88 protein-coding genes and 2 pseudogenes (1 of these 90 only partly in view) are annotated in these 93,691 nt (G+C 67.1%); 59 read left to right on the forward strand and 31 right to left on the reverse strand.

The window, feature by feature from the left end; translation table 11 throughout:
* The 3 genes from HDC95_RS14570 to HDC95_RS14580 form a co-directional block, all read right to left on the reverse strand.
* Positions 1-369, reverse strand: the 5' portion of a protein-coding gene (locus HDC95_RS14570) for a single-stranded DNA-binding protein (RefSeq protein WP_259064332.1). The gene continues 117 nt to the left of window position 1, outside the view; 369 of the gene's 486 nt are visible here — the first part of the coding sequence; its start codon is at positions 367-369; the stop codon falls past the left edge of the window.
* A gap of 139 nt (positions 370-508) precedes the next feature.
* Positions 509-5,980: a GH92 family glycosyl hydrolase gene (locus tag HDC95_RS14575; protein ID WP_259064333.1), complete on the reverse strand. Its 5,472-nt coding sequence runs from the start codon at positions 5,978-5,980 to the stop codon at positions 509-511.
* 169 nt (positions 5,981-6,149) lie between these two features.
* Entirely contained in the window at positions 6,150-6,902 is a 753-nt protein-coding gene (locus HDC95_RS14580) for an SDR family NAD(P)-dependent oxidoreductase (RefSeq protein WP_259064334.1), read from the reverse strand.
* 277 nt (positions 6,903-7,179) lie between these two features.
* On the opposite strand from HDC95_RS14580, the gene HDC95_RS14585 reads away from it, so the two are divergent.
* The 4 genes from HDC95_RS14585 to HDC95_RS14600 all read left to right on the forward strand — a co-directional run bounded on the left by HDC95_RS14585 (position 7,180) and on the right by HDC95_RS14600 (position 11,010).
* Positions 7,180-8,487 carry an ABC transporter substrate-binding protein gene (locus HDC95_RS14585; protein WP_259064335.1) on the forward strand — a complete coding sequence of 436 codons (1,308 nt, stop codon included), beginning with the start codon at positions 7,180-7,182 and terminating at the stop codon, positions 8,485-8,487.
* 72 nt (positions 8,488-8,559) lie between these two features.
* Positions 8,560-9,432, forward strand: a complete 873-nt coding sequence (locus HDC95_RS14590) for a carbohydrate ABC transporter permease (protein ID WP_259064336.1) — start codon at positions 8,560-8,562, stop codon at positions 9,430-9,432.
* On the forward strand, positions 9,429-10,322 hold the full coding sequence (locus tag HDC95_RS14595) for a carbohydrate ABC transporter permease (RefSeq protein ID WP_259064337.1): 894 nt from the start codon (positions 9,429-9,431) through the stop codon (positions 10,320-10,322). Before HDC95_RS14590 ends, HDC95_RS14595 begins: the two co-directional genes overlap by 4 nt.
* Before the next feature lies 1 nt (position 10,323).
* Complete coding sequence (locus tag HDC95_RS14600; protein WP_259064339.1) at positions 10,324-11,010, forward strand: alpha/beta hydrolase; 687 nt, start codon at positions 10,324-10,326, stop codon at positions 11,008-11,010.
* 15 nt (positions 11,011-11,025) lie between these two features.
* On the opposite strand, the gene HDC95_RS14605 is transcribed toward HDC95_RS14600, so the two are convergent.
* The 3 genes from HDC95_RS14605 to hisD (HDC95_RS14615) are packed head-to-tail and all read right to left on the reverse strand — an operon-like array spanning position 11,026 to position 13,849.
* On the reverse strand, positions 11,026-11,766 hold the full coding sequence (locus HDC95_RS14605) for an HpcH/HpaI aldolase/citrate lyase family protein (RefSeq protein WP_259064341.1): 741 nt from the start codon (positions 11,764-11,766) through the stop codon (positions 11,026-11,028).
* A complete protein-coding gene (locus tag HDC95_RS14610; RefSeq protein WP_259064342.1) occupies positions 11,766-12,524 on the reverse strand; it encodes an SDR family NAD(P)-dependent oxidoreductase in 759 nt (252 codons plus the stop codon). The genes HDC95_RS14605 and HDC95_RS14610 overlap by 1 nt, the downstream gene beginning before the upstream one ends.
* On the reverse strand, positions 12,521-13,849 hold the full coding sequence (gene hisD / locus HDC95_RS14615; RefSeq protein ID WP_259064343.1) for a histidinol dehydrogenase: 1,329 nt from the start codon (positions 13,847-13,849) through the stop codon (positions 12,521-12,523). Before hisD (HDC95_RS14615) ends, HDC95_RS14610 begins: the two co-directional genes overlap by 4 nt.
* 100 nt (positions 13,850-13,949) lie before the next feature.
* Between hisD (HDC95_RS14615) and HDC95_RS14620 the strand changes: the two genes are divergently transcribed.
* The 4 genes from HDC95_RS14620 to HDC95_RS14635 all read left to right on the forward strand — a co-directional run bounded on the left by HDC95_RS14620 (position 13,950) and on the right by HDC95_RS14635 (position 18,104).
* A complete protein-coding gene (locus HDC95_RS14620; RefSeq protein ID WP_259064344.1) occupies positions 13,950-14,951 on the forward strand; it encodes a LacI family DNA-binding transcriptional regulator in 1,002 nt (333 codons plus the stop codon).
* Between the two features lie 128 nt (positions 14,952-15,079).
* The gene (locus tag HDC95_RS14625) at positions 15,080-16,060 is read left to right on the forward strand and encodes an ester cyclase (protein WP_259064345.1); all 981 of its coding nucleotides are present in this window, start codon (positions 15,080-15,082) and stop codon (positions 16,058-16,060) included.
* 22 nt (positions 16,061-16,082) lie between these two features.
* Positions 16,083-17,231, forward strand: coding sequence for a cupin domain-containing protein (locus HDC95_RS14630; protein WP_259064346.1), 1,149 nt, complete (start codon positions 16,083-16,085; stop codon positions 17,229-17,231).
* 75 nt (positions 17,232-17,306) lie between these two features.
* Positions 17,307-18,104 carry a nitrilase-related carbon-nitrogen hydrolase gene (locus HDC95_RS14635; protein ID WP_259064347.1) on the forward strand — a complete coding sequence of 266 codons (798 nt, stop codon included), beginning with the start codon at positions 17,307-17,309 and terminating at the stop codon, positions 18,102-18,104.
* Between the two features lie 9 nt (positions 18,105-18,113).
* Here the strand turns inward: HDC95_RS14635 and HDC95_RS14640 are convergent, their stop codons facing one another.
* A complete protein-coding gene (locus tag HDC95_RS14640; RefSeq protein ID WP_259064348.1) occupies positions 18,114-19,040 on the reverse strand; it encodes a LysR family transcriptional regulator in 927 nt (308 codons plus the stop codon).
* A gap of 77 nt (positions 19,041-19,117) precedes the next feature.
* On the opposite strand from HDC95_RS14640, the gene hisD (HDC95_RS14645) reads away from it, so the two are divergent.
* The 3 genes from hisD (HDC95_RS14645) to HDC95_RS14655 all read left to right on the forward strand — a co-directional run bounded on the left by hisD (HDC95_RS14645) (position 19,118) and on the right by HDC95_RS14655 (position 22,910).
* Positions 19,118-20,431, forward strand: a complete 1,314-nt coding sequence (gene hisD / locus HDC95_RS14645) for a histidinol dehydrogenase (RefSeq protein WP_259064349.1) — start codon at positions 19,118-19,120, stop codon at positions 20,429-20,431.
* Positions 20,432-20,561: 130 nt separating this feature from the next.
* On the forward strand, positions 20,562-21,137 hold the full coding sequence (locus tag HDC95_RS14650) for a PadR family transcriptional regulator (RefSeq protein ID WP_259064350.1): 576 nt from the start codon (positions 20,562-20,564) through the stop codon (positions 21,135-21,137).
* Positions 21,138-21,194: 57 nt separating this feature from the next.
* A complete protein-coding gene (locus HDC95_RS14655; RefSeq protein ID WP_259064351.1) occupies positions 21,195-22,910 on the forward strand; it encodes an AarF/ABC1/UbiB kinase family protein in 1,716 nt (571 codons plus the stop codon).
* A 2-nt stretch (positions 22,911-22,912) separates the two neighbouring features.
* On the opposite strand, the gene HDC95_RS14660 is transcribed toward HDC95_RS14655, so the two are convergent.
* Positions 22,913-24,424, reverse strand: a complete 1,512-nt coding sequence (locus HDC95_RS14660; protein ID WP_259064352.1) for a DUF4127 family protein — start codon at positions 24,422-24,424, stop codon at positions 22,913-22,915.
* A gap of 30 nt (positions 24,425-24,454) precedes the next feature.
* Positions 24,455-25,171 carry a GntR family transcriptional regulator gene (locus tag HDC95_RS14665; RefSeq protein WP_259064353.1) on the reverse strand — a complete coding sequence of 239 codons (717 nt, stop codon included), beginning with the start codon at positions 25,169-25,171 and terminating at the stop codon, positions 24,455-24,457.
* 126 nt (positions 25,172-25,297) lie between these two features.
* On the opposite strand from HDC95_RS14665, the gene HDC95_RS14670 reads away from it, so the two are divergent.
* Genes HDC95_RS14670 through HDC95_RS14690 form a run of 5 tightly spaced genes read left to right on the forward strand, consistent with a single transcriptional unit; the run spans position 25,298 to position 30,076 of the window.
* Positions 25,298-26,584 (forward strand): ABC transporter substrate-binding protein, encoded by a 1,287-nt coding sequence (locus tag HDC95_RS14670; protein WP_259064354.1) that lies wholly within the window; start codon positions 25,298-25,300, stop codon positions 26,582-26,584.
* Positions 26,585-26,594: 10 nt separating this feature from the next.
* Positions 26,595-27,563, forward strand: a complete 969-nt coding sequence (locus tag HDC95_RS14675) for a carbohydrate ABC transporter permease (protein WP_259064355.1) — start codon at positions 26,595-26,597, stop codon at positions 27,561-27,563.
* The gene (locus HDC95_RS14680) at positions 27,550-28,410 is read left to right on the forward strand and encodes a carbohydrate ABC transporter permease (RefSeq protein WP_259064356.1); all 861 of its coding nucleotides are present in this window, start codon (positions 27,550-27,552) and stop codon (positions 28,408-28,410) included. The genes HDC95_RS14675 and HDC95_RS14680 overlap by 14 nt, the downstream gene beginning before the upstream one ends.
* Entirely contained in the window at positions 28,407-29,111 is a 705-nt protein-coding gene (locus HDC95_RS14685; RefSeq protein ID WP_259064357.1) for an N-acetylmannosamine-6-phosphate 2-epimerase, read from the forward strand. The genes HDC95_RS14680 and HDC95_RS14685 overlap by 4 nt, the downstream gene beginning before the upstream one ends.
* Complete coding sequence (locus tag HDC95_RS14690; protein ID WP_259064358.1) at positions 29,108-30,076, forward strand: ROK family protein; 969 nt, start codon at positions 29,108-29,110, stop codon at positions 30,074-30,076. Before HDC95_RS14685 ends, HDC95_RS14690 begins: the two co-directional genes overlap by 4 nt.
* Here the strand turns inward: HDC95_RS14690 and HDC95_RS14695 are convergent.
* Positions 30,061-30,168, reverse strand: a pseudogene (locus HDC95_RS14695) (VOC family protein); the annotation flags it as partial. The gene HDC95_RS14690 and the pseudogene HDC95_RS14695 sit on opposite strands and share 16 nt — an antisense overlap.
* 48 nt (positions 30,169-30,216) lie before the next feature.
* Here HDC95_RS14695 and HDC95_RS14700 point away from each other — a divergent pair.
* Positions 30,217-30,603 carry a helix-turn-helix transcriptional regulator gene (locus tag HDC95_RS14700; RefSeq protein ID WP_259064359.1) on the forward strand — a complete coding sequence of 129 codons (387 nt, stop codon included), beginning with the start codon at positions 30,217-30,219 and terminating at the stop codon, positions 30,601-30,603.
* 1 nt (position 30,604) lies between these two features.
* A complete protein-coding gene (locus HDC95_RS14705; protein ID WP_259064360.1) occupies positions 30,605-31,594 on the forward strand; it encodes an SRPBCC family protein in 990 nt (329 codons plus the stop codon).
* Positions 31,595-31,796: 202 nt separating this feature from the next.
* Here the strand turns inward: HDC95_RS14705 and HDC95_RS14710 are convergent, their stop codons facing one another.
* From HDC95_RS14710 to HDC95_RS14720, 3 genes are read right to left on the reverse strand one after another with little or no spacing between them, the layout of a single operon-like run.
* Positions 31,797-32,579 (reverse strand): ribonuclease H, encoded by a 783-nt coding sequence (locus HDC95_RS14710; protein ID WP_259064362.1) that lies wholly within the window; start codon positions 32,577-32,579, stop codon positions 31,797-31,799.
* A 22-nt stretch (positions 32,580-32,601) separates the two neighbouring features.
* Entirely contained in the window at positions 32,602-33,093 is a 492-nt protein-coding gene (locus HDC95_RS14715; protein ID WP_259064363.1) for a hypothetical protein, read from the reverse strand.
* A gap of 44 nt (positions 33,094-33,137) precedes the next feature.
* Positions 33,138-33,464: a hypothetical protein gene (locus HDC95_RS14720; protein ID WP_259064365.1), complete on the reverse strand. Its 327-nt coding sequence runs from the start codon at positions 33,462-33,464 to the stop codon at positions 33,138-33,140.
* Between the two features lie 108 nt (positions 33,465-33,572).
* Here HDC95_RS14720 and HDC95_RS14725 point away from each other — a divergent pair, with 108 nt between their 5' ends.
* The gene (locus HDC95_RS14725; protein WP_259064366.1) at positions 33,573-34,757 is read left to right on the forward strand and encodes an FAD-dependent oxidoreductase; all 1,185 of its coding nucleotides are present in this window, start codon (positions 33,573-33,575) and stop codon (positions 34,755-34,757) included.
* A gap of 3 nt (positions 34,758-34,760) precedes the next feature.
* Here the strand turns inward: HDC95_RS14725 and HDC95_RS14730 are convergent, their stop codons facing one another.
* Positions 34,761-34,976 carry a hypothetical protein gene (locus HDC95_RS14730; protein ID WP_259064368.1) on the reverse strand — a complete coding sequence of 72 codons (216 nt, stop codon included), beginning with the start codon at positions 34,974-34,976 and terminating at the stop codon, positions 34,761-34,763.
* Positions 34,977-34,983: 7 nt separating this feature from the next.
* The gene (locus tag HDC95_RS14735) at positions 34,984-35,886 is read right to left on the reverse strand and encodes a VOC family protein (protein WP_259064370.1); all 903 of its coding nucleotides are present in this window, start codon (positions 35,884-35,886) and stop codon (positions 34,984-34,986) included.
* Between the two features lie 127 nt (positions 35,887-36,013).
* Here HDC95_RS14735 and HDC95_RS14740 point away from each other — a divergent pair, with 127 nt between their 5' ends.
* Positions 36,014-37,099 carry a mechanosensitive ion channel family protein gene (locus tag HDC95_RS14740; RefSeq protein ID WP_259064373.1) on the forward strand — a complete coding sequence of 362 codons (1,086 nt, stop codon included), beginning with the start codon at positions 36,014-36,016 and terminating at the stop codon, positions 37,097-37,099.
* A gap of 109 nt (positions 37,100-37,208) precedes the next feature.
* Here HDC95_RS14740 and HDC95_RS14745 read toward each other — a convergent pair whose 3' ends face one another.
* Both HDC95_RS14745 and HDC95_RS14750 read right to left on the reverse strand, forming a co-directional pair.
* On the reverse strand, positions 37,209-37,634 hold the full coding sequence (locus tag HDC95_RS14745; protein WP_259064374.1) for a hypothetical protein: 426 nt from the start codon (positions 37,632-37,634) through the stop codon (positions 37,209-37,211).
* Positions 37,609-38,661 carry a M4 family metallopeptidase gene (locus HDC95_RS14750; protein WP_259064376.1) on the reverse strand — a complete coding sequence of 351 codons (1,053 nt, stop codon included), beginning with the start codon at positions 38,659-38,661 and terminating at the stop codon, positions 37,609-37,611. The genes HDC95_RS14745 and HDC95_RS14750 overlap by 26 nt, the downstream gene beginning before the upstream one ends.
* A gap of 106 nt (positions 38,662-38,767) precedes the next feature.
* On the opposite strand from HDC95_RS14750, the gene HDC95_RS14755 reads away from it, so the two are divergent.
* The gene (locus HDC95_RS14755; RefSeq protein WP_259064377.1) at positions 38,768-40,285 is read left to right on the forward strand and encodes an SDR family NAD(P)-dependent oxidoreductase; all 1,518 of its coding nucleotides are present in this window, start codon (positions 38,768-38,770) and stop codon (positions 40,283-40,285) included.
* Between the two features lie 108 nt (positions 40,286-40,393).
* On the opposite strand, the gene HDC95_RS14760 is transcribed toward HDC95_RS14755, so the two are convergent.
* Entirely contained in the window at positions 40,394-40,732 is a 339-nt protein-coding gene (locus tag HDC95_RS14760) for a helix-turn-helix domain-containing protein (RefSeq protein ID WP_259064378.1), read from the reverse strand.
* A gap of 76 nt (positions 40,733-40,808) precedes the next feature.
* On the opposite strand from HDC95_RS14760, the gene HDC95_RS14765 reads away from it, so the two are divergent.
* From HDC95_RS14765 to HDC95_RS14805, 9 genes and pseudogenes are all read left to right on the forward strand, one after another.
* Positions 40,809-41,465 carry an FMN-dependent NADH-azoreductase gene (locus HDC95_RS14765; protein ID WP_259064379.1) on the forward strand — a complete coding sequence of 219 codons (657 nt, stop codon included), beginning with the start codon at positions 40,809-40,811 and terminating at the stop codon, positions 41,463-41,465.
* 97 nt (positions 41,466-41,562) lie between these two features.
* Entirely contained in the window at positions 41,563-42,393 is an 831-nt protein-coding gene (locus HDC95_RS14770; RefSeq protein ID WP_259064380.1) for a MurR/RpiR family transcriptional regulator, read from the forward strand.
* Between the two features lie 139 nt (positions 42,394-42,532).
* A complete protein-coding gene (locus tag HDC95_RS14775; RefSeq protein WP_259064381.1) occupies positions 42,533-43,204 on the forward strand; it encodes a tyrosine-protein phosphatase in 672 nt (223 codons plus the stop codon).
* Positions 43,201-44,007 carry a metallophosphoesterase gene (locus tag HDC95_RS14780; protein WP_259064382.1) on the forward strand — a complete coding sequence of 269 codons (807 nt, stop codon included), beginning with the start codon at positions 43,201-43,203 and terminating at the stop codon, positions 44,005-44,007. Before HDC95_RS14775 ends, HDC95_RS14780 begins: the two co-directional genes overlap by 4 nt.
* Positions 44,008-44,013: 6 nt before the next feature.
* Entirely contained in the window at positions 44,014-45,051 is a 1,038-nt protein-coding gene (locus HDC95_RS14785; protein ID WP_259064383.1) for an ABC transporter substrate-binding protein, read from the forward strand.
* 329 nt (positions 45,052-45,380) lie between these two features.
* Positions 45,381-45,809: pseudogene (locus HDC95_RS14790) on the forward strand (ABC transporter permease); the annotation flags it as partial.
* A gap of 463 nt (positions 45,810-46,272) precedes the next feature.
* On the forward strand, positions 46,273-46,698 hold the full coding sequence (locus HDC95_RS14795; protein WP_259064433.1) for an ABC transporter permease subunit: 426 nt from the start codon (positions 46,273-46,275) through the stop codon (positions 46,696-46,698).
* Between the two features lie 51 nt (positions 46,699-46,749).
* The gene (locus HDC95_RS14800; protein ID WP_259064384.1) at positions 46,750-47,898 is read left to right on the forward strand and encodes an ABC transporter ATP-binding protein; all 1,149 of its coding nucleotides are present in this window, start codon (positions 46,750-46,752) and stop codon (positions 47,896-47,898) included.
* On the forward strand, positions 47,895-48,431 hold the full coding sequence (locus HDC95_RS14805; RefSeq protein WP_259064385.1) for a histidine phosphatase family protein: 537 nt from the start codon (positions 47,895-47,897) through the stop codon (positions 48,429-48,431). The genes HDC95_RS14800 and HDC95_RS14805 overlap by 4 nt, the downstream gene beginning before the upstream one ends.
* A gap of 27 nt (positions 48,432-48,458) precedes the next feature.
* On the opposite strand, the gene HDC95_RS14810 is transcribed toward HDC95_RS14805, so the two are convergent.
* Positions 48,459-49,322, reverse strand: coding sequence for an IclR family transcriptional regulator (locus HDC95_RS14810; protein WP_259064387.1), 864 nt, complete (start codon positions 49,320-49,322; stop codon positions 48,459-48,461).
* Between the two features lie 124 nt (positions 49,323-49,446).
* Here HDC95_RS14810 and HDC95_RS14815 point away from each other — a divergent pair, with 124 nt between their 5' ends.
* From HDC95_RS14815 to HDC95_RS14860, 10 genes are all read left to right on the forward strand, one after another.
* Positions 49,447-50,112, forward strand: coding sequence for an ABC transporter permease (locus tag HDC95_RS14815; RefSeq protein WP_259064388.1), 666 nt, complete (start codon positions 49,447-49,449; stop codon positions 50,110-50,112).
* A 22-nt stretch (positions 50,113-50,134) separates the two neighbouring features.
* The gene (locus tag HDC95_RS14820; protein ID WP_396652717.1) at positions 50,135-51,163 is read left to right on the forward strand and encodes an ABC transporter ATP-binding protein; all 1,029 of its coding nucleotides are present in this window, start codon (positions 50,135-50,137) and stop codon (positions 51,161-51,163) included.
* Between the two features lies 1 nt (position 51,164).
* Complete coding sequence (locus HDC95_RS14825; RefSeq protein WP_259064389.1) at positions 51,165-51,941, forward strand: ABC transporter permease; 777 nt, start codon at positions 51,165-51,167, stop codon at positions 51,939-51,941.
* Positions 51,942-51,990: 49 nt separating this feature from the next.
* A complete protein-coding gene (locus tag HDC95_RS14830) occupies positions 51,991-52,920 on the forward strand; it encodes a glycine betaine ABC transporter substrate-binding protein (RefSeq protein ID WP_259064390.1) in 930 nt (309 codons plus the stop codon).
* On the forward strand, positions 52,920-53,432 hold the full coding sequence (gene fae / locus HDC95_RS14835) for a formaldehyde-activating enzyme (protein WP_259064391.1): 513 nt from the start codon (positions 52,920-52,922) through the stop codon (positions 53,430-53,432). The genes HDC95_RS14830 and fae overlap by 1 nt, the downstream gene beginning before the upstream one ends.
* Before the next feature lie 21 nt (positions 53,433-53,453).
* The gene (locus HDC95_RS14840; protein WP_259064392.1) at positions 53,454-54,398 is read left to right on the forward strand and encodes an NAD(P)-dependent oxidoreductase; all 945 of its coding nucleotides are present in this window, start codon (positions 53,454-53,456) and stop codon (positions 54,396-54,398) included.
* The gene (locus tag HDC95_RS14845; protein WP_259064393.1) at positions 54,395-55,894 is read left to right on the forward strand and encodes an NAD-dependent succinate-semialdehyde dehydrogenase; all 1,500 of its coding nucleotides are present in this window, start codon (positions 54,395-54,397) and stop codon (positions 55,892-55,894) included. The genes HDC95_RS14840 and HDC95_RS14845 overlap by 4 nt, the downstream gene beginning before the upstream one ends.
* A 2-nt stretch (positions 55,895-55,896) precedes the next feature.
* A complete protein-coding gene (locus HDC95_RS14850) occupies positions 55,897-56,673 on the forward strand; it encodes an SDR family oxidoreductase (protein WP_259064394.1) in 777 nt (258 codons plus the stop codon).
* Between the two features lie 61 nt (positions 56,674-56,734).
* The gene (locus tag HDC95_RS14855; RefSeq protein ID WP_259064396.1) at positions 56,735-58,198 is read left to right on the forward strand and encodes an FAD-binding oxidoreductase; all 1,464 of its coding nucleotides are present in this window, start codon (positions 56,735-56,737) and stop codon (positions 58,196-58,198) included.
* Positions 58,195-59,622: an FGGY-family carbohydrate kinase gene (locus tag HDC95_RS14860; RefSeq protein ID WP_259064397.1), complete on the forward strand. Its 1,428-nt coding sequence runs from the start codon at positions 58,195-58,197 to the stop codon at positions 59,620-59,622. Before HDC95_RS14855 ends, HDC95_RS14860 begins: the two co-directional genes overlap by 4 nt.
* A gap of 32 nt (positions 59,623-59,654) precedes the next feature.
* Here HDC95_RS14860 and HDC95_RS14865 read toward each other — a convergent pair whose 3' ends face one another.
* Both HDC95_RS14865 and HDC95_RS14870 read right to left on the reverse strand, forming a co-directional pair.
* Positions 59,655-60,740 carry a HAMP domain-containing sensor histidine kinase gene (locus HDC95_RS14865; protein ID WP_259064398.1) on the reverse strand — a complete coding sequence of 362 codons (1,086 nt, stop codon included), beginning with the start codon at positions 60,738-60,740 and terminating at the stop codon, positions 59,655-59,657.
* Positions 60,733-61,407, reverse strand: a complete 675-nt coding sequence (locus tag HDC95_RS14870) for a response regulator transcription factor (protein ID WP_259064400.1) — start codon at positions 61,405-61,407, stop codon at positions 60,733-60,735. Before HDC95_RS14870 ends, HDC95_RS14865 begins: the two co-directional genes overlap by 8 nt.
* Before the next feature lie 102 nt (positions 61,408-61,509).
* Between HDC95_RS14870 and HDC95_RS14875 the strand changes: the two genes are divergently transcribed.
* Genes HDC95_RS14875 through HDC95_RS14885 form a run of 3 tightly spaced genes read left to right on the forward strand, consistent with a single transcriptional unit; the run spans position 61,510 to position 63,204 of the window.
* A complete protein-coding gene (locus HDC95_RS14875; protein WP_259064402.1) occupies positions 61,510-62,187 on the forward strand; it encodes a M15 family metallopeptidase in 678 nt (225 codons plus the stop codon).
* A 58-nt stretch (positions 62,188-62,245) separates the two neighbouring features.
* Positions 62,246-62,632, forward strand: a complete 387-nt coding sequence (locus tag HDC95_RS14880; protein ID WP_259064403.1) for a nuclear transport factor 2 family protein — start codon at positions 62,246-62,248, stop codon at positions 62,630-62,632.
* Positions 62,629-63,204 (forward strand): acetyltransferase, encoded by a 576-nt coding sequence (locus HDC95_RS14885; RefSeq protein WP_259064404.1) that lies wholly within the window; start codon positions 62,629-62,631, stop codon positions 63,202-63,204. Before HDC95_RS14880 ends, HDC95_RS14885 begins: the two co-directional genes overlap by 4 nt.
* On the opposite strand, the gene HDC95_RS14890 is transcribed toward HDC95_RS14885, so the two are convergent.
* Together HDC95_RS14890 and HDC95_RS14895 are read right to left on the reverse strand one after the other, a co-directional pair.
* Complete coding sequence (locus HDC95_RS14890) at positions 63,201-65,714, reverse strand: RNA helicase (RefSeq protein ID WP_259064405.1); 2,514 nt, start codon at positions 65,712-65,714, stop codon at positions 63,201-63,203. The two genes, HDC95_RS14885 and HDC95_RS14890, sit on opposite strands and share 4 nt — an antisense overlap.
* A gap of 126 nt (positions 65,715-65,840) precedes the next feature.
* Positions 65,841-66,695, reverse strand: coding sequence for a sigma-70 family RNA polymerase sigma factor (locus HDC95_RS14895; protein ID WP_259064407.1), 855 nt, complete (start codon positions 66,693-66,695; stop codon positions 65,841-65,843).
* Between the two features lie 92 nt (positions 66,696-66,787).
* Between HDC95_RS14895 and HDC95_RS14900 the strand changes: the two genes are divergently transcribed.
* Positions 66,788-67,561 (forward strand): SDR family oxidoreductase, encoded by a 774-nt coding sequence (locus HDC95_RS14900; protein WP_259064408.1) that lies wholly within the window; start codon positions 66,788-66,790, stop codon positions 67,559-67,561.
* A gap of 22 nt (positions 67,562-67,583) precedes the next feature.
* Here the strand turns inward: HDC95_RS14900 and HDC95_RS14905 are convergent, their stop codons facing one another.
* The 4 genes from HDC95_RS14905 to HDC95_RS14920 form a co-directional block, all read right to left on the reverse strand.
* Positions 67,584-68,795, reverse strand: coding sequence for an MFS transporter (locus HDC95_RS14905; RefSeq protein WP_259064409.1), 1,212 nt, complete (start codon positions 68,793-68,795; stop codon positions 67,584-67,586).
* A 67-nt stretch (positions 68,796-68,862) separates the two neighbouring features.
* On the reverse strand, positions 68,863-69,573 hold the full coding sequence (gene deoD, locus HDC95_RS14910; protein ID WP_259064410.1) for a purine-nucleoside phosphorylase: 711 nt from the start codon (positions 69,571-69,573) through the stop codon (positions 68,863-68,865).
* 15 nt (positions 69,574-69,588) lie between these two features.
* A complete protein-coding gene (locus HDC95_RS14915) occupies positions 69,589-70,260 on the reverse strand; it encodes a DNA alkylation repair protein (protein ID WP_259064411.1) in 672 nt (223 codons plus the stop codon).
* 125 nt (positions 70,261-70,385) lie between these two features.
* Positions 70,386-71,420 (reverse strand): aromatic acid exporter family protein, encoded by a 1,035-nt coding sequence (locus tag HDC95_RS14920; RefSeq protein WP_259064412.1) that lies wholly within the window; start codon positions 71,418-71,420, stop codon positions 70,386-70,388.
* Between the two features lie 149 nt (positions 71,421-71,569).
* Here HDC95_RS14920 and HDC95_RS14925 point away from each other — a divergent pair, with 149 nt between their 5' ends.
* From HDC95_RS14925 to putP, 8 genes are all read left to right on the forward strand, one after another.
* Entirely contained in the window at positions 71,570-72,652 is a 1,083-nt protein-coding gene (locus HDC95_RS14925; protein ID WP_259064413.1) for an ABC transporter substrate-binding protein, read from the forward strand.
* 56 nt (positions 72,653-72,708) lie between these two features.
* Positions 72,709-73,695 carry an iron ABC transporter permease gene (locus HDC95_RS14930; RefSeq protein WP_259064435.1) on the forward strand — a complete coding sequence of 329 codons (987 nt, stop codon included), beginning with the start codon at positions 72,709-72,711 and terminating at the stop codon, positions 73,693-73,695.
* A gap of 29 nt (positions 73,696-73,724) precedes the next feature.
* The gene (locus HDC95_RS14935; protein WP_396652718.1) at positions 73,725-74,753 is read left to right on the forward strand and encodes a FecCD family ABC transporter permease; all 1,029 of its coding nucleotides are present in this window, start codon (positions 73,725-73,727) and stop codon (positions 74,751-74,753) included.
* Positions 74,750-75,550 (forward strand): ABC transporter ATP-binding protein, encoded by an 801-nt coding sequence (locus HDC95_RS14940; protein ID WP_259064414.1) that lies wholly within the window; start codon positions 74,750-74,752, stop codon positions 75,548-75,550. Before HDC95_RS14935 ends, HDC95_RS14940 begins: the two co-directional genes overlap by 4 nt.
* Complete coding sequence (locus HDC95_RS14945) at positions 75,540-76,499, forward strand: siderophore-interacting protein (protein ID WP_259064415.1); 960 nt, start codon at positions 75,540-75,542, stop codon at positions 76,497-76,499. Before HDC95_RS14940 ends, HDC95_RS14945 begins: the two co-directional genes overlap by 11 nt.
* A gap of 69 nt (positions 76,500-76,568) precedes the next feature.
* A complete protein-coding gene (locus HDC95_RS14950) occupies positions 76,569-77,624 on the forward strand; it encodes a DUF998 domain-containing protein (protein ID WP_259064416.1) in 1,056 nt (351 codons plus the stop codon).
* Positions 77,625-77,840: 216 nt separating this feature from the next.
* Positions 77,841-79,859, forward strand: coding sequence for a beta-galactosidase (locus HDC95_RS14955; protein ID WP_259064417.1), 2,019 nt, complete (start codon positions 77,841-77,843; stop codon positions 79,857-79,859).
* Between the two features lie 122 nt (positions 79,860-79,981).
* On the forward strand, positions 79,982-81,514 hold the full coding sequence (gene putP, locus HDC95_RS14960) for a sodium/proline symporter PutP (protein ID WP_259064418.1): 1,533 nt from the start codon (positions 79,982-79,984) through the stop codon (positions 81,512-81,514).
* Between the two features lie 61 nt (positions 81,515-81,575).
* Here putP and HDC95_RS14965 read toward each other — a convergent pair whose 3' ends face one another.
* Complete coding sequence (locus tag HDC95_RS14965) at positions 81,576-82,418, reverse strand: alpha/beta fold hydrolase (RefSeq protein ID WP_259064419.1); 843 nt, start codon at positions 82,416-82,418, stop codon at positions 81,576-81,578.
* A 94-nt stretch (positions 82,419-82,512) separates the two neighbouring features.
* Between HDC95_RS14965 and HDC95_RS14970 the strand changes: the two genes are divergently transcribed.
* The 6 genes from HDC95_RS14970 (at position 82,513) to HDC95_RS15000 (ending at position 90,387) form a co-directional block, all read left to right on the forward strand.
* Positions 82,513-83,070, forward strand: a complete 558-nt coding sequence (locus tag HDC95_RS14970) for a TetR/AcrR family transcriptional regulator (protein WP_259064420.1) — start codon at positions 82,513-82,515, stop codon at positions 83,068-83,070.
* A gap of 62 nt (positions 83,071-83,132) precedes the next feature.
* On the forward strand, positions 83,133-83,426 hold the full coding sequence (locus HDC95_RS14975) for a hypothetical protein (RefSeq protein ID WP_259064422.1): 294 nt from the start codon (positions 83,133-83,135) through the stop codon (positions 83,424-83,426).
* A gap of 26 nt (positions 83,427-83,452) precedes the next feature.
* Positions 83,453-86,377, forward strand: coding sequence for an AAA family ATPase (locus HDC95_RS16840; RefSeq protein WP_310503267.1), 2,925 nt, complete (start codon positions 83,453-83,455; stop codon positions 86,375-86,377).
* Positions 86,378-86,427: 50 nt separating this feature from the next.
* Complete coding sequence (locus HDC95_RS14990; RefSeq protein WP_259064423.1) at positions 86,428-87,264, forward strand: ABC transporter ATP-binding protein; 837 nt, start codon at positions 86,428-86,430, stop codon at positions 87,262-87,264.
* 29 nt (positions 87,265-87,293) lie between these two features.
* The gene (locus tag HDC95_RS14995; protein ID WP_259064424.1) at positions 87,294-88,325 is read left to right on the forward strand and encodes an iron-siderophore ABC transporter substrate-binding protein; all 1,032 of its coding nucleotides are present in this window, start codon (positions 87,294-87,296) and stop codon (positions 88,323-88,325) included.
* 10 nt (positions 88,326-88,335) lie between these two features.
* On the forward strand, positions 88,336-90,387 hold the full coding sequence (locus HDC95_RS15000) for an iron ABC transporter permease (RefSeq protein ID WP_310503268.1): 2,052 nt from the start codon (positions 88,336-88,338) through the stop codon (positions 90,385-90,387).
* 1 nt (position 90,388) lies between these two features.
* On the opposite strand, the gene HDC95_RS15005 is transcribed toward HDC95_RS15000, so the two are convergent.
* The 3 genes from HDC95_RS15005 to HDC95_RS15015 all read right to left on the reverse strand — a co-directional run bounded on the left by HDC95_RS15005 (position 90,389) and on the right by HDC95_RS15015 (position 93,247).
* Positions 90,389-91,060 (reverse strand): response regulator, encoded by a 672-nt coding sequence (locus HDC95_RS15005; RefSeq protein WP_259064425.1) that lies wholly within the window; start codon positions 91,058-91,060, stop codon positions 90,389-90,391.
* Positions 91,057-92,547 (reverse strand): ATP-binding protein, encoded by a 1,491-nt coding sequence (locus HDC95_RS15010; protein WP_396652716.1) that lies wholly within the window; start codon positions 92,545-92,547, stop codon positions 91,057-91,059. The genes HDC95_RS15005 and HDC95_RS15010 overlap by 4 nt, the downstream gene beginning before the upstream one ends.
* A gap of 106 nt (positions 92,548-92,653) precedes the next feature.
* Entirely contained in the window at positions 92,654-93,247 is a 594-nt protein-coding gene (locus HDC95_RS15015; protein ID WP_259064426.1) for a GNAT family N-acetyltransferase, read from the reverse strand.
* A 111-nt stretch (positions 93,248-93,358) separates the two neighbouring features.
* Here HDC95_RS15015 and HDC95_RS15020 point away from each other — a divergent pair.
* A partial coding sequence (locus HDC95_RS15020; protein ID WP_259064427.1) for a hypothetical protein occupies positions 93,359-93,691 on the forward strand: 333 nt, incomplete at its 3' end.

Raw genomic sequence — 93,691 nt, forward strand, 5'->3', positions numbered from 1 at the left:
ACCCGACCTGTCGCCACGAACGACCTGAGCCGTCGCGTACTTCAGAGACGGGCCGACCTCATCGACCTGCAGTTCGAGGCTCACGCGGTTGTTGCCTTCGCGGTCCTGGTAGCTGCGCTGCTGCAGGCGTCCGGTGACGATCACGCGGCTGCCCTTCGTCAGAGAGGCGGTGATGTTCGTCGCGAGGTCGCGCCAGGCGGAGCAGCGCATGAACAGCGCATCGCCGTCTTTCCACTCATTCGCCTGCCGGTCGAAGTTGCGCGGCGTGCTGGCGACGGTGAAGCTCGCCACCGCGACGCCGGAACCGGTCTGGCGCAACTCGGGCTCGGCGGTCAGGTTGCCCACGATCGTGAGGGTGGTCTCGTTCATGTCATTCACTCCGGTTCCGTATGCTCTTCATCTCAGTGTCGAGACTGCCTCATCGGTGAGACGGGTTCAGCGTATTGCCTGGTTCAGACAATGAGGGGATCCGTGAGCTAACTCACGGATCCCCTCATCTGAATCTTGCTCAGGCCCGGCTCATGCGGCGTCGGACGAGCAGCCCGGCACCGGCGAGCAGAGCGAGGACGCCCAGGACCCAGAGCGCCGTGACTTCCCCACCGGTCGCGGCCAGCGGATCGCCGCCGCCCCCGCCAGTACCGGCGTCACCACCGGAACCACCGGAACCACCACCCTGACCAGGGTCGGTCGGCTCAGCAGCCGGAACCACGCTCACGACAGTTTCGGCGACCGCCGTCGTGCCGTAGTCGTCGGTCACGGTGTACCGCAGCGTGAAGCCTTCCGCATCCTCCGGAACGAACATCCGCGCGAACACAGACGGCGTCACCCGCTCGACAGTGATGCGCTCGGTGAGGTCCTCGCCGTTCGCGTCCGTCGCCGAGATGCCTTCGAGCTCGTCGAACTCCTCACCGGCGACGACCTCGCGGGTCGGCGCGACACCGCCGAACGTCGGCTCGACCGCCGTGACCGTCACCGTCCGCTCGAACACCGTCTCGTTGCCCGCCGCATCCGAGACGCGATACGTCAGGGTGTAAGTGCCCGGCGCGCGCACGTCGACGTCACCTGAGACGTCGATCGCGGCGGTCACGTCGCCGTCGATCTCGTCGATGGCGCTGACGCCGTCGAGCGGCTCGAACGGCTGCCCCTGTGCGACCTCGGTCTCAGCATCCAGACCCGAGAACTCCGGACCCTTCTCATCGTCCACCGTGCGCGTCAGCGTCACCTCGTCGATCACCGTGCGGTCCATCGTCTGATACGTGGTCAGCGTGATGGCCGACGGTGACACATCGACGTCGGTGTACTGCGGCTGGTTCGACTGGTCCTTGATCGCCGCCTCAGGAGACGAGGCATCCAGACCGTAGAACTTGCTGCCGCTGGCGGAGTTCCCGGTGACGTACAGCACCTGTCCCTCCTCGGGAGCCAGCGTCACACCCGACTCCTCCTGCGCGGCGAGGTCGCCGGCCGGAGTCGTGCCGTCCATGAGGTAGCTGCGCGTGTAGATGTGGTCGTGCCCGGCGAGCACCAGATCGATGCCCAGTTCACTGAACACCGGCGCGAGCGCCGCACGGCGCTCCTTGACGTCCTGCTCGACGGAGTGGAACGCCGCGGAGTACAGCGAGTGGTGCATGACCACGACCATCCAGTTCACATCCGCGCCCTGCTCCTCGACCACCGTGCGCAGGAACGCGGCGTGGTCCTCTTCGTTCTCACTGCGCGCATTGGTGTTGATGTTGAGGTAGAGCACGTCGTTGTAGGTGTACCAGTAGTCGCCTCCGGCACGACCCTCCGCGCTCTCGTACCCGTGGGTCTCAGAGCGGTTCGGGGTGAAGAAGTGCGAGTTGAACCGGTCGGATTGGTTGTCGTGATTGCCGATCGTCGCCTGGAACGGCAACTGCTTCAACAGTTCCGGCGCGATGACCGAGGCGTACTCGTCCTCCGAGCGGTGGGTCTCGGTCTGGTCGCCGCCGCTGACGATCATCGAGGCATCGTTCTCGAACTGGTCGATCTGGTCGACCGACGCGGCCCAGCGGTCGCGGTCGCTCTCCCAGCTGCCCGACGCACCGATCTGAGCATCCGTCAGATAGACGAAGCTGTACGTCTCCTCGAACGTCCCGGTCCACAGTTCGTACGAGCGCGACCAGCCCATCTCCTCGCTGCCGACGCGGTACAGGTACGCCGTCTCCGCCTCCAGCTCGTCGATGACGACCTGGTTCGAGAAGCGGCCGTCAGCTGCCTGCGCCGTCGCCGCGTCGATGATGCGCGCCGACTCGGTCGGGAACTCCGCACCGGTGCGAGCAACTGCCGGTGCGACCTGCACCTGAGCGGCGATCTCGCGATCGGTGTAGAAGGTCAGGTTGCGCTGCGTCTCATCCGAGCCGACGTGCAGCAGGACATCAGCGATCGTGGCAGGTGCGTCCTGCGCCGCGATCGTCAGCGAGCGCAACTGCATGAACACATCCGAGCTGTTGTCGTTCGTGTTGTGCACCTGGATCGCGATGGTGTTCGCACCGACCTGCAGAGCGGATGCCGGAACCGTGAACGATCCGGTCAGGGGAGCCGCACCGTTGCCTCCGGCGTAGACCATGTTGCTGGTCTCGCTCTCATCGATCCGCTCATCGGCGAATCCGCCGACGAGTTCGCCGTTGACGTAGACGCGAGCGGCGTCGTCGTACGCGATCTCGCCGTTCAGCTGCGTGACCTGTGCGAGGTCCGCGGCCGTCAGCTCGAAGGACGTGCGGAAGAAGAGCGCTTCGACGTTCTTGCCATCCGCCTTGTACTGAGACACCAGGGTCTTCGGCGTGAACCCTCCACCCAGATCGGCGATCTCGCCACGCTTGGCGCCGAAGCTCTCGGTGCCGGTCTTCCACGACGAGTCATCGTAGTCCGCAGCGGTCCAGTCGGTCTTCGATTCCAGTCCTGCGGCCGGATCGTCTTCGGTGTCGTGCAGACGCCACTCGGTGCCGGCGTCGACCACTGCCTTGCCATCGAGCTCAGTCGGCTCGGGGATCGTCGGTTCGGTCGGCTCCTGCGCGTCCGGGCGGGACGGCAATGCCGGCTGCTCCGGGTCGACCACGTCGACAGGTCGCAGCGCCACGTCGAAGACATGCATGATGCCCTTGCTGACCTCGGTCGGCAGAGTCACGCTGCGCACGGTCTTCGTCGCATCCAGCGGGACGACGGAGGTACCGAACACCACCGGTTTGCCGCCGGTGACGCCGCCCGAGAGCGTGTTGCGCTTGGTGAGGTTCACGAGGCGGACGTTGCCCGCCTCGACGCCTCCGGGCACCCAGTCGCTCAGACGCACGTCGACGTTCTGCGTCGTGCCGTCGGAGTAAGTGACCACGGCCGTGCCGCGGGAGGGACCGTTGGTCGCGAGACCCAGGAAGGAGATGCCCGATGCGGGGGCGTCGCCGAACTCGAGCACCTGGCCGCTGGGGATCCAGTGGTCGGCTTCGCCTGCGACGGTGTCCGGCCACGTGAAGGTGACACCCGTCTTGCCGAGCGGGATCTCGGTGCCGCCGACGACGCCGGCGTTCTCGAGATCCTGACGCGACAGGCCGATGCCGCCGGCATCCAATCCGCCCATGTTCACTGCGCCGTCATCCGTGATGCCCACCGAGTTGCGGGCATCCACGCCGTCACCGAAGGACGGCGGCACATCCTGCTCGCCTGTTCCCCATGTGCCGGGTGCGGCGCCCATGGTGAAGTCGAGCGTGCCGCCGCTGCGCGCGAAGTCCGCCGGAAGCCACGAGGCGGTCTGCGCCTGACCGTCCACGGAGAGAGCCGTGGTGTACTTGCTGTCATCGCCAGCGCCGGGAGCGCTGATCGAGATCGAGCGGTCGGAATCGACGGAGTTGATCTCGATGTGCTCGAACATCGGGGCGGAGACCAGAAGGTCCGCCGTCCCCCAGATCGCCGGCATCAGACCGATGTTTGCCCACACGTACCAGGCGCTGAACGAGCCGAGATCGTCGTTTCCGGCGAGCCCGTCCGGGGCTGTGGTGAACAGCTCGTCGGCCGCGCGGTACAGCGTGTCGGTCGTCTTGTGCGGTGCCTGCAGCCAGTTGTAGACCCACGGGAGGCCGAAGCTGGGCTGGTTGGCGATGTATGCGGTATCGCTGAACGCGCCGCCGTCGAGGTCGCGCAGGATGCTGTCGAGCTCAGTCGTCGCCTTGTCGACGCCGCCGCGTGCGTCGATGAGGCCCTTCATGTTGTGCGAGACGTTGAAGCCGTACTGCAGACCGGTCGACTGCTCGAACTGCGCGCCCTGCGTGGTGAGCGACGTGTTCATGAAGCCGTTGCGGTTACGTGCGTCGATGTGTTCGCGAGAGTGGTTGAAGACGTTCTTCCAGTTCTGCGAACGGGTCGAGAACTGCTCGTAGGCCGCGTCGTTTCCGAGCCGCTTCGCCAGCTGCGCGATGGCGAAGTCGTTCGTCGCATACTCGAGAGTGCGAGAGGTGGCTGCTCCCTGCTTGTCGCCGTCGACCCATCCGTGGACGGCGTACATCACGCCATCCGAGCGTCCGGTGTTCTCCATCGGGAGCGTCTGCGTCTCCAGCATCGTGGCGAGCGCCGTTGCGCGGTCGTAATCCGTCGAGCCGAAGTCGTCCGTCGCCGCGACGATGTTCTGCAGCGAGTCGCCGCTCATCTTTGTCTGGATCTGGTTGTACGTCGGCCAGCTCGTCCATTTGCCGGTCTGCGTCACCATGTCGACGATCGACTGGTTGATGTCGCTGGCGCGCTCCGGGTAGAGCAGTGCGATCAGCTGCGACTGACCGCGGTAGGCGTCCCAGCCGGCGAAGTTCACGTAGAAGTCGCGACCCTCTTCGACCTGCCGCAGCTCGCCGTCGAATCCGAGGTAGGACCCGTCGACATCCTGGAACGTGTTCGGGTGCAGCAGCGAGTGGTACAGCGACGTGTACATGGTGATGCGGTCGCGATCGCTGCCTCCGGTGGCATCGATCGTTCCCAGCGCTTCTTCCCAGATCGCGCGGGCTTCAGCACGAGCACCGTCGAAGTCCAGGTCTGCGGTCTCAGCGGATGCGTTGGCCCGAGCACCGTCGACCGAGACGTAGCTCAGGCCGATCGTGGCGGTGACATCGGCGCCGTCGGCGAAGGCCAGCCATGCGCCGGCGCCGTGCTTGGTCGCGGCGCTCGCCGCGGTGGCTCCGCCGTCCACGCCGTCCGGCGTCCACGTGCCGAACGACTCGACCGGCTGGTCGAACGTCGCCGCGAAGTGCGCGGTGTACTGGCCGCCTCCGTTGCAGACGATGTTCGCCTTCACCGTGCCGGTGAGCTCGCCGGTGGCGGCATCGAAGGAGACGTCAGAGGCGTGCACCTGGTTGTTCGAGCCGCCCGCCTCGAAGAGCAGTGTGGCGTTGTCGTCGAACGAGTAGCGGCTGACCGCGGTGCGGGTGGTGCTCGTGAGCTCGGCCTGCACTCCCTCGAGATCGACGGAATAGTAGCCGGGTTCGGCGACCTCGTCCTCGTGCGAGAACTCGAGGAAATAGTCATCGATGGCGGATGCCGGGTTCGACGGCAGCACGTCATCATCGAGTGCGCCCGTGTAGGGGATGACCGGGAAATCGAAGCCACCGAAGTTCGACCGGCATCCGGTACCCGACAGACGCGTCATGCCGAAACCGCGGATCTGGTCGGCCTGGTACTCATAGCCGCCGTACTGCTCGCCCGTCGATGTCTCGTAGGTGGTCGGGCTCGACTGCACCATGCCGAACGGAACCGTGGCGCCGGGGTAGGTGTTGCCGTAGTGATCGTTGCCGCGGCCGTTGTTCGCGTCGTTCATCTCGGTGCCGATGAACTGGTCGACGGCATCGAATCCCGACAGTGTCGAGGCCTCTGCGGCGTTGGCGGCGGGCGTCACCAACAATGACGATGCGGTGAGAGCTGTGATGACGCCGACTGCGAGAGATGCTCGCGTTCGACGGGATCCTGAGCTGGGCTGCTCGGGCGCATGCGACATGCAGAAACCTCCGTGAGGGTGGGATGAGAGAGCGCTCGGGAAGACGCCTTCGATAAACTATGGAGATCGTCTGGCCCGCGTTGAAACGCATCATGAACGGCACATGAAGCCGGGGCCGTTCCTCGCGGCTGCTCTCGGGTGCTGTGTCCCACCCTCAGGAGGTAGCGGGTCAGGGTGCCGTGTACCCGCCATCCACGAGGTGGTAGCTGCCGGTGATGAAGCTCGCCGCATCGCTCGCGAGGAAGACGATGAGGTTCGCGACCTCATCGGGTTGTCCGAGCCGTCCGATCGGATGCTTCGACACGAGGAACTCCTTCGCGTCGGCATCCATCTGCGCCAGCAGGGGAGTGTCGATGAAACCCGGTCCGACCGAGTTCACGCGGACGCCCTGCGCGGAGTACTCCAACGCGGCCGTCTTGGTCATGCCCACCACGCCGTGCTTCGCGGCGACGTAGGCGGGAGACGTGGCGAAGCCGACGCTGCCCAGGATCGACGCGATGTTCACCACCGAACCGCCGCCGTTGCCGAGGATCGACGGGATCTGCGCCTTCATGTTGCGGAAGACCGCGTTGAGGTTGATCGCGATGACCTTGTCCCAGTCGTCGTCGCCGTATTCGGCTGTCGGCGCGGCTGCGCCGCCGATGCCGGCATTGTTCACCCCGATGCGCAGTGGTGCGAGTGTGTTCGCGAGTTCGACGGATGAGGCGATCCATTCCGTGTCCGTCGCATCACCCGCAGATGCTTCGGCGACACCGCCTGCGGCGCGGATCTCGTCGACCACCGACTGCGCCGCTTCTCCGTTCAGGTCGTTCACGACCACGGCCGCGCCGTTCTGCGCGAGCAGCATGGCGGCGGACTTGCCGATTCCGCTGCCTGCTCCGGTGACGATCGCCGAGCGGTCTGACACGTCGTACTGAGCCATGAGCCGGCTCCTTCCCGAGCGGGCGCTGCACCGGGAGAGCTTCTCGGCCGGTCCGCTCCCCTCGACCATACGTCGCTCTCTCATCCGTCGCTCTGGCCTTGACATCGAGAGGCTGCGCTATTGCTCGACGGCGCGGTCACGTCGGTGGCTGACGACATGGGAGAAGGAGACGGTCCGCACGCTGCGAATGCATCCGACTCGTATACGTATGTCCAACATGTAAAATTCCGAGAACATAGGCTTCCCTAACTCGGGTGCATACGTATACCATCGGGGCATGGCACACATGAAGCATCGGGTTTTGCCGGTTCTCGCACTCGCAGCAGTGGGCGTCATTGCCCTGAGCAGCTGTGGCGCTGGAACCCGCACCGAAAATGAGAACGCGACAACGGTGTCGTGCGACTACACCGCTCCCGAAGGCAAGACTACGGTCAATGTTCTGGCGTACAACTCGTCGGCGATCGATCCCTTCACCGACACGATGGTCTCGAGCTGTTCGACCGACGACGTGACGCTGAAGCACGATCCGATCGACTTCGGAGGACAGGTCACCAAGACCACGGCGACTCTTGCAGGCGAGACGGGTACGTACGACATCATCGAGACCTACGGGTTCGTGATCCCCGGCTTCGCAGATGAGGAGAAGCTGGTCCCGCTGAATGATCTTTACGACAAGTACGCCGCCGACTACGGGCTGGACGAGATCAGCGAATCGATGCGCGAGGGCATGTCATACGACGGCGAACTCTACGCGCTGCCGATGCAGGCGCAGATGTACGTCATGGCGTACCGCACCGACGTCTTCGAGGACCTCGGACTCGAAGCGCCGACGACGTTCGACGAGATGGTCGACGCGGCCGAGGCCATCACGGAGGCGGGCGTCATGGACTACCCGATCGCCCTGCCGTGGCTCGCGACCAGCGATGTCACCACCAGCTACCAGGCGGCCATGAACTCTCTCGGCTCCGACTTCGTCACCGCCGATGGACAGGTGACGCTCGACACCCCCGAGGCCAAGCAGGCGCTGGAATCGCTGCTGGCGCTGAAGCCTTATATGGACCCGCAGGTGACGACGTTCGATCAGCCGAAGGTGCAGCAGCAGATGTTCAACGGCACGGCGGCGATGTCGATCATGTTCTCCGGTCGCATGGTCGATCTGACGATGGAGTCCAACTCCAAGCTGTTCGACTCGATCGGCTTCGCACCTGCTCCGAAGGTCACCGCCGACGCCGAGTACTCGTACAACCGCCTCTCCATCGACGGATGGTCGATCCCCTTCAACACGAAGCTCGACCACGACATGCTCTTCGTCATGATGGCATCCGCCGTCAGCGAGGACGCATCCGAGGCATCCGTTCCCGCCGCATACCCCGCACGTGAGGGAATGGTCACCGAGGAGAACTCGCCGTACGGTGCCGCCGCGAACGAGTCGATGGCGACGGCGATGCCCCCGATCGTCTCTCCGATCCAGGCGACAGTCACGAACGAGATCCGTCCGATCCTCGTTCAGGTCCTCAACGGCAACGTCTCCGTCGACGAGGGTCTGGCGCAGATGCAGGCGGCCGGTGAAAAGGTCGCCGGCTGACCAGCGAACATCAGATGATGACTGTGGCCTGAGCGCGCTGTTCAGGCCACAGCCCGTCCAGGAGGGACGCACATGAAGGCACGTGAGTTCTGGATCCTCTTCTTCCCGAGTCTGCTGGTGATGGGTGCGCTTCTCGTGCTCCCGCTGGTGAGAACCGTGCAGTGGAGTCTCGAGCAGGTCCGTTACGGCACACCCGGCACATTCGTCGGACTCGACAACTTCGCCGCGGCGCTCACGGATGTGCGCTTCGGCAAGGCGGTGCTGTTCACCGTCGCGGTGACCGTCGTCACGACGGTGATCCTGCTCGTGTTCGGCTACATCGTCGCGACCGGGATCAACCGGATCACGACATCTCGACCGCTGGTTCTCGGAATCATGCTGGTCTCGTACGTACTGCCGAACCTCGTCGGGGCCGTCGCCTACTCGTGGCTGTTCGATGACAACTTCGGTGGAGTCGTCAACCGGCTCATCGGATTCTTCGGCGGAACGCAGGTGCTCTGGTTCACGGACCAGGTGCCCAACGCGATCCTCGTCACGGCGAACACCGTCTGGCACATGCTCCCGTTCGCGATGCTCATCATCCTGGCCGGGCTTCAAGGAGTGCCTCAAGAGCTCAAGGAGGCGGCGCGCATCGACGGCGCGAACGCTCTCCAGACGCATCTGCACGTGATCATCCCGACGATCCGCGGCGTGCTCGGCTTCGTCACGCTGATCACGATCATGGATGTCCTGCGGATGTTCGACAACCTCATCCCGCTCTCGCCTCAGGCGCAGGCGATAGGCAACGAATCGATCATGATGTACGTCTACTCGGTCGCCTTCGCCGACGGGGCCCAGCAGCTCGGTCTCGGCAGCGCGATCAACGTCCTCACGATCATCCTCATCCTCATCATGCTGATCCCGTTCATCCGGGGCATCTTCAAGGAAGCGAAGGCCGAACGATGAGTCTCACCGCAGCCGAGCTCTCCACGAGGGCGATCGTCACAGGCGGATCCTCGAAGCGGCGCACCTCGTCGCGTCGTCGTCCGCCCGTCATCACCGGCATCCTTCTCACGATCCTCTGCTTCGTGGCGCTGAGTCCGTTCATCTGGATGACGCTGTCGGTGACCAAGCCGACCGACGTCGCCTTCTCCAACCCGCCGGTCCTCTGGGGGTATGAGCCCACTTTCCAGGCGTTCGTCGATCTGTGGGAGACGACGTACTTCGCCGACTATCTCGTCAACACCCTGGTGGTGGCCGTGGTGTCGACCGTCGTGGCGCTGATCATCGGCATCCCCGCCGCCTACGCACTCTCGAGATTCCCGAGCTACGTGTCAGCGCTCCTTCTGATCCTCGCTCTCGTCTTCCGTGCGCTTCCGCGCTTCGCGGTCGTGCTGCCGATGTACGACATCAGCCGGGCGTTGGGCATCTACGACACGACGTTCGCGCTCGCCATAGCGCTGGTCGCCATCAACCAGCCATTCACGATCTGGCTGCTGCGCAACTTCTTCGCCGAGATCCCCAAAGAGCTCGATGAGGCCGCGATGATCGACGGATGCACGCGGATCGGGATGCTGCGCAAGGTGATGATCCCGCTCATGGGGCCCGGCATCCTCACGGCCGGCATCTTCGTCTTCCTGTTCGCCTTCCAGGAATACCTCACCGCTCTCGTGCTCACCGACACCTCGTCCAAGACCGTGCCGGTGTTCATCGCCACCCAGCTCGGACAGACCCTCCCGATGCTGCAACAGGCGGGAGCGGCCTCGATGCTCCTCACCATCCCGGTCTTCGTCATCGCGTTCGTCGCGCAGAAGTATCTCGTCGCCGGACTCAGCGACGGCGCAGTGAAGGGCTGACATGCCTCCTCTCGTGCTGCTGGCCGGCATGAACTGCACGGAGGACCTCTGGGCGGGAACCGGCTTCGAGCATGCGATCCATCCTGCCCTCACGCACGAGAGCATGGATGCTCAGGTCGGCGCGCTGCTCGGGGAACTTCCCGATCGGTTCGTGATCGCCGGTCTCTCCCTCGGAGCGATCGTCGCGATGGCTCTGGCACTTGCCGCACCGGAACGCGTGGCCGGCATGTGCCTGGTCTCCACGAATGCGAAGGTGCCGACCCCGGCACAGCGCGCCGGCTGGGATGACTGGATCGCGCGCCTCGACGCGGGGGAGGACCCGGAAGCACTGCAGGAGCGCATCCTCCCCTCGTTGCTGTCACCTGATGCGTCGCAGGAGCACCCCGGCTTGGCGGATCGCGTGCGCGGGATGGGCCGCGCGACGGATGCCGCCGCATTGCGCGCCCAGCTGCTGATGCAGGGAACGAGAGTCGACCTGCTCGGCAGGCTGTCCGACCTGCCGACCCCGACGCTGGTGGTCTCTGGGCGCGATGACGTGATCTGCCCGCCGCACTTCCACACCGAGATCGCGTCCGAGATCTCCCGCGCGCGCCTCGTGTCCTACGACGCCGGCCACCTGCTTCCGATGGAGAAGCCGCGAGAGTTCGGGCGACTGCTGAGCTCGTGGCGGGCGAAGCTGCGGGCGTGACCGGGTGCCGGCGCTTCAGCCGAGCGGAGCGGCGAGCCCTCGAAGGTGCGCCATCAGGGACGACGCGAGGTTGTAGACGACGAGATCCGCACCGTCGGCGAAGGCGGCCTCTGCGGCCGCGCGGGTTCCCACGATATCCATCCGCAGCGACCCCGCGCGTTCGAGTTCTGCATTGACAGCGGCGACGGCATCCGGAACAGGCAGGTCGCCCGAACCGCTCGACGCGGCGAGATCGGCCGGACCGATCATGATGCCGTCCAGACGCGCGCTCGCGACGATCTCGGCGACGTTCGCGACGCCCAGCGGCGACTCGATCATCCCGAGCACCAGAGTGTTCTCCAAGTACCAGTCGCGGTGGGCGCCGGCATCCACCTCGCCGAAGCGTCCGGCCCGACTGTAGGTCGCGAAGCCACGCGTGCCCACCGGCGGGTACATGGTGGCGGCGACGAGAGCGTCTGCCTGCGCGCCGGTATCCAGGTGCGGCGCGAGGATCCCCTCGGCGCCCTGATCCAGCACCCGCAGGATCTGACCGGGATCGTTCTCGCCGATACGGACGATCACGGGCACGTTGTGCACCGATGCCAGGACGATGTGCTGTCGCAGTGCGATCAGGTCGGCGGGACCGTGCTCGCAGTCGATGAGCACGAAATCCATGCCGGCGATGGCGTTCATCTCGACGAGTTCTTCGGACGGCATCCTCAACAGGGCGCCGATCAGCTTCTCGCCTGACCGGGCGCGCGCACGCAGCGAAGCCATCACGCCACCATCCCCGCGGACAGATCGACGTCGGCGCCGCACATTCCAGGCATCCCGAGCATCGCCACGACTGCAGCGCCCACCTCGTCCTCGGTGACCATGCGTCCCAGCGCAGCGCGCGAGACGAAAGCCTGCTCGGCGTCGTCGACGCTTGATCTCGACCGTTCCGCCTCGAGCCGGAAGTTGCGCTCCATGCGCGGTCCGGCGACCGGTCCGGGAGAGAGCGTGTTTACCCGTACACCCGAGGGGCCCACCTCGAACGCGAGCGTCGAGGTGAGGCCGATCACTGCCATCTTCGATGCGCAGTACGGCGTGCGGTGCGCGAGCGGTCGCTTGCCGGAGACGGATGCCACGTTGATGACGTCGCCGTCGCCGCGCTGGATCATGCCGGGGAGGAATGCGCGGCACAGCAGGTACGTGCCCCGCACGTTGACGGCGAACACGTCGTCCCAGGCATCCACTTCGATGTCGACGAGAGCGGCGACAGGGCCGGGGATGCCGGCGTTGTTGACCAGGATCGACACCTCGGTATCGGCGAGTGCATCGCGTAAAGCGTCGACGGATGCGGCATCCGACACGTCAGCCGTCAGCCAGCGCGCCCGCGAGCCGAGGCCCGTGGTGACCGAGGCGAGCTTCGCCTCGTCGCGACCCACGAGGATGACCTCGGCGCCTTGCGAATGCAGCGACCGGGCGATCGCCGCCCCCAGGCCGCTGCCGCCGCCGGTGATGACGGCGCTTCGTCCGGTCAGGTCGGTCATCGCGGCGTCGCCTGCACTGCGCGGCTCTCGTCGATCCAGTCGAAGCTCGTGCCCGCGTGACGCCAGGCCCTCGCATCGCCGGAACGCGCGTGCCCCTCGAAGAACTCCACTCGTGCCGCGCGCCCGCACACTTCGCCGAGTTCGGCGGAAGAGGTCTCGTTCACGACCTCTTGGTACGTGACGGTCCGCAGATACTTCCCGACCCACAGTCCGCCTGTGTAACGTGCTGCGCCGAGGGTGGGGAGCACGTGGTTGGTGCCGATGACCTTGTCGCCGTACGAGACGCACGTGTTCTCGCCGAGGAACAGGGCGCCGTAGTCGTGCATCTTCGTGAGAGCCTCGCGCGGGTTCTGGGTGAAGATCTGCACGTGCTCGGACGCGAAGTCGTCGGCGATGCGGTAGGCCTCATCCAGGTCGTCGGCGACGATGACCTGACCCCAGTCCCGCCAGGCGGGCTCTGCGTAGTCACGCGTGGGCATGTTCGGCAGCAGGCGCTCGATCCAGTCCATGACCTCTTCGCCGAGCTTCTGCGACGTCGTCACGAGCACCGCGGGAGACTCCGGGCCGTGCTCGGCCTGCGAGAGCAGATCGACGGCCGTGAAGAACGGGTCAGCATGCTCGTCCGCGACGATGAGGATCTCGGTGGGACCGGCGAACAGGTCGATTCCCACTTCACCGAACAGCTGACGCTTGGCCTCTGCGACGTAGGCGTTGCCCGGCCCGGCGATGAGGTTGACGGGCTCGATCGTGTCGGTGCCGATGGCCATGGCCGCGACTGCCTGCACTCCGCCGAGCACGTAGATCTCGTCCGCGCCGGCGAGCTTCATCGCCGCGATGGTGGCGGCGGGGATCTCGCCGCGGATCGGTGGAGTGCAGGCGATGACGCGCGGTACACCGGCGACCTTGGCGGTGATGATCGTCATGTGCGCGGATGCCGTGAGCGGATACTTGCCACCGGGGATGTAGGCACCGGCGGCCTGCACGGGGACATGCTTCTGTCCGAGGAACACACCCGGCAGCGTCTCGACCTCGAGATCGACGAGGGAGTCGCGCTGTGCCTGAGCGAAACGTCGCACCTGGGTCTGAACGAACTCGATGTCGGTGATCACCTGAGGATCGAGCGTGTCCATGATCTGATCGATCTGCTCATCGGAGAGGCGGTACGACTCCGGACTCCAGTTGTCGAACTGCTCCGCATAGCGGCGCACGGCGTCGTCGCCGCTGCTGCGGATGTCGTCGATGATGGTCCCCACGCGCTCTGCGACATCCTTCTGCGCCGTGTCGGCGAATGTCTTTCTGGGCGCGCTCTTCAGATGCCGGGGCATATCCGTTCCTCTCGTTGCATACGTATGTTTAGATTATGACCGCGTATGCACACGGAGGTCAAGGCCGCTAGAATCCCTTGAACCCAGGGGGAGGTCCGTGATGGTGGTGACGAGTCGAGATGTCGCACGACTGGCGGGGGTGTCTCAGCCGACGGTGTCCCGCGCGCTCAGGGACGACGCCAGGGTGTCGGATGAGACGAAGAGCAGAGTGCGCGACGCCGCTCGGCTGCTGGGTTACGTGCCCAGTGAGGCCGGCCGTGCGCTCTCATCCGGTCGCACCCGTCGGATCGGCCTGCTGCTGACAGACGTGGACAACCAGTTCTATTCGCACATCATCGCTCCAGTGCACCGAGAACTCGAGAAGTTCGGCTATCAACTGATGCTGCACACCGAGTCCGCCGACAATGACACGATCGCCGAGCGCCTGATAGCGAATGGTGTTGACGGCGTCATCCTGGCCACGACGCTGATGGAGTCCGTGGCGCCGGTGCGCCTGAAAGACCGCGGCCTCCCGTTCGTCTATTTCAACCGCACCGGATCGCTCGTCGACGCCGATGCGGCGATCGTCGATCCGATCCCCGGGTATGCCCAGGCGGTCGCCCGCGCGGTCGAACTCGGCCATCGCCATGTCGGTGCAGTGCTGGGTCCGAGCAACACCAGCACGGCGCAGAGTCGTGAGAGCGCGCTGCGCGCGGCGCTGGGTGCCCACGGGATCTCGCTGTCCGAGCGCGATGTGCGTCGCAGCCGCTACAGCGCCAACGCCGGCGAGGAAGCGGCGAAGGAGCTGCTGCAGCAGCCGGACCCGCCCACCCTGCTGTTCTGCGGCAACGATGTCGTCGCATACGGTGCGTTGAACGCCGCCCATCGTGCCGGCCTGAGCGTGCCGCAGGACGTCTCCATCGTCGGCTTCGACGATCTCCCCGAAGCAGAGTGGCCGATCATCGACTTGGCGACGGTCGGCTTCGACATCGCGGGCATGGCATGTGCGGCCGCCGACCTCGTCGTGCGGCGCATCCAGCAGCCCGAGGCGCCGGTCGAGCACCGCGCTTTCGACTCGACGTTCCAGCCGCGTCGCACGCTGGCGCAGGCGAAGCCGGCCTGATCCGACCGCTGGCACCCGTGTGTCTCGACGACCACTATTGCATCCGGTTGTGCATACGCATACACTGCCTACATCGACACGTGATCATCGAAGAATCGCGGGCGATGATGTCAAAGGAGTGAAACAGCGTGCCTCTCGACCCGGTCGCATACCAGCCCTACAAAGACCCCGACGACTTCATCCGTGAGGTCACCGACCTCATCTGGGTCGACAGGTCGATCAGCTACATCCGTGAGAACTACGAGCCGGATTCGATCGTTCACGGCGCCTACGGAACCTCGACCACACGCGACGAGGTCATCGAAGGAACGCTGATGCGCATCTCGGCGACGCCGGATCGGACCGGCCAGGCGGAGGACGTCATCTGGGAGGCGCGCGGCGATGACGCCTTCCTCAGCTCGCACCTCGTGCTCTCCGGGCACCTTCTCACCTCGCAGCACAGCCGGACGATCGCCAACTGCCTGTATCGCCGGGGCCGAATGGTCGAGGAATGGGTCGTTCGCGACTCTCTGGCCAGTGCGCTGGAGAACGGCGACGACCTCGAGGAGCTGGCCAGGGCGCAGGCGTTCCGGGGGTACACCGGTTCGTGGAGCGAGCCGGCTCCGACTGATCCGATCGCGGCCGGGGACTCCGGTCCCCGCAACGACGACTACCGTTCCGAAGTCGAGACCGTCCTCGAGATGATCCAGACCGTATGGAACGACCGCGACCTGCAGAAGGTCGAGCGGTTCTTCCACCGCGATCTCGTGCTGCAGACCGTCGGCAACCGCGTCGTCATCCGTCCGGAGGGATACCGGCGTGCGCTGCTGCGCCTGCTCGAGTCGTTCCCTGGCGGACACTTCGAGATCCGCGACATCCAGACCAATTACGACGTCCGGTACGCCGGTCTCCGCGTCGCCGTCACCTGGAAGTTCGTCGGCGACTACAACGGCGTGCCGAACTATGGGCCGCTGACCGGCAAGCCGGTGGATCTGCTCGGCATCTCGCAGTTCACGCTGCACCAGGGCGCCATCGTCAAAGAAGTGCGCATCTGGGACGACATCGCGCTGCGCGCCCAGATCGCCGGATCCCGTGGTGACGAGCCAGTGGGCCCGTCGAACATCTACTGATCGAACAAGGAGAACAACAATCATGAGCGACGTCATCGTCGACGACACCGAGATCGCGCGCCGGACCATCCGACGCTCGGACTGGGTGCCCTGCAACTCGGCATTCATCGACTGCCGCACCCCGGGATCGGATCAGAAGGAGAACTACTCCTTCATCGGGGTCGGCGTCTCGCAGAACGCCAGCCAGTACATCAACCTCACCGAGAACCACGGATTCAACACCGGGGCGGCTGGAATGCCGAACGGCATCTCGAACAACCTGCACATGCACTTCACCGCGGAGGTGTTCATCAACCTCGGTGGTGAGTTCCGACTCCGCTGGGGTGTGGACGGGAAGCAGGGTGAGTACGTCAGCCACGACGGCGACATCATCTCGATCCCGACCTGGATCTTCCGCGGGTTCACCAACGAGGGGCCGGACGAGGGCATCCTCTATACGGTGCTCGGGCGCGACGACACCGGAGGGATCATCTGGGGCCCCTCGGTGCTGCGCGAGGCGGAGTCGTACGGACTGCACCTGACGGCGGACAATCAGCTCATCGACACCGTCGCCGGCGATGTCATCCCCGATGACGTGCCCCTCATCACCCCGATGAAGCAGCACTACATCGACGAGCTGACCTCGTACTCGGTCGAGGAGCTGCGCTCGCGCGTCATCCAGCCGGGAGATCGCAAGTACTCCTCCCACGCGCTGCTGTGCACCGCCGTCGACGGGGGCGCGGTCGATCTCGCGCTCGTCATCGGATACGGCATGACGGAGAACCGCCGCCAGGTGCCGTCGATCCACGAACCGCATTCGTTCAACGTGGCCTGGGTGCGGGCCGCTGCGGGACAGGGTGTGCTGCAGCACCGCCACTCGCGCACTCAGGCGCTGCTGATCAAGTCGGGTCGCTGGGACGTCACGCTCAACGGCGACCCGTCGACCACGGTGACCCTTGGGCCGAGCGACTCGTTCTCGGTGCCGGAGGGCAGCTGGCGTTCGTACGTGTGCGTCGAGGACGGCGAGTCCGGACCCGGCGAGATCGTCGTGATCAACGGCGGCGACGACCGCGTCTATCTCGAGTGGGCACCAGAGGTCATCGCGGCCGCGGAAGCCGCTGACCTGACGATCGACCCCAACGGATACCTCGCGCCGCTCGGCGTGATGGTCACCGCGACGGAAGACGACTGAGAATCGGATGAGGGGCGCGAGACGGCGGTCGTCGTCTCGCACCCTCTTTCGCGGACGGAGGGAAGGGGGAACGCGATGAGCAGGCTCACCTTGGCGGCGGTGTCGCCGACGATCCGCATCGGCGATCTCGAGGGCAATCTGACCAGGATCGTGCGGGGGATCCAGGATGCCGCAGGCTGCGGCGCCGGTCTCATCGTGCTGCCGGAGCTGGCGACGAGCGGATACGTCTTCGCCGATCGCGAGGAGGCCGAGTCGCTGGCGCTTACTCGGGACGACGAGCGATGGGATGCCGTGCATGCCGCGATCCCGGAGGGGGTCGTCGTGGTCGTCGGCTACTGCGAGTCGGCCGGTTCCGATCTGTTCAACAGTGCGGCCGTCCTTACCTCGACGACGCGCCTGGCCGACTATCGCAAGGCGCATCTCTGGGGTGCGGAGAGCCTGGTGTTCACGCCGGGTGATGCCGCCGGCATCCTGGTCGACACGGATTTCGGCCGGCTCGGCGTCGCCATCTGCTACGACAACGAGTTCCCGGAGGTGCCCCGAAATCTCGCCCTCGGCGGGGCAGACGTCCTCGCTCTCCCGGTGAACTGGCCGCTCGTCCCGCGGCCGGAGGGAGAGCATCCGCCCGAACTCATCCAAGCCATGGCGGCCGCGCGTTCGTCGCGGCTGCCGACGGTGATCGCCGACCGGCACGGCGACGAGCGCGGTGTGAGCTGGACCGGTGGCACCGCGATCGTCGACGAGCAGGGGTGGGTGGTCGAGGCGTTCCGCTCCGGGTTGACTCTCGCAGCGGTCTCGGTTGCGGATGCGCGGAACAAGGGGATCGGCGAGTACAACGATCTCTTCGCCGACCGGCGGTCGGAGCTGTACTGACCCCGCTTCTCACGCCACGCTGCTGCGGCCCTGGTGTTCGTCGATGCGCTCGCGCAGCATCCGCTCTGCGAGCTCGGCGAGCTGCTTGGTCGCAGGCGAGAGCAGTACGCCTTCCCGCTGCACGAGGGCGATGGTGTCGTGCATCGGCTCGGCGAACGGTGCCGTGCGGATCGTGTCAGGGAATCCGGCGGATTCGGCGATGGTGCGCGACACGATGGTGTCCGCTGCGCCTGCGGCGACGAGGCTGAGCGCCGTCTCGACGTGCTCGACCTCGATCGCGGGTTCGATCGTCAGACCGTTCCATCGCGCACGCTCGCGCAGCTGACGGCGGGTGGGATCATCCCAACCAGCGAAGGCGTCGTAGAGCACGAGCTTCGCCGATGCTGCCTCCTCGATCGAGACCGGCCCAGCCTCAGCGGGGCGAGTGCTGGAGGCGTAGAGCACCTCGTCGCGGAAGAGCGGCCTGACGTCCAGGCCGGCCTCGTCGATCGGCAGGACGAGTAAACCCGCTTCGATCTCGCCCTCGGCGATCGAGCGAGCGACGAGCGCGGAGTTGATGCCGATCAGACGGATGCGGACATTCGGATGCCGGTGGTGGAAGTTCTCCACCAGATCGGCGAGGTCGTAGTAGGCGGCGTTGCGCAGGACGCCGAACGTGCAGGTGCCGCGCTCGAGGGACGTGAGCGCGTCGATCGTGTCGATGCCGTTGCGCACGGCGCTCACGGCCTGCGCGGCGTGCGGGCGCAGTTCGATCGCGGCTTCAGTCGGCACCAGCCGGCGACTTCCACGCGTGAACAGCGCGACGCCGAGTTCGCGTTCGAGCCTCGAGACGAGCTCGGATACGGATGCCTGGGTGAGGTCGAGGTGCACGGATGCTGCAGTGAAGGAGCCGTGCTCGAGCGCGGCGAGAAAAGCTCGCAACTGACTGATGGTCATAGCCAATGGTAAACCCTATGGAATATCCAGGGTTGTCTCGTCTTGTGTGATGGTGAGGGCGCGCTTAGCCTGCTTGCATGCGTTATACCCCAGCTGTCCTCGACCGTCTCAGCGGCTCCTTCCGCCACCTCAAGACCCCTCTCATCGACGCGCCGGCCGCGCAGCGCGACCCCGCGGTGATCGAGACCGTCTCCGCGATGCTCAGCGACATCCAGGCCCGTGGCATGGATGCGGTGCTCGACTACGCGCACAAGCTGGATCGCTACGAGGGCGGGAGCGTCGAGCTGAGCGCTGAGCAGATCGCGACCAGCGGCGATCGACTTCCCGCAGATCTCCGCGAGGCGATCGAGCTCGGATCGGAGCGCACGCTCGCGTTCGCCAAGGAGCAGCGAGCACACCTGTCCGATTTCGAGACCGAACTCGTGCCGGGGGTCGTGACCGGAGCGCGCTACATTCCGGTCTCTCGCGTGGGGGCCTATCTCCCGGCGGGCCGGTTCCCACTCACGGCGAGTGCGTTCATGACCGTCGGTGTCGCGAAGGCTGCGGGAGTTCCGACCGTCATCGCCTGCACGCCGCCTCAGCCCGACGGTGGGGCCAATGACGCTGTCGTCTACGCCGCGCACCTCTCCGGAGTCGATCGCGTGTTCGTGCTCGGCGGCGTTCAGGCGCTCGCCGCGATGGCGTACGGACTGCTCGGCGAGCTGCCGATCGACATGCTCGTCGGTGCGGGCAACGCCTACGTCGCCGAGGCGAAGCGACAGCTCTTCGGGGCTGTGGCGATCGACCTCCTCGCCGGACCCTCCGAGGTCGCGGTGATCTCCGATGAGACAGCCGACCCAGAACTGGTCGCCGCCGACCTGCTCGGTCAGGCCGAGCACGGCCCGAATTCCCCGGCGGCACTGGTGACGACATCCGAAGAGCACGGTCGTGCCGTCATCGACGCCGTGGAGCGTCAGCTCGCGACGCTGGAGACGGCGTCGATCGCCGGTGCGGCGTGGCGGGACTACGGGTTCGTGACCGTCGCTGATGACCGTGAGACGGCCGCTGCGCTCATGGACGACCTCGCCCCGGAGCACCTTGAGCTGCTCACCGCCGATGACGAGTGGTTCCACGACAACCTGCGCAACTACGGCTCGATCTTCATCGGCCCGTGGAGCACCGTCGCGTACTCGGACAAGGGGATGGCAGGAACCAACCACGTGCTGCCGACTGCCGGCGGCGCCAAGCACAGCGCGGGACTGTCGGTCTCGCGCTTCCTCAAGCCGCTGACGTACCAGCGCGTCGCACGCGAGGCGACGCCGGCCGTGGCGAATGCCGTTCAGGTGATCTCGGACTCCGAGGGGATGGCAGCGCACAGCGCCACGGCGACGATGCGGCTGGCGAGGCTCTGATCTCCGCTCTGATCTCCGGGACGGTCCCGCGGGCTCTGACCCCGGGGTGATCCCGCGGGACCTCTTCCCGAACGACACTGAACGATATATCGTTAACCGATCATCAGTCCGTTCGAACGAGGAGGACAACATGAACAGCTCATTCCCCACCGGTGCGTTCGGTGGCGCATCAGGATTCGGCGGACCTGGTGGTCCGGCAGCCGCGATCTTCGACGCGATGGATCAATTCCGCAAGTCGTTCGAGCAGCGCACCGGAGGGCCATCGCGTATGGCGCGAGGCGATGTGCGTGCGGCAGTCATCACGCTGCTCGCCGAGGAGCCGATGCACGGCTATCAGATCATCAACGAGATCGCCGAGCGCTCCGGAGGCTCGTGGAAGCCGAGTGCCGGATCCGTCTACCCCACCCTGCAGCTGCTCGCCGATGAGGGGCTCATCACCGCCGAGGAGCAGAACGGTCGCAAGACCTACTCGCTCACGGGTGCGGGCCGCGAAGAGGCCGAGATCGTTGCCGACAAGCCGGCACCGTGGGAGGCGTTCTCGTCCCACGATCACAGCAACCTCACGGCGCTCCCCAAGGCCGGCATGGATCTCGCCGGCGCTGCCGCCCAGGTGGCCCGCACCGGTACACCCGAGCAGGTGCATGAGGCGGTGACCGTGCTCGACGAGGCGCGTCGTAGGCTGTACGCGATCCTTGCGCAGGACTGACTCGCCCCGCACCGCCCGGTCGGGCATCCTGCCTGATCGGGGCGAGAGGATGAGGCGATGACGGATGCTGCGGACGCCGCACGCACGACTCACCGCGCCCGTTACCGCCGCATAATCTTCTTCGCCGCGCTCGAGTTCCTGAAGATCTGGTGGTTCGAGCTCGTCCTGCCCAGGTTCGGGTTCGCCGGCGTATCCGAGCGCACGCGCGCGCCGAGGATGCAGAACTTCGCGCGTCGCTTCCATGTGCTGGCGGTCGATCTCGGCGGACTCATGATCAAGGTCGGCCAGTTCATGTCGTCCCGTCTCGACGTGCTGCCGCCCGAAATCACTCAGGAGCTCGCAGGGCTGCAGGACGAAGTGCCGGCGGTCCCGTTCGCCGACATCAAGAGGCTGGCCGAGGCCGAGCTCGGGGTGTCGCTCGAGCGCGCCTTCGCCTGGTTCGACGAGCGGCCTCTTGCCGCGGCATCCCTCGGTCAGGTGCATCGCGCACGCCTCTCCGATCTCGACGCGGCCGACACGGGACTGCGCGATGTCGTCGTCAAGGTGCAGCGCCCCGGTATCGACGCGATCGTGGCGACCGACCTCACGGCCCTTCGACGTGTGGCGGGCTGGTTGCGCCGGATCCGCATCGTCTCGGATCGCGTCGACGCTCCCGCGCTCGTCGAGGAGTTCGCCGCGACCTGTCTCGAGGAGATCGACTACCTGCATGAGGCCGCGAACGCCGAGCGCTTCGCCGAGAACTTCGCAGATGATCCTCGGGTCGGGACGCCGGCGATCGTGTGGGAGCGTGTCACCCGCCGCGTGCTGACGCTGTCGGACGTCACGGCGATCAAGATCAACGACACGGCCGCGCTTCGCCGGGCCGGGATCGACCCGAGCAAGGTCGCGGACGTCTTCGCCGAGGTCATGTTCGACCAGGTGTTCACGCACAGCTTCGTGCATGCCGATCCGCATCCTGGCAACATCTTCGTCACGCCGCTGGCTGCGCCGGATGCTGCGTCCGCCGTGTCCGGCGAGGCGAGGCCCTGGCGCTTGACCTTCGTGGACTTCGGGATGATGGCCGAGGTTCCGGACAACCTGCGCGACGGTCTGCGCACGCTGCTCGTCGCTGTCGCGGGGCGTGACAGCAAGGGCCTGGTGACGGCGGCGCAGGAGATCGGCGTGCTGCTGCCATCGGCCGACACTCTCGAACTCGAACGCGCGCTCGCCGCGCTGTTCGACCGTTTCGGTGGGATGGGCTTCGTCGAGCTCAGCAAGGTCGACCCCCGCGAGTTCCGAGGATTCGCGAACGAGTTCGGCGACACCATGCGGTCCCTGCCGCTGCAGCTGCCGGAGAACATGCTGCTGCTCTTCCGCGCGGTCTCGCTGACATCGGGCATGTGCAGCGGGCTCGATCCCGCCTTCAACGTGTGGGATGCCGCGGAGCCGTACGCTGCTCGCCTGATCCGCGACGAGAGCGGCAACGTCGCTCAGGCGTTCGCTCGCCAAGCGGCCTCGACAGCCGCGACCACCTGGCGTCTGCCGGCACGCATCGACGATGTGATCACGCGGATCGACGATGGCACCGTGTCATTCGACACGTCACGGTTGGAGCGCCGCCTCGACTCACTGATGCGCATCGGACGTCGCGCCGTGGCGGCGCTGCTGTTCGGCGGGTTGCTGGTCGGGGGAGCCGTGCTGCTCGTCCCCGCTGCGCCGCTCGGAATCGTGCTGATGGCGACATCGGCGGTGCCACTGCTCTATGCGCTGTTCGTCGGGGTGGGGCGGCGGTAGCCTTACTGCTCCAGCGTGATCCCGATCTCGAACGACCGCCGCCACGGCAGCGTCAGCTCGGTGAGGCGCACACCATCTGCGGGGAGCATCGAGTCGAGGAACGCTGCGAGTTCGGTATGGAGAGCCCGTTCGGCGTCGGCTACGAGCACGGCATCAGACATCGGGAACCGATCGGGGAACAACGACGGACCGGCGTCGACGCGCACCACCGCCTGGTAGGCGAAGTCATCGAGCAGGCGGGTGAGCAGTGCGATTCGCGCGGCTTTCGCGTCGTAGGTTCCGCTCGCGCGTCCGACGACACCCGCCGCCGCGATCGCCACGACGCTGCCGAGCGTGTTGCCTGCGGTGTTCCAGCCGCCGTAGGCGTCCAGCTTCTCCAGCAACCCTGCCGCGGCGAGTGCACGCCCGAGCGCTTCATCCGAGCCGTTCGGATACCGGACATCGGCAAGAGCCACCCGCTCCCCGGCATCGACCCGCGCGCGCACGAGATCGACGGTGGCGCGCACGGCATTCTCATCGACGACATCCGGACGACCACGGAACATGTCGTGACGACTCGGATCCGGCGCATGCAGCACCAGCGTCACGTCGGCGTTCTCGGTCACCTCGATCGCGCCGGCGGCACGGATCTGGCGGCTCGCGGATGCAGACAGCGGCATGTTCTCGTACGGCGGGATGCGGGTAGGTCCTTCCGGATCCGCGCACGCCACGGCGAAGGAGGCTGTGACACCGGCATTCGTCGTGAGTGCGCGCGCGACCAGCACGGCGCCGACCTCATCGGCGCCGGGGTACATGAGCACCTCGCGGCCGGTGGGCAGCATCCGCATCCAATGACGCAGCCACACCTGCTCGGCGCTGCCGGCAGCGAACGGCGCCGTGTCATCCGCCGTGATCGCCAAGAAATCGAGAGTGCCGTCTTCGATCAGATCGAGCGCCGAGAGATTCACGATGTGGTTGCGCAGACGGCGGGTGGAGTAGTCCGAGACGGTTTCCGCCGGTACCGGGGTCAGCTCGTCCAACGGCACCACGTCGGCCTCGCCGAGAAGCCGGTGCGCATCGCCGCCGAGAGTGTGCAACTGCATGCCATGATCGTTCCAGTAGAGCGGTTCTTCAGTGGCGGAGTTGGAGTTGCTCGCGCGGGTGACCAGAGAGACCGCAGAGATCGGCAGTTCAGGGCGCAGACGGTGCACCTCGCGCAGGGTGTCGAGCCGTGCCAGCACTGTGCGGGTCGTGTCATCGCTCGTCCTGCTGGCGATCAGTCCGCCGTACAGCAGCATGTCGATCGACACCAGGATGTGGACGGTCTCGGGGTCCGCAGCCCGCTCCAGCAACCAGCTGCCCAATGCATCCGCATCGCCTGCCCTGCGATATGAGGGCAAGATTCCCGCCGGTGGCACGTCCAGCGTCATGCCGGCAACCCTGGCGACATCGCCAGGGAGGAGTACGTTCACCGGCCGATCGTCCAGGGGGAGCAGCGCGATGCGCTGGCGTGCGGGGGAAGTGGGCTCTGACACGTTCGGGAGGCCTTTCGCGGAGGAGGGTACTCAGGGTCGGGAGATCGAAAGCTGATACGAGTAGCGGTCGCCGCGGTACACGGACTCCGCATACTCGATCGGCCGGCTGCGCGCGTCGTATGTCGTGCGCTTCACCAGAAAAGCGGGGGAGAACGGCGGCGTGTGCAGAGCGGCGGCCTGCGCTTCGTCGAGGACGACCGCATGGATCTCCTGATCGGCGCGCACGGCGACGAGTCCGAACCGGCTGCGGAGGTCGTCGTAGAGGGAATCGCCGATGATACCGTCCTCGAGGCCGGGGACCGATCCCGCCGCGAACGAGGATTCCTCCAGGCAGATCGGGATGTCATCGCCGGTGCGCACACGGCGCACGCGCACCACATCGTCGCGGGGGCTCAGGTTGAGTGCGTAACCCACTGTCTGGCCTGCCGCTTCGACCGCGACCTCGACCGATTTCGAGCCGGGGCGCATGTTGCGCGCGCGCATGTCCTCAGAGAACGACGTCAGCTCGAAACTCTTGCTGATCCGCGTCTCGCTGACGAAGGTGCCCGCGCCCTGCATCCGGTACACGGCGCCCTCGCGCTCGAGGTCGTCGAGTGCGCGTCGCACGGTCTGCCGATTCACCTCGAGCGTCTCGGCGAGGTCGCGCTCGGTCGGCAACTTCTCATGGGGTGAAAGCCCCTGAGTGATCATCTGCTCGACGTGCATCCGCACACGCTCGTGCTTCGAGGCAGCTTCGGCTGAAGTCATCGCACGCCCTCTCTTTGGACTAACCCAATCTTGACGACAAGCAGGGTTGTGTGTCAATCTCTGTGATCAACACCTGTAATTGGACTACACCAATCGCGGGATCTCATAGATGAGTGGAGTTCTTCGATGCAGTTGCAGCAGCACAAGACAAGGCGGGTTCTCGTTGCAGGAGCCCTGACGGCCGTGACCGTCGCCGCGCTCGCCGGATGCGCGGGAGGCGGAGCAGGAGCCGACGGCAAGACCGAGATCACGTTCTCGTACCTGTGGGGCGGAGCTGAAGCGGAGGCGCTGGAGGAGATCATCGCCGACTTCAACGAGAGCCAGGACGAGATTGTCGTCAAGGGCGTCTCCAGTCCTGACCAGCAGAAGCAGCTCACCTCGATGTCATCATCGAGCGGCTCGTTCGACATCTCGGACAACTTCGGCAACAACGTCGGCGCGTGGGCGTCGAAGGGCGTTCTCGCTCCGCTGGACGAAGCGATCGCGGCGGAGGGCATCGACGTCGACGACTTCATCCCCAGCGCGATGGACCAGATGAGCTACGACGGCACGACGTACGCGCTGCCCATCGCGATCCACAGCTTCCAGCTGCTCTACAACAAGACGCTGCTCGACGAGGCGGGCATCACGCCGCCCACCACGATGGACGAGCTCGCCGAAGCGGCGCAGAAGCTCACCGTCGTCGACTCGGGCAAGATCTCACAGCTCGGGCTCGGATCGGCCAACGACAGCACCACGCTCACAACGCTGGGCTTCGCGTTCGGCGGATCGTGGGACGGCGAGGACGGCCCGACCCCCGCTGATGCCGGCAACCTCGAGGCGCTCGAGTGGTACCAGGAGAACATCGTCGAGCCCGTCGGCGCTGAAGCCCTCTCGACGTTCGTCTCGGGTCAGGGCGAGTACTTGTCGGCGCAGGATCCGTTCTTCAGTGGCAAGGTCGCGATGATCATCGACGGCGAATGGCGCGCAGCCAGCGCGGGCAAGGTCGCACCTGAGCTCGACTGGGGAGTCACCGCGATCCCGGCTGCCTCGCCCGATCTGGAGAACAGCACGCAGGTGACGGCCAGCACGCTGTTCATCCCGGCGAACTCGAAGCACAAGGAAGAGGCTGCGAAGTTCCTGGCCTACCTCGTCAGCGAGGAGCCGATGGAGAAGTTCAGCCTCGCGCTCGGCAACCTGCCCGGTCGTATATCCCTCGCCGGCAGCGATGCCTATGCCGACCTGGAGAACTTCGATGTCTGGGCTGAGGCGGCCAAGTCGCCGAATGCGCAGTCGCTCGCGAGCGCTCCGTACAGTGCCGAGTACGCGGCTGACCTGAAGACGGCATTCGACGAGGTCGTCAGGTTGACGTCGACGCCGGAGGATGCCATTGCCACGGTCGAATCGCGCATGGCGAACTACTCCCAGAAGTGACGTTCGCACCGTGACCGCCACCACAGTCTCGAGCCGGATCCGGCAGGGCGCGCGCCCTGCCGGATCCGGCGGCGGTCGCCGGCCTCGTCGGCGGCGGTCGACCCTCATCGGTCTCGCCTTCGCCGCACCGTTCATCGTCGGATTCGTGTTCCTGTTCGCCTACCCGATCGCAGCATCCGCGTATTACAGCTTCACCGACTTCAACCTTTTCCAGTCCCCGGAATGGGTCGGCCTCGCCAACTATTTTCAGATGTTCAACGACGGCGTGTTCTGGAAGTCGCTCGTGAACACTGCGATCCTCACCGTCTTCGGCGTGCCGCTGTCGATCGGCATCGCGCTCGCCGGCGCGCACCTGTTGAACACGCCGGTGCGAGGGCAGCCGCTGTACCGCGCACTGATCTATCTGCCCTCGATCGTCCCGGTCGTGGTCGGCGGATACCTATGGCGATGGATGCTGAATGCGGAGTACGGATTCGTCAACTTCTTCCTCTCATCGTTCGGGATAGAGGGACCGGCGTGGTTGCAGAACCCCGACTTCACGAGGCCGTCGATCATCTTCCTCTCGCTGTGGACGGTGGGAGGAACCATGATCATCTATCTCGCTGCCCTGCAGGAGGTGCCGAAGGAACTGTACGAAGCGGCGGAACTCGACGGCGCGGGGATCTGGCGCCGCTTCACGAACGTCACCTGGCCGACGGTCTCTCCTGTCACGCTCTTCCAGGTCATCGTGAGCATCATCGGCTTCCTGCAGATCTTCGCTCAGCCGTACATCATGGCGCAGGAGCGGCTCAATCAGGCGAGCTCCGGCCCAGGTCAGTCGATGCTCTCGTATGCGATGTATCTGTACCAGAACGCGTTCGTCTTCTTGAAGATGGGGTACGCCTCTGCCATGGCTTGGACCCTGTTCCTCGTCACATTGATCGTGAGCCTCATCGTGCTCGCGTCTTCGAAGAAGTGGGTGCACGATGGCAGCAATTGACGCGACCTCGCGCACGCCTCGCCGCCGCCGGCCTCTCACTCGGCGGGTCAGGCAGCAGATCTCGGTCGCTCTGCTCGCGCTGGTGTTCCTGTTTCCGCTGCTGGTGATGCTGTCCACGGCGTTCAAGACGCCCACGGATATCTTCTCCTCGCCGCCCACGCTGCTGCCGGCCGACTGGACACTCGAGAACTTCGCCAAGGCGTTCGACCAGATCCCGATCTGGCGCTACCTCGGCAACACGCTGTTCGTCTCGGGGATGAGCATCCTGGGCACGGTGATCTCGTGCCCGCTGGTCGCGTACTCACTGGCCAAGGTGCGCTGGCGCGGCTCCCGGCCGTTGCTCATCCTGGTGCTCGCGACGATGATGCTGCCGCCGCAGGTGACCCTGATCCCTCTGTTCCTCGTCTGGAACGGGCTCGGAGCGACGAATTCGTACCTGCCGCTCATCGTGCCGGCGTTCCTCGGCACGCCGTTCTTCATCTTCATGATCCGGCAGTTCCTGCTCGCAGTGCCGGATGAACTGATCGAGGCTGCCCGCCTGGACGGGGCATCCGAGTTCCGCACGTACGCCACCATCGTGCTGCCACTGGCGCGCCCGGCGATCATCACGGCGGCCATCTTCCAGTTCGTCTGGGCGTGGACCGACTTCCTCAACCCGCTCATCTATCTGAACGACGAATCCAGTTACACGCTGTCGCTGGGGCTGTACGCGTTCTTCGGTGAGAATGATGTCGCGTGGGGTCCGCTGATGGCGGCGTGCGTGCTGTTCACTCTGCCCGCGGTCGTCATCTTTCTGATCGGCCAGAAGTTCTTCATCGGCGGCGCAGCCGCAGGAGCATTGAAATGACACATCCCCTTCCCCCTGCTCTCGCGGCGCTCGCCGGTGGCATCGTCGTCTCCGTGCAGGCGGATGATGGGACACCGGTGCGCAACGTGGAGGTCATCGGCGCGCTCGCCGAGTCGGCGCTCATGGGTGGGGCGCACGGGCTGCGACTGAACGGTCCGGATGACATCCGGCGGTTGCGGCCCATCACCGATCTGCCGATCATCGGTCTGCACAAGGTTCACAACGGCATCCGCAACATCATCACGCCCGAGGTTGGCCTTGCGGTCGGTCTGGCCGAGGCTGGTGCCGACATCATCGCTGTGGATGCCACGGTCGAACAGCTCGGCCGACGGTTCGCCTTCCTGCAGGAGATCGCGAATGCCACACAGCGACCGGTGATGGCCGACGTCTCGACCTTCGAAGAGGGGGTGCTGGCGTGGGAGAACGGTGCGTCGGTCGTCGGTACGACACTCTCGGGATACACCCCGGAGTCGAGGCATGCTGTGGATTCGGAGCGGAATGAGGATCCGGATCTGCGACTGGTCGCTGAACTGGTCGCGGCAGGAATCCCCACCATGGCCGAGGGGCGATACCGGACACCGGCGCAGGTCATCGCGGCATTCGACGCCGGTGCTCTCGCCGCCGTCGTCGGCGGTGCGATCACCGACCCCGTCGCGATCACGAGGCGATTCGTCGACCTCGCAGCCGGAGTGCGCGCATGATCATCGGCGTCGACGTCGGCGGCACGAAGATCGCCGTTGCGGGGTTCGTTGAGGGGAGTGCCGGTGGCTCTGCCGGGAGCGCCGGGCGTGGGTCTGCTCGCCTGCGGATGGTGACCGACGTGCGCACAGTGCCCACGCCCGCCGATGCAGGTGGTCCGGCCGTCGTGCGGGTCGTTGCCGATGTCATCGCTGGCCTGTGCGACGGGGCGGAGCTCACCGCGGTCGGCATAGGGACGGCCGGCGTGGTCGGTGCGGATGGCGGCATCTTCTCGGCGACGGATGCGATCGCCGGTTGGGCAGGCTTCCCGCTTCCCACGGCGATGGCGGATGCTCTGGCCGGCATTGGTGCTGACGGCATCCGCGTCGCCGTCGTGAACGATGTGCATGCCGCTGCGGTCGCGGAGGCGCAGATCGGCGCCGGCGCGGGGAGCGACAGCATCCTGATGGCCGCCGTCGGTACCGGAATCGGTGGCGCCGTCGTGTTCGCCGACGGGCTGCACCGCGGAGCAACGGGGACGGCGGGATCGCTGGGGCACGCGGAGGTCGTCATGCCCGACTCGCTGGCGGCGCGCCAGTGCCCGTGCGGCGGCCACGGCCATGTCGAGGCTGCGGCGTCGGGTCCGGCGATGGAGCAGACATACCTCGAGAAGTCAGGCGTGCGCGCCGGCCTGCGCGAGATCGATGCACTCGCGCAGCGCGGAGACGCCATGGCGATCGAGGTGATCGACGACGGTGCCCGGTTCCTCGGCCGAGTGCTCGCCTCGGCCAACGCCCTGCTGGATGTCGACACGATCGTGATCGGCGGGGGTGTCGCCGAGATCGGTTCGCGGTACCTCGGCGCTGTCGAGTCGAGCTACCGCACGTCGGCGCTGCCAGGACCTTCTCGCGCGCGCATCGTTCCGGCGGAACTCGCGGTGGACGCCACGCTGACCGGCGCGGCGATCCTGGCTCACGCCTTGTCGTGAACCGTGACGCGGTACCCGTCCGGATCCGCGACGGTGAACGTCCGACCGAACGGTCCGTCGACCGGTGCGGCGGTGATCGTGACATCGGCGGCCGTACAACCTCTTGACATGGCATCCGCTTCGTCGTAACCTACAACCAAATGGTTGCACAATATGAACTGAGCGAAGCGGAGACCGACCGTGTGTTCCACGCACTGGCGACGGCGACGAGGCGCGATATCCTGCGCCGCACGATCAACGAAGAGCAGTCGGTGTCGGCCCTCGCGGGTGACTACGACATGTCGTTCGCTGCGGTGCAGAAGCACGTCGCCGTTCTTGAGGCCGCGGGCCTCATCATCAAACGCGCCGAGGGACGCGAGCGGCTCGTCCGCGCGAATCCCGAGATGATCGCGCGCGCTCGGGCGTTGCTCGCCCGGTACGAAGAGCTGTGGCGGGCTCGCATCTCCCGCCTCGACGACCTCCTGTCATCTGAAGCATCCAGCACGTCCGATTCATCCGATCCAGACTCACCGACGAGAAGGAACTGAAATGCCTGTCACCGACATCAGCACCGACGCTGAGAACCGCACCATGACTCTCGTCGCTGACTTTGCGGCCCCCATCGAACGCCTCTGGAAGGCATTCACCGACCCGAGCCAGCTCGAAAGGTTCTGGGGCCCTCCCGGATGGCCGTCGACTTTCCACCAGTTCGACTTCACAGTCGGTGGTAAGGCGGTCTATTACATGACCAGCCCGAAGGGCGAACGCTCCGGCGGATCGTGGGAGTTCCTGAACATCCTCGAGCCCCACGGATTCGAGGTCATCGACGCCTTCGTCGACGATGAGGGCAAGCCGCTCGAAGGGTTCCCCTCGATGCGGATGACTTTCGCGTTCGAGTCAACGGCCGATGGCAGCCGCATGATCAACACCAGCCACTTCGACTCCGCCGAAGCGTTGGAGCAGGTCGTCGCGATGGGAGCAGTCGAGGGCTCGCGCATGGCGATGAACCAACTGGATGTCGTGCTGCAAGACCTCCGTGAATACGCGCAGGGCAAGGGCATTCGCGTCGAGCTGCTCGACGACACGCACGTGCGCATCACTCGCCTGGTCGACGGTCCGCGCGAGCTGGTCTGGCGCGCGCACCACGACGCAGAGCTCTTGAAGCAGTGGATGCTCGGACCGGACGGCTGGGAGATGACGGAGTCCGTCATCGGTGCAGCCCCGGGCGACGTCCACCGCACATCTTGGGCGCCCGTCGGCGACACCGAGGGCGAGGCCTTCGGCTTCGAGGGTGAGGTGCTGCTCGTCGACGCTCCGCGCCGCGAGGTGAGCACCGAGCGGATGCAGGGTATGGAAGGTCCGTCGACGCTCAACGACCTCAACCTCTACGAGGAAGACGGAGCGACGCTCCTCACGCTCCTCATCGAGTACCCCGACAAGGATACGCGCGACATGATCCTCGCCACCGGCATGGCCGACGGCATGGAGGAGTCGTACGCGCGGTTGGAGCGCGAGGTGCTCAGCCCCTCCCGTTCATAACTCCTCAGCATTTGCCTGTTCGGCCCCGGATCCGGTGGATTCGGGGCCGTTCGGCTTCAGCTTTGCGGAGTTGTGCGCGGGCAGCGCCGCACAACTCCGGAGAAACTGCCGCTGCGAGCCGTACTGATGCCGGAATGACGCGGATCCGGCACAAAGCTCCGGAGTTATGCGGGCGGGCCGGGCGTGCCCGCCCGCCCCGCCGTCAGATCAAACGGCGCAGCGCCTCTTCCAGCGAGACGCCCTGCGCCTCAGCGCGGGCACGAAGGCGGGTGAGTTCGGCCGGTGACAGCGTGAGGTGCAACTCGACCGGCGCGACATCGGATTCGTCGGACAGGCCGTCGAGGAGATCGGATGCTTCGGCCCACAGCGGCGTCGTGACAGACGTTGTCGCTCGGGATGGCGCGGCGGCCGGTGATGCGTGCGCCGCCGGTGACTCGCGCGTCGCGGCGGCCGGTGCAGGGGCAGCGGCTGCTCCCGCAGCCACTGCGGCAGACGCGGCGACGGCGGCGCCGGCATCCGTCCCCATGGTGAAACCCGGGCCGCGGCGCGGCTCCTGCTTCGCCTGATAGGCCTTCGCCGCACTGTTCGCCCGCTCGTCGGCGGCCTCGTTGAGGTCGTGGCCGGCATGACCCTTGACCCACTCGAACCTCACATCTCGGCCGCGCATCGCCTCGTCCAACGACTCCATCAGGTCGCGGTTGAGCACGGGAGCGCCGTCGGCCTTGCGCCATCCGCGGCGTTTCCACCCCGGCATCCACTTGGTGATCGAGTCGATGACGTACTTGCTGTCGCACATGATCACCAGCGGCTCGTCGGTGCCGGCCGTCGCGCGCAGCAGTTCGAGCACGGCCTGCAGCTCACCCTGGTTGTTGGTGCCGTGCGGTGAGCCGCCTGCCGCCCAGTTCGCGTCGTCGATGTACCAGGCCCAGCCGTTCGGGCCAGGATTGCCCAGAGCGGAGCCGTCTGCGGCGGCGATGATCGTCATCCTTCGAGCGTAATGGGGATGGCTAAGGCCATTCGATCGCCACGATCGTCGTGCGCTCCACGCCACCATCCACCGGGGCTTCGTACCGCACCGGCATACCAGGGTGCGTCATGGCGAACCAGAACGTCGCAGGTGCCGCTTCGGGGCCTTCGCGCACGTCGTAGCGGAGGCATTCGAGTCGGCCGATCGGCAGCGACAGCGTCTCGCTCGAGAGCACAGTGCGCTCGGCAGGGAACGCGGCGTGCGCCTGCAGGTCGCGCCACGACACCCGGGTGCTGGAGATCTCGCCTTCCACGACTCTGTCCACCCCGGATCTCCAACGATCCAGGGTGGCACCGTCGGCATCCGTCTCGTGAAAGCGGTTCACGCGGAGATATCGAGTACCGCGTGGTTCTTCGACCAGAAGCCGGATCGTCTTGCCAGCGCCCGTCGCCTCACGGATCTCGTCAGCGGTGAAGGGCGTCGCCAGGAGCCCCTCACCGATGACATGCGCATCGGGTTCGTAGTCGCTCATGGTCTCATTCTGCCGTGCGGCCTCGGGCAGTGGGATGCCGCGACTCACGCCCGACGGAACACGTAGTACCCGACCACGGCGCCATGGTTCACGACGCCCTCGCCCGTGCCGAACATGCGCGCCGATGTGGTCGCGCCGCTCTCGACGAACGTGAAGCCGGTGTGCTCCAGCCGCCAGCCGAGCTTCTCGACCTCGCCAAGGAAGTAGCCGGTGCTCTCGTCGCCGGCCATGGTGTTTCCGGCCGAGCCCCAGGTCGACCTCTCACCAGTGAGCAGGCCGACATCGAGCTGCAACTGCAGCAGCGCGTCTCCGCGCGCGTGTGCGCCCTGGGCCAGTGCGAGCAGCCTCGACGCCTCTTCGGCAGTGGGCATGGGTTCCCCCTCGTGTCGTCTCGGGAAGACGCTATCGCAGCATCGACAACAGGTGCGGAGCCGAAGTGGTGATTGACCAGCTGGCATGCACAGCGCGATTGTGTACCCATGAGCATCCACATCGACACCGACTGCGTGATCGTCGGCGGTGGCCCCGCCGGACTCATGTTGGCGGTGCTGCTGCTGCGCCAGGGGCTCGAGGTCACCGTCGTGGAGAAGCACGCCGACTTCCTCCGTGACTTCCGCGGCGACACCATCCACCCCTCGACCCAGGAACTGCTCGCAGACATCGGGCTCCTCGACGAGTTCCTCACCCGGCCGCACGCCGACATGCCCCGGGTCAGTCTGAGCTGGCAGGGCACTGAGCTCACGCTCGCCGATTTCACCGGACTGCCCACGCGTCGCAAGGTCATGACGTTCATGCCGCAGTGGGACTTCCTCGACCTGCTCGCAGACGCCGCGCAGCGGCATCCGGGATTCCGCCTGCTCCGGTCGACGCGCATCGACGCGCTCGTCCGCGAGCACGGTCGAGTCGTCGGCGTCACGGGCACAGGGCCGGACGGCGACGTCACCGTGCGGGCGCCGCTCGTCGTCGATGCGTCCGGCCGCGACTCGGATGTGCGGACGGCCGCCGGACTCACGCCGGTCGGCAAGGCCGCAGCCATGGACGTGCTGTGGTTCCGCCTGACCAAACACGCTGGCGAGGTCTATCCGTTCATTCAGGCGGGCGACGGCATGATCATCACGATCGACCGCGACGACTTCTTCCAGATCGCGCACGTGATCCCTGCGGGCACCTGGACAGGGTCGGACGACGACATCGATCGCATGCGGAGGCGCGTCGCGCGCATCTCGCCGCGCATGACGGATGCTGTCGCTTCAGTCACCGCGGACGATGTGCACCTGCTGCGCGTGAGGGTCGAGCGACTGCGCCGCTGGTACATCGATGGGATGCTGTGCATCGGCGACTCCGCGCACGCCATGTCGCCGGCGGGAGGCGTCGGCATCAACCTCGCGATCCAGGATGCCGTGGCCGCCGCCCGCATGCTCGGACCGGTGCTGCGTGTGCGCGCGCCGGAGATCACGGACCTGCGCAGGGTGCAGCGCCGCCGCACCTGGCCGGTGCGCGTCACCCAGTTCATGCAGCGACGGCTGCAGGGTCCTCTGATCGCGTCGCGCGAGCCGGGCGCGCCGCTGCCTCTTCCGCTGCGGATGGTGCGCGATCACCCACGGCTCACACGCCTGACCGGGAGGTTCGTCGGCCTGGGGGCACGGCCGGAGTCGATCGACTGACCGTCAGGACTCCGGTTCGCCGTTCGTCTGCTCGGCGGCCTCTTCCAGGACGGGTGCTACGGGGAACACGATCGAGGTGGTCTGCGCGCCCATTCCGACATCGAGCGGATCGACGGTCGCTGCACCGTCGAGGGTGTCGACGGCCTCCTGATCCAGCGGCTCTCCCGGCAGCGATGCCCAGGGGGCTGGGTCATCCGGTCGTTGTGTGAACAGTCCCATGGATTCCTCAGAAGTCGGCGATGATGAGTTTCTTCATCTCCATCATCTTCTCGTACGCGCCAGGACGCTTCATGAGTTCGCCCATGTTCTGCGGAACGATCTGCCAGCTCACTCCGTACCGATCGGCGAGCCAGCCGCAGACTTCCGCCTCCGGCGCGGCGGACAGCGCATTCCAGTAGTGGTCCAGCTCGTCCTGATCGGCGACCGATACCTCGAACGAGACTCCGCAGGTGAACGTGATCTCCTGCTCGACGGCAGAATCCGTCATCGAGAACCACTGCCCGGCCAACCGGAACTCGCCGAACATCACGCTGCCGGGCTCCGCTGGCCCCGTCTGCCTCGGGTACTCGGCGATGAACCCGACCTCGCCGTCGGGGAAGAGCGAGGCGTAATACTCCGCGGCCTCGCGCGCCTTGTTCTGCACCGGACCGCAGAACATCAGCTGCGGGATCAGGAACGGTCGCGGATCTCCTTCAGGGTTCGCCAGCAGCAGCTGCCAGCTCACTCGATAGCGATCCTGCACCCACCCGTAGCGCGGACTGAACGGATACTCGTCGAGCTCCATCAGCACGGATCCGCCGTCGGAGAGCTTCGTCCAGGTCTCGTCGAGCCGGGCGCGTGCTGCGTCCCGATCGCCGTCGAAGCGCAGCGGATCGAAGTTCAGCATGAACGACACGGAGGGGTTCGGGCGGAACTCATCACCAGCGTTGATGAGCGTGAGCAGGTAGCCCTCGATCACGAGGTCTACCGTCAGGGTCTTGCCTGCGAAGTCGGTCTGCCAGTCGGCCACCTCCTCGGGATATCGTGCGCCGACGATCGCCGTGGCTCCGGGGAAGACATCGGTGTAGAACGCGCCGGCCTCGTCGGCGTTCCGATCGAACCAGATGTTCGGAATGATCTTCTGCGACATGACAGCTCCTTTGCTGCGGACGGTTCGCCAGTCCGATTCGGCGCACCTCCTCGAATCCAGAGTGCGCCGCCAGGGCACGCGAAACAAGGGGCTTCTCGTTGGCATCCCCGTTGTCTAGGGTGGAACGATGCCTTTCCTCTTCGGCCAGAACGCTCCAGGTGGTACCCACGTGGATTGGGCCTCGTGGGTGGAGACGATCGTGGCCCTTCTCGTGGCGGTCGCGATCGTGGCGGTCGTCGTCATCTGTGTCCGGTTCGTGGCTGGACGCGCCCGCGGCCGCTCCGCCTGGATCGGCGACCTGGAGCGCCGCGTCCGGGCGCCGGGGATGATCCTCGCCTTCCTGATCGCGGTGTGGATCGCCTGCGCCGTCACGGCCCCATCGGCCCTGTCGTGGTGGCCGGTGCTGCAGCGGATCCTGCTGATCGCCGTCGTGCTCGTCGGTGCATGGCTGCTGTCGACGGTCGTCACCTTCGGCATGGAACGGCTCATGCAGTACGACAGCCGACGAGACTCCACCAGCCCGGAGGCGCGACGGCGTCAGACGCAGCTCACCGTCCTGAACCGTCTTGCCGTCGTCCTGATCTCGATCATCGCGATCGGCGCCGTGCTGTTCTCCTTCCCCGAGGTCAGGGCGGTGGGCACCAGCATCCTCGCCTCCGCGGGAGTCGTCAGCATCATCGCCGGCCTCGCTGCGCAGTCGACGCTCGGCAACCTCATCGCCGGCGTGCAGATCGCCTTCACCGATGCGATCAGGGTCGGAGACGTCGTCGTTGTCGAGGGCGAATGGGGCCGCATCGGCGAGATCAACCTGTCATACGTCGTCGTCTACATCTGGGACGAGCGTCGGCTGATCCTGCCGTGCACCTACTTCACATCCCAGCCCGTCGAGAGCTGGACGAGGCGATCCGAGAAGATCCTCGGCACGGTCTACATGGATCTCGACTGGCGGGTGCCGGTGGATGCTGTGCGCGAGAAGTTCATGGAGATCGTCGAGGCATCGGATGCGTGGGACAGGCGCTCAGCGAACGTGCTGGTCACCGGATCCGAAAGCGGCCATGTCACGCTGCGATTCAAGATCTCCGCCGCGAACTCGGATGATCAGTGGGATCTGCGCTGCCTCGTGCGCGAGCAGATCATGACCTGGCTGCAGCAGGAGCATCCGGAGGCGCTGCCGGTCACTCGCGTGGCTCTGGAGGGTCGCCCCGGCAGCTGACCGGTACACCTGTCAGCGCATTGCTACGGATGCCGGTCGGAAACCCCCGATCTCGACTGACATGTGTGATTCGGGCTGACAAGTGTGCCGGCGGTCGGGATGCCGAGACTCAGGATGCTGAGGCTTCGCGAACCGCCTCGACCAGCCGTCGCCACGGGCCATCGAGCGCCGAATCCGGCAGTTCGCGTTCGAGCCGCGCAGCGGGGGTGCGGGCCCGGATGCTCCAGACGAAGCGGTCGGCCCCACGCGGGGTCGGGGTCGGGGTGGAACTAGGCGGGGTCGGGCTAGGCTGGGTCGGGCGCGGCTGTGGCGAGTCGCGCGGAGTGGGGCTCGGGTGGGGCGGCTCGGACTGCGCCGGGTCCGGAGCATCCCAGGGGCAGTGATCGATCAGTTCGATCCAGCGGGGTGCCTCTTCGCGGGGCGGCTCGACGTGCCAGCGACGCCGCATGCCGGCGAGACCGCCCGTGCGGACGATGACGATGAGGACGGCTGATCCGCCGTCGTCCTGGTCACTCGGTGGGGCTACGTCGCGCATCCTCATAGACTCCCACGGCGACCCACGCCGCGCGAGTGGCTGTGGCGACCTCGTCGTCGACAGCGGCGGCGATCGTGGCATCCGCGAACTCCCGGAAGCTCGCCGTGGTCGTCAGCCCGCCGGTCAGCGCGCGATACCAGGTGAGGCCGGCGCGCTCCCATGCGTTGCCGCCGAGCGTGGTCGCCGTGAGGGCGAACGCGCGGTTCGGGATGCCGGAGTTGATGTGCACACCACCGTTGTCTTCCGTCGTCTGCACGAAGTCGCGCATGTGCGCGGGCTGCGGATCCTTGCCGAGCTCGTCGTCGTCGTAGGCGGTTCCGGGTTCGAGCATCGACCGCAGAGCCGTGCCCTGCACCTCGTCGGTGAAGATGCCGGCGCCGATGAGCCAGCTCGCCTGATCAGCGGTCTGTCCTTCGCTGTACTGCTCCGTGAGCGCGCCGAACACGTCGGCGATCGACTCGTTCAGTGCGCCGGGCTGACCCTGGTACTCGAGGTTCGCGGTGTGCTGGATCACTCCGTGCGCGAGTTCATGACCGATGACTGTGATCGAACCGGTGAACCCGCCGAACACCTCTCCGTCGCCGTCTCCGAAGACCATGCGCTCTCCGTCCCAGAAAGCGTTGTCGTAGTCGACGCCGTAGTGCACGGTGGCCTCCAGAGGGGCGCCGGCACCGTCGAGGGAGTTTCGCTGGAAAGCGCTCAGCAGCATCTCGAATGTCGCGCCGAGCCCGTCGAACGCCTCATTCACGGCAACGTCGTCGACCGCCGGGTCGTCTTCCGAACGCACCACGACACCCGGCAGCGTCTCGGTGTTCTGCGCGTCGCTGATCGTGCGATTCGGAGCGTCCGACAGCTCGGCGACGAGATCGCCCTGCTCGTCGATCGACAAGTTGATGCGGGCGCGGAAAGACGGGCGACCGGCGAGCAGCGTCTGGCGCGCAGCATCCGCCGCCTTGGGGAAGCGCCCTGACTCGGCCAGCCGGGCGAGAAGGTATGCCGGGATGATGCCGTATGCGCTCTGGTCCATACGGGCGACGATACGCCGGGGCGGAGACACTTTCGTGAACACATCCTGTACTGCACGTCAGGCCCTGCGGCGGGTTCTCCCAGCCCGCTCGCGTAAAATCAGCCCAATGACCGATGCGCCCGCTGCCGACACCTCCGATTTCGGCGACGGCCTCGACCCCGCAGACCTCGAGACGACGCTGCGGGTTCTCGCCTCCATGGATCAGCTCGATGAGCAGCATCCCGACTACGTCGCCGTACGCCGCGCGACCGCTGCGATGTTCAAGGCAGTCAAGCGCGTGCGCCGCAAGGAGATTCGCGACGCGATCGCCAACGCCGACAAGGCCGTCGTCGCGAACACCGCCACCGGGGCACCCGACCGCATCGACGACGAGACGCGCGGCAACGACCTCAAGACGACCGTGGATGCCCCGATCGCCGGCGAACTGCTCAAGCCCCGCAACTGCTACATCTGCAAGCAGCCGTACACGCTCGTCGACGCCTTCTACCACCAGCTCTGCCCCGACTGCGCGCGCTTCAGTCACGGCAAGCGCAACGCCCGCACCGACCTGACCGGCAAGCGCGCGCTGCTCACCGGTGGCCGCGCGAAGATCGGCATGCACATCGCGCTGCGGCTGCTGCGTGACGGCGCGCACACGACGATCACGACACGCTTCCCGCGCGACGCCGTGCGTCGGTTCTCGTCCCTCCCGGACTCGGCCGACTGGCTGCACCGGCTGCGCGTGGTGGGCATCGACCTGCGCGACCCCGCACAGGTGATCGCGCTCGCCGATTCGGTCGCGGCGCAGGGCCCGCTCGACATCCTCATCAACAACGCCGCGCAGACGGTCAGGCGCTCGCCGGGTGCATATTCTCTGCTGGCGGATGCGGAGATGCAGCCGTTGCCAGACGGACCGCTGCCCGAGATGGAGACGTTCGGACACACGGTCGACCCTCACCCGCAGGCGCTGCAGGCATCCGTCGACTCCAACCCGCTGCTCTCGGTCGCCGCCCTCGGCGGCACGGTCGCCGAGCAGGGCGGTCAGGCGCTGACGGCCGAAGACCTCGCCCGGCTCGCGATGGCGCCAGGATCGTCGTCGCTGGAGAAGCACGCCGACGGCAGTGCGATCGATGCGGGTGGCCTGGTGCCCGACATCAACCGCGTCAACAGCTGGGTGCAGTCGATCGAGCAGGTCGATCCGCTCGAGATGCTCGAGGTGCAGCTCGCGAACACCACTGCGCCGTTCCTGCTGATCAGCAGGCTGCGGGCGTCGATGGCCGCATCAGAAGCGCACCGGAAGTACGTCGTGAACGTCTCGGCGATGGAGGGGCAGTTCTCCCGCCGCTACAAGGGCCCTGGACATCCGCACACGAACATGGCCAAGGCCGCGCTCAACATGCTCACCCGCACCAGTGCCGGCGAGATGCTCGAGACCGACGGCATCCTGATGACCGCCGTCGACACCGGCTGGATCACGGACGAGCGTCCCCACCACACGAAGGTGCGCCTCGCCGAGGAGGGCTTCCACGCCCCACTCGACCTGGTCGACGGCGCCGCGCGCGTGTACGACCCGATCGTGCAGGGCGAGGCCGGGGTCGACGTGCACGGGGTGTTCCTGAAGGATTACAAGCCGAACCCCTGGTGAGCGCCGGCGCCCGGCACAGACGCACGACCGGGGCGCAGATGCACGACAGGATGCCCGGATTCGTCGTGCAAGTGTGCCGTCGTCGTGCAAGTGTGCCCGGGCTCGCACTCAGTGTGCCGGCACCTCGAGGTTCGCAGACGCCCACTCGCCGAGCTGGTTGAGGATCGGCAGCAGCCCCTCGCCACTCGCCGTCAGAGCGTACGACACCGTGACCGGTGGGCCGGCATCGACCGTGCGCGCGACGAGCCCGGCTTGAGCGAGCTCGGCGAGGCGGTCTGAGAGCACGGTGTCGCTGATGCCGGCGACCGCGCGACGCAGAGCGACGAAGGTGGCGGGGCCCCCGCCGAGGGTCGCGACGATCATTCCGTTCCAGCGTTTTCCGAGCACGCTGAAGGCCAGTGTGACAGCTGCGTCACACACATGGATCGCTGTTTCGGCCTCGGCCATGCCCCCATCCTACATGTGCTACGTTAACCACGGTCGCTAATAAAAACATAGCGACTCCGAAAACGAAAGGTCTCGCATGTCCCTGTTCCGCCTGGATGCCAGCATCCTCCCCGCAACATCCGCCAGCCGCTCGCTCGCCGATCTGGTGGAGGCCGAGTGGACGGCATCCCACCCCGACTCGATCGTGACCAGGCGCGACCTCGCCGCCGATCCGGTTTCCGCGACGGTGTGGGCGGACGCCGTCACGGCGCAGTTCGTCGCCGAGGACCAGCGCAGCGAGCAGCAGAACGCGGCGCGAGCCCTTGCGGCGACCTTCGCCGACGAGCTGATCGACGCCGACGCCCTGCTCTTCGCGGTTCCGCTGTACAACTACGGCGTCTCACAGCACTTCAAGACATGGTTCGACCTCGCGTACACCGATCCTCGCATCGACCCCACGGGTACTGCGCTGAACGGCAAGCCCGCGACTCTGGTGACCGTGCTCGGCGGCAACTACGCGCCAGGGACGCCCAAGGAGGGCTGGGACCACTCCACCGGCTGGCTGCGCCGCGTGCTCGAGGACGTGTGGGGCCTCGACCTGCGCGTCGTGCAGCGTCCGTTCACGCTCGTCGGCGTGAATCCGGCGATGGATGCCTTCACCGACGTCGCGAACGAGCTCAAGGACAAGGCCGAGAAGTCTGCCCGCGTGTATGGTCAGGAGCTCGCCGCGACCAGGAGCGCCAAAGTCGCCTGACAGCCCTCAGTCGGGCAACGAACCGGTTGATCGGGGCCGGTACGCTATGGCCCGATGGCGTGCACGCGACGCGCCGCACCCAGGTGAGGACCCGTCGATGACCATCGTCCGCCCCGACGTCAGCGTCCATGCCCGAGTGCGAGCCGCGTCGTCCGCACTCGGACCGAGCGAGGGGCGCGTCGCCGCCGTCATCATGGAGCGTCCTGACGACGTCGTGGACTGGTCCGCCGCCGAACTGGCTTCGGCGGCGGGCACCTCGACTGCGACGGTGATCCGCGCGTGCCAGAGCCTCGGATTCCGAGGCTTCCAGCATCTGCGCCTCGAGCTCGCGCGCTCCGCGCCGCTCGTGCCGCGAGATCAGAAGGATGCCGCAGGGGGGAGCACCTTCGATGACGCGGTGGATGCTCTGCGCCTCGCGCAGGAGAGCGTGGATCCGGGGCGCATCGAGGCGGCGATCGACGCGTTGCGGAGGGCGCGCCGCGTCGTGCTCGTCGGCAACGGGTTCTCCGGGCCGCCGCTGCAGGATCTCGCGATGCGGCTGAGCGGACTGGGGCGGCCTGTCGAGGCGCCGATCGACGCGCTCGCGCAGCAGTTCGCCGTGCACTCGCTCACCTCCGACGACATGTGCCTGGCGCTGAGCTATTCCGGGGCGAACGTGCAGACGCTGCGCGCGTGCACGGCGGCCTCCGAGCGCGGCGCCACAGTCGCACTCATAACGAGCTACACGCGCTCGCCCCTCGGGCGGGCCGCCGACATCGTCATCGCCACCGGGCCGGTCGGATCGGCCCACGACCTGGACCCGTATCTGGCCCGGCTCGGACACTCGGTCGTGCTGCACGCGCTGCACGGTGCACTCGCGAGGGATGCCGGGCACGCCGACGTCGCGGAGATGCGCCATGTCGTCGCCGACGCGCTGAGCGAGGACTGAGCGCCGATCGCGGCGTCGACGCCCCGATCGTTCTCCTGCCGGTCGTCTTCCGGTCACCTGCCTGTCACTGAGACGGGTCAACCTGCCTGTGTAATCAGATTCCAACCGGAATGAAACACACGTAACAGGCGGGACGAGAATGCGGACGATCGGAATCGACGGGCTGTTCAATGCCCGGGCGACGAGTGAGTCGGCACCGTGGCTCATCCGCACCGGCGCTCCGGAAGCACTCAGCGCCGAGGGTGCCTCGACGCTGCGCGCGTTGGGCGTGAGCGTCATCATCGATCTGCGCGAGCCGAGCGAGATCGGCGCCTCCGAGCACGGCATCCAGGTGCGCTCGGTGGGGATCTACGGGGCCCCGCCGCCGCAGACCGGGCGTCTGGAAGACGTCTACGAGACGCTGCTGCGCGAGCGCGGTGGCGCGCTGGCCACGGCGGTCGGGATCATCGCGGATGCCGAGGGGGCCGCCCTCGTGCACTGCACCGCAGGCAAGGACCGCACCGGACTGGTGGTGGCGCTCGCCCGTCTCGCCGCCGGAGACTCCGCTGAACAGGTCGTGGCGGACTACGTGCTGTCCGAACCCGACGTCCGGCCAGTTCGCGAACTCCACGCCTTGGCGCTCGCCCGCGAACTTCCCGCCACTGAGCGCGATGAGACGCTGCGCCTGCACCTGGCGAGCCCGCGCGAGGCGATCGAGCACGCGCTCGCCGTCATCGACGAGCTCGGCGGAGCCGTGGCCTATCTCACCCGGAACGGGCTGTCGGAAGCGCAGCGCGACAAGCTGCGACGCAAGCGCGAGGCAGCGGCATGAGCCGGGCCAGCGGACGCCTCACCGTGCTGCACGTCAGCGACGTGCACGCCACGCACAGCGGTCTGCTCTACGACGCAGTCGACGGTCTCGAACGACTGCAGTCGGTCGGAGAGTACGCCCGCCGTGCGCGGATCACGCCGGAGGCGGTCGTCGTCACCGGCGACCTCATCCAGCGCGGCAACTCGGCCGCGTACGGTGCGGTGCGCGACGCTCTCGCGGATCTCGAGCAGGTCGTCCAGGCCCCCGTGCTCACCGTCCTCGGCAACCATGACGAACCGGATGCTGCGCGCATGCTTCGCGGACACGAGCAGTCGCATCACCGCACGGTGCTCGTCGCCGGCCTGCGCATCATCCTCCTCGACACGTCATCCGGAGAGCTCGGTCAGGCGCAGCGGGAATGGTTGGCGGGCGAACTGGCAGCGCCGCATCGCGACGGCACGATCATCGCCCTTCACCACCCGCCGCTCGGCTCGCCGCTGCCGACGCTCGCCAAGGCAGGACTGCGCGATGCGGGGGCGTTCCTCGACGTCGTCGAGGGCACGGATGCCCGCGTCATCCTGGCCGGGCACTTCCACCATCCGCTCGCGGCGCACCTGCGCGGGATCCCCGTCACGGTCGGTCCGTCGCTGGCGTACCACCAGGTGATGGACGCGCGCCCCGACCTCATCAGCGGACACGACCGGGCGATGTTCTCGATCGTGCACCTGCTCTCCGAAGGCATGACGGCCACCAGCGTGAGCCTCGAATCGCCCTCGCCCCTCTTCTCATCCGCCGTTCCTGTACCCGCACATCAGAACAGTTAGGAAGCTATGTCCCGCTCACGCCTCGCCACAGCTGTCGCCGCCTTCGGCGTCGCAGCCATCGCCCTCACCGGCTGCGCAGCCGCATCGTCGGAGGCGGGTGAGAGCAACGCCGAGACCGCCGACGCGCTCGAGCCCACCACGATCACCCTCTACACGTCCGAGCCGCAGGAGAAGGCGGACGAACTCGTCGCAGCTTTCAACGAGGTGCACCCGGAGATCACGGTCGAGGTGTTCCGCGCGGGCACCGGCGACCTCACCACTCGCGTCGCGACCGAGAAGGAGACCGGCAAGATCCAGGCCGACGTGTTCCTCGCCGCGGATGCGCCCACCTTCGAGAACTACGCCGCAGACGACCTGCTGCGCGAGTACACACCCGCCGACGTCGATGCACTCGACCCCGCCGTCGTCGACCCGGAGGGCTTCTACGTCGGCACGCGCATCATCCCCACCGTCATCGCGTACAACACCGACATGGTCGAGGAGGCGCCCGAGTCGTGGGCCGACCTGACCGACGCCGAGTACGCCGATCGTCTCGTGATGCCCAACCCCGACGTCTCGGGCGCCGCGGCATACAACGCCGCCGTGTGGTTGGATGAGCCCGAGCTCGGCGAAGAGTGGCTCACGGCACTCGCGGCGAACCGTCCGGTGATCGCCGACAGCAACGGTCCTGTCTCGCAGGCCGTGGCCACCGGCACCCAGCCCGTTGGCATCGTCGTCGACTACCTGGTGCGCGAGCTCGCCGACCAGGGTTCTCCGATCGCCGTCTCGTACCCGAGCGAGGGCGTGCCGTTCGTCTCGCAGCCGGTCGGCATCTTCGCGGATTCGGAGAATGTCGAAGCATCCGAGGCGTTCGTCGACTTCCTGGTCAGCGCCGAGGGGCAGAAGCTCGCCGTCGCGCAGTCGTACCTGCCGGTGCGCTCCGACGTCGGCACTCCGGAGGGCGCCCCCGAGCTCGATGACATCGCCATCCTCGCGCCCGACCTCGAGACCATCCGCTCCACGCAGGCCGGCGCGGTGGAGACCTTCCGGGAGCTGTTCCAGTAGTGAGTACTCTCGTTCAGGCCCCGAGGTCGGCAGCACGCCGGTCTCGGGGCCTCGACGGCGTCGATGCGCTGACCGTCGCCCTGTGGATCGTGTGCGGGGCGGTCGTGCTCGTGCCCATCGGCGCCATCTTCACTCTCACGGCGGGCGGCTCTCAGCTGGGCGTGCTCGTGCAGGGCGACGTCGTTGAGGCCGCGGTCAACAGCCTCGTCTCGGCCACGTCGTCTGCGCTCGCCGCGGTGGCGGTGGGGGCGGCGTTCGCGGTCGTTCTCGAGCGCACCGATCTGCGTCATCGCCGCGTGCTTCGTCTGATCGCGCTTTCGCCACTGCTGATGCCGCCGTTCGTCGGCGCGATCGCGTGGCTCGGGATCGCAGGGCCGTCGAGCCCACTCAACGTCTGGTGGCGCGGAATGTTCGGCGGGCCGCTGTGGTCGATCTACGGTGCGGACGGGGTGATCATGCTTCTCACCGTGCACAGCTATCCGCTCGCCATGCTCATCGTCTCGGCGGCACTGCGGCGCATCCCGTCCGACCTCGAACAGGCCGCGCGCATCTCCGGCGCGGGGCCGGCGCGAGCGCTGTTCTCGGTCACCGTGCCGCTGCTGCGTCCGGCGCTGCTGTCGTCGTTCCTGCTGATCGCCGTGAGCAACCTCGCCGATTTCGGCATCCCCTCGATCATCGGCCTGCCCGAGCGCTACGTGACGCTCGCGACGCTCGTCTACCGGTATCTGCAGTCCGGGATCGTGGAGGAGCCGCTCGCCGTCGTCGCGACCATCGGCGTGGTCCTGCTCGTTCTCGCGGTCGGCGCGCTGCTGCTGAACGCGACGATCGGACGTCGCGGCTGGGAGCTCGACGTCTCGTCCTCTCCCGCCCAACCGCTCCCACTCGGGCGGGCGCGCACACCGTTGGGGATCGCGATGTGGACGATCGTGCTGGCCATCACATTGCTGCCGCTTCTCGCGCTGCTCACGCAGTCGCTGCTGCGCGCTCCCGGCGTGCCGCTGACGTTCGAGAACCTCACGTTCGACAACTTCGCCAAAGCGCTTTCGTCGTCGACGGCGCTGTCCGGCGCAGCCAACTCGGTCATGCTCGCAACACTCGCCGCCGTCGTCTGCGGGGTGCTCGGACTGGGCATCGGCGTGCTCACGACGCGCACGTCTGCACGCGCCGCCAAGGGACTGAACGCCGTTGCTGCCGCAGGCTGTGCCCGGGATCGTGATCGCCGTGGCGTGGCTCATCCTCGCTCCGCGCATCGGACTGTTCAACACGCCCTGGTTGATACTGGCCGCCTACATCACCTCGTTCACCGCGCTGGTGGTGCAGTCGGTCACGGCGCCCCTGTCGAGCACACCGACCAGCGCCGAAGAGGCGGCACGCATCTCCGGGGCAGGGCGCCTTCGCGCGCTGATCGACATCTCATCCCGGATGGCGCTCCCCGCAGCCATCTCCGGCGCGGTCGTCGTCGCGGCCACTGCCGTGCGCGAGCTCACGTTGTCTGTACTGCTGCTCTCACCCGGATCGCAGACGCTCGGCGTCGCGATCTTCAATTTTCAGCAGGCCGGCGCGTTCAGCACCGCCGCGGCGTGGTCGCTCGTCGTGGCCGTGCTCGGCATCGCCGTCATCGGCTTGGCCACCCGCCGCCCCTCATGAACCCGACCTCCGCACGTTCTGAACCTCCGCACATTCTGAAAGCGAGCCGTCATGGCATCCGTGAATCTCGAGTCCGTATCGGTCCGCTACCCATCCGGCGCCGTCGGCCTGGAATCGATCGACATGCACGTCGACGATGGCGAGTTCATCGCGCTGGTGGGGCCATCCGGATCCGGCAAGACCACGCTGCTGCGCACGATCGCCGGGTTCCTCTCGCCCACGAGCGGCCGCGTGGCGATCGGCGACCGCACTGTGGCGGAGGGGAAGACGTTCGTGCCGCCGGAACAACGTGAGCTGGGCATGGTCTTCCAGCAGCACGCGGTCTGGCCGCATTGGAACGTCGGGCGCAACGTCGAGTACCCGCTGCGCCGCGCCGGGGCGCCGAAGACGGAGCGCACGGCACGTGTCGCCTCGGCGCTCGAACTCGTCGGACTCGCAGGCTACGCACGCCGAGACCCCGCGACGCTTTCTGGAGGTCAGCGTCAGCGGGTGGCCCTCGCCAGGGCGCTGGTCGCGCGTCCTCGTGTGCTGCTGCTCGACGAGGCGCTGTCGGCGCTGGACGAGCCCCTGCGGGATCACCTGCGACTGGAGCTGCACGCCCTGACCCGCGAGCTCGGCCTCACCGTGGTGCACGTCACGCATGATCGTTCCGAGGCGCTCGGGCTCGCGGATCGGGTCGCCGTGCTCGATGAGGGGAGGATCCGCCAGGTCGGCACACCGGACGAGCTGGTGACGCGCCCCGCGAGCGGGTTCGTCGCCCGATTCCTCTCGGATGCCACGCTCGTCCCCGGTGTCGTGGACGCCGAAGAGTTCCGCGCCGACGGACACCCGCTCCGGCTCTCGCGCGACGCCGACATGCCCGCACCTGGTCGAGCCCACGCATCGTTGCTGCCATCGGCGATCGATGTCACGCCCGATCATGATGGCGATGCGGTCGTGCGCTCGTCGCTGTTCACACCCGAGGGAAGCGACCTCATGGTCGATTGGTGCGGCGTCGCCGTACGTGCGCGCACGCATGGCATCCGCCCTCGGGTCGGAGATCGGATGCGGGTCGCCGTGGGGCGGGCGCTGGTGTATCCCGACGCGGAGCCGGGCGCGCAGGCGCCGGGTGATCGCGTCGGCTCGGCGGGGAAGCCGTCTGCCGACGATTCCACGGATGCCGTGGCGTCCGCCCGCTCGACCTCCTTCGCCCGCGCGTGACGGTCGCTCTCGTCCGGCACGGGCGCACCGCGTGGAACCTGGCCCGGCGCATGCAGGGGCGTGCCGACATCCCGCTGGACGCGCATGGCCGAGCTCAGGCGGAGAGTGCCGCGGAGCTGTTGTCCCGTGCCGAGTGGGCTCGCATCGTCTCATCGCCCCTGGACCGCGCGGCCGAGACTGCGTCGCTGATCAGACGGAAGCTCGCTCATGCGGAAGTCATGATGGACGAGCGCCTGATCGAACGCGATTACGGGGCTGCGGAGGGGATGGCGGTGAGCGAGGCGCGCGAGCGCTGGCCGGATTCCGACTATCCGGATGCTGAGCCGCTACACGAGACGACCGAGCGGGCGCGGCGGGTGCTGACGCACATCGAGCAGTTGGAGGGCGACAGCATCGTCGTCGCGCATGGCACTCTGCTGCGTGTGGGCGTCGAAGCGCTCACCGCCGGCACGTGCCCGCGGATCCTTAATGGCCAGGTGGTGCTGCTGGAGCGGGATGGCGCCGAACGGTTCGTTGCGAGGTTCCTGAGCTGAGCCGTGACGCGAGCGCGTCAATTGCACTCAACCCTGCGTCGCCGGCGAACCCAGCGAGATCGAAAGCTCGCGTGCGGCCTGCGCGACGTAGGCGCCGAGCCGGTCCACCTGCCCCCCGATACGCGATTTCGGCGCGCTCACATTGATGGCCGCGACGATGTGCCCGGTGAAATCCGTGATCGGAGCGGAGGCCCCGACCACTCCGAGCTCGAGCTCCTCATCGAGTGTGGCGTAACCGCGTTCACGGATTCTCTGCAGCTCGGTGAGAAGCGAATCGAGGTCGCGCACGATCGCCTTGTTCTCCGGTGGGGTCTCCAGCACCGCGAATCCCGCTGCCGCCATCGCCGGGTTCAACGGCCCGACCAGGGGCTGGTCCCTGCCGTGCTCCTGGTACCAGCGGGTGAGCGACGCGCGATCCCAGTCGCTGATGAGCACGCGGCCGGAAGGCGTACGCCACGCGGCCGTCGTCACGCCCTCCCACCCAGTCGTTCGGAACTCATGCGGACTGAGCTCGCTCAGCACCGTCAGCACGTTCCCACCGCGGAGTACGCACAGGTGAGTGGTCTCGCGCGTCGACTGCGCGATGTTGCGCAGGTGGGGGCGGGCGCGAGAGACCAGCGTCGCCTCGGTGGTGCGCGCGGCGATCGCGAACAGGCGGCTTCCCAGCCGGTAGTTCATGGTCGTGTCATCGCGGACCACGAGCTCGGCATCGGCGAGCGTCGCCATCGTCCGAGAGATCACCGCCTTGTCTCGGCCGGTGAGCTGTGCGATCCGCATCACGCCCAGACCGCCTTCTGCGACGGCCTCATCGCTGCCGAGCAACTCGACGATCTCGATGTCCCGACCCAACCCTGAGGAGTTGCGACGCGCGGCGCTCTGCGTGGAGGTCATCTCCACAGCGTAGGTGGCCGTTGCCATATGGTCAACATGCGTTGTGGGAATGTCATCTGTTCCCTAACCTGATGTCATCGTCACTCGGACGATCCCCTCACCGTTGAGAAAGGAGCGACAGTCCGTGTCAGGATTCGATCTCGACAACGTCACGAAGTTCCTCGAACGCCGCTGGGAGGACATCCTCCAGCTGGCGGCCGAGCACCTGCTCGTCGTTGTGATCTCGCTCGCCATCGCGCTTGTCATCGGGGTGGTTCTCGGGCTGCTCGTCTGGGACCGCGCGACGCCGCGGGCGATCGCGATCACCTCGGCATCCGTCGCGATCACGATCCCGTCGCTCGCGTTGCTCGCGCTGCTCAGCCCGATCCTCGGCCTCGGATGGGGGCCGACGATCGTCGCCCTCGTCTTCTACTCGCTGCTGCCGATCATTCGCAACACGGTGGTCGGCCTCCGCGAGATCCCCGCTCACATCCTCGAGTCGGCGACGGCCATGGGAATGAGCAGGTCCAGGGTGCTGCTCACCACCCAGCTGCCGCTCGCCTGGCCCGTGATCCTCACCGGCACTCGCGTCGCCGCACAGCTCTCGCTCGGCATCGCCGCGATCGCAGCGTACGTCGCCGGCCCCGGACTCGGCCAGTACATCTTCAAAGGACTCTCGTCGCTCGGTTCGAAGAACGCGTTGAACTACGCCCTCGCCGGCACCGTCGGAGTCATCGTCCTCGCGCTCCTCGTCGATGGAGCGTTCGTTCTCATCTCCCGATACACAACCTCGAGGGGTCTTCGTGCCTGATCTCACCACCGACACACAGAAGGTGTCCACCGACACCGGTTTCCTCTCCGCGATCGCGCAGAAGCAGCGCGGAGTCGGCATCGAGCTCCGCGGCGTCAGCAAGGTCTACCCGGGACAGGAAGCGCCGGCCGTCGAAGACTTCTCGATGCAGATCGCCCCGGGCGAACTCGTGATGTTCGTAGGGCCCAGCGGATGCGGCAAGACGACGACGATGAAGATGATCAACCGCATCATCGAGCCGACGGGCGGCTCCATCCGCATCGACGGCACTGACATCCTGTCGATGAACCCCAACCAGCTCCGCCGCCACATCGGCTACGTCATTCAGCAGATCGGACTGTTCCCGCACCTGACGATCGCCGAGAACATCGGCGTCGTCCCCCGCCTGCTCGGCTGGTCGAAGGCGAAGACGGCCGAGCGCGTCGATGAGCTGCTGCAGACTGTGCAGCTCGACCCTGGGCAGTTCGCGAAGCGGTATCCGAAGCAGCTCTCCGGCGGCCAGCAGCAGCGAGCGGGCGTCGCCCGTGCGCTCGCCGCCGATCCGCCGGTCATGCTCATGGACGAACCGTTCGGCGCCACTGACCCGATCACACGCGAGAAGCTGCAGGCGGAGTTCCTGCGCCTTCAGGCCGACATCGGCAAGACGATCATCTTCGTCACCCACGATTTCGACGAGGCGATCAAGCTCGGGGACCGGATCGCCGTGCTCAGCGACCGCTCGCACATCGAGCAGTTCGACACCCCGGCGCACATCCTCGCGAATCCGGCGAACGAATACGTGGCATCATTCATCGGCCATGGCGCCGCGCTGAAGCGACTCGCACTCATCCCGGTCTCAGAGGCGCGGCTGCGGCCGGCAGCCGACGGGGCTCCGCAGCTCGATCTCGACGTCTCGCTGCGCGACGCACTCGATCTGCTCATGGTCACCGGTGCGCCGGTCGTGAACGTGGTCGATGCCGACGGTCGAGTGCGCGGATCCATCGACAACGCCGGGATCTCCGCGGTGCTCACGGACGCACCGGATGCCGCCGCCATCGAGGGGACGCGCTGAGATGACTGTCGTCTCCGCGACTCAGATGACTCCGGTCGTCGCCCGCAGTGGTCGGTTCGGCTCGGTCGCGCGCATATCAGCCGCACCGCTCGTCGTCGGCGCCGTCCTGGTGCTCACGCTCGTGTGGGTCGCGACGATTCCGCTGGATTCGATCGAGCAGCGCACGCTGAATCCCGATTACATCCTGTCCCGCGTGGGCGAGCACCTGCTTCTCACCGCGGCCGCCTCCGCGCTCGTCGCGGTCCTCGCGATCCCCGCCGGTATCGGCGTCTACCGCAGTCGCTCCAAGATCGTGCACGCCATCGCCTTGGGACTCGCGAACATCGGCCAGGCGACGCCGGCGGTCGGCGTCGTGATCCTGCTGGCGATCGTGTGGCAGACGGGATTCGCCACCGCGCTGGTCGCACTCGTGGCGTACTCGTTCCTCCCTGTGCTGCGCAACACGCTCGTCGGCCTCGAGCAGGTGGATGCCGGAGTCAAGGAGGCTGCGCGCGGTATGGGGATGACGTCGGGGCAGGTGCTGCGCCGTATCGAGCTTCCGCTCGCATCTCCGGTGATCCTCGCCGGGCTCCGCACCGCCCTCGTCTTCTGCGTGGGCGTCGCGACCATCGCCACCTTCATCAACGCCGGCGGCCTTGGCGACATGATCGTCAACGGACTGAAGCTGCAGCGGTTCCCCGTGCTGCTCGTCGGCGCCGTACTGGTCGCCGCAATCGCCGTCCTCATCGACTGGATCGCCGGTCTCGTTGAAGAAGCAGTCCGCCCTCGCGGACTGTGACCGTTCTTCCCTCCACACGCATCTGCACGTCACACATCAAGGAGCAATCATGAACAAACACCTCATCACCGGAGTCACCGCGCTCGCCGCGGGTGCGCTCCTTCTCACGGGATGCTCGGGATCTACCAGCACCGCCAGCGCAGGCGACGAGCTCGAAGGACTGACCGGACAGGTCGGCTCGAAGGACTTCTCAGAGCAGTACATCCTCGCGTACATCACCACTGAGCTGCTCAACGCCCATGGCGCCGATCTCGAAGCGAACGTGAAGCTGGTGGGCTCTGCCAACGTGCGCCAGGCACTGGAGAACGGTGACTTCATCGGCTACTGGGAGTACACCGGCACCTCGTGGATCACCTACAACGGCAACACCACGCCGGTGAAGGGCGCCGAGGCCCAGTTCGACGCCGTCAAGGAGGCGGATGCCGAGAAGGACATCGCCTGGCTGGACCCCGCGCCCCTCAACAACACGTACGCGTTCGCCGTCCGCGCCGACAAGGCAGAGGAGCTGGGCGTGAAGACCATGAGTGACGTCGCCGCGCTTCCTGCCGAGGAACAGACGTTCTGCATCGAGAGCGAGTTCTCCACGAGAGACGATGGCTGGCCGGGGCTCAAGACGGCCTACGGGATCGACATCCCGGACTCGAACGTCACGATGCTCGACACCGGCGTCATCTACACGGCCACGCAGAAGGGCGACGACTGCAACTTCGGCGAGGTCTTCCAGACCGACGGCCGCATCCCCGCTCTCGATCTGGTCGTGATGGAGGATGACGAAGAGTTCTTCCCCTCTTACCAGGGCGGCTTCACGATCCGTCAGGAGGTCCTCGACGACTACCCGGAGATCGCCGACATCATCGCCGAGATCGCTCCGCTGCTGACCACCGAGGAGATGCAGAAGCTCAACGCGCTGGTCGACGTCGAGGGTGAAGACCCCGAAGACGTGGCGATCGACTGGCTCGAAGAGCAGGAGCTGATCTGATGACGGACGCACTTCAGCTCGGCGAGAGCTTCATCGGCGAAGGGGTGAACGCCGCGCACATCAACAGCGTGTACGGCTCTCGTTCCGGACCCGCCGGCACCGCCTGGGCCACGGCTCTCGCGACACCGAGTCAGGGGCACGTACCGTTCGTCGCGGTGCTGCGCCCCTCCCTTCCGGTCAAGCCGCTGACGCTGTTCGTCACCAAGGCCGCACCGGCGAACGACGAGCACGGCAACCACATCTGGGGCCCGGCGCAGGCCGGTGTCGCGGCGGGTGTCGCTGATGCGGTGGCGGAGGGCACGCTACCGGCGGATGCCGTCGACGACAGCGTCGTGATCACGGCGGTCTGGGTGAACCCCGGAGCAGATGACGCGGATGCCGTGTACCGCAACAACCGCGAAGCCACCCGCACGGCACTGCACAACGGCTCGCAGGGCCTGCCGCGCACTGAAGAGGTCCTCGACGCACGGTCGGCACCTCACAACCCCTTCTACACGGCCCCGGCCGACTGAGTTACTGGAGATCTGATAAGCATGGTCACTACCCCGACGGTCGGTTTCATCGGCCTCGGCAGCATGGGCTCGGGCATGTCCTCGAACCTGCAGAAGGCGGGCTACCGCCTCGTTGTCACTGACGTCCGGCCGGAGGCGGCGGCTGCGCTCGTGGAAGGCGGTGCGACGTGGGCTGCGACGGCCGCGGAGGTCGCCGCAGCCAGCGACATCATCATCACGATGCTGCCGACGCCGCGTCACGTCACCGACGTCGTGAGCGGACCGGGCGGGATGCTGGAGGGCATTGCCGACGGCGCCACCTGGATCGACATGTCGACATCGGTGCCGGAGGTGGCCGACCGGGTGCGCGCGGAGGAGGCTGCGCGCGGACTGCGCATCCTCGACGCGCCGGTGAGCGGAATGGCCAAAGGTGCGGCGTCCGGCATGCTGCAGATCTTCGTCGGTGGGGATGCCGCAGACGTCGAACGGGTCCGCCCAGTGCTGGAGGCCATGGGTGACCCGGATCGGATCCTTCATGTCGGCGGTCATGGTGCCGGGTATGCAGTGAAACTGATGATCAACCAGCTGTGGTTCTCGCACCTGGTCGCGACCGCCGAGGTCCTTGCGGTGGGCGTGCGTGCGGGAGTCGACCTGGGGGTGCTGCGTGATTCGCTCATCGCCAGCCCGGCGAACAGCACCTTCGTGGAGCGCGACGTGCTCTCGATCCTCGAGAACGGCGACTACGACGAGGGCTTCGCGATCGCACTCGCCTGCAAGGATCTGGGGCTGTCGATCGATCTGGCGAGGTCGGTCGGCGTGCCTGTCGAACTCTCGTCGCTGGTCGAGCAGGTCTATCGGCGAGCGCGCGCCTCCTACGGCGACAAGGCGGGGGAGATGACGCCGTTCCGGCTGTACGAGGACCTCATCCACAGCGAACTCCGGCTCGCACCCGAACTCGCGCTCGCCGGATCGGAGGAGTCGGCATGACCGCGGATCTCAGCGTGGACGTTCGCGAGAGGTCGCTGCTCGAACGAGTCCCGACGCAGCTGCTCCTCGGCGACGGATGGACGGATGCCGAGGGCGGCGGCACGTTCCCCGTCACGGATCCCTCGACGGGCGAGGTGCTCGCCGAGGTCGCGGACGCCCGGCCGGCTGACGGCGAGCGGGCGCTCGCCGCGGCCGCAGCCGCGCAGGAGAGCTGGGCGGCCACGCCGCCGCGTGAACGCGGCGAGATCCTGCGTCGTGCCTTCGAACTCGTCACCGCGCGAGCCGATGATTTCGCTCTGCTGATGACCCTCGAGATGGGGAAGCCTCTCGCAGAGTCCCGCGGCGAGGTGGCCTACGGTGCAGAGTTCCTGCGTTGGTTCTCGGAAGAAGCGCCGCGGATCTCCGGTCGGTTCGCTATGGCGCCGGACGGAAAGAGCCGCCTGGTGGTGATGAAGACCCCGGTGGGGCCGTCGCTGTTCATCACCCCGTGGAACTTCCCGCTGGCGATGGCGACGCGCAAGATCGCACCGGCGATCGCCGCCGGCTGCACGATGGTGCTCAAGCCCGCAGCGCTCACTCCGCTGACGGCGCTGCTGTTCGCCGAGGTACTGCGGGAAGCGGGGCTGCCTGACGGCGTCCTCACCGTCATCCCGACCACGAGTGCCGGTGCCGTCACGGGTCCGCTCATCCGCGACCCGCGGCTGCGGAAGCTGTCCTTCACCGGCTCCACCGAGGTGGGGCGGCGCCTGATCGCCGACTCCGCGGAGCAGGTGCTGCGCGTGTCGATGGAGCTCGGCGGTAACGCGCCCTTCCTCGTCTTTGATGACGCCGACCTCTCGAAGGCCGTCGACGGTGCAGTGCTGGCGAAGATGCGCAACGGCGGAGAGGCGTGCGTGGCAGCCAACCGCTTCCTCGTGCAACGGGGAGTCGCTTCCGAGTTCACGCGCCGGTTCACCGAGCGCATCGCCGGTTTCCGGATCGGTCGCGGAACGGATGCCGACACCACGATGGGTCCGCTCGTCGACGAGGCGACGCGGAGCAAGGTCGCGGAGCTCGTGGACGGCGCGGTCGCAGACGGTGCCACGCTCGCTCTCGGCGGGCGCGCGGTTCCCGGTGCCGGATACTTCTACGAGCCGACCGTGCTCGCGGACGTGCCGGCAGATGCGGCGATCCTCGAGGAGGAGATCTTCGGTCCTGTCGCACCGATCGTCGTGTTCGACACCGAGGAGGAGGCGATCGAGATCGCCAACCGGACGCCGTTCGGTCTCGTCTCGTTCGCGTACACGTCGGATCTCAACCGCGGGCTTCGCCTTGCAGAGCGACTCGAGACCGGCATGTTCGGCATCAACGCCGGCGTCGTCTCGAACCCGGCTGCTCCTTTCGGCGGTGTCAAGCAGTCCGGCCTCGGACGCGAAGGTGGATTCGAGGGGATCGATGAGTACCTCGAGACGCGATATGTGAACATCGCCGACCCCTTCGCACCGGAAGGCAGCTGAACATGGACATCAGCGATTTCTCCCTTGACCTGTTCTCGCTTCACGGCCGGACGGCCGTGGTCACCGGCGGTAACACCGGATTGGGGCGGGCATTCAGCCTGGCTCTGGCCAAGGCCGGCGCGAACGTGTTCGTGGCCGGTCTCGCAGACGACGACGGCACCACGCGCCGCCTCGTCGAAGCCGAAGGGCGCGAATACGCCTTCCTCGAGGCGGACATCGCCCGTCGTGGTGTGCCGGCCGAGGTCGTCTCCGCCTGTGTCGAGCGTTTCGGATCGCTCGACGTGCTCGTCAACTCGGCCGGCATCGCGCTGCTCGATGATGTCGACGCGTTCGATCGCGACAAGTGGGATCCCATGATCGCGGTCAACCTCACCGCGCCGTTCGAGCTCGCGCACGAGGCGAGCCGCGTCATGCGCGGCCAGGGTCACGGGAAGATCATCAACATCGCCTCGCTGTTCGCGTTCCTCGGTGGGAAGCAGTCGCCCGCGTACGCCGCGACGAAAGCAGGGATCGTCGGCTTCACGAAGGCATACTGCGACGAGCTCGCCGCCGGCGGCATCCAGGTCAATGCGATCGCTCCCGGGTACTTCGCGACCGCGATCACGGCGGCGACCCGTTCCGACCCTGAAGCGAGCCGCCGGATCCTCGAGCACATCCCCGCCGAACGGTGGGGCGACCCTGCCGATCTCATGGGCGCGACGGTGTTCCTCGCCAGCCGCGCCTCGGACTACGTCAACGGACATGTGCTCGTCGTCGACGGCGGCTACCTGGTCCGCTGACCAGCCCCCTTCACACTTCCACCGATTCGACCCACCACTCCTGAAAGCGAAGGCCATACCCATGTCGGCATCACGATCCGCCCTCAGTCGCGACGAGATCGTCACGCGCGTCACCGCGCTCCTCGGCGCCGATGCGGTCGACACAGATCCTCGCGAGCTCGAGCTCGCCAGCGTCGATCGCTTCAAGAAGTACCAGTCCGTGCACGGCATCTTCGACGGACCGATCCCTGCGATCATCGCCTATCCCCGAAACGTCGAGGAAGTCGCCGCGGTCCTGCGCTTCGCGGACGACAACCTGATCAACGTCGTGCCGCGCACGGGGCGGACGGCGACCGAGGGCGGGCTCGAGACGGTAATCGACGACACGATCGTCCTGGATGGATCGCGCATGGACAGCGTCCTCGAAGTGAACGAGACCGACATGACGGTGACGGTGCAGTGCGGTGTGCCGCTGCAGCAGCTCGAGGACGAACTCCGTGAGCGCGGCCTGACGACGGGGCACTCGCCGCAGTCCAAGCCGCTCGCGCAGTACGGCGGGCTGGTCGCGACCCGTTCGATCGGGCAGTTCTCGACGCTCTACGGCGCGATCGAGGACATGGTCGTGGGTCTCGAAGCGGTGTTCCCCGACGGCACGGTGACCCGTATCAAGAATGTGCCGCGTCGCGCGGCCGGTCCCGACATCCGCCACATCATCATCGGCAACGAGGGCGCGCTGTGCGTGATCACCGAGGTGACGGTGAAGGTGTTCCCGTACCACCCGGAGAACACGCGGTTCTTCGGCTTCCTCGTCGATGAGTTCGAGGTCGGCGTCGAGGCGCTGCGCGAACTCGTCACCGCCGGATACCGGCCGTCGGTCTGCCGGGTGTACTCGCCGGAGGACGCGAATCAGCATTTCTCGCACTTCTCCGAGGGAAAGTCGGTCGTCGTGCTCACGGCCGAGGGGCCCGAGCCACTCGCTGCCGCGACGGCCGCCGGCATTGAGGCGGTGTTCGCCGACCGGCCCCATCAGCGGGTCGACTCGGCGCACATCGAGAAGTGGTTCCAGGGCCTCAACTGGGGTCAGGACAAGATCGACGCCGAGAAGGAGGCGATGCTCCGCGACTCGCATCTCGGGTACACGACCGAAGTGTCGATCAACTGGTCGGGCGTGAGCAGCCTCTATCACGCGGTGATCGACCGCATCCGGTCGGAGTACCCGCGTGCGGATCACCTCACTATGCTCGGAGCGCACTCCTCGCACAGCTATCAGACCGGGACCAACCTCTACTTCGTGTACGACTACGACATCGACTGTGAGCCGCGGCAGGAGATCGACCTCTATCACGTGCCACTCAATGCGATCATCGTGGAAGAGGCACTGCGACTGGGAGGTTCGATGGTGCACCACCACGGCATCGGCAAGTACCGCACTCCTTGGACGCGCGAGGAGCATGGCTCGGCGTACCCGATGCTGGAGCGGCTCAAGCAGGTGTTCGATCCGAACGGCGTGATGAACGCGGGGACCATCCTCCCGCTCGAGGCGTGAACACACCTCGCTACGTCGTCGCCATCGACGGCGGGTCGCAATCGACGAAAGTGCTAGTCGTCGACGAGACCGGAACGATTCACGCCTCGGCGCAGCGCAGACTGAGACCGACCGAGTCTCCGTCGCCTGGTCACGTCGTGCATCCCGACGACGATCTCTGGGAATCGATGGTCGAGGCCTGCCGTGAGGCGCTCGGCCGGTTCGAAGGCGATCCGCGCCACATCGTCGGAGTGGGGCTGTGCACGATCCGCTTCTGCCGTGCTCTGCTCGACGAGGACGGTGGGCTCGTCGAGCCGGTGCTCAGCTGGATGGATCAACGCGTGTCGCGGCCGCACGAGCAGCAGGCGCGGGTGAGGTACGTGACGACATCGTCCGGCTACCTGACCCGTAGGCTGACCGGCGAGCGGCGTGACAGCGTCGGCAATCAGCAGGGCATGTGGCCGGTCGATCAGGAGCGGTGGCGCTGGTCCGACGACCCGGACGCCTATGCGCGCACCGGCATGCGTGCGGAGCAGCTGTTCGAACTCATGCAGCCTGGTGAACTTCTCGGCAGGGTCACGGCCGATGCGGCCGCATCGACAGGGCTCCCCGCCGGGCTTGCCGTGTACGCCACCGCGAACGACAAGGCCGTGGAGGCACTCGGTTCGGGTTTGCGCGACGACGACCCCGCGGTGCTTCTCTCGCTCGGCACTTACGTGGCGGCGATGGCGGTGGGGCACGACGCGAACGCGACCGACGAACGCTACTGGACGAACTTCGCGGCGGAGCCGGGGCGGTACCTGTACGAGAGCGACGGCATTCGCCGGGGCATGTGGACGGTGAGCTGGTGGCGGGATCTGCTCGATGCCGGGCAGGGGATCACCGACGACGATCTCAACGCGGGGGCGGGTGATATCGCACCAGGCAGTGACGGGCTGTTCGCCGTCTTGGACTGGCTCGCTCCCGGCGGCGCGACTCACCGGCGAGGAGCGCTGCTGGGATTCGACGGACGTCAGGGCCGATTCCACGTGCACCGGGCCATCCTGGAGGGCATCGCCCTCACCATGCGGGGGCACGTCGACGCGATGGAGGTCGCACTCGGTCGCCGCTTCGAGAGCGTGATCGTTTCGGGCGGGGGGTCGCGCTCAGATCTGATGATGCGCATCCTCGCCGCCGTGTTCGAAAGACCGGTACGACGCAATCGCTTGACGGATGCCGCGGGCATGGGCGCGGCCATCTCCGCGTTCGTCGGGGCCGGAGTGCATTCGTCATGGGGTGAATCGGTCGCCGCGACGGTCCACGGCGCCGACCGATTCGAACCTCAGCCGGAATGGGTGCGTGCGTACAGGCCTGTGCGCGAGGCATACTCGCTGCTGCCGCGGCATCTGGATCCGCTGTTCCTGAAGTGGCAGGCGATCGCCGCGCGCGCATCAGAAGAGAGATAGCTCCCGGGACTTCGCCGGGCATCCCACTTGATTCACTCGACCGGCAGCCGCACCGTGACGATCAGTCCACCGCCGCCGCGCGGCTCCTGCTCCAACGTCCCGCCGTGGGCGCGCGTGATCCCTTCGGCGATGGCGAGGCCAAGGCCGGCGCCCGCATGGGCGGCATCCTTGCTGCGGAAGCGGCCGGCTCCGCGTTGGAACGGTTCCCGCAGGGTGGCGAGGAGGTGGGCGGGGATCACCTCGCCGGTGTTCTCGACGATCATCACAGCACCGTGATCAGCCATCTCGGTGCGCACCTCGACGCTCCCACCCGCCGCGATGTTGTGCACGATCGCGTTGTGGATCAGATTCACGATGAGCTGCTGCAGAAGCGTCGGCGAGCCGTTGGCGAAGGCCGTGGTACCGCGGATGTCGAGCGTCACACCGCATCGATCGGCCAGCGGATGCAGGCTCTCCACTGCTTCTTCCGCCAGGAGCGACAGCTCGACACGCTCGCGCTCGAAGGTGCCGCGATCGGCGCGGGCCAGCAGGAGCAGCGCCTCGGTCAAGGCGATCGCGCGCGTGTTGACGTTCTGCAGTCGGTCGATGAGCACGTCGACGTCGCGGTCGGGATCGTCGCGAGCCACCTCGAGCATCGTCTGCGAGATCGCCAGCGGGGTGCGCAGCTCGTGCGAGGCATTCGATGCGAAGCGCCGCTGCTCCTCGACGTGGGCTTCGAGCCTCGCGAGCATCGTGTCGAACACATCGGCGAGGTCGCGGAACTCGTCCTTCGCGCCGGGCATGTCGACACGATGCGAGAGCGATCCTTCTGACGCCAGACGCGCAGCTTCGTTGAGGCGGGTCAGCGGCGCCAGCATCCGGCCGGCGAGGAACCAGCCACCGATCAGGCCGAGCGCCAGGAGGAAGACGAGCGCGGCGATCGTCGGCGGGACGAATGCGCGCACCAGGTCGGAGCGGTTGGGCACGAAAGGGCCCATGCTCCTGATCTGCCCGTCGGGCACATACCGCAGCAGGAACAGGGCGACCACCGCCAGCAGCAGCGCGCCTGCGATCAACAGGAATCCGGCGTAGCTCAGGGTGAGCTTCACCCGAGCGCTCAGCCCTCTGCGCCTAGCCATCGACGGCATCCGTATCGATCCGGTACCCCACACCCGGCACCGTCAGGATCAACCACGGCTCACCGAGCCTCTTGCGAAGCGACGAGACCGTGATGCGCACGGCGTTCGTGAACGGATCGGCATTCTCATCCCATGCGCGCTCCAGCAGTTCCTCGGCACTGACCACGCCGCCCGCCGCGCTCACGAGCACTTCGAGCACCGCGAACTGCTTCCTGGTCAGCGCGACGTAACGGTCATCGCGGTACACCTCGCGTCGGAACGGATCGAGGCGGATGCCTGCGAGCTCCTGCACCGGCGGGCGCACGTGCGTGCGGCGCCGGTCGAGCGCCCGCAACCGCAGCACGAGCTCACGCATCTCGAACGGCTTGGTGAGGTAGTCGTCCGCGCCCAGCTCGAACCCCGATTCCTTGTCGTCGAGACGGTCAGCGGCCGTGAGCATGAGGATCGGGATGCCGCTGCCGGAGTCGACGATCCATCGGGCGACCTCATCGCCGGAAGGGCCGGGGACGTCGCGATCGAGCACGGCGAGATCGTAGGAGTTGATGCTCAGAAGCTCGAGGGCGGCGTTGCCGTCTCCGGCGATGTCGGCGGCGATGGCCTCCAGCCGCAGCCCATCCCGGACCGCCTCGGCGAGGTAGGGCTCGTCCTCGACGATCAGTACGCGCATGGCCGGGCCTTCATAAGCAGAGATCCTACGCACCCGCGTGTATCGGCAGCGTATGAAGAATCGCATACGGCCTCGTAACCCGTCGCCGGGTTCGCTGGAGGCATGAGAACCACGCATGTGCTCGTCCCTCCGCCGGCTTCGTCCCCGACCATGCGTCGCCAACAGCGCCGCGCCGCGGCCGCGCTCGTCGTCGCCCTCATCGCGCTGGTGGTCGCGCTCGTGCTCGTGGTGGCCAATGGGTCCCGGTCTCTCGCAGAGATCGCCGGCGGGGCCGGGCAGCCGGTCGCGATCGGGTCCCCCGGCGACACGGGATCCGTCCTCACGGCCGAGCACGGATACATCGGCGAGGGCGACGGGCTGTCCGTGTTCGACGAGCAGGCGCCTGCCATCACGCGGCTGAACCCGTCGCTGCTCGACGCGCTTCGTCGAGCAGCGACGGATGCGGAGGCCGATGGTGTCGCCTTCGAAGTCAACAGCGGCTGGCGATCTCCCGAGTATCAGTCCTCTCTGCTGCGCGCTGCGGTCGACGACTACGGTTCGGAGGAGGAGGCCGCGCGCTGGGTCGCGACGGCGCAGACCTCGGCGCATGTGTCGGGGGATGCTGTCGACATCGGTCCGCTCACGGCGACCGACTGGCTCGCACAACATGGCGCGCAGTACGGACTGTGCCAGATCTATGGGAACGAGTCCTGGCACTACGAACTGCGCCAGGATGCGATCGGCGGGGTGTGTCCTGCTTCGTTCTCCGATCCGACCGAGGATCCGCGGATGCAGGGATGATCGAACGATCCGACGCTGCGGGGTTGCCCCTCGCCGTGCGGCGGACGAACATGGCACCATGACTGAGCAGATCGAGGAGGAGTTGCTGGAACTCGAGCATCAGGGATGGCGTTCGCTCTGCGACGGGACGGGGAGTGACTTCTACGGGGCGCTCATGACCGAAGACGGTGCGATGCTGCTGGCGACGGGGCTGTCGATGAATCGCTCAGAGGTCATCGCGTCGCTGGCGGATGCTGCGCCGTGGGAGCGGTACGAGATCATCGAGCCGCGGCTGCTCACCCTCGCTGATGGCGCGTCGACCCTGCTGTACACGGGGCGGGCGTTCCGCATGGGCGGAGAGCCTTTTGTCGCCTTGATGGCCAGCACCTATGTGCGCCGCGCCGGTGTGTGGCGGCTCGCGCTCTACCAGCAGACCACCGTCGACTCCGACGGGTCTTCGTCGTGAGCGACGGCACTGTGTGGGCGTCGGCGTCGATCTCCTGGCGTCCGATCGTCGAGGCGGATTTCTCGCTGCTCGCCGACTGGCTGTCGCGACCGCATGCGCACAGGTACTGGCATCACGATTTCACTCCCGAGGGTGTGGCACGCGACTTCGGTCCAGGCACCCGCCGTGAAGAGGCGGGGGAGGATCTGCTCGTGTCGGTGGACGGGCATCCGGCCGCGCTCATGCAGCGCTCGCGCATCGCGGACTACGCCGAGGACTTTCAGGAGCTGAGTGCCATCGTCGACGTTCCGGCCGGTGCGGTGATGATCGACTACTTCGTCGCGGACCCGGCTCAGACCGGACGCGGCCTCGGCAGTACGATCATCCGCGCGATCGTCTCCGACACCTGGTCGAGCTATCCGGACTGCCCTGCGATCATCGTCCCGGTGGTCGCAGGGAACATCGCATCGTGGCGAGCCTTGGAGAAAGCCGGATTCCGGCGCGTGGGTGAAGGCGACATGGAACCGGACAACCCGATCGACGCCCCGCTGCACTTCATCTCGCGGATCGACCGACCGGTCACCGCCGTCTAAAGCCGATCCACCCCGGTCACCGTGACGACGGCCTCGCCCGCCTCGTCCGATGCGGCGAGGTCGATCGTTGCGGAGATGCCCCAGTCGTGGTCGCCCGCGGGGTCGTCGATGATCTGCCGTGCGGTCCAGGTCGAGGCACTCTCGGTGAGCAGAAGCAGCTTGGAACTTCGTGCGTCGGAGCCGGTGAGGATGTCGTCGTGCTCGGCGAAGTACGCATCGAGCGCGTCATTCCAGCCGCCTTCACCGAAAGCCGGATCGAGCGCGGCGAGCGCATCGACGTCTTCGCGGGCGGCGAGCTGCACACGACGGAATAGTTCGTTGCGCACCAGGATGCGGAACGCACGCACATTCGATGTCAGGCGCTTCGGTGCCGGTGGCACGATCGGCTCGTCGTCGTGGCGCGGGAGGTCGACGATGCCGTTGTCGGTTCCGGCGCGCAACTCCTCCCACTCGTCGAGCAGGCTCGAATCGACCTGACGCACGAGCTCGCCGAGCCACTCGATCAGATCGCGGAGATCCTCGTTCTTCAGATCCTCGGGGATCGTCTGCGAGGCCGCCCGGTAGGCATCGGAGAGGTATCGCAGCACGACGCCTTCTGACCGCGCGATCTTGTAGTAGGCGACATATTCCCCGAACGACATGGCCCGCTCGTACATGTCGCGGACGACGGCCTTCGGGTGAAGCTCGAAGTCACGGATCCACGGCTGCGCCGCGCTGTAAGTCTCGAATGCCTGACCCAGCAGCGCTTCGAGCGGCTTGGGGTACGTGATCTGCTCGAGCAGCTCCATGCGCTCTTCGTACTCGATGCCCTCGCGTTTCATCTCCGCGACCGCGTCGCCGCGGGCGAGGAACTCCTGCTGGCTCAGCACCGCGCGCGGATCGTCGAGCGTGGACTCGACGATCGAGATCATATCCAGGGCGAAGGTCGCAGCATCCGGGTCGAGAAGTTCGAACGCGGCGAGAGCGAAGGGCGACAGCGGCTGGTTCAACGCGAAGTTCGGCTGCAGATCGACCGTGAGCGTGATCGTGCCGTCCGTCGACTGCTCGACGATCCCCGATTCCCGCAGCGTGCGATAGATCCCGAGCGCTCGCAGCGCCAGCATCCGCTGTCTCGCCCGAGGTTCGTGGTTGTCGTATACCAGCGCGCGCATATTCCCGAACACGTCGCCACCGCGACCGATCACGTTGAGCATCATCGCGCTAGTGATCTGCATGTGCGAGGTCAGGGTCTCGGGCTCCGCGTCGATCAGTTTGCGGAACGACGGCTCACCCCACGACACGAAGCCGTCCGGCGCCTTCTTGCGGATGATCTTGCGCTTCTTCTTCGGATCATCGCCGGCCTTGCGGATCAGCGCGGCGTTCTCGGTCTCATGCTCGGGCGCCTGGGCGACCACGGTTCCGGCGGTGTCGTAGCCGGCACGCCCCGCACGCCCGGCGATCTGGTGGAATTCGCGGGCATTGAGCTGCCGCATGCGCGTGCCGTCGAACTTCGTCAGAGCAGTGAGCAGTACGGTGCGGATGGGCACATTGATACCGACGCCGAGTGTGTCGGTGCCGCAGATCACGCGCAGCATCCCGCGCTGTGAGAGTTGCTCGACGAGTCGTCGATACTTCGGCAGCATGCCTGCGTGATGAACGCCGATGCCTGCGCGCAGGAACTTGGAGAGCGTTCTGCCGAACGCGGTCGTGAAGCGGAACTCTCCGATCAGCTCAGCGATCTGATCGCGCTGCTCGCGCGTTGCGATCTTCGTGCTCGACAGGGCCTGCGCGCGTTCCATGGCAGCGGCCTGCGAGAAGTGCACGACGTAGATCGGTGCCTGGCCCGTCGTCAGAAGATCTTCGACCGTCTCGTGGATCGGCGTCAGCTCGTAATAGAAGTGCAGCGGCACCGGGCGTTCGACACCCGTCACGGTCGCCGTCTCGCGGCCCGTACGGCGGGTGAGGTCTTCAGCCAGTGCGGTGACGTCTCCGAGCGTCGCTGACATCAGGATGAACTGGGCCTGCGGCAGCGTCAGCAGCGGCACCTGCCACGCCCATCCACGATCGGGGTCGGCGTAGAAGTGGAACTCATCCATCACGACCTGGCCGACGTCGGCCGATGGTCCCTGGCGCAGCGCGAGGTTGGCGAGGATCTCCGCCGTGCAGCAGATGATCGGAGCATCCGCGTTCACGGACGAATCACCCGTGATCATGCCGACGTTCTCGGGGCCGAAGGTGTCGACGAGCGCGAAGAACTTCTCGCTCACGAGTGCCTTGATCGGCGCGGTGTAGTAACTGCGGCGTCCTTCGACGAGGGCGGCGAAGTGCGCGCCGACGGCGACGAGCGACTTCCCGGTGCCGGTGGGAGTCGAGAGGATCAGGTTCTGACCGGAGACGATCTCGATGACCGCCTCGTCCTGTGCCGGATACAACCGGATGCCGGTGCTCTCCACCCATTCGACGAACGCCGTGTAGACGGCATCCGGATCGGAAGCGTCAGGTAGGGTCGCGGAGTCGAGAAGCGAAGGCATGATACTTCGATCATCCCTCACCGCGAGGTCAGGGCTGACGTCCGGGCGCCGCACAACTCCGGAGAATCGGATCGATGCAGCCTCTGCCGCACCGGAACCGAGCCGATCGGCGAAATTTCTCCGGAGTTATGCGGGCCGGGCGCCGGGCAGACGCGCGGGATCGGCGAGCACCTCGAGGCCGATGATCCGTCCGTCCACCACGTCGAAGGTCATCAACGAGACGAGGCGATCCCCGAACATCGCGGCGACGCCGGGCAGCCCATCGATGAGCACCGGTGTCGAATGCGCAGCCAGACGCGCGGCGAGCACGGCTTGCGCGGCGATCTCGTCCCTGCCGTTGAGCGTCTGACGGGTCGTTCCGTATTCGGCGTGCAGCGTCGCGTCCTCGTGCAGCAGACCGAGAAGAGCATCGAGATCGCCTTCCTGCACTGCCGACAACCATGCCTCCACCAACGCGCGCCCGCGGCGACGATCGGCGCGGGCCGGCGCGGATGCTTCGCGCAGCCGTCTTCGCGCTCGCGACGCCAGCTGGCGGGCAGCCGCGGGGGAACGGCCGACAGCATCGGCGACCTCGTCGAACGGCTGCCCGAAGACGTCATGCAGCACGAAGGCGATCCGCTCGGCGGGAGTCAGAGCATCCAAGATCACGAGCAGCGCCACGTTAACGCGATCAGACTGATCGACGAGATCCGCGAGATCCGGCGTAGGATCAGTCGGTTCATCGCGCCACGGCTCGACATTCCACGAGCGCTCGCGGGTCGTTCGCGGCGCGCGGAGCATGTCGAGGCTGATGCGGGAGACGACGGTCGTGCACCAGGCATCGAGGTTGTCGATGGTGGCAGCATCCGATCGGGCGAGACGCAACCACGTCTCCTGAACGGCGTCGTCGGCATCGGCGCTCGAGCCGAGCAATCGCGTCGCAATCGCCCGCAGTCTGGGGCGTGCGTGTTCGAAGCGCTCTGCAAGTTCTTCGTCGTCCATGTCACATCTCCTCGTCGTCACTCGTCATGATCTCGACGGATGCACCGGCGGAAATGCGACAGGCCGGTGCCACAGACGAAAGGACGACGATCATGAGTACACCCATTCTGGTCACAGGAGGCACCGGGAACATCGGGCGGCACACCGTTCCGCTGTTGCAGGCTGCGGGACGCGAAGTCCGCATCCTCAGCCGGCATTCCCGGTCTGCCGAGCCAGGCGTCGAGTATGCAGAAGGAGACACCGTGAAGGGCGTGGGGCTCGATGAGGCGCTGTCGGGCGTCGGGACGGTGCTCCACCTCGCCGGCGGCGCGAAGGGAGACGACGTCGCCGCGCAGAATCTCGTGGCGGCCGCGCGCCGCACCGATGCGCGTCACCTCGTGCTCATCTCGGTGATCGGTGCCGGGCGCATGCCGATCGGCTACTTCAGGATGAAGGATGCCGCCGAGCGTGCGTTCGAGGCATCCGGTATTCCGTTCACGGTGCTGCGCGTCGCGCAACTGCACGACTTCGCGTTGCCGATCGTGAAGGCGCTGTCGAAGATGCGGATCGCACCGCGCGGGCTGCGATTCGAGTCGGTCGGTGTCGAGGAGGTCGCCGCGCGATTGGCCGAGCTCACGCTCGGGTCTCCGGCCGGCCGAGTGGCAGATCTGGCGGGACCGCAGGTGCGGGAGATCGCCCACATGGTGCGTGCATTCGACAGCGCACGCGGGCGTGTGCACCGGCTCTTGCCGATCGGTCTGCCCGGCGCCGTCGGACGTGCGTATCGCGACGGCGACAATCTCGCAGATGGCACGGCCATGCGGGGACGGTCGACATGGGAGGAGTTCCTCGCGAACCGAGAAGCGGGGGTCGTCGCGGCGGTGTGAGCGGGGCGGATGCTGCGGTGGATCACGCCTCGTGCGTAACGCCGCGATCACGGCGACGCCGGCCGACCACGATGCGCACCAGCACGCCGATCGCGACGATCACGCAGAGCGCGGACGTCGTCGACAGGGCGACGCCGAAGTCGGTACCGGCGGCGATGAAGCCCACCGCCAGCGCGCCGATGCCGGTGCCGCAGTCGAAGCCGATGTTCCACACGGCGCTGGCGACATCTCGGTGGCGCGGCCCGACCGCCGCGAACGATTCGATCAGTGTGACGTTCTGCAGCGCGCCATAGGCGATCCCGGTGATCGCCATTCCGCTGACCAGGGCCGCTCCGCTTCCTCCGAGCATCGACCACACGCACAGCGCGAGCCCCACAGCTCCGAGCAGGAGCATCGGCGGCTGGAACGGCAGGTGCCCGAAACGGTCGGCCACGCCGCCGATGAGCCAGCGGGCGGCCGCAGCGCACGCGGTCAGTGCGAACAGCCCGGCGACGGCATACCCGCCGACCTCCGGGAACTGCGGCACGAAGGTGAGCAGCGCCCCGCCCGGAGCGGTGATCGTGAGCAGCACCACGCTCGGGGCGATCAGGGCGATCCACACGCGCGCGCCGGTCCGGTGCGGATGGTGCTCGGCCATGGGTGCGTGTGAGATGCGGTCGAGTCGCCGAGCGAGAAGGAAGGCGGGGACGGTGGCGATCAGTGGAGCTGCACCGACGGCGAACACGACCCAGAAGCCCACGTGATCGGCGATCCACACCGACGTCGGCACGAGCAGGATCTGGGGAGCGGAGATCGACAGGCCGTAGAGGCCGATCGCCCGCCCGCGGCGCGCCGGCTCCACCAGCATCGCCACAGCCGACGACCCGCATACGGTGATCACCGCGAACCCGGCACCGCGCGCTGCAGACAGGGCGAGGATCGCGGGCAGTGCGTCGGTCAGGAGCAGCAGCAGCGATGGCGCACCGAGAAGCGCCACCCCGGTGACGAGCGTCGGCGTCCACCCGAAGCGCCGCAGCGCCGCGGGAACCGTCGTCTGCACGGCGACGGTCGCGGCCATCATCACGGCGTTCACGAGCCCGCCGCCGACTTCGTCCGCGCCGCCCTGCACAGCCCACAGCGGCACGGTCGACACGAGTGAGCCGAAACCGGCGAAGCCGAGTGCCGACATCGACATCAGCGCCAGGATTCCGGGAGTCCTGATCACGCTGCGAGGTGTCGCCGTCACGCCTGTCATATCCGATTCAGCCTACCGAGCGGGTGCGACTGATGGACGAGCGGATGCCGCGGCATCCGCTCTCGGTTCAGGAGGTCGCCGCGCGCAGCGCGATCTCGATCATGTCGCCGAAGGTCTGCTCCCGCTCCTGCGCGGTGGTCTCCGCGCCGGTGACGATGTGGTCGGAGACCGTGCAGATGCTCAGCGCCCGACGGCCGTAGTAGGCCGCCAGCGTGTACAGCCCGCTCGTCTCCATCTCGACGCCCAGGGCGCCATGGGCGACGAATGGCTCGGTCAGCTCTGGGCGCGTGCTGTAGAACTGGTCGCTCGAGAACAGCAGCCCGACGTGCACGGCGGCATCCAGCGACATGGCCTCGCTCGCCTCGACCGCTGCACGCAACAGCGAGAAGTCGGCGACGGGCGCGTAGTCGAGTCCGTTGAATCGCACGCGATTGATTCCGGAGTCGGTGCACGCACCGTTCGCGATGATGATGTCGCGCACGGCGAGGCGCTCGGTCAGCGCACCGCATGACCCGACCCGCACGATCGTCTGCACGTCGTAGTCCTTGAACAGCTCAGTCGCGTAGATCGCCATCGACGGCTGGCCCATGCCCGATCCCTGCACGGAGATGCGGTGTCCGTTCCAGGTGCCGGTGAATCCCAGCATCCCGCGGGTCTCCGAATACAGCTGCGCATCCGTGAGGAACGTATCGGCGATCCACTTCGCACGCAGCGGGTCGCCGGGGAACAGGACGATGGGGGCGATCTGACCGTGTTCTGCGGCGATGTGCGTGCTCATCCACTCAGCCTAGAGTCAGCCCTCGCGGCGCCTGACGATCTCGTTGATCCAGATCGGCGCGAAGGGCGAGGTGCACCCCGGCGCGGTCGGATAGTCGGCAAGCACCTGCAGTCGATCACCGATCTCCAGCGCGCGTGCACGCAGGTGCGGGTGGTGGATGCCGATCTGCGCGAGGGTCTCGTTCATCGTCCACTGCGGCCGCGCAGGAGCATCCTTCATGTCGCGCTCGATGCGGTCGAGCAGGTCCTCCAGGTCGAGTCCTTCGGAATTCTTCGCCACGCGCTCGCTGGTCAGCGACCATGCGGCCGCCGCGACCGTCGGATCAGGATCGTCGAACCACCGAAGCCGCATCTCCTCGGCCAGCGGCGACTTCTTGGCGATGTAACTGACGAACCACTCGTTGACCTTCGGCGGTCGTGTCTCGCGCAGCATCGCATCGAGTTCGTCGGCGGTGAACTCCCGCGGCTTGCAGATCAGCAGCGCGAGCAGACGCGGAGCGGTCTCGCCCGTCGACCACAGCTCTTTTGCCAGAGGATGATTCGTCTTGACCTGCTTCGCGAGCGCGCGCATCCTCGACAGGTTGATGCCGTGGTCGTCGCCACGCTTCTCGTTCGCGGCCCGCATCTTCGGATCCTCGAGGGCGGCGAGCTGCTCGAGCACGGCGGGGACGGTCATCGTGTCGGCCATGATCCCAGCCTACGACCGGTGTGCGCGGGTACAGATGTCAGGCGAAGTTACAGATGTCAGCCGAGATCGGCGGATCGCGGCTGACATCTGTGAAATGGACTGACGAGTGTGCCGGCACAGACGAGTCAGTCATCCCCGACGAGTTCCCCGCGGATGCGGCGCAGATCCTCCATGAGCGAGCCGATCAGGATCCAGTGACCGGATGCCGGTGGCTTCACCTGCAGCGGGGCAGTGAGAGCCGGGATCGCCGAGGTCTCGGATGATGGCTCAGGAGCGACGTCTGCGACCTGCACGGCCAGGCGCACATCGTGGCCCGCCCTGTGCAGCTGCTCGGCGATGGCGTGCACGGTCGGCTCGTCGGCGAGGGTGTCGTCGTAGTGGTCGAAGTACGCGCGGGTCATCCCGATCACCTGCGTGACGATGGGGGAGAGCGTGTCCAGAAGCGCGCGCATCTCGAGGAGATCGCCGCGCTGCGACCGGCGCGGGTTGAGGGTCAGCGACTCCTCTCCGGCGCTGATGGATGCTTCGGCCGCTGCCTGCATCGGACGCAGCAGCCGCGCGTGCAGCATCAGCTCCTGCAGCTGTGCCGGCGTCTGCGCAGCGGGCAGGGCCGCGGCAAGGCGATCGAGGCTGGCGGCGATCTCGGCCCCCAGCAGTCCCAGGTTCCGCCGTGCGGGTGCGGTGAGCACTGGGGGCACGATCAGGGCGTTGACGATGATGCCGATCGCGACGCCGATCAGGGTCTCGACGATGCGGTCCAGGGCGTATTGCGGGCTGGAGGAGCCGAGGGCGAGGACGAGCATCGCCGAGATGGCGACCTGATTCCCCATGCCCGGCGTCGCACGGAACACCCAGGCCACCAGCATCGCCACCACGATCGCGAGCAGGACCACCCAGCTCTGCGGACCCAGCAGCAGGCTGAGGCCCGTCGCGATCACGACGCCCACGATCACGCCGAGGCTGCGCTCGATCGCCTTCGCAAGCGACTGGTTCACGCTCGGCAGCACGACCAGCAGGGCGGCGATCGCGGCGAAGACCGGGAGCGGACCGGGAACGAGCCAACCGGCGATCAGCCAGGCGCCGATCGTCGCCACTGCGGATTTCACGACCTGCAGCAGCGGAGCGCGCTTCGCGCTGCGCACCGCCGATGTCATCCGCATGCACTCACGTTAGCCCTGGGCAATATCCGATCTCGCGTATGAGGACACCCTAACTCTCTGATAAATTAGGGCAGGCTTACCAAAGCCCACACCGCTCGATAGCATCCGGCGCGCTTCGCGCCAGCCTCCCCAACCCGAAAGGGAATTCCGTGCGCATCTCTCGTCTCCTGGGCCTCGGCGCAGTCGCGGCACTGGCCGTCGGCCTCGCTGCCTGCTCGACCCCCGCAGCCTCCGACACTGCCGACTCCGACTCACCGGTCGGAACGAACCCGGCATCAGCCGACGCGTTCCCCGTCACCATCGAGCACGTCTTCGGCGAGACCACGATCAGCGAGAAGCCCGACCGCATCGCGACGGTCAACTGGGCCAACCACGAGGTCCCCCTCGCTCTCGGCGTCGTGCCGGTCGGCATGAGCAAGGTGGCCTGGGGGGACGACGACGACAACGGCGTGCTTCCGTGGGTCGAGGACAAGCTCGACGGTCTGGGCATCGACGTGTCGCTGATGGGCGACAAGGATGCTGAGGGGGCCGGCGAAGTGCCCGTGCTGTTCGACGAGGCCGACGGCATCGACTTCGAGGCCGTCGCCGACACGAGCCCCGATGTCATCCTCGCTTCGTACTCCGGGCTGACGCAGGAGGACTACGACACCCTCTCCAAGATCGCGCCGGTCGTGGCGTACCCCGAGGTCGCATGGGGCACGTCCGTCCAGGACATGATCGCCCTGAACTCCGACGCGATCGGCCTCGGCGACGAAGGCCAAGCCCTGATCGAGGACCTCGACGCCCAGACGCAGGCAGCGCTCGACGCTCATCCTGCGCTCAAGGACGCGAAGCTGCTCTTCAGCTATATCGACCCGAACGATCTCAGCCAGCTCGGTTACTACACGCGCATCGACACTCGTCCGGGGTTCCTGCTCGAGCTCGGCCTGCCCGAGGCGCAGATCGTCGCGGACAACGCCGACAGCACCGACTTCTATCAGATGGCCAGCGCCGAGGAGGTCGAGAAGTTCGACGACGTCGACGTCTTCATCACTTACGGAGACGATTCGATCATCCCCCTGCTCCAGGCCGATCCGCTGCTGGGCAAGATCCCTGCCATCGCGGCGGGGAACATCGCTGTCCTTCCTGACGCATCCCCGATGGCGAACTCCGCGAATCCGTCTCCGCTGTCGATCCCGTGGGGAATCGACGACTACTTCGCGATCCTCGAGGCCCCGCTGCTCGACGAGTGACCTCAGTTGCCCAGGCTTCGACGTCGGGCTCCGCGAACCTGCGGCGTCCGGCGTCGATGCGTGTGCTCTGGCTGCTGATCGGAGCCGGTGCCATCCTCGTCCTCAGCATCCTTTCGATCTCGTTCGGAGTGCGCACCGTTACCCTCGACGACATCATCGCCGCTCTCAGCGGACACGACGACACCGTCGCGCAGGCCGCGATCATCAAGAGGATCCCGCGCACTGTGCTCGCGATCCTCGTCGGTGCCGCCCTCGCGCTCTCCGGCGCGGCCATGCAGGCCGTCACCCGCAACCCGATCGCGGACCCCGGCATTCTCGGCGTCACGAACGGCGCCTCGCTCGCGGTCGTCTTCGGGATCGCCTTCTTCGGCGTCTCGAGCGCCTACGGCTACATGCTGCTCGCGGTTCTCGGCGCGGCGATCGCCGCGATCTTCGTCTACTCAGTGGGTTCGCTGGGCCGCGGCGGCGCGACGCCCCTCAAACTCGCCCTCGCGGGAGCTGCGACCTCGGCGGCACTCGGCTCGCTGATCAGCGCGGTCATGCTGCCCCGTGTCGACCTGCTGCAGACGTTCCAGTCCTGGCAGATCGGCGGCGTCGGCGGCGCGGAGTGGCCGCGCATCGCGATCACGGCGCCCGTGCTCGCGATCGGCGCGCTCATCTGCTTCATGTGCGCGCGCGGCATGAACTCCCTCGCCCTCGGTGATGACATGGCGGCAGGTCTCGGCGAGCGCGTCTTCCGCACTCGCCTGGTCTCGGCGGTCGGCGCCGTCATCCTCGCGGGCGCCGCGACGGCGATCGCCGGTCCGATCGGTTTCGTTGGTCTCGTCGTCCCGCACATGTGCCGGATGCTGATCGGCACGGACCACCGCTGGCTGCTGCCCTTCTCGGCGCTCGGCGGGGCAGCACTGCTGCTCGCGAGCGACATCATCGGCCGCGTGATCGCCCCATCGTCGGAGGAGATCCAGGTCGGCATCATCACGGCCGTCATCGGCGCACCGTTCTTCATCTGGATCGTCCGTCGCCAGAAGGTGCGTGAGCTGTGAGCGTCGTGCAGGCCCCTGGAGCGGCCGTGATGCAGGGCCCGGCCGCGATCATGGCGGGTCGCCGCGCGCGTCAACGCCGCCACGCCGCGGCTACCATCGTGCTCGGCGTGCTGCTGTTCGCGCTCGCCGCAGTCGCCCTGATGTTCGGCAACTCGTTCTACACGCCGGGCGAGATCATCCGCGTCATGCTGGGTGAGACGGTGCCTGGGGCATCCTTCACTGTCGGCGAGTTGCGCCTGCCGCGCACGGCGCTCGCGATCCTCGCGGGCTTCGCCTTCGGCATCGCCGGTGTCACCTTCCAGACGCTGCTGCGCAACCCACTGGCCTCACCAGACATCATCGGCATCACCGAGGGTGCGAGCGCTGCGGCGGTCGTCGGAATCGTCGTGCTCGGGATGAGCGGCCCCGCCGTCTCGGTGATGGCGTTGGGGGGAGCCCTGATCACGGCGATCGCGATCTACCTGCTCTCCAACAGGGGAGGCTTCTCCGGCATCCGCCTCATCCTCATCGGCATCGGCGTCGCGGCCATGCTGCAGAGCGTCGTGTCGTACGTTCTCTCGCGTGCGGCGGACTGGGACATCCAGATGGCGATGCGTTGGATCACCGGAAGCCTGAACAACGCCGCGTGGGACGACGTGATCCCGCTCGTGATCGCCAGCGTCGTGATCCTGCCGTTCCTGTTGAGTCAGGCGCGCGCGCTCGGGATGCTGCAGCTCGGCGACGACTCGGCCTCCGGCCTCGGCGTGCGCGTCACCGTGACGCGGCTGATGTTCATCATCGGCGCCGTCGTGCTGCTCGCGTTCGCGACGGCGGGCACAGGGCCGATCGCATTCGTGGCATTCATGGCAGGTCCGATCGCAGCCCGCATCACTGGGCCGGGCGCCAACCTGCTGCTGCCGTCGGCGTTCGTCGGGGCTGTTCTCGTGCTCGGCGGCGACCTGATCGGTCAGTTCGCGTTCGACGCGCGCTACCCGGTCGGCGTCATCACCGGAGTGCTCGGCGCGCCGTATCTGATCTACCTACTCATCCGCACCAACCGCTCCGGAGGCTCACTGTGACCGAGGCACACACACTGACCGCCGAGGGGGTGACCCTCGCCTACGGCGACCGCACGGTCATCGAGGGGCTCGACCTCCAGATCGCCCCAGGAAAGATCACCTCGATCGTCGGAGCGAACGGATGCGGCAAGTCGACGCTGCTGCGATCGCTCGCGCGGCTGTTGTCACCGGCATCCGGTCAGATCGTCCTGGACGGCAGATCGGTGCACTCCAGACCCACCAAGGAGGTCGCCCGAGTGCTCGGCCTGCTGCCGCAGTCGCCGATCGCTCCTGAGGGGATCGCCGTGGCCGATCTGGTCGGCCGGGGACGGCATCCGCATCAGAAGGTGCTCGCGCGCTGGAACGACCACGACTACGAAGTTGTCGCCGATGCGCTCGCCGCGACCGGGACCACGGATCTCGCCGACCGTAGCGTCGACGAGCTCTCCGGTGGTCAGCGCCAGCGCGTCTGGATCGCCATGGTGCTCGCGCAGGAGACCGACATCCTGCTGCTCGACGAGCCGACCACGTTTCTCGACGTCGCGCATCAGGTCGAGGTGCTCGATCTGCTCACCGACCTCAGCGTCTCGCGCGGCACGACGATCGTAATGGTGCTGCACGACCTCAATCTCGCCGCGCGCTACTCCGATGAGCTCGTCGCGATGCGCGGCGGCCAGGTCCACGCCCTTGGTGCGCCGAACGACATCCTCACTCACACGCTGGTCGAAGAGGTCTTCGGCATGGCGAATCAGATCACCACCGACCCGGTTTCCGGAAAGCCGATGGTCACACCGATCGGAAGGCATCATGTCCGCTGACACCACCACCGAGCAGCGCCCCTCGTACGTTCTCGCCCGCGCCGAGGTGCGTGCCGTGGACCGTGTGTCACCGAACTTCGTCCGAGTGACCTTCGGGGGTATCGACCTCGAGGAGTTCGGAACCCCAGGCGATGTCTTCGACGCGCGCATCAAGCTGGTCTTCCCACCGGCATCCGGCATCCTTCCTGAGATCGCTCGCGACACGGACGACTGGTGGGGCGCGTATCTCGCGGTTCCGGAAGAGACGCGAGGATCGATGCGCACCTATTCGGTGCGCGAGCTTCGCGTGACGGATGCCGCGACCGAAGTCGTCGTCGATTTCGTGCTGCACCTCGCGCCTGGCCTCACCGGGCCCGCCTCGCTGTGGGCGAGCAGGGCGGCCGCCGGCGATGAACTCTGGATGGTCGGACCGCGCCGCGGCCGCGAGGACCGCAGCGGCATCGAGTATGCGCCAGGCGAGGCATCGTCTGTGATGCTGGTCGGCGATGAGACCGCCGCGCCGGCGATCGCCCGCATCCTCGAGGATGCGCCCCGCGATCTGCGCGGACTGGCCTTCATCGAGGTTCCGACGGCCGAGGACATCCTCCCGCTCGATGCCCCGGAAGGCGTGGAGGTGCACTGGCTGCCACGCGGCGATGCCGCACACGGTCTGCGCCTGATCCCCACGGTGCTCGACTGCCTCGGCGACACCGCTCACTCGAAGCCCGGCCACACCGAGATCGTCGTGCAGGATGCCGAGGGTGAGGAGATGGTCTGGGAGACCCCGATCTACTCCGGAAGCGGCGATGAGGCAGCGGGCGCCGCGTCGGGTGAGCGGTACTTCTGGATCGCCGGTGAGAGCGGCGTCGTCACGACGCTGCGCCGGCATCTCGTGAAGGACCTCGGCATCGACCGCTCGCAGGTCGCCTTCATGGGCTACTGGCGCCGCGGCGTCGCGATGCGCGGCTGACGTGCGGTGACGCCCGGCGTAGCCGTGAGGTGGACGGAGAACGTCGCTGGGCCGTGGTTCGATGGGTGCATGGACCAGGACCAGCGGATGCGACAGGAATCCCGATCGATATGGGCCACAGTCATCTGCTTCCTGATCGGTACCGGCATCGGTACCGCGGTGCTGTGGGGGAATCCGCGGGCGATCGCCGGTGACGGGTCGGTGGGCCTGCCCGCGGCGCTCATCGCAGGTGTCGTCGCCGCGGCGGCCTTCGTGGTCAGCACATTCCTGCACCGCAGGGGTGAGCATGCGTCGATGCCGCGGTGGCAGGCGATCATCTCGGCATCCGCCGCGGTCGCCTTGACGATCGCGTTCGCCGGGGTGACCGCCCTGGGGTTGCTGCTGGCGAGCGAAGTGCTCGGCGTCGGTCTTCAGGGACTCGAGCTGCCTGCGCTCGGCGGCGGCGTCATCACCGGGGTCGCGAGCGCCGTCGCTGGCAGGTTGACCTTCGGCGCAGGGATCGGACTGCGCACGGCAGACCTGGCCACACTGCTGTTCAGCTACCTCATGATCGGTACGCTGTTCGCGATGCTCACCGCCGCAGACCCTCGCTGGTGGGAGACGAACTTCTCACAGCTCGGCATCGGCACCGGCGCCTGGGTGTTCAACGGCACGCTCGTCGTCGCCGGCATCCTCATCGCCACAGTCGGGGCGTACATCGGCCGCGACCTGCATCGCATCCTCGGTGACGGCGCCCTGGGGCGGATCGCCTGGGTCGTCGCGCTGTGGGCTGCGACCGGTGTCGCGCTCGCCGGAGTCGGGCTGTTCCCGCTGGAGAACATCATCGTGCTGCACAACATCTCCGCCATCGCGACGCTCGTGCTGTTCGTCGCGGCCGGTGTGCTCACGACCTCGGTGATGCCGGGCCCGCCACGGCCGCTTCTGCTGACCACGGTGGGCGTCGCGCTGCTGCTCGTCATCGCCTTCGTGGGCGCTGACAGCTTCGATCTGTACTCGATCACGGTGCTCGAAGCGATCGTGATCGGCCTCGGGCTGCTCTGGCTCACGACACTCGTCCGGGTGCTCGCGGTGCTGACTCCCGAGCGCCCTCGTCCGTCGGTGAGGCGGTCGTTGCTGCTCGGGTAGTGCGCGGCCTTAGGCGCTAAGGCGCTCAGACGCTCGGGTGCTCAGGCGCTAAGGCGCTCAGACCCTCGTCCGCGCCACGGTTGACGGATCGGATGCGTCGAACCGCCCGCTCATGCGGTAAGACTGAGACCGGTCCCAGTTCTCGCATTTACGGCTGAGATCGGTCCCAGCCGTAAATGCGGTGCTGAGGCGACGAACCGACCCGATGGAGTGACGATGACCGCCCCCCATGCCTGGCCCGAACTGCGGGGAATCGCCTATGGCGGCGACTACAACCCCGAGCAGTGGCCGCGGGAGACCTGGCGTGAAGACGTCGAGCTCATGCGCGAGGCGGGAGTCAACCTGGTCAGCGTCGGCATCTTCTCCTGGGCGCTCATCGAGACCGCCGAAGGCGACTTCGACTTCAGCTGGCTCGACGGGCTGCTCGAGCTGCTGCACGCGAACGGCATCGCGGTCGACCTCGGCACTCCGACTGCCTCGCCGCCGGCGTGGTTCTTCGCGGCGCATCCCGATGCAAGGGTCATCGATCGGGACGGACGCGTGATGGGCTTCGGTTCGCGCGGCATGGCATCGCACTCGTCACCCGCGTATCGGGAGGCCATCTTCCGCTACGCCGACACGCTCGCGGCGCGTTACGCGCAGCATCCGGCCGTCGTCCTCTGGCACGTGAACAACGAGTACGGCGTGCCCGTCGGAGAGGATCACTCGGCGCACGCCGCCGCAGCCTTCCGGGTATGGCTCGAGAAGAAGTACGGCACGCTCGACGGGCTCAACAGCGCATGGGGCACCGCCTTCTGGGGCCAGCACTACACCGATTGGCAGCACATCAACACGCCGGCGGTGGCGCCCAGCGTCGTCAACCCCGCTCAGCGTCTCGACTTCGCCAGGTTCACCGACCACCAGCTGCGGGAGTGCTTCATCGTCGAGCGCGACGCGATCCGCGCGCACGCCGATCAGCCGATCACGACGAACTTCATGGCCAACCAGAGCTGGACGACCGACCTGTGGGCATGGGGCCGCGAGGTCGACATCGTCTCGGACGACCACTACCTGTGGGCCGCCGACGAAGACGCGCACATCGGGCTGGCGATCGCCGCCGACCTCAGCCGCTCGGTCGGCGGCGGCAAGCCGTGGATCCTGATGGAGCACTCCACCTCGGCCGTGAACTGGCAACCGCGCAACATCGCCAAGCGACCGGGCGAGATGGCCCGCAACTCGCTCGCGCATCTCGGACGCGGCGCAGACGGCATCCTGTTCTTCCAGTGGCGTGCCGGCCGTTCCGGCGCCGAGAAGTTCCACTCCGCGATGCTGCCGCACGCCGGCGTGAACTCCCGCGTGTTCCGCGAGGTCACCGCACTCGGCGCCGACCTCCAGCGGCTCGACGCTGTGCAGGGAAGCAGGGTCGAAGCCGATGTCGCGATGCTGTGGGACTTCGAGTCGTTCTGGGCGCAGGATCTCGAATGGCGTCCCACCGATGACCTTTCGCATCAGGAGCGCATCCGCGCCTTCTACGAGCGGCTCTGGCGTGACGGCATCACCTGCGACTTCGCGCTGCCAGGGCACGATCTCTCCCGGTACAAGCTCGTCATCGCGCCGGCCCAATACCTGCTGACCGCGGCGGATGCCGAGAACCTCAGCCGCTACGTCGAAGGTGGAGGCACGCTGCTCGTGTCGTACTTCTCGGCGGTCGTCGATGAGAACGACGCCGTGCACCCTGGCGGCTTCCTCGCTCCGCTGCGGGATGTGCTCGGGGTGGATGTCGAAGAGTATCTGCCTCTCCGCTCCGGCCAGACCGCGTCTGTCCAGACGCGGTCTGGCGACAGCCTCGCCGCCGACCACTGGCAGGAAGCGCTGCGCGTACAGACGGCAGAGGTCTTCGCCACCTACCAGGAGGGCCCAGCGGTCACCGAGCCCGCCATCACCCGCAACATCCGCGGCGAAGGCACCGGCTGGTACGTGAGCACCCGGCTCGACGCCGCGGGACTGGACACCCTCATGTCCACGGTCTACGCCGATGCCGGCATCGCCCGCTCCGACCTGCCTGAAGACCTCGAGGTCGTCACGCGTCAGGACGGCGACGCGGTCTACCGCATCGCCGTAAATCACGGCGAAGAGGATGCCGCGTTCCCCGTGGCCGGCCGAGAACTGCTGACGGGAACCGAAGTGACTGAGAGCTTCACTGTCGCTGCCGGCGGCGTTGCCGTCATCCGCTCCCCGAAGCCCCGCACCACCTGACAACCGAATCGCGGCAGGCCGCCGCGGCATCCGCGTCGGCGCGGCCGCGGGGTGGCACCCGGCATCCGTCCCTGTCAGTATCGAGGGAACTGATCTACACCGATCTGCACGAAGGGACGACGATGTCCGACCAGATTTTCATCTTCATAGCGCTGGGGCTCTACTTCGCAGCCATGCTCATCATCGGGTATCTGGCTTTTCGCCGGACGACCGATCACGAGGACTACATGCTCGGCGGGCGGAATCTGCCGCCGTGGGTTGCGGCGCTGAGCGCCGGAGCCTCCGACATGTCGGGCTGGTTGGTGATGGGTCTTCCGGGTGCCATCTACCTGTCGGGTCTCATCGAGGCGTGGATCGCCGTTGGCCTCACGATCGGCGCCTACCTGAACTGGCTGCTCGTCGCCCCGCGTCTGCGCGCGTACACGCAGGTGTCGCGCAACTCGATCACGGTGCCGAGCTTCTTCGAGAACCGGCTGCGTGACTCGTCACGGCTGCTGCGCATCCTCGCCGGCATCGTGATCCTGGTGTTCTTCACGCTGTACATCTCCAGCGGAATGGTGGCCGGTGGTTTCTTCTTCGAGACCTCCTTCAACTCCGACTATCTGCTCGGCATGGCATTGGTCGCAGGCGTCACGCTGCTCTACACGCTGTTCGGCGGCTTCCTCGGAGCGTCGTTCACCGATGTCGTGCAGGGCCTGATGATGGTGATCGCATTGATCGTCATTCCGGTCGCGGCGGTCATCGCCATCGGCGGCTTCGGCGAGGTCGGCACCTACGTCGACCAGCTCGCACCGAACCATCTGTCACTCATCGGCGGCACGGCACTCACCGGCGGCACGATCCTCGCGATCGTCTCATCGCTCGCCTGGGGCCTGGGCTACTTCGGTCAGCCGCACATCATCGTAAGGTTCATGGCGCTGCGCAACCCGGGTCAGGCGAAATTCGCCCGCCGGATCGGCATGACGTGGATGATCATCTCCTTGATCGGCGCGGTGTTCTCCGGCTTCGTCGGAGTGGCGTACATGGCGGCCAAGGGCATCGACCTGGCCAACCCCGAGACCGTCGTGCTGGTGATGGCTCAGACGCTGCTGCATCCGTTCATCGCGGGGCTCGTGCTGGCCGCGGTGCTCGCCGCCATCATGAGCACGATCTCCAGTCAGCTCATCGTCGCCTCGTCGGCGCTCGTGGAGGACCTCTTCAAGGTGGTCAAAAAGGAGCCGTCGCCGAAGCTGTTGGTCCTTCTCGGACGGCTGACCGTGCTCGGAGTCGGCATCATCGCCGCGCTGCTGGCGCTCGTGCCGAATGACACGATCCTGGGACTCGTCTCGTTCGCGTGGGCGGGATTCGGTGCGGCGTTCGGTCCGCTGATCCTGCTCAGCCTGTTCTGGCGCAAGCTCACCAACTGGGGTGCGCTGGCCGGGATGTTCGTCGGCGCGGCCGGTGTCTTCGTGTGGAAGGCCGTGTGGCCGCAGATGTACGAGCTGCTGCCGGCGTTCATCTGCGCGACGATCGTGGCTGTCGTCGTGAGTCTGCTCACCCATCGCGAAGGATCCGAGCGACAGAACGAGATCCTGCAGGAGTTCACCGACACCGGAACGCTGTTGACGGTGAACGGCGTCGGACGCGGCGCGCGCGTCGACCGCATGACGCCGTGAGGTGATCAGTACAAGGGCGGGGCGGATGCCGCAGCATCCGCCCCGCCCTCACCGCGTGTCCTTACTTGCCGAGGAATGCGCTCAGGGCGGCGTTCACCTCGTCGGCGTGAGTCCACAGCAGCCCGTGCGGCGCGCCCTCGACCTCGACATAGTCCGCTTCGGGCACTGCCTGGTGGAACCGGCGGCCCGTAACGTCGATCGGGAGGATGTTGTCCTTCGTTCCATGCAGGATCAGTGTCGGCTTGCCGCTCGCGCGAACCGCCTCGACGTCGGCGCGGAAGTCTTCGATCCAAGAGGAGACGACGGCGTATGCCGCCACCGGTGCGCTGCTGATCGCGACGTTCCAGCTGCCGTCGACCGCCTGCTGGCTGATACGGGATCCGAGGTTCTCATCGAGGTTGTAGAAGTCCTTGTAGAAGTCCGTGTACCAGGCGAAGCGGTCGCTCTTGGCGGCTGCCTCGATGCCGTCGAAGACTTCCTGCGGCACACCTTCCGCGTTGTCGTCGCGCTGCACGAGGAACGGCTCGAGCGACGCCAGGAAGGCGAGCTTCGCGACCCGTTCGTGCCCGTAGCGCGAGACGTATCGGGCGAGCTCGCCGGTGCCCATCGAGAAGCCGACGAGAACGACGTCGCTGAGGTCCAGTGTCTCCAGCACGGTGTTCAGGTCGGCGGCGAAGGTGTCGTAGTCGTAGCCGGTGCCGACCTTGGACGACTGTCCGAAGCCGCGGCGGTCGTAGGTGATGACGCGGTAGCCGTTGTCGAGCAGTTCACGTGTCTGGCGCTCCCAGCTGTGACCGTTGAGCGGGTAGCCGTGGATGAGCACGACCGGCTGACCGGAGCCCTGGTCTTCGTAGTAGAGCTCGATGGGAGCGGAGTTCTCGGTGCCGACGTTGATGTAGCCCATGGTTCTGCCTTTCCAGAAGTGGGAGAACGATCGTTCTCCGCCGATATCGACAAATCTAGAGAACGATCGTTCTCTTGTCAAGTACAATCGAGATATGAATTCTGAGATGCCACGAGAGCGCATCCTCGATGCGGCCGAGGAGCTCTACTACGCCAAAGGGTACGCCGCCGTCGGCATGGACGAGTTGCGGACGGCGGCAGGCGTCTCGCTCAAGCGGGTGTACGCGCTGTTCCCGTCGAAGAACGACATCATCAAGGCCGTGCTCGCTCGCAAGCACGACGAGTGGGAGAGCATGGTGATCACTGCCGTGAGTGCGGCCGGCGATGATCCTCGCGCCCGCCTGCTGGCCGTGTACGACTTCCTGCAGAGCTGGTTCACCACCGACGGCTTCCGTGGCTGCGCGTTCATCAACGCGTTCGGTGAGCTCGGCGGCACGGTCCCCGAGGTCGCCCAGATCGTGCGCGAGCACAAGGCATCGTTCCAGGAGTATATGGCCGGCCTCGTCGCCCAGACGGGCGCGTCCGAGGTCCTTGCCGCGCAGCTGTCGATCCTCGCCGAGGGCGCACAGAGCACTGCGGCGATCTCCGCCGATCCTCAGGTCGCAGTGCAGGCCCGCGGAGCGGCGGAAGTGCTCATCGCCGCCGCAGTCTGAGGCCCTCTGGCCAGGAAATAAGGCATCTGCCCGATGCTCAAGGGGTGCCTTAGAGCGGAGTGTTGACTCAGCGCATCAGGACGATGCGCAGCAGAGGAGTCGACATCATGTACGAGCACCCGTCCTTCACCTACAACACCATCCTCGTCGAGCAGGAGCGCGTCGACCGCGCCAACGAGCTGCGGCGAGTCATCGCCGAGAACCCGTCGAGGATCGTGCCGCGCGCACATCCTGTTCGCGACCGGATTCGCGGCTGGTTCAGCGTCAGGCGAGCGGATGCCGCGGCGCAGAGTGCGCCGTCCGACAGCCCGCGCGTCATCTCCGAGCAGACCGCGCAGCCGGTGCACGCGCGGTGAACCCGCGCGCGGTGAACCCGCTCGCGGTGAGTGCACTCGCGTCGCACCCATTCGCATCCGAAAGTGCCGGCCCCGATGTCGGTGGCGAGTGGGACCATGAGATGGTGACGGTTCCGACGGACAGCACGGCGATGGTGGGTCGTGACGCCGACCTCGCCGAGCTGCGGCGTGCCTTCGACCGTGCGGCCGGCGGCGAATCCACGGCGGTGCTCATCGAAGGAGAGGCCGGCATCGGCAAGACGCGCCTGCTGCGGGAGTTCCAGAGTGAAGTGGCCGCGCGCGCCGACGTCCACGTCGGTCGCTGCCTCGACCTCGGAACCGCGCGCTCCGCGTACGGACCGCTCATCAGCATCCTCCGTTCGATCGTCGAGCGGCTCGGTGTCGCTGACGCGCGCGCCGCGGTCGGTGTCGGCGCCGAGGCGCTGCGTATGCTCGTCCCCGAACTCGGCGATGGTGTGGTGGCGCGAGAGCTCACGAGCCCAGACGCATTGCGGGGCGCGGTCATCGCCCTGATCGAAGCGGCTGCCGAACGGGCGCCGCAGGTTCTCGTGATCGAAGACCTGCACTGGACCGACGACTCCACACTCGGCATGCTCTCCTTCCTGCTGCGCGCTCTGCAGTCCGGCCGCGTGCTCATGGTCATCACGTGCCGCAGCGATGACGTGCGGCGCGGCGACGCCGTGAGCCGCTTCATCGCCGAGACGAGGCGCGCACGGCTCATCGAAAGGCTCCCGCTGCGGCGTCTGGATGAAGACGCCACGCGCCGACTGGTCGAACAGCTCTCCGGCGACGCTCTCACCGAGTCGGCGCTGGAGCGTCTGATGGAGCGCGCAGAGGGCGTGCCGTTCTTCATCGAAGAGGTCGCATGCTGCGCAGCTGGGCCGCTTCCGGATTCGCTGCGCGACATGCTGCTCGTGCGGTTCGATCAGCTCGACGACGACGCCAGGCACGTCGTGCGTGTCGCGTCGGGTGCCGAGGGGATGCTGTCGAACAGCCTTCTCGCTGAACTCGCGGGCCTTCCGGACGACCGCTTCGACGATGCCATCCGGGCGGCGGTGCGGGGCGGCATCCTCTCAGTGGACGACGAGCAATACACCTTCCGTCACGCATTGCTGCGCGAGGCGGTGCACGACGATCTACTGCCGGGTGAACGCGCGCGCCTGCACCGCGGGTACGCCGAAGCTCTCGAGACACGAGCCGCCGTGCTCGACCGGTGCGACCGATCTTCGCTCGCTCATCACTGGCGTCTCGCCCAGGTGCCTGATCGCGCGCTGGTCGCCTCTGTCGCCGCGATGCAGGAGGCTAAGGCGCGCTTCGCATTCGCGAGCGCGGCCAGATTCGGCGAGCTCGCCCTGGAGCTGTGGGAGCAGGTGCCGGACGCCGAGGGCGCCGTCGGTCTGTCGCACGTGCAGCTGATGCGCCAGCTCGGCTCGATCCTGCGCAATGCGGGCGAGGCGGAGCGGGCGCTCGCCGTTGCCGAGCGTGCTCTGGCAGAGGTCGACGAGAGCACCGAGCCCGCAGAGCATGCGCGGCTGCTGCGCGACAAGGGTCTGTTTCTCTCGAACCTGGGGCTGCCGGGGGCGATGGAGCGGTTCCTCGAGGCGCTCGAGATCGTCGACCGCGCTGTCGATGACGACCAGCTGCACGCGACGCTCCTCAACGGCCTGGCCGCCAACTACATGGTCGCGTCGATGCCGCGCGAGGCGATCATCACCGCGACCCAGGCGCTCGAGATCGCCGCTCGCGTCGGAGTCGCACGTGAGATCTCGGTCGCCCACAACCTGCGCGGCACCTGCCGCGCATACCTGGGTCAGCTCGACGAGGCCTTCGCCGATTACACCGAAGCGGCACGGTTCGCCCCTCTCAGCAACGGCGGCGCCGAGCTGCGCTATCACGTCAACTACTCCGACCTGCTGGCGCTGCTCGGCAGGCATCATGAGGCGTTCGAGGTGGCCGAAGCCGGGATCGTGCGAGCTCGTGAGCTGGGCGTCGAACGCGCTTCTGGCACGATCATGGTGCAGAACATGGTCGAGCCGTTGCTCACGCTCGGCGACCTCGACGGCGCGACGGCGCGACTTGCGGCGGTGCCGATCGGCAAACCTCAGGTGCTCAACGATCAGTACGTCGCTCTCACCCGGATCCGTGTCCTCGCGTGGCGGGGTGAGGTCGCTGCGGCCGAGCGTCTGAACGAGGAGTGGCTGCCGTCGCTGCAGCGCACCGGCGAACTCGAAAGGCAGGTGTGGTACCGCATCGTTGAGAACGAGGTGGCGCTCGCCGTCGCCCGCGGGCACTGGCCTGAGGCGCTGGACGCGGTCGTCGCGATGACCGAAGACCACGGTTTCGTGCTGCTGCACGCGTATCGGCTGCTGCTAGAGTCCGGCTGGGTCGTGGCCGAGGCGCGAGCATCCGGAGTGGACACCGATGCGGCGGTGTCGGCGATCCGCCGGCTCTGGTCAGAACTGCCGACCACCGTACGCGCCGATGGCTGGGCGACGATGCTCGAGGCGATGCTCGAGCCCTCCCCAGACGCACTCCGTGCGGCGATCGCTGCGTCCGAGGGATATGACGTCCCTGCCATCATGCGCGGTGTGACCCGTCTCGAACTGGCCCGGTTGCTGGTCAGCGCAGGTGAACGAGGAGAGGCTCAGGCCGTGTTGGCGGATGCCGCGACGGTCGCGACGACGATCGGGCACGTGCCGCTGCAGGAGAGCATCGCGTCCTTCGGGCGGGCGAGCGGGATCACCGCCGAAGACCGGCCGGCCGATGACCTCGAGCTCACCGCGCGAGAGCGGCAGGTGCTCGATCTCGTTGCTGAGGGGCTCAGCAACAAGCAGATCGGCGAGCGCCTGTTCATCAGCGCGAAGACCGCGAGCGTGCATGTCTCGGCGATCCTGCGCAAGCTCGGCGTAGCGACACGAACCGAGGCAGCACTGGTGGTCGCCAGGCGCTGACGGGCGTAACTAATCGCGAGGATTGGAGATATAGGTTAGGCTCTCCTAACGTGAGCTCAGACCTTCTTCGCGCCGCCGGAGGCGTCCTCTGTGGCGAGAACCTCGCCCTGGGGTACCGCAGGGATCGCGTCGTCCACGACGTCTCCCTGCAGCTTCGCCCCGGTGCCGTCACCGCCCTCATCGGTCCGAACGGCAGCGGCAAGTCGACCGTGCTGCGCGCGCTCGCCCGGCTCCACCCGGTCGACGGCGGAACAGTCCACGTGGGTGAATCCGAATCCCGAGCGCTTTCGGCACGCGAGTTCGCCAGGACGGTCGCGATGCTGTCGCAGTCCAGGCCGCATCCCTCCGGGCTCGAGATCCGTGACGTCGTCGCTTTCGGTCGACACCCGCACCGTGGCCGCTTCTCCGGAGTGAGCGATGCCGATCGTGCGGCCATCGACAGCGCACTGGCGCTGGCCGGTCTCACCGAGATGTCTCACCGTGCCGTGGATGAGCTCTCCGGTGGAGAACTGCAGCGCGTGTGGCTCGCGACGTGTCTCGCTCAGGACACCGGCATCCTGCTCCTCGACGAGCCGACCAATCATCTCGACCTGCGCTACCAGATCGAGACGCTCGACCTGGTGCGCGATCTCGCCGATCGTGGCACCGCACTCGGCGTCGTCCTCCATGATCTCGGGCACGCGGCATCCGTCGCCGATGAGGTCATCCTTCTGCACCACGGCCGGGTCCGCGCCAGCGGCCTTCCGGCCGACGTGCTCACCTCCGAGAACCTCTCCGACGTGTACGGACTGCACATCGACACCGTCGTCGACGACGAGACAGGCCACGTCCGCGTGCTCCCGCGCGGACGACACCAGATGCGGCGACTCGTCGACGCATCGATGTGATGAACACAGAACGAGTGAACAGAGGAAGCATGAAGAAGACCCCGATCATCGCGCTCGCTACCGCCGGCATCCTGGCGCTGGTGCTCTCCGGCTGCGGCACCACCCAGGTCGCCGCGCAGAACAGCGCCGCTCCCGAGTCCGTGGCAAGCGAGGACTGCGCGGCAGATGAGACGACCACATCGACCGGTCCGGTCACGTTGACCGACGACTTCGGCCGCACCGTCGAGCTCGATAAGCCCGCCGAGCGCGTCGCCGTGCTCGAATGGCAGCAGATCGAAGATGCCCTGACACTCTGCGTGACGCCCGTCGCCGTGGCCGATGCCGAGGGCTACACGACCTGGGACACCGCAGAGGCGCTGCCGGAAGGTGTGGTCGATGTTGGCACACGACAGGAGCCGAACCTCGACGCGCTGTTCGCCACCAACCCCGACCTGGTGATCGTCGAGGCATCCGGCCCCGACGACGAGATCATCTCCCAGCTCGAGGCATACGACGTGCCGGTCATCGCGACGATCGGTGCGGATGCCGCCGATCCGATCGCGAAGATGCTCGCCACCTTCGACCTCATCGCGCAGGCCACGGGCCGTGAAGAGCGCGCCGACCTCGTCAAGGACGAGTTCGACGCCTACCTCGCAGATGCCAAGGGCACGCTCGCGGACGCCGACCTCCCCACCACCGACTTCGTGTTCTTCGACGGCTGGATCGACGGCGGCAACGTCGCACTGCGTCCCTTCGGACAGGGATCCCTGATCGGCGAGCTGGGTGAGGAGCTCGGTCTCACGAATGCGTGGACCGGCGAGGTCGACGCGGCATACGGCCTCGGCCAGACCGACATCGAAGGCATGCTCGCTGTCGGCGACGCGACCCTGCTGCACACCGGCACGGTCGGCGATGACTCGGATGAGTTCCTCGCGGCCCTCGACGGCAACAGCATCTGGAAGACCGTCCCCGCCGTGGCGGAGGAGCGGATCTACGCCTTCCCGGCCGGCATCTGGACCTTCGGCGGTCCCCGCTCGGCGCAGCAGATCATCGACGCGTACGTCGCGACGCTGAGCGAATGACCCTGAGCAAGTGACGCTCACCGAGACGCGCGGCACGCTGACGGAGGCGCCAGCCGCTCCCGTCCGGCGCGCTGCGCGCCTCGGCGCGGTGTGGGCGCTCATCGCGCTCGTCGTGCTGCTCGTCCTCACCTCGCTGTGGCACCTCACGCAGGGCACGAGTGGCGCGATCTTCGCCGATGAGACGGTGCTGTGGGGCTCTCGGATCCCCCGCCTCGCGGCAGGAGTCACGGTCGGCGTCGCACTCGGCGTCGCCGGCACGCTGCTGCAATCGCTCTCACGCAATGCACTCGCCTCGCCGGACACACTCGGAGTGACGGCCGGCTCGTATCTGGCCGTCACCGTCATCGCCGCCTTCGGCATCGCGCTGCCGATCTGGGCATCAGGGACCGTCGCCTTCATCGGCGGCATGGTCGGTGCGGTGATCGTGCTGGGTCTTGCCGGCGGCGCGGCTTCTTCGACCACACGGCTCGTGCTCGCCGGCTCCGCGCTGGCGATGGCCTTCCAGGCCGGAACGTCCACCCTGCTCATCGTCTTCTCGGAGGAGACCAAGGGGCTGCTGGCATGGGGGAGCGGTTCGCTGACGCAGCTGAATCTGAACGCCTTCCTGCAGGCCGCCCCGGTCGTCGTGCTCGTGCTGGCAGCGTCGCTGCTGCTGGCCCGTCGCTTCGATGTGCTCGCTCTCGGCGATGACACGGCTTCATCCCTCGGCATTCCGGTTCGTTCGACGCGGGCCATCGGCATCCTCTTCGCCGTGGCGCTGACCGCCGTGTCAGTGACGCTCGCCGGTCCGCTCGGCTTCGTCGGACTGTGCGCCCCCGTGCTCGCACGATTGCTGACCAGGGTCGTTCCGGGTCTCAGCCGGCACATCTTCCTTCTGCCGGCATCCGGTCTTCTTGGCGCTCTCGTCGTGATCCTCTCTGATGCCGTCCTTCGGGTGATCCTCGGCGCAGAGCAGGCGATCAGCATCCCGACGGGCGTGGCCACCACGCTTCTGGGCGCGCTCGTCCTCGTGCTGATGGCGCGTCGCCTCCGCGACGCCGGGCCCACCAGGGAGCCACCGAAGGTGCGCTTCGGCGTGCGCAGCGTGGCTCGGTTCCGGCTCGTGATCGTGCTCGCGGGAGCCGGAGTGGTCGCGATCGGCATGGTCGGACTGCTGCTCGGGCACACCGCGCTGCTCACCGGGGATGTGGTGCTGTGGCTGCAGGGACAGGCTCCGCCGCAGATCGCCTTCGCGCTCTCCGAACGAGCACCGCGCGTGGCCGCGGCGATGTGCGCAGGGGCCGCCCTCGCGCTCGCCGGAACGTTGATCCAGGCGGTCAGCCGTAACCCGCTCGCCGATCCGGGCATCCTCGGTGTGACCGGCGGTGCGGGCCTCGGCGCGGTCATCATCGTGACCAGCGCCGTCGCCTCCACTGCAGGCATGATCGCGGCGGCGGTCGTCGGCGCGCTGCTCGCCTTCGCGCTCGTGTACCTGCTCGCCTGGCGGGGCGGGCTGAACGCCGACCGCTTCATCCTCATCGGCATCGGCGTCTCCTACGGCGCCTCGGCGCTGACGACATTCCTGCTGCTGCGGGCCAATCCGTGGGACACCCCGAAGATCTACACCTGGCTCTCCGGCACGACGTATGGCCGCATCTGGGAACAGGTGATCCCCGTCGCCATCGTGCTGATCATCGCGCTACCGCTCGCGTTCGCGGTGCGCCGCGAGGCCGACGTGCTCGCGCTCGACGACGACACACCTCGCCTGATCGGCATCGGCGTGGAGCGGACTCGGATGATGATGCTCGTCGCCGCGGCGGTGCTCGCGGCGCTCAGCGTGACAGCGGTCGGGGTGATCGGCTTCGTCGGGCTCGTCGCTCCGCACGCGGCCCGTGCGCTGGTCGGCTCCCGCCACTCACGGATGATCCCTGTGGCGGTGCTGCTGGGGGCACTGCTGGTGGGTGCGGCCGACACGATCGGGCGCACGATCATCGCGCCCGAACAGCTGCCGGCAGGCCTCGTCGTCGCGCTGCTGGGTGCGCCGTACTTCGTCTGGCTGCTGTGGCGGTCGCGCGACACGTGAGTCAGAGCACCAGCCGGTAGCCCATCCCCGACTCGGTCAGCAGGTGCGCAGGCTCCGCGGGCGAAGCCTCGAGCTTCTTTCGCAGCTGCGACATGTACAACCGCAGGTAGCCGGAGTCGGAAACCTGCTCGCTGCCCCAGATCCCCTTCAGCAGATCCTGGCGGGTGACGAGCGCGCCGGGATTGCGGGCGAGGTGCTCCAGCATCCGCCACTCGGTCGGTGTCAGGTGCACTCTGGCGCCGGCGCGGGTGACGGCCCTCGCGGCGAGATCGATCACGACGTCGCCGAAGCGCACGGTCGATTCGCCTGTCGTCGGCGAAGCGCGGCGTGACAGCGCGCGCAACCGTGCGAGCAGTTCATCGATCTGGAACGGCTTGGTGACGAAGTCATCCGCGCCGGCATCCAGAGCCTGCACCTTGTCGGCCGATCCCGTACGCCCGGAGACCACGATGATGGGCGCCGTCGTCCATCCGCGCACGGCATGGATCACTTCGATGCCGTCGAGCCGCGGCATCCCGAGATCGAGAAGGATGATGTCCGGGTGGGTCTGCGCGGCGGCGGCGATCGCGGCCGCGCCGTCTGCGGCGGCCACGATGTCGTAGCCATGCGCGGCGAGGGTGATCCGGAGGGCACGCACCATCTGCGGGTCGTCGTCGACGATGAGGAGCTTCACTCCGCCTCGTGGGTGTCGGGCGATCCCGCGAAGAGAGGCAGGGAGATGACCATCGTGAGGCCACCAGCTGGGGTGTCCTCGGGCGTCAGGCGACCGCCCATCCCCTCCGTGAATCCCTTCGAGAGGGCGAGGCCCAGGCCGAGGCCGGTGGTGTTGTCGGTGTCGCCGTAGCGCTGGAACGGCTGGAAGATGCTGCTCTGACGTTCGGGCGGCACTCCCGCTCCTCGATCGATGATGCGCAGTTCAGCCCGACCTCCGACGAGATGTGCTGCGACTGTGACGCGACTGCCCGCAGGCGAATATGCGAGCGCGTTGGCGAGCAGATTCACGAGCACCCTCTGCAGCAACCCCGGATCGGCATGCAGCCCCGGAAGGTCCGGATCCAGGGCGAGTTCGACGTCATCGGGACCGAGCGAGAGTTCGTCGAGCGCGGAGAGGATGCTGCCTTCCGCGTCGACCCGCGTGGCTGAGACGGCGAGCACTCCCGCTTGCACCCGGCTGACATCCAACAGGTCGGTGATCAGCCTGGACAGTGTCGAAAGGCTCTCGTCGGCGGTGGCGAGCAGCTCATCGCGGTCGGATGCCGTGAGTCGATGGGTTCCGCGCAACCCCCCGATCGCGGCCACTGCCGCCGCCAGTGGGCGGCGGAGGTCATGGCTCAGGGCCGACAGCAGGGCGCTGCGCACCTGATCCGTCTCGGCGAGTGCCTCGGCCTCTCGAGCTGTCGCGCTGAGATCGGTGTGCTCGATCGCGGCCGACAGCTGCGCGACGATCACATCCAGCAGCCTGCGCGACGGGGCGTCGAGGGGGCCACCGTGTAGTTCGAGGAGTGCGCGTGGTTCGCCGTCCGCCCCGCGGCCGACGGGAATCGTGGTCGCGCGGCTGTCGCGGACGGGTTCGCCGTCGCGAGCGAGGACTTCGCCGTCAGCTCCGATGAGTCGCACACCGCTCAATCCGAATGCCTCACGGGTTCGGGTGACGAGTGCGAGCACCGCGTTGTCACCGCGGAGCACGTTGCCCGCGACGGAGACGAGCAGCTCAGCCTCGGCGGTGGCGCGGCGGGCGGCGCGTGCGCGGTTGGCGGCTTGGACCACGATGAGGCCCACCAGCACGGCGATGATCACGTACAGCGCGAGAGCGACGACATGAAGCGGATGGTCGATCGCGATGGTGAACACGGGCGCCACGAACAGCAGATCGAGTGTGATTCCGGAGAGCACCGCGGTGAACACAGCGGGACGCAGTCCGCCGATGATTGCGACGACGACCACGAGCAGCTGAAACGACAACACCTCGTAGGTGATCGACTCCTGGCTGCGCAGTGCGAACAGCATCCAGGAGAGCAGGGGGCCCGCGATCACGGCCGTCGCGAATCCTGCGACCTCCCGTCGCCAGCCGAGCGCGCCGGAGCCGAGGCTGCTGGATCTGGGACTCGGCAGTGGCGCACCTGTTGAGGCTGCGGGCTCCGGCATCCGTTCAGTGCTCATGATCCTCCCGACATTACGCGCAGACGAAGGCGCCGCGACTGCATCCTCATGCAATCCATGCAGCACGGGGGCTGAACTCTCACGGGACGCTGACGACATGCGGAAGTCAGCGCGCAGCCGGCCACTCCTCGGCGAGCAGCGCGTAGTCCATGCCGTCCAGCCATTCCCCGGAGCGGTGCAGGGCGGTCTTGCGGCTGAACTCCTCACGGCGCATACCGAGGCGCTCCATGAGTCGCCACGACGGTTCGTTGTCGGCGAAGCATCCGGCATGCACCCGCCGCAGGCCCAGCGGGCCGAAGCAGACATCGATGGCAGCCTTGACAGCTTCGGTGGCGTACCCGCGTCCGGCGAATGCCGGGCCCAGCGCCCAGCCGAGTTCGGCCTGCACGCCCTTGGCGTCGCCGGCGACCTCCAGCTGCGCCCAGGCGTCTTCGATGCGCACCATCAGGTCGCCGATCACCGTCCGCTCCGTATCGGAGGTCGGCAGCAGTTCGATGACGAACGTGGCAGCGAGGCGATCGGGATCGAGGTAGCGCTCACGGAATGCCGCGCGAGTGGCGGGCGCGACGCCGAGCCAGCGGTTGACCTCGGGGATCTTCCGGAACTCCCAGAGGGCGTCGAGGTCTTCCGGGGTGCAGCGGCGGATCTCGAGCCGGGAGGTGCGGATCGGCCAGGGGTCGCTGCGCTGCACGTCGGTCATGGTCTCAGCGTAGATCAACGTGAAAGCAGGGGCGCTCTGGTCTCCGGAAAGATCCTCTGATCAGGGTGAAACACGGGTGGGAATGTCGGTGGGCCGGTGTTGAATGGGGGTGTGGACAGCATCGTTGCTCGGCTTCGGGATCTTGAGGAGTCCCTCGATTCTGTGGCGTGTGATGCGTTCGATGGTGAGGTGATTCCTGGTCTCTCTGATGCGGATGTGGCGGAGCTGTTGGCGCTGTCGGGGCGGATCCAGCGGCGGGTGGAGGCTCTGCAGGTCGAGGCGACCGTGCAGGTCGGTGACCGCTCGGCGGGGTTGAGGGAAGAGCGGATGACGACCCGGTATGGGTGTTCGAAGCCGGTGGATCTGGTGCGGATGCTGACGGGCACCGACACACGCGCCGCGACCCGCCTCGTGAGGGCGGCGCGTCTGGTGCGGCGGGATGTC

Origin of the sequence: Microbacterium sp. AK031, assembly GCF_024807145.1 — a bacterium.
In the GTDB taxonomy this organism is placed as follows: domain Bacteria; phylum Actinomycetota; class Actinomycetes; order Actinomycetales; family Microbacteriaceae; genus Microbacterium.

Bases quoted from the DNA above. Each gene is read 5' to 3' on its own strand.
- HDC95_RS14575 (WP_259064333.1), bottom strand. From the start codon at position 5,980: ATGTCGCATGCGCCCGAGCAGCCCAGCTCAGGATCCCGTCGAACGCGA.
- HDC95_RS14580 (WP_259064334.1), bottom strand. From the start codon at position 6,902: ATGGCTCAGTACGACGTGTCAGACCGCTCGGCGATCGTCACCGGAGCA.
- HDC95_RS14585 (WP_259064335.1), top strand. From the start codon at position 7,180: ATGGCACACATGAAGCATCGGGTTTTGCCGGTTCTCGCACTCGCAGCA.
- HDC95_RS14590 (WP_259064336.1), top strand. From the start codon at position 8,560: ATGAAGGCACGTGAGTTCTGGATCCTCTTCTTCCCGAGTCTGCTGGTG.
- HDC95_RS14595 (WP_259064337.1), top strand. From the start codon at position 9,429: ATGAGTCTCACCGCAGCCGAGCTCTCCACGAGGGCGATCGTCACAGGC.
- HDC95_RS14600 (WP_259064339.1), top strand. From the start codon at position 10,324: ATGCCTCCTCTCGTGCTGCTGGCCGGCATGAACTGCACGGAGGACCTC.
- HDC95_RS14605 (WP_259064341.1), bottom strand. From the start codon at position 11,766: ATGGCTTCGCTGCGTGCGCGCGCCCGGTCAGGCGAGAAGCTGATCGGC.
- HDC95_RS14610 (WP_259064342.1), bottom strand. From the start codon at position 12,524: ATGACCGACCTGACCGGACGAAGCGCCGTCATCACCGGCGGCGGCAGC.
- hisD (WP_259064343.1), bottom strand. From the start codon at position 13,849: ATGCCCCGGCATCTGAAGAGCGCGCCCAGAAAGACATTCGCCGACACG.
- HDC95_RS14620 (WP_259064344.1), top strand. From the start codon at position 13,950: ATGGTGGTGACGAGTCGAGATGTCGCACGACTGGCGGGGGTGTCTCAG.
- HDC95_RS14630 (WP_259064346.1), top strand. From the start codon at position 16,083: ATGAGCGACGTCATCGTCGACGACACCGAGATCGCGCGCCGGACCATC.
- HDC95_RS14635 (WP_259064347.1), top strand. From the start codon at position 17,307: ATGAGCAGGCTCACCTTGGCGGCGGTGTCGCCGACGATCCGCATCGGC.
- HDC95_RS14640 (WP_259064348.1), bottom strand. From the start codon at position 19,040: ATGACCATCAGTCAGTTGCGAGCTTTTCTCGCCGCGCTCGAGCACGGC.
- hisD (WP_259064349.1), top strand. From the start codon at position 19,118: ATGCGTTATACCCCAGCTGTCCTCGACCGTCTCAGCGGCTCCTTCCGC.
- HDC95_RS14650 (WP_259064350.1), top strand. From the start codon at position 20,562: ATGAACAGCTCATTCCCCACCGGTGCGTTCGGTGGCGCATCAGGATTC.
- HDC95_RS14655 (WP_259064351.1), top strand. From the start codon at position 21,195: ATGACGGATGCTGCGGACGCCGCACGCACGACTCACCGCGCCCGTTAC.
- HDC95_RS14665 (WP_259064353.1), bottom strand. From the start codon at position 25,171: ATGACTTCAGCCGAAGCTGCCTCGAAGCACGAGCGTGTGCGGATGCAC.
- HDC95_RS14670 (WP_259064354.1), top strand. From the start codon at position 25,298: ATGCAGTTGCAGCAGCACAAGACAAGGCGGGTTCTCGTTGCAGGAGCC.
- HDC95_RS14680 (WP_259064356.1), top strand. From the start codon at position 27,550: ATGGCAGCAATTGACGCGACCTCGCGCACGCCTCGCCGCCGCCGGCCT.
- HDC95_RS14685 (WP_259064357.1), top strand. From the start codon at position 28,407: ATGACACATCCCCTTCCCCCTGCTCTCGCGGCGCTCGCCGGTGGCATC.
- HDC95_RS14690 (WP_259064358.1), top strand. From the start codon at position 29,108: ATGATCATCGGCGTCGACGTCGGCGGCACGAAGATCGCCGTTGCGGGG.
- HDC95_RS14700 (WP_259064359.1), top strand. From the start codon at position 30,217: ATGGTTGCACAATATGAACTGAGCGAAGCGGAGACCGACCGTGTGTTC.
- HDC95_RS14705 (WP_259064360.1), top strand. From the start codon at position 30,605: ATGCCTGTCACCGACATCAGCACCGACGCTGAGAACCGCACCATGACT.
- HDC95_RS14710 (WP_259064362.1), bottom strand. From the start codon at position 32,579: ATGACGATCATCGCCGCCGCAGACGGCTCCGCTCTGGGCAATCCTGGC.
- HDC95_RS14715 (WP_259064363.1), bottom strand. From the start codon at position 33,093: ATGAGCGACTACGAACCCGATGCGCATGTCATCGGTGAGGGGCTCCTG.
- HDC95_RS14720 (WP_259064365.1), bottom strand. From the start codon at position 33,464: ATGCCCACTGCCGAAGAGGCGTCGAGGCTGCTCGCACTGGCCCAGGGC.
- HDC95_RS14725 (WP_259064366.1), top strand. From the start codon at position 33,573: ATGAGCATCCACATCGACACCGACTGCGTGATCGTCGGCGGTGGCCCC.
- HDC95_RS14730 (WP_259064368.1), bottom strand. From the start codon at position 34,976: ATGGGACTGTTCACACAACGACCGGATGACCCAGCCCCCTGGGCATCG.
- HDC95_RS14735 (WP_259064370.1), bottom strand. From the start codon at position 35,886: ATGTCGCAGAAGATCATTCCGAACATCTGGTTCGATCGGAACGCCGAC.
- HDC95_RS14740 (WP_259064373.1), top strand. From the start codon at position 36,014: ATGCCTTTCCTCTTCGGCCAGAACGCTCCAGGTGGTACCCACGTGGAT.
- HDC95_RS14745 (WP_259064374.1), bottom strand. From the start codon at position 37,634: ATGCGCGACGTAGCCCCACCGAGTGACCAGGACGACGGCGGATCAGCC.
- HDC95_RS14750 (WP_259064376.1), bottom strand. From the start codon at position 38,661: ATGGACCAGAGCGCATACGGCATCATCCCGGCATACCTTCTCGCCCGG.
- HDC95_RS14755 (WP_259064377.1), top strand. From the start codon at position 38,768: ATGACCGATGCGCCCGCTGCCGACACCTCCGATTTCGGCGACGGCCTC.
- HDC95_RS14760 (WP_259064378.1), bottom strand. From the start codon at position 40,732: ATGGCCGAGGCCGAAACAGCGATCCATGTGTGTGACGCAGCTGTCACA.
- HDC95_RS14765 (WP_259064379.1), top strand. From the start codon at position 40,809: ATGTCCCTGTTCCGCCTGGATGCCAGCATCCTCCCCGCAACATCCGCC.
- HDC95_RS14770 (WP_259064380.1), top strand. From the start codon at position 41,563: ATGACCATCGTCCGCCCCGACGTCAGCGTCCATGCCCGAGTGCGAGCC.
- HDC95_RS14775 (WP_259064381.1), top strand. From the start codon at position 42,533: ATGCGGACGATCGGAATCGACGGGCTGTTCAATGCCCGGGCGACGAGT.
- HDC95_RS14780 (WP_259064382.1), top strand. From the start codon at position 43,201: ATGAGCCGGGCCAGCGGACGCCTCACCGTGCTGCACGTCAGCGACGTG.
- HDC95_RS14785 (WP_259064383.1), top strand. From the start codon at position 44,014: ATGTCCCGCTCACGCCTCGCCACAGCTGTCGCCGCCTTCGGCGTCGCA.
- HDC95_RS14800 (WP_259064384.1), top strand. From the start codon at position 46,750: ATGGCATCCGTGAATCTCGAGTCCGTATCGGTCCGCTACCCATCCGGC.
- HDC95_RS14810 (WP_259064387.1), bottom strand. From the start codon at position 49,322: ATGACCTCCACGCAGAGCGCCGCGCGTCGCAACTCCTCAGGGTTGGGT.
- HDC95_RS14825 (WP_259064389.1), top strand. From the start codon at position 51,165: ATGACTGTCGTCTCCGCGACTCAGATGACTCCGGTCGTCGCCCGCAGT.
- HDC95_RS14830 (WP_259064390.1), top strand. From the start codon at position 51,991: ATGAACAAACACCTCATCACCGGAGTCACCGCGCTCGCCGCGGGTGCG.
- fae (WP_259064391.1), top strand. From the start codon at position 52,920: ATGACGGACGCACTTCAGCTCGGCGAGAGCTTCATCGGCGAAGGGGTG.
- HDC95_RS14840 (WP_259064392.1), top strand. From the start codon at position 53,454: ATGGTCACTACCCCGACGGTCGGTTTCATCGGCCTCGGCAGCATGGGC.
- HDC95_RS14845 (WP_259064393.1), top strand. From the start codon at position 54,395: ATGACCGCGGATCTCAGCGTGGACGTTCGCGAGAGGTCGCTGCTCGAA.
- HDC95_RS14850 (WP_259064394.1), top strand. From the start codon at position 55,897: ATGGACATCAGCGATTTCTCCCTTGACCTGTTCTCGCTTCACGGCCGG.
- HDC95_RS14855 (WP_259064396.1), top strand. From the start codon at position 56,735: ATGTCGGCATCACGATCCGCCCTCAGTCGCGACGAGATCGTCACGCGC.
- HDC95_RS14865 (WP_259064398.1), bottom strand. From the start codon at position 60,740: ATGGCTAGGCGCAGAGGGCTGAGCGCTCGGGTGAAGCTCACCCTGAGC.
- HDC95_RS14870 (WP_259064400.1), bottom strand. From the start codon at position 61,407: ATGCGCGTACTGATCGTCGAGGACGAGCCCTACCTCGCCGAGGCGGTC.
- HDC95_RS14875 (WP_259064402.1), top strand. From the start codon at position 61,510: ATGAGAACCACGCATGTGCTCGTCCCTCCGCCGGCTTCGTCCCCGACC.
- HDC95_RS14880 (WP_259064403.1), top strand. From the start codon at position 62,246: ATGACTGAGCAGATCGAGGAGGAGTTGCTGGAACTCGAGCATCAGGGA.
- HDC95_RS14890 (WP_259064405.1), bottom strand. From the start codon at position 65,714: ATGCCTTCGCTTCTCGACTCCGCGACCCTACCTGACGCTTCCGATCCG.
- HDC95_RS14895 (WP_259064407.1), bottom strand. From the start codon at position 66,695: ATGGACGACGAAGAACTTGCAGAGCGCTTCGAACACGCACGCCCCAGA.
- HDC95_RS14900 (WP_259064408.1), top strand. From the start codon at position 66,788: ATGAGTACACCCATTCTGGTCACAGGAGGCACCGGGAACATCGGGCGG.
- HDC95_RS14905 (WP_259064409.1), bottom strand. From the start codon at position 68,795: ATGACAGGCGTGACGGCGACACCTCGCAGCGTGATCAGGACTCCCGGA.
- deoD (WP_259064410.1), bottom strand. From the start codon at position 69,573: ATGAGCACGCACATCGCCGCAGAACACGGTCAGATCGCCCCCATCGTC.
- HDC95_RS14915 (WP_259064411.1), bottom strand. From the start codon at position 70,260: ATGGCCGACACGATGACCGTCCCCGCCGTGCTCGAGCAGCTCGCCGCC.
- HDC95_RS14920 (WP_259064412.1), bottom strand. From the start codon at position 71,420: ATGCGGATGACATCGGCGGTGCGCAGCGCGAAGCGCGCTCCGCTGCTG.
- HDC95_RS14930 (WP_259064435.1), top strand. From the start codon at position 72,709: ATGCGTGTGCTCTGGCTGCTGATCGGAGCCGGTGCCATCCTCGTCCTC.
- HDC95_RS14935 (WP_396652718.1), top strand. From the start codon at position 73,725: ATGCAGGGCCCGGCCGCGATCATGGCGGGTCGCCGCGCGCGTCAACGC.
- HDC95_RS14945 (WP_259064415.1), top strand. From the start codon at position 75,540: ATGTCCGCTGACACCACCACCGAGCAGCGCCCCTCGTACGTTCTCGCC.
- HDC95_RS14950 (WP_259064416.1), top strand. From the start codon at position 76,569: ATGGACCAGGACCAGCGGATGCGACAGGAATCCCGATCGATATGGGCC.
- HDC95_RS14955 (WP_259064417.1), top strand. From the start codon at position 77,841: ATGACCGCCCCCCATGCCTGGCCCGAACTGCGGGGAATCGCCTATGGC.
- putP (WP_259064418.1), top strand. From the start codon at position 79,982: ATGTCCGACCAGATTTTCATCTTCATAGCGCTGGGGCTCTACTTCGCA.
- HDC95_RS14965 (WP_259064419.1), bottom strand. From the start codon at position 82,418: ATGGGCTACATCAACGTCGGCACCGAGAACTCCGCTCCCATCGAGCTC.
- HDC95_RS14970 (WP_259064420.1), top strand. From the start codon at position 82,513: ATGAATTCTGAGATGCCACGAGAGCGCATCCTCGATGCGGCCGAGGAG.
- HDC95_RS14995 (WP_259064424.1), top strand. From the start codon at position 87,294: ATGAAGAAGACCCCGATCATCGCGCTCGCTACCGCCGGCATCCTGGCG.
- HDC95_RS15010 (WP_396652716.1), bottom strand. From the start codon at position 92,547: ATGAGCACTGAACGGATGCCGGAGCCCGCAGCCTCAACAGGTGCGCCA.
- HDC95_RS15015 (WP_259064426.1), bottom strand. From the start codon at position 93,247: ATGACCGACGTGCAGCGCAGCGACCCCTGGCCGATCCGCACCTCCCGG.